At 54.6% G+C, this 111,515-nt stretch carries 122 protein-coding genes (2 of these 122 cut by a window edge); 75 read left to right on the plus strand and 47 right to left on the minus strand.

From position 1 onward, the window contains the following. Together K6123_RS10625 and K6123_RS10630 are read right to left on the minus strand one after the other, a co-directional pair. On the minus strand, positions 1-824 hold the 5' portion of the coding sequence (locus K6123_RS10625; protein ID WP_221797480.1) for a Tim44 domain-containing protein. 64 nt of this gene lie to the left of the window's left edge; only the first 824 of its 888 coding nucleotides appear in the window; it begins with the start codon at positions 822-824; its stop codon lies beyond the left edge, outside the window. A 195-nt stretch (positions 825-1,019) separates the two neighbouring features. Beyond that, on the minus strand, positions 1,020-2,390 hold the full coding sequence (locus K6123_RS10630) for an SLC13 family permease (RefSeq protein ID WP_221797483.1): 1,371 nt from the start codon (positions 2,388-2,390) through the stop codon (positions 1,020-1,022). A gap of 609 nt (positions 2,391-2,999) precedes the next feature. On the opposite strand from K6123_RS10630, the gene K6123_RS10635 reads away from it, so the two are divergent. The 4 genes from K6123_RS10635 to K6123_RS10650 all read left to right on the plus strand — a co-directional run bounded on the left by K6123_RS10635 (position 3,000) and on the right by K6123_RS10650 (position 5,590). Continuing rightward, the gene (locus K6123_RS10635) at positions 3,000-3,293 is read left to right on the plus strand and encodes a hypothetical protein (RefSeq protein ID WP_221797485.1); all 294 of its coding nucleotides are present in this window, start codon (positions 3,000-3,002) and stop codon (positions 3,291-3,293) included. Continuing rightward, a complete protein-coding gene (locus tag K6123_RS10640; protein ID WP_221797489.1) occupies positions 3,290-3,589 on the plus strand; it encodes a hypothetical protein in 300 nt (99 codons plus the stop codon). Before K6123_RS10635 ends, K6123_RS10640 begins: the two co-directional genes overlap by 4 nt. Beyond that, positions 3,586-5,250, plus strand: a complete 1,665-nt coding sequence (locus K6123_RS10645; protein ID WP_221797491.1) for a PepSY-associated TM helix domain-containing protein — start codon at positions 3,586-3,588, stop codon at positions 5,248-5,250. Before K6123_RS10640 ends, K6123_RS10645 begins: the two co-directional genes overlap by 4 nt. A gap of 178 nt (positions 5,251-5,428) precedes the next feature. Next, positions 5,429-5,590, plus strand: coding sequence for a hypothetical protein (locus K6123_RS10650; RefSeq protein ID WP_221797493.1), 162 nt, complete (start codon positions 5,429-5,431; stop codon positions 5,588-5,590). A gap of 91 nt (positions 5,591-5,681) precedes the next feature. Here K6123_RS10650 and K6123_RS10655 read toward each other — a convergent pair whose 3' ends face one another. The 3 genes from K6123_RS10655 to K6123_RS10665 form a co-directional block, all read right to left on the minus strand. Next, complete coding sequence (locus tag K6123_RS10655; RefSeq protein WP_246624727.1) at positions 5,682-6,140, minus strand: CreA family protein; 459 nt, start codon at positions 6,138-6,140, stop codon at positions 5,682-5,684. A gap of 71 nt (positions 6,141-6,211) precedes the next feature. Then, a complete protein-coding gene (locus tag K6123_RS10660; protein ID WP_221797497.1) occupies positions 6,212-7,942 on the minus strand; it encodes a bifunctional protein-serine/threonine kinase/phosphatase in 1,731 nt (576 codons plus the stop codon). Between the two features lie 108 nt (positions 7,943-8,050). Next, entirely contained in the window at positions 8,051-8,905 is an 855-nt protein-coding gene (locus K6123_RS10665; protein WP_221797499.1) for a formate/nitrite transporter family protein, read from the minus strand. A gap of 45 nt (positions 8,906-8,950) precedes the next feature. Here K6123_RS10665 and K6123_RS10670 point away from each other — a divergent pair, with 45 nt between their 5' ends. Continuing rightward, entirely contained in the window at positions 8,951-9,208 is a 258-nt protein-coding gene (locus K6123_RS10670) for a hypothetical protein (RefSeq protein WP_221797500.1), read from the plus strand. Between the two features lie 77 nt (positions 9,209-9,285). Here K6123_RS10670 and K6123_RS10675 read toward each other — a convergent pair whose 3' ends face one another. Continuing rightward, a complete protein-coding gene (locus tag K6123_RS10675; protein WP_221797503.1) occupies positions 9,286-10,569 on the minus strand; it encodes a nitrate regulatory protein in 1,284 nt (427 codons plus the stop codon). Between the two features lie 164 nt (positions 10,570-10,733). Between K6123_RS10675 and K6123_RS10680 the strand changes: the two genes are divergently transcribed. The 7 genes from K6123_RS10680 to K6123_RS10710 all read left to right on the plus strand — a co-directional run bounded on the left by K6123_RS10680 (position 10,734) and on the right by K6123_RS10710 (position 14,760). Beyond that, entirely contained in the window at positions 10,734-11,210 is a 477-nt protein-coding gene (locus tag K6123_RS10680; protein ID WP_221797505.1) for a Panacea domain-containing protein, read from the plus strand. A gap of 17 nt (positions 11,211-11,227) precedes the next feature. Beyond that, a complete protein-coding gene (locus K6123_RS10685) occupies positions 11,228-11,584 on the plus strand; it encodes a hypothetical protein (protein WP_221797507.1) in 357 nt (118 codons plus the stop codon). Between the two features lie 244 nt (positions 11,585-11,828). Then, positions 11,829-12,356, plus strand: coding sequence for a hypothetical protein (locus K6123_RS10690; RefSeq protein WP_221797509.1), 528 nt, complete (start codon positions 11,829-11,831; stop codon positions 12,354-12,356). A 531-nt stretch (positions 12,357-12,887) separates the two neighbouring features. After that, a complete protein-coding gene (locus tag K6123_RS10695; protein ID WP_221797510.1) occupies positions 12,888-13,118 on the plus strand; it encodes a hypothetical protein in 231 nt (76 codons plus the stop codon). A 226-nt stretch (positions 13,119-13,344) separates the two neighbouring features. Further along, a complete protein-coding gene (locus K6123_RS10700) occupies positions 13,345-13,740 on the plus strand; it encodes a type II toxin-antitoxin system YafO family toxin (protein WP_221797512.1) in 396 nt (131 codons plus the stop codon). Between the two features lie 9 nt (positions 13,741-13,749). After that, on the plus strand, positions 13,750-14,019 hold the full coding sequence (locus K6123_RS10705; protein ID WP_221797514.1) for a hypothetical protein: 270 nt from the start codon (positions 13,750-13,752) through the stop codon (positions 14,017-14,019). A gap of 165 nt (positions 14,020-14,184) precedes the next feature. After that, the gene (locus tag K6123_RS10710; protein WP_221797516.1) at positions 14,185-14,760 is read left to right on the plus strand and encodes an N-acetylmuramidase domain-containing protein; all 576 of its coding nucleotides are present in this window, start codon (positions 14,185-14,187) and stop codon (positions 14,758-14,760) included. Positions 14,761-14,899: 139 nt separating this feature from the next. Here the strand turns inward: K6123_RS10710 and map are convergent, their stop codons facing one another. Next, positions 14,900-15,688 carry a type I methionyl aminopeptidase gene (map, locus tag K6123_RS10715; RefSeq protein WP_221797518.1) on the minus strand — a complete coding sequence of 263 codons (789 nt, stop codon included), beginning with the start codon at positions 15,686-15,688 and terminating at the stop codon, positions 14,900-14,902. A 1-nt stretch (position 15,689) separates the two neighbouring features. Then, positions 15,690-15,920, minus strand: coding sequence for a ParD-like family protein (locus K6123_RS10720; RefSeq protein ID WP_221797520.1), 231 nt, complete (start codon positions 15,918-15,920; stop codon positions 15,690-15,692). Between the two features lie 216 nt (positions 15,921-16,136). On the opposite strand from K6123_RS10720, the gene K6123_RS10725 reads away from it, so the two are divergent. Further along, a complete protein-coding gene (locus tag K6123_RS10725) occupies positions 16,137-16,529 on the plus strand; it encodes a hypothetical protein (RefSeq protein ID WP_221797522.1) in 393 nt (130 codons plus the stop codon). A gap of 159 nt (positions 16,530-16,688) precedes the next feature. Here K6123_RS10725 and K6123_RS10730 read toward each other — a convergent pair whose 3' ends face one another. The 4 genes from K6123_RS10730 to gatC form a co-directional block, all read right to left on the minus strand. Then, positions 16,689-17,174, minus strand: coding sequence for a DUF3592 domain-containing protein (locus tag K6123_RS10730; RefSeq protein WP_221797524.1), 486 nt, complete (start codon positions 17,172-17,174; stop codon positions 16,689-16,691). A gap of 215 nt (positions 17,175-17,389) precedes the next feature. Further along, on the minus strand, positions 17,390-18,865 hold the full coding sequence (gene gatB / locus K6123_RS10735) for an Asp-tRNA(Asn)/Glu-tRNA(Gln) amidotransferase subunit GatB (protein ID WP_221797526.1): 1,476 nt from the start codon (positions 18,863-18,865) through the stop codon (positions 17,390-17,392). Positions 18,866-18,876: 11 nt separating this feature from the next. Beyond that, positions 18,877-20,331, minus strand: coding sequence for an Asp-tRNA(Asn)/Glu-tRNA(Gln) amidotransferase subunit GatA (gatA, locus tag K6123_RS10740; protein ID WP_221797528.1), 1,455 nt, complete (start codon positions 20,329-20,331; stop codon positions 18,877-18,879). A 180-nt stretch (positions 20,332-20,511) separates the two neighbouring features. Beyond that, positions 20,512-20,799, minus strand: a complete 288-nt coding sequence (gatC, locus tag K6123_RS10745) for an Asp-tRNA(Asn)/Glu-tRNA(Gln) amidotransferase subunit GatC (protein WP_221797529.1) — start codon at positions 20,797-20,799, stop codon at positions 20,512-20,514. A gap of 140 nt (positions 20,800-20,939) precedes the next feature. On the opposite strand from gatC, the gene K6123_RS10750 reads away from it, so the two are divergent. From K6123_RS10750 to K6123_RS10780, 7 genes are all read left to right on the plus strand, one after another. Continuing rightward, on the plus strand, positions 20,940-21,977 hold the full coding sequence (locus K6123_RS10750) for a rod shape-determining protein (protein WP_221797531.1): 1,038 nt from the start codon (positions 20,940-20,942) through the stop codon (positions 21,975-21,977). A 103-nt stretch (positions 21,978-22,080) separates the two neighbouring features. Beyond that, the gene (gene mreC / locus K6123_RS10755; RefSeq protein WP_221797533.1) at positions 22,081-22,926 is read left to right on the plus strand and encodes a rod shape-determining protein MreC; all 846 of its coding nucleotides are present in this window, start codon (positions 22,081-22,083) and stop codon (positions 22,924-22,926) included. After that, on the plus strand, positions 22,926-23,402 hold the full coding sequence (mreD, locus tag K6123_RS10760) for a rod shape-determining protein MreD (RefSeq protein ID WP_221797535.1): 477 nt from the start codon (positions 22,926-22,928) through the stop codon (positions 23,400-23,402). The genes mreC and mreD overlap by 1 nt, the downstream gene beginning before the upstream one ends. Continuing rightward, positions 23,399-23,980 carry a Maf family protein gene (locus K6123_RS10765; protein WP_221797537.1) on the plus strand — a complete coding sequence of 194 codons (582 nt, stop codon included), beginning with the start codon at positions 23,399-23,401 and terminating at the stop codon, positions 23,978-23,980. The genes mreD and K6123_RS10765 overlap by 4 nt, the downstream gene beginning before the upstream one ends. A 54-nt stretch (positions 23,981-24,034) precedes the next feature. Next, positions 24,035-25,486, plus strand: coding sequence for a ribonuclease G (gene rng / locus K6123_RS10770; RefSeq protein WP_221797539.1), 1,452 nt, complete (start codon positions 24,035-24,037; stop codon positions 25,484-25,486). A 9-nt stretch (positions 25,487-25,495) separates the two neighbouring features. Beyond that, the gene (locus K6123_RS10775) at positions 25,496-29,578 is read left to right on the plus strand and encodes a YhdP family protein (protein ID WP_221797541.1); all 4,083 of its coding nucleotides are present in this window, start codon (positions 25,496-25,498) and stop codon (positions 29,576-29,578) included. Further along, positions 29,575-30,375, plus strand: a complete 801-nt coding sequence (locus K6123_RS10780) for a carbon-nitrogen hydrolase family protein (RefSeq protein ID WP_221797544.1) — start codon at positions 29,575-29,577, stop codon at positions 30,373-30,375. Before K6123_RS10775 ends, K6123_RS10780 begins: the two co-directional genes overlap by 4 nt. Before the next feature lie 41 nt (positions 30,376-30,416). Here K6123_RS10780 and K6123_RS10785 read toward each other — a convergent pair whose 3' ends face one another. Continuing rightward, positions 30,417-31,301 carry a helix-turn-helix domain-containing protein gene (locus tag K6123_RS10785; RefSeq protein WP_221797546.1) on the minus strand — a complete coding sequence of 295 codons (885 nt, stop codon included), beginning with the start codon at positions 31,299-31,301 and terminating at the stop codon, positions 30,417-30,419. Between the two features lie 63 nt (positions 31,302-31,364). On the opposite strand from K6123_RS10785, the gene K6123_RS10790 reads away from it, so the two are divergent. Both K6123_RS10790 and K6123_RS10795 read left to right on the plus strand, forming a co-directional pair. Then, a complete protein-coding gene (locus K6123_RS10790) occupies positions 31,365-31,862 on the plus strand; it encodes a protocatechuate 3,4-dioxygenase (RefSeq protein WP_246624728.1) in 498 nt (165 codons plus the stop codon). Then, a complete protein-coding gene (locus K6123_RS10795) occupies positions 31,855-32,697 on the plus strand; it encodes a class III extradiol dioxygenase family protein (protein ID WP_221797547.1) in 843 nt (280 codons plus the stop codon). Before K6123_RS10790 ends, K6123_RS10795 begins: the two co-directional genes overlap by 8 nt. 95 nt (positions 32,698-32,792) lie before the next feature. On the opposite strand, the gene K6123_RS10800 is transcribed toward K6123_RS10795, so the two are convergent. From K6123_RS10800 to K6123_RS10860, 13 genes are all read right to left on the minus strand, one after another. Next, positions 32,793-33,683, minus strand: a complete 891-nt coding sequence (locus K6123_RS10800; RefSeq protein WP_221797549.1) for a DMT family transporter — start codon at positions 33,681-33,683, stop codon at positions 32,793-32,795. Positions 33,684-33,780: 97 nt separating this feature from the next. Continuing rightward, the gene (gene yjgA, locus K6123_RS10805) at positions 33,781-34,305 is read right to left on the minus strand and encodes a ribosome biogenesis factor YjgA (protein ID WP_221797551.1); all 525 of its coding nucleotides are present in this window, start codon (positions 34,303-34,305) and stop codon (positions 33,781-33,783) included. 54 nt (positions 34,306-34,359) lie between these two features. Further along, positions 34,360-35,715 carry a magnesium transporter gene (gene mgtE / locus K6123_RS10810; protein ID WP_221797553.1) on the minus strand — a complete coding sequence of 452 codons (1,356 nt, stop codon included), beginning with the start codon at positions 35,713-35,715 and terminating at the stop codon, positions 34,360-34,362. Between the two features lie 147 nt (positions 35,716-35,862). Next, complete coding sequence (locus K6123_RS10815; protein ID WP_221797556.1) at positions 35,863-36,132, minus strand: HPr family phosphocarrier protein; 270 nt, start codon at positions 36,130-36,132, stop codon at positions 35,863-35,865. A gap of 29 nt (positions 36,133-36,161) precedes the next feature. Next, entirely contained in the window at positions 36,162-37,031 is an 870-nt protein-coding gene (gene rapZ, locus K6123_RS10820) for an RNase adapter RapZ (RefSeq protein WP_221797558.1), read from the minus strand. Between the two features lie 23 nt (positions 37,032-37,054). Continuing rightward, positions 37,055-37,510 carry a PTS IIA-like nitrogen regulatory protein PtsN gene (ptsN, locus tag K6123_RS10825; RefSeq protein ID WP_221797560.1) on the minus strand — a complete coding sequence of 152 codons (456 nt, stop codon included), beginning with the start codon at positions 37,508-37,510 and terminating at the stop codon, positions 37,055-37,057. A gap of 3 nt (positions 37,511-37,513) precedes the next feature. Continuing rightward, complete coding sequence (hpf, locus tag K6123_RS10830) at positions 37,514-37,816, minus strand: ribosome hibernation-promoting factor, HPF/YfiA family (RefSeq protein WP_221797562.1); 303 nt, start codon at positions 37,814-37,816, stop codon at positions 37,514-37,516. Between the two features lie 53 nt (positions 37,817-37,869). Further along, the gene (locus K6123_RS10835) at positions 37,870-39,354 is read right to left on the minus strand and encodes an RNA polymerase factor sigma-54 (protein WP_221797564.1); all 1,485 of its coding nucleotides are present in this window, start codon (positions 39,352-39,354) and stop codon (positions 37,870-37,872) included. Positions 39,355-39,465: 111 nt separating this feature from the next. Next, positions 39,466-40,191, minus strand: coding sequence for an LPS export ABC transporter ATP-binding protein (gene lptB / locus K6123_RS10840; protein WP_221797565.1), 726 nt, complete (start codon positions 40,189-40,191; stop codon positions 39,466-39,468). Next, positions 40,188-40,799: a lipopolysaccharide transport periplasmic protein LptA gene (gene lptA / locus K6123_RS10845; RefSeq protein ID WP_221797568.1), complete on the minus strand. Its 612-nt coding sequence runs from the start codon at positions 40,797-40,799 to the stop codon at positions 40,188-40,190. The genes lptB and lptA overlap by 4 nt, the downstream gene beginning before the upstream one ends. After that, on the minus strand, positions 40,786-41,337 hold the full coding sequence (gene lptC / locus K6123_RS10850) for an LPS export ABC transporter periplasmic protein LptC (RefSeq protein WP_221797569.1): 552 nt from the start codon (positions 41,335-41,337) through the stop codon (positions 40,786-40,788). The genes lptA and lptC overlap by 14 nt, the downstream gene beginning before the upstream one ends. After that, entirely contained in the window at positions 41,337-42,308 is a 972-nt protein-coding gene (locus K6123_RS10855) for a KpsF/GutQ family sugar-phosphate isomerase (RefSeq protein ID WP_221797571.1), read from the minus strand. The genes lptC and K6123_RS10855 overlap by 1 nt, the downstream gene beginning before the upstream one ends. 2 nt (positions 42,309-42,310) lie before the next feature. Continuing rightward, the gene (locus K6123_RS10860) at positions 42,311-43,270 is read right to left on the minus strand and encodes a calcium/sodium antiporter (RefSeq protein WP_221797573.1); all 960 of its coding nucleotides are present in this window, start codon (positions 43,268-43,270) and stop codon (positions 42,311-42,313) included. 204 nt (positions 43,271-43,474) lie between these two features. Here K6123_RS10860 and K6123_RS10865 point away from each other — a divergent pair, with 204 nt between their 5' ends. The 12 genes from K6123_RS10865 (at position 43,475) to K6123_RS10920 (ending at position 52,043) form a co-directional block, all read left to right on the plus strand. After that, positions 43,475-44,290 (plus strand): ATP-binding cassette domain-containing protein, encoded by an 816-nt coding sequence (locus K6123_RS10865; protein ID WP_221797575.1) that lies wholly within the window; start codon positions 43,475-43,477, stop codon positions 44,288-44,290. Further along, a complete protein-coding gene (mlaE, locus tag K6123_RS10870; protein WP_221797577.1) occupies positions 44,290-45,072 on the plus strand; it encodes a lipid asymmetry maintenance ABC transporter permease subunit MlaE in 783 nt (260 codons plus the stop codon). Before K6123_RS10865 ends, mlaE begins: the two co-directional genes overlap by 1 nt. Before the next feature lie 2 nt (positions 45,073-45,074). Next, the gene (gene mlaD, locus K6123_RS10875; protein WP_221797579.1) at positions 45,075-45,536 is read left to right on the plus strand and encodes an outer membrane lipid asymmetry maintenance protein MlaD; all 462 of its coding nucleotides are present in this window, start codon (positions 45,075-45,077) and stop codon (positions 45,534-45,536) included. Between the two features lie 182 nt (positions 45,537-45,718). After that, the gene (locus K6123_RS10880; protein WP_221797581.1) at positions 45,719-46,387 is read left to right on the plus strand and encodes an MlaC/ttg2D family ABC transporter substrate-binding protein; all 669 of its coding nucleotides are present in this window, start codon (positions 45,719-45,721) and stop codon (positions 46,385-46,387) included. Between the two features lie 15 nt (positions 46,388-46,402). Beyond that, the gene (locus K6123_RS10885; protein WP_221797583.1) at positions 46,403-46,717 is read left to right on the plus strand and encodes an STAS domain-containing protein; all 315 of its coding nucleotides are present in this window, start codon (positions 46,403-46,405) and stop codon (positions 46,715-46,717) included. A 126-nt stretch (positions 46,718-46,843) separates the two neighbouring features. Further along, positions 46,844-47,095, plus strand: coding sequence for a BolA family protein (locus K6123_RS10890; protein WP_221797585.1), 252 nt, complete (start codon positions 46,844-46,846; stop codon positions 47,093-47,095). A gap of 16 nt (positions 47,096-47,111) precedes the next feature. Next, the gene (gene murA, locus K6123_RS10895) at positions 47,112-48,374 is read left to right on the plus strand and encodes a UDP-N-acetylglucosamine 1-carboxyvinyltransferase (protein WP_221797587.1); all 1,263 of its coding nucleotides are present in this window, start codon (positions 47,112-47,114) and stop codon (positions 48,372-48,374) included. Positions 48,375-48,401: 27 nt separating this feature from the next. Further along, a complete protein-coding gene (gene hisG / locus K6123_RS10900) occupies positions 48,402-49,049 on the plus strand; it encodes an ATP phosphoribosyltransferase (protein ID WP_221797589.1) in 648 nt (215 codons plus the stop codon). Between the two features lie 14 nt (positions 49,050-49,063). After that, positions 49,064-50,368, plus strand: coding sequence for a histidinol dehydrogenase (hisD, locus tag K6123_RS10905; protein WP_221797591.1), 1,305 nt, complete (start codon positions 49,064-49,066; stop codon positions 50,366-50,368). Positions 50,369-50,596: 228 nt separating this feature from the next. Continuing rightward, positions 50,597-51,010 carry a hypothetical protein gene (locus K6123_RS10910; RefSeq protein ID WP_221797593.1) on the plus strand — a complete coding sequence of 138 codons (414 nt, stop codon included), beginning with the start codon at positions 50,597-50,599 and terminating at the stop codon, positions 51,008-51,010. Then, positions 50,997-51,479 (plus strand): hypothetical protein, encoded by a 483-nt coding sequence (locus tag K6123_RS10915; protein ID WP_221797595.1) that lies wholly within the window; start codon positions 50,997-50,999, stop codon positions 51,477-51,479. The genes K6123_RS10910 and K6123_RS10915 overlap by 14 nt, the downstream gene beginning before the upstream one ends. A 228-nt stretch (positions 51,480-51,707) precedes the next feature. Then, on the plus strand, positions 51,708-52,043 hold the full coding sequence (locus tag K6123_RS10920; RefSeq protein ID WP_221797597.1) for a zinc ribbon domain-containing protein YjdM: 336 nt from the start codon (positions 51,708-51,710) through the stop codon (positions 52,041-52,043). Between the two features lie 156 nt (positions 52,044-52,199). Here K6123_RS10920 and K6123_RS10925 read toward each other — a convergent pair whose 3' ends face one another. The 3 genes from K6123_RS10925 to K6123_RS10935 form a co-directional block, all read right to left on the minus strand. Continuing rightward, on the minus strand, positions 52,200-54,356 hold the full coding sequence (locus K6123_RS10925) for a TonB-dependent receptor (protein WP_221797599.1): 2,157 nt from the start codon (positions 54,354-54,356) through the stop codon (positions 52,200-52,202). Between the two features lie 142 nt (positions 54,357-54,498). Then, positions 54,499-55,734: a hypothetical protein gene (locus K6123_RS10930; protein WP_221797601.1), complete on the minus strand. Its 1,236-nt coding sequence runs from the start codon at positions 55,732-55,734 to the stop codon at positions 54,499-54,501. A gap of 216 nt (positions 55,735-55,950) precedes the next feature. Further along, positions 55,951-57,363 carry a (Fe-S)-binding protein gene (locus K6123_RS10935; protein ID WP_221797603.1) on the minus strand — a complete coding sequence of 471 codons (1,413 nt, stop codon included), beginning with the start codon at positions 57,361-57,363 and terminating at the stop codon, positions 55,951-55,953. A gap of 356 nt (positions 57,364-57,719) precedes the next feature. On the opposite strand from K6123_RS10935, the gene K6123_RS10940 reads away from it, so the two are divergent. The 3 genes from K6123_RS10940 (at position 57,720) to K6123_RS10950 (ending at position 59,280) form a co-directional block, all read left to right on the plus strand. After that, entirely contained in the window at positions 57,720-58,025 is a 306-nt protein-coding gene (locus K6123_RS10940; RefSeq protein WP_221797604.1) for a hypothetical protein, read from the plus strand. 238 nt (positions 58,026-58,263) lie between these two features. Further along, on the plus strand, positions 58,264-58,935 hold the full coding sequence (locus K6123_RS10945; RefSeq protein WP_221797606.1) for a hypothetical protein: 672 nt from the start codon (positions 58,264-58,266) through the stop codon (positions 58,933-58,935). 9 nt (positions 58,936-58,944) lie between these two features. Further along, positions 58,945-59,280, plus strand: a complete 336-nt coding sequence (locus K6123_RS10950; protein ID WP_221797608.1) for a L,D-transpeptidase — start codon at positions 58,945-58,947, stop codon at positions 59,278-59,280. Positions 59,281-59,522: 242 nt separating this feature from the next. Here the strand turns inward: K6123_RS10950 and K6123_RS10955 are convergent, their stop codons facing one another. The 6 genes from K6123_RS10955 to K6123_RS10980 form a co-directional block, all read right to left on the minus strand. After that, positions 59,523-59,768: a hypothetical protein gene (locus K6123_RS10955; protein WP_221797610.1), complete on the minus strand. Its 246-nt coding sequence runs from the start codon at positions 59,766-59,768 to the stop codon at positions 59,523-59,525. 188 nt (positions 59,769-59,956) lie between these two features. Next, positions 59,957-61,246, minus strand: a complete 1,290-nt coding sequence (locus tag K6123_RS10960) for a TRAP transporter large permease (RefSeq protein ID WP_221797611.1) — start codon at positions 61,244-61,246, stop codon at positions 59,957-59,959. Beyond that, positions 61,243-61,779: a TRAP transporter small permease gene (locus tag K6123_RS10965; RefSeq protein WP_221797613.1), complete on the minus strand. Its 537-nt coding sequence runs from the start codon at positions 61,777-61,779 to the stop codon at positions 61,243-61,245. Before K6123_RS10965 ends, K6123_RS10960 begins: the two co-directional genes overlap by 4 nt. A 71-nt stretch (positions 61,780-61,850) precedes the next feature. Next, entirely contained in the window at positions 61,851-62,849 is a 999-nt protein-coding gene (locus K6123_RS10970; protein WP_221797615.1) for a TRAP transporter substrate-binding protein, read from the minus strand. Positions 62,850-62,864: 15 nt separating this feature from the next. Next, on the minus strand, positions 62,865-63,698 hold the full coding sequence (locus tag K6123_RS10975) for a TRAP transporter TatT component family protein (protein WP_246624729.1): 834 nt from the start codon (positions 63,696-63,698) through the stop codon (positions 62,865-62,867). Between the two features lie 145 nt (positions 63,699-63,843). Then, entirely contained in the window at positions 63,844-65,337 is a 1,494-nt protein-coding gene (locus tag K6123_RS10980) for a sigma-54 interaction domain-containing protein (RefSeq protein ID WP_221797617.1), read from the minus strand. 298 nt (positions 65,338-65,635) lie between these two features. On the opposite strand from K6123_RS10980, the gene K6123_RS10985 reads away from it, so the two are divergent. From K6123_RS10985 to K6123_RS11035, 11 genes are all read left to right on the plus strand, one after another. Next, positions 65,636-66,169, plus strand: a complete 534-nt coding sequence (locus tag K6123_RS10985; RefSeq protein ID WP_221797619.1) for an MBL fold metallo-hydrolase — start codon at positions 65,636-65,638, stop codon at positions 66,167-66,169. A 230-nt stretch (positions 66,170-66,399) separates the two neighbouring features. Beyond that, positions 66,400-68,007, plus strand: coding sequence for a cytochrome ubiquinol oxidase subunit I (locus K6123_RS10990; protein ID WP_221797621.1), 1,608 nt, complete (start codon positions 66,400-66,402; stop codon positions 68,005-68,007). Positions 68,008-68,024: 17 nt separating this feature from the next. Next, the gene (gene cydB / locus K6123_RS10995; RefSeq protein ID WP_221797623.1) at positions 68,025-69,164 is read left to right on the plus strand and encodes a cytochrome d ubiquinol oxidase subunit II; all 1,140 of its coding nucleotides are present in this window, start codon (positions 68,025-68,027) and stop codon (positions 69,162-69,164) included. A gap of 103 nt (positions 69,165-69,267) precedes the next feature. Beyond that, positions 69,268-69,375: a cytochrome bd-I oxidase subunit CydX gene (gene cydX / locus K6123_RS11000; protein ID WP_221797625.1), complete on the plus strand. Its 108-nt coding sequence runs from the start codon at positions 69,268-69,270 to the stop codon at positions 69,373-69,375. A gap of 45 nt (positions 69,376-69,420) precedes the next feature. Then, entirely contained in the window at positions 69,421-69,720 is a 300-nt protein-coding gene (locus tag K6123_RS11005; protein WP_221797626.1) for a cyd operon YbgE family protein, read from the plus strand. A gap of 141 nt (positions 69,721-69,861) precedes the next feature. Beyond that, positions 69,862-70,938 (plus strand): YjgN family protein, encoded by a 1,077-nt coding sequence (locus K6123_RS11010; protein ID WP_221797628.1) that lies wholly within the window; start codon positions 69,862-69,864, stop codon positions 70,936-70,938. Positions 70,939-71,095: 157 nt separating this feature from the next. Further along, positions 71,096-72,043 (plus strand): M48 family metallopeptidase, encoded by a 948-nt coding sequence (locus K6123_RS11015; RefSeq protein ID WP_221797630.1) that lies wholly within the window; start codon positions 71,096-71,098, stop codon positions 72,041-72,043. Positions 72,044-72,177: 134 nt separating this feature from the next. Continuing rightward, on the plus strand, positions 72,178-72,558 hold the full coding sequence (locus K6123_RS11020) for a rhodanese-like domain-containing protein (RefSeq protein WP_221797632.1): 381 nt from the start codon (positions 72,178-72,180) through the stop codon (positions 72,556-72,558). A gap of 104 nt (positions 72,559-72,662) precedes the next feature. Beyond that, positions 72,663-73,223: a Tll0287-like domain-containing protein gene (locus K6123_RS11025; RefSeq protein WP_221797634.1), complete on the plus strand. Its 561-nt coding sequence runs from the start codon at positions 72,663-72,665 to the stop codon at positions 73,221-73,223. An 18-nt stretch (positions 73,224-73,241) separates the two neighbouring features. Beyond that, the gene (locus K6123_RS11030; protein ID WP_221797637.1) at positions 73,242-73,694 is read left to right on the plus strand and encodes an OsmC family protein; all 453 of its coding nucleotides are present in this window, start codon (positions 73,242-73,244) and stop codon (positions 73,692-73,694) included. Between the two features lie 32 nt (positions 73,695-73,726). After that, a complete protein-coding gene (locus K6123_RS11035; RefSeq protein WP_221797639.1) occupies positions 73,727-74,542 on the plus strand; it encodes an ion channel in 816 nt (271 codons plus the stop codon). 13 nt (positions 74,543-74,555) lie between these two features. Here the strand turns inward: K6123_RS11035 and K6123_RS11040 are convergent, their stop codons facing one another. Next, positions 74,556-74,894 (minus strand): TraR/DksA family transcriptional regulator, encoded by a 339-nt coding sequence (locus tag K6123_RS11040; RefSeq protein ID WP_221797641.1) that lies wholly within the window; start codon positions 74,892-74,894, stop codon positions 74,556-74,558. 213 nt (positions 74,895-75,107) lie between these two features. On the opposite strand from K6123_RS11040, the gene K6123_RS11045 reads away from it, so the two are divergent. Then, positions 75,108-76,166: a hypothetical protein gene (locus K6123_RS11045; protein WP_221797643.1), complete on the plus strand. Its 1,059-nt coding sequence runs from the start codon at positions 75,108-75,110 to the stop codon at positions 76,164-76,166. A gap of 57 nt (positions 76,167-76,223) precedes the next feature. Here K6123_RS11045 and K6123_RS11050 read toward each other — a convergent pair whose 3' ends face one another. Together K6123_RS11050 and K6123_RS11055 are read right to left on the minus strand one after the other, a co-directional pair. Further along, positions 76,224-76,649 (minus strand): CBS domain-containing protein, encoded by a 426-nt coding sequence (locus K6123_RS11050; protein ID WP_221797645.1) that lies wholly within the window; start codon positions 76,647-76,649, stop codon positions 76,224-76,226. A gap of 114 nt (positions 76,650-76,763) precedes the next feature. Continuing rightward, positions 76,764-77,573, minus strand: a complete 810-nt coding sequence (locus K6123_RS11055) for an inositol monophosphatase family protein (protein WP_221797647.1) — start codon at positions 77,571-77,573, stop codon at positions 76,764-76,766. 97 nt (positions 77,574-77,670) lie between these two features. On the opposite strand from K6123_RS11055, the gene K6123_RS11060 reads away from it, so the two are divergent. Next, entirely contained in the window at positions 77,671-78,036 is a 366-nt protein-coding gene (locus tag K6123_RS11060) for a RidA family protein (protein ID WP_246624731.1), read from the plus strand. Positions 78,037-78,049: 13 nt separating this feature from the next. Here K6123_RS11060 and K6123_RS11065 read toward each other — a convergent pair whose 3' ends face one another. Further along, positions 78,050-78,691 carry an arylesterase gene (locus K6123_RS11065; RefSeq protein ID WP_246624732.1) on the minus strand — a complete coding sequence of 214 codons (642 nt, stop codon included), beginning with the start codon at positions 78,689-78,691 and terminating at the stop codon, positions 78,050-78,052. Positions 78,692-78,809: 118 nt separating this feature from the next. On the opposite strand from K6123_RS11065, the gene K6123_RS11070 reads away from it, so the two are divergent. Both K6123_RS11070 and K6123_RS11075 read left to right on the plus strand, forming a co-directional pair. Next, positions 78,810-79,496, plus strand: coding sequence for an ABC transporter ATP-binding protein (locus K6123_RS11070; protein WP_343223982.1), 687 nt, complete (start codon positions 78,810-78,812; stop codon positions 79,494-79,496). After that, positions 79,496-82,021 (plus strand): ABC transporter permease, encoded by a 2,526-nt coding sequence (locus tag K6123_RS11075; RefSeq protein WP_221797651.1) that lies wholly within the window; start codon positions 79,496-79,498, stop codon positions 82,019-82,021. The genes K6123_RS11070 and K6123_RS11075 overlap by 1 nt, the downstream gene beginning before the upstream one ends. Before the next feature lie 52 nt (positions 82,022-82,073). Here K6123_RS11075 and K6123_RS11080 read toward each other — a convergent pair whose 3' ends face one another. Together K6123_RS11080 and K6123_RS11085 are read right to left on the minus strand one after the other, a co-directional pair. Further along, entirely contained in the window at positions 82,074-83,888 is a 1,815-nt protein-coding gene (locus K6123_RS11080) for a methyl-accepting chemotaxis protein (protein WP_221797653.1), read from the minus strand. Positions 83,889-84,069: 181 nt separating this feature from the next. After that, positions 84,070-84,831 carry a type IV pili methyl-accepting chemotaxis transducer N-terminal domain-containing protein gene (locus tag K6123_RS11085; protein ID WP_221797655.1) on the minus strand — a complete coding sequence of 254 codons (762 nt, stop codon included), beginning with the start codon at positions 84,829-84,831 and terminating at the stop codon, positions 84,070-84,072. A gap of 272 nt (positions 84,832-85,103) precedes the next feature. Here K6123_RS11085 and K6123_RS11090 point away from each other — a divergent pair, with 272 nt between their 5' ends. The 4 genes from K6123_RS11090 (at position 85,104) to K6123_RS11105 (ending at position 91,323) form a co-directional block, all read left to right on the plus strand. Beyond that, a complete protein-coding gene (locus K6123_RS11090) occupies positions 85,104-85,688 on the plus strand; it encodes a histidine phosphatase family protein (RefSeq protein ID WP_221797657.1) in 585 nt (194 codons plus the stop codon). Positions 85,689-85,795: 107 nt separating this feature from the next. Beyond that, complete coding sequence (locus K6123_RS11095; protein ID WP_221797659.1) at positions 85,796-86,800, plus strand: CobW family GTP-binding protein; 1,005 nt, start codon at positions 85,796-85,798, stop codon at positions 86,798-86,800. 69 nt (positions 86,801-86,869) lie between these two features. Beyond that, on the plus strand, positions 86,870-89,047 hold the full coding sequence (locus K6123_RS11100) for an ExeM/NucH family extracellular endonuclease (protein WP_221797661.1): 2,178 nt from the start codon (positions 86,870-86,872) through the stop codon (positions 89,045-89,047). A gap of 194 nt (positions 89,048-89,241) precedes the next feature. Beyond that, positions 89,242-91,323, plus strand: a complete 2,082-nt coding sequence (locus K6123_RS11105) for a type IV pili methyl-accepting chemotaxis transducer N-terminal domain-containing protein (protein WP_221797663.1) — start codon at positions 89,242-89,244, stop codon at positions 91,321-91,323. A gap of 27 nt (positions 91,324-91,350) precedes the next feature. Here K6123_RS11105 and K6123_RS11110 read toward each other — a convergent pair whose 3' ends face one another. The 4 genes from K6123_RS11110 to K6123_RS11125 all read right to left on the minus strand — a co-directional run bounded on the left by K6123_RS11110 (position 91,351) and on the right by K6123_RS11125 (position 93,055). Then, on the minus strand, positions 91,351-91,878 hold the full coding sequence (locus K6123_RS11110; protein WP_221797665.1) for a flavodoxin family protein: 528 nt from the start codon (positions 91,876-91,878) through the stop codon (positions 91,351-91,353). 9 nt (positions 91,879-91,887) lie between these two features. Beyond that, on the minus strand, positions 91,888-92,337 hold the full coding sequence (locus K6123_RS11115; RefSeq protein ID WP_221797667.1) for a hypothetical protein: 450 nt from the start codon (positions 92,335-92,337) through the stop codon (positions 91,888-91,890). A gap of 96 nt (positions 92,338-92,433) precedes the next feature. Further along, complete coding sequence (locus K6123_RS11120; protein ID WP_221797669.1) at positions 92,434-92,799, minus strand: hypothetical protein; 366 nt, start codon at positions 92,797-92,799, stop codon at positions 92,434-92,436. Further along, positions 92,777-93,055 (minus strand): hypothetical protein, encoded by a 279-nt coding sequence (locus K6123_RS11125; RefSeq protein WP_221797671.1) that lies wholly within the window; start codon positions 93,053-93,055, stop codon positions 92,777-92,779. Before K6123_RS11125 ends, K6123_RS11120 begins: the two co-directional genes overlap by 23 nt. 259 nt (positions 93,056-93,314) lie before the next feature. Here K6123_RS11125 and K6123_RS11130 point away from each other — a divergent pair, with 259 nt between their 5' ends. The 8 genes from K6123_RS11130 to K6123_RS11165 all read left to right on the plus strand — a co-directional run bounded on the left by K6123_RS11130 (position 93,315) and on the right by K6123_RS11165 (position 99,461). Continuing rightward, positions 93,315-94,319, plus strand: a complete 1,005-nt coding sequence (locus tag K6123_RS11130) for a GGDEF domain-containing protein (protein ID WP_221797673.1) — start codon at positions 93,315-93,317, stop codon at positions 94,317-94,319. A gap of 375 nt (positions 94,320-94,694) precedes the next feature. After that, positions 94,695-95,117: a 30S ribosomal protein S6 gene (rpsF, locus tag K6123_RS11135; protein WP_221797675.1), complete on the plus strand. Its 423-nt coding sequence runs from the start codon at positions 94,695-94,697 to the stop codon at positions 95,115-95,117. A 13-nt stretch (positions 95,118-95,130) separates the two neighbouring features. Next, positions 95,131-95,361 (plus strand): 30S ribosomal protein S18, encoded by a 231-nt coding sequence (rpsR, locus tag K6123_RS11140; RefSeq protein WP_221797677.1) that lies wholly within the window; start codon positions 95,131-95,133, stop codon positions 95,359-95,361. Positions 95,362-95,419: 58 nt separating this feature from the next. After that, positions 95,420-96,277, plus strand: coding sequence for a hypothetical protein (locus tag K6123_RS11145; RefSeq protein ID WP_221797679.1), 858 nt, complete (start codon positions 95,420-95,422; stop codon positions 96,275-96,277). Between the two features lie 30 nt (positions 96,278-96,307). Next, complete coding sequence (rplI, locus tag K6123_RS11150) at positions 96,308-96,754, plus strand: 50S ribosomal protein L9 (RefSeq protein ID WP_221797681.1); 447 nt, start codon at positions 96,308-96,310, stop codon at positions 96,752-96,754. A gap of 137 nt (positions 96,755-96,891) precedes the next feature. Continuing rightward, entirely contained in the window at positions 96,892-98,277 is a 1,386-nt protein-coding gene (gene dnaB, locus K6123_RS11155) for a replicative DNA helicase (RefSeq protein WP_221797683.1), read from the plus strand. Positions 98,278-98,319: 42 nt separating this feature from the next. Then, entirely contained in the window at positions 98,320-98,913 is a 594-nt protein-coding gene (locus K6123_RS11160; RefSeq protein WP_221797686.1) for a GNAT family N-acetyltransferase, read from the plus strand. Next, positions 98,910-99,461 (plus strand): GNAT family N-acetyltransferase, encoded by a 552-nt coding sequence (locus K6123_RS11165; RefSeq protein WP_221797688.1) that lies wholly within the window; start codon positions 98,910-98,912, stop codon positions 99,459-99,461. The genes K6123_RS11160 and K6123_RS11165 overlap by 4 nt, the downstream gene beginning before the upstream one ends. Before the next feature lie 29 nt (positions 99,462-99,490). Here K6123_RS11165 and K6123_RS11170 read toward each other — a convergent pair whose 3' ends face one another. Then, positions 99,491-99,862 (minus strand): diacylglycerol kinase, encoded by a 372-nt coding sequence (locus tag K6123_RS11170; RefSeq protein ID WP_221797690.1) that lies wholly within the window; start codon positions 99,860-99,862, stop codon positions 99,491-99,493. Between the two features lie 268 nt (positions 99,863-100,130). Between K6123_RS11170 and K6123_RS11175 the strand changes: the two genes are divergently transcribed. Both K6123_RS11175 and K6123_RS11180 read left to right on the plus strand, forming a co-directional pair. Further along, the gene (locus tag K6123_RS11175) at positions 100,131-100,733 is read left to right on the plus strand and encodes a sigma-70 family RNA polymerase sigma factor (protein WP_343223983.1); all 603 of its coding nucleotides are present in this window, start codon (positions 100,131-100,133) and stop codon (positions 100,731-100,733) included. Beyond that, positions 100,730-100,993, plus strand: coding sequence for a zf-HC2 domain-containing protein (locus K6123_RS11180; RefSeq protein ID WP_221797692.1), 264 nt, complete (start codon positions 100,730-100,732; stop codon positions 100,991-100,993). Before K6123_RS11175 ends, K6123_RS11180 begins: the two co-directional genes overlap by 4 nt. Positions 100,994-101,097: 104 nt before the next feature. Here the strand turns inward: K6123_RS11180 and K6123_RS11185 are convergent, their stop codons facing one another. Beyond that, positions 101,098-101,673, minus strand: coding sequence for a HupE/UreJ family protein (locus K6123_RS11185; protein WP_221797694.1), 576 nt, complete (start codon positions 101,671-101,673; stop codon positions 101,098-101,100). Positions 101,674-102,046: 373 nt separating this feature from the next. Here K6123_RS11185 and K6123_RS11190 point away from each other — a divergent pair, with 373 nt between their 5' ends. From K6123_RS11190 to K6123_RS11230, 9 genes are all read left to right on the plus strand, one after another. After that, positions 102,047-103,438 (plus strand): ATP-binding protein, encoded by a 1,392-nt coding sequence (locus K6123_RS11190; protein ID WP_221797695.1) that lies wholly within the window; start codon positions 102,047-102,049, stop codon positions 103,436-103,438. After that, positions 103,425-104,429: an NADH-quinone oxidoreductase subunit B family protein gene (locus tag K6123_RS11195; RefSeq protein WP_343223984.1), complete on the plus strand. Its 1,005-nt coding sequence runs from the start codon at positions 103,425-103,427 to the stop codon at positions 104,427-104,429. The genes K6123_RS11190 and K6123_RS11195 overlap by 14 nt, the downstream gene beginning before the upstream one ends. After that, positions 104,426-105,934, plus strand: coding sequence for a nickel-dependent hydrogenase large subunit (locus K6123_RS11200; RefSeq protein WP_221797699.1), 1,509 nt, complete (start codon positions 104,426-104,428; stop codon positions 105,932-105,934). Before K6123_RS11195 ends, K6123_RS11200 begins: the two co-directional genes overlap by 4 nt. Positions 105,935-106,473: 539 nt before the next feature. Beyond that, positions 106,474-107,559: a hydrogenase small subunit gene (locus K6123_RS11205; protein WP_221797701.1), complete on the plus strand. Its 1,086-nt coding sequence runs from the start codon at positions 106,474-106,476 to the stop codon at positions 107,557-107,559. Beyond that, positions 107,556-109,364: a nickel-dependent hydrogenase large subunit gene (locus tag K6123_RS11210; RefSeq protein WP_221797704.1), complete on the plus strand. Its 1,809-nt coding sequence runs from the start codon at positions 107,556-107,558 to the stop codon at positions 109,362-109,364. Before K6123_RS11205 ends, K6123_RS11210 begins: the two co-directional genes overlap by 4 nt. Positions 109,365-109,380: 16 nt before the next feature. Then, positions 109,381-110,148 (plus strand): Ni/Fe-hydrogenase, b-type cytochrome subunit, encoded by a 768-nt coding sequence (cybH, locus tag K6123_RS11215; RefSeq protein WP_221797705.1) that lies wholly within the window; start codon positions 109,381-109,383, stop codon positions 110,146-110,148. Positions 110,149-110,224: 76 nt separating this feature from the next. Further along, a complete protein-coding gene (locus tag K6123_RS11220; RefSeq protein ID WP_221797707.1) occupies positions 110,225-110,554 on the plus strand; it encodes a HigA family addiction module antitoxin in 330 nt (109 codons plus the stop codon). A 254-nt stretch (positions 110,555-110,808) separates the two neighbouring features. After that, positions 110,809-111,441 (plus strand): HyaD/HybD family hydrogenase maturation endopeptidase, encoded by a 633-nt coding sequence (locus tag K6123_RS11225; protein WP_343223985.1) that lies wholly within the window; start codon positions 110,809-110,811, stop codon positions 111,439-111,441. Further along, positions 111,441-111,515: the 5' end (the start) of a HypC/HybG/HupF family hydrogenase formation chaperone gene (locus K6123_RS11230; protein ID WP_221797712.1), read on the plus strand. Its footprint extends 300 nt past the window's final position; only the first 75 of its 375 coding nucleotides appear in the window; it begins with the start codon at positions 111,441-111,443; the stop codon falls past the right edge of the window. Before K6123_RS11225 ends, K6123_RS11230 begins: the two co-directional genes overlap by 1 nt.

Consider the following 111,515-nt stretch of genomic DNA (forward strand, 5'->3'; position numbering starts at 1 on the left):
TGCCAGGTATCAAAAATACCGTCTTCAGAGCCATCACCCAGATCACGGGCGCGACCGCGGAACAGCACACTGATCTGACGAATGGAACCAACCTGATCGGCACGAACAATGTCGGCAGCCAGATCCAGTACTTCGGTTTTTGGGGGCGCATCGTTCATTGCCTGACGCTGTTCTGCCAGCGCAGTGTAGAGTTCTGGCGCAACGTATTCGCGGATAGTCTCCAGATCACCGTCGTTCCAGGCCTGTTGCACCTTGCGGTAGTGATCCAGCGCGCCACCGATAAAGGCGATCTGATCAAAGTCAGCAGGCAGGTTCATTGGCGTGCCGCTGTTGCCGGGAGACATCATGCTGCTGACATCTACGCGGTTGCTCGGCTCGGACATAAAGTCCTGACGCTGCTGTGGCTGTTGCTGGAATGGCGACTGGCCTTGACCGGCAGCCTGATAGTGCTGCTGTTGTGGGGCCGGACGCGAGCGCCGTAACAGTTTGAAAATGACAAAACCGACCAGCGCCAGTAACAGGATATCCATGAGCTGGATACCGTCGAAGGCACCGCTGCCAAGCAGGTAAGCGAACAGGCCACCGGCCAGCAAGCCGCCGAGCAAACCACCCATCAGACCTTTGCTGGCTGACTTGGCAGGTTGCTGTTGCAGATTGTTCTGGGTGTTGTCCTGACGTGAAGCCGGTTGGCTTTTTTGCTGGGTGGGAGCTGTTGAAAAGCTCTTGCCAAAACCGCCGCTGCCGAATCGTTTGGCCGCTTCAGCGGGTTGTACCATTGCCAGCACCAGAAACAGGGCAGCAACTACCGACAAGAAGGATTTCATTCATACCTCTGAAAGTGACGAAGATTAGTCTTCGACAGGATTGTGTCGTATGAATTCCCAAATGTCAGCATTGACATAACCTGACATTTTGGCGGGATTCTATCCTGCAGTCAGCCAACAGCCATCTGGTTAATGCTCAGATGGCTGTTGGCTGTGGATTTTTGCGGAAGACGTTTTTGGTGCCCGGAGCTGTTCTCAGAAGAACAGCCAGGCGTAGAAGGTCAGGAAGATAATGCACACCAGGTTGAGCCACAGACCAATTTTCATCATGTCTTTCTGCGGCACAAAACCGGTACCAAACACAATGGCGTTTGGTGGTGTAGCCACCGGTAGCATAAAGGCACAGGAGGCGGAAACGGCAATCATGGTGCTGAGAATCACCGGGTTCACGCCCAGTGCTTCGGCGATACCGGCGAATACCGGTACCAGCAAGGCAGCACTGGCTGTGTTACTGGCAAACTCGGTCAGGAACACCACAAAGGTAATAATACCTGCCAGGGTGATCAGGCCACCGGCACCGTTGAGCATGTCGCCGATGGTCTGGGCCAGGAACACGCTGGTACCGGTGGTTTTCAGGACGGCACTCAGCGTCAGACCGCCACCGAACAGCAGCAGCACACCCCAGTCAGCGGTCTTTTCAATATCTTTCCATTGCACCACGCGGGTAACGCCCAGCGCCAGCAAGGCCAACATGGCAATCACGGTATCGAACTTCGGAATGCCGCCCAGCATCTTGTTGATCGGGCTGCTGAAAATCCACAGCACGACGGTGATCAGGAAAATGGTCAGGGTCAAAATGCGGCTGTGAGTCCATTCCAGTGGCTCATGGTCGATTTCAAAGGTGTGTTTCAGGTCTGGCTTGGTTAGCACGTACAGCAGCACCACAGTAACCGGCAGCAGAATCAGCGAGATAGGCATCGCCATTTGCATCCAGTCGGCGAAGGTCAGCTTGGCTTCGGCGGCGGCAATGGCGTTTGGAGGGCTGCCAACCAGAGTGGCGATACCGCCAATGCTGGCGCAGTAGGCAATACCCAGCAGCACGAACAGATAAGTGCCGTGCTCTTTTTCGTTGTTGACCTTGGCAATCAGACCCATCGCCAGCGGCAGCATCATAGCCGCAGTTGCCGTGTTACTGATCCACATGGACAGGCCGGCAGTTACCGCAAATATCATCAGCACGGCGACGGACATTTTGCCGCGTGCGATGACCATTACCTTATCGGCAATTGCCTGATCCAGTTTCTGGACCCGCAGCGCAGCTGCCAGAGCAAAACCCCCGAGGAACAGGAAAATAATCGGGTTGGCAAAGTTACCCAGCGCCTTGGTGGTATCAAATACCCCCAGAAAAACCGCCAGCAGCGGCACCATCAGGGCGGTAATGGAAACGTGAACGGCTTCGGTCAGCCACAGCACGGCGCAGAACACCAGAATGCTCAGACCAACCACCACATTGTGCTCGTAGGGCAGGGTGTTCAGCAGTACTTGCAGCAGAATCACGTTGGCAATGAAGATGATACTGTTGCGGTTCCACAGCCAGTGCTGGAACGCTTTTACGACGGCAATCATTATTATTAATCCTCTCGTGTGTCAGCCAGAGCTGAGGGCTGATCGCAGCGCGCCATGGTAGCGCCGCCTCCGTACCTTGTCATTTTGGCTTGATAAAGCCGTTGACATTTTTCATGTGTCGAAATCCACCCAAAACATCGTTCAGATGTCTGGCTGTGTTACCTGCAAACTCTGTGGAAGTGCAAAGTTTTCAAATACTCTTGATTGTGAGAATTATTATCATTTATATTTTTGACGGCAAGCAGCCTCCAAGGGGTCATTTTTAAGTAACTCGTGGCAGTCGTTCCACTGTTTGCCGATCGGTCGAGCGGTATTTATTGATCAGGCCCCATTCATGGGTAAAGGACGATAATTACTACATTGTTGTTTGTAGTGGGACAGACTGATCTGATTTTGCTGTTAGACCTTTGGAGTGGACTTGCCTGGAGTCAATTTTTCCAGTCAGCAGGCCCACTGTCTTGTTCAGTGTGTCAGAGATATTCAATAACGCCCAATAAGGTCGCTCACCCGGCCCATTGGGTTACAAAACGCCAGCCCTAGGTGTTTCTGCAAGGCGAGAAACGTGGAAAGCACGGCAACGGGCCAGGGAACCGGTAATCGAGCGGAATCATGAAAGTAATCTTGTTAGCAAGTCTGACGGCGGCCGCCGCCGCGATGTTTTATCTGACGCTGGCGAACCAGCGCTGGCTGTCAGCACCTCTGGCTGGTCGTTGGCGGTCGCTGGCGCAAGCCGTTTTGCTGCTGTTGCTGGTGGCTTGGGTATGGCTGATGGAGCCATTGGCTGCGGTACTGAGCTGGCTGGTGGTGTTGATGCTGGTGGTTGGACTGCTGCCTGCGCTGACCCTGTTGAAAGCTGTCCCTCAGCAAACTGCACCAAGGCGACAGAGAGGTGAACAGGGATGAGCGCATCCAAAAGCCAATTTCGTAATGACTGGTGGCTGAAAAGTCTGGTCGCCATCGTCCCCGGCTTTGTACTGGCACTCGGGCTGGCTGGCCTGTTTGCCTGGTGGGGACCGGGCGGTATCGATGCCAACAACAAGGTGCAGTTCAACATGTGGCTGATCGCCATTCTCTGGCTGCTGATTATTAATCTGGTGTTCCCGCTGCGCAGTGGCTGGCGAGCGCTGCAGTGGATTGGCGGGCTGGCGATTGTGAGTCAGGGCCTGTTGTATCTGGCACGGACAGGAGGTGCGGCATGAGTGCCGGAGTAAATGGCGTAACCACAAAAACGCGCAACGGTATCAAGGTCCGCGGCGAGTTGCTGAAAATGTACAAAAGCCTGCATACCTGGGTGGGCATTTGTTCCGGTCTGCTGTTGTTTATCGGCTTTTTCGCCGGTGCCCTGACCATGTTCGAAGAACCGATCCAGAGCTGGTCTACTCCGCAGCAGCACCAGTTACGGCTGGCGGATCAGCTATCGACTGACGAGCTGGATTTGCTGGTCAGCCAGGTGCTGGCCGAACATCCGGCTGCCCGTCAGGAAATACAGATCAACCTGTCCAGCGATCAACGAATTACCGCGCCGGTAAGCTGGCACGAGGCTGAAGCCGACCATCATGCACTCGACCTTGATGGTCATGAGCGCCAGGCCAGCCTGAGTGAATCCGGTGAGCTGGTGGTACGTGACTATGCGCCGGGTCAGCTGGCAGAGCTGATTGACCAACTCCATCGCAGCGCTGGTATTCCCGGTGAAATTGGCCACGATATTCTGGGCGTCTATCTGATGGGCGTCGCGGCTTTCCTTTACAGCATTGCGTTGGTCTCCGGGCTGGTGCTGATTCTGCCAACCATTATTCGTGATTTTGTCACCCTGCGGCCGGAGAAAAGCCGTAAGCGTTTCTGGCTTGATGCCCACAATCTGATAGGCCTGACCAGCCTGCCATTCCATATCGTGATTGCCTTCAGCGTGGTGGTGTTTGCCTTTCACGACCAGTTCTACGGAGCCCTGAGTAAAACGGTTTATGGCGAGCAGCCGATGTTTGGAGGCCGTGGCGGCCAGCCGCCGGTGGTGCATCAGATTGAACAGCTGCCGCCGCTGTCTGAGCTGGTTGCCAAGGTCAGGCAAGCCGCACCTGAGTTCGATATCAAGGCGATTGAAATGGGCGGGCTGGAAACTCCGCGGGCACGGGTTCGGGTGGCACTGTCCAACCCGGATTATCTCACACGTGGTGCTCGCGAAGCTTATCTGGTGATGAATCCCTATTCGCTGGAAGTGACCAACTGGGATGTACTGCCTGGCCACGAAGACGGTTGGAGCGGTCTGGTGGCTGGCATGTTTGGTATTCACTTTGGCAGTTATGGCGGTTTGCCGATGCAGTGGCTGTATTTCCTGCTGGGCATCAGCGGTGCCTTTGTGTTCTACAGCGGCAACCTGTTGTGGGTTGAAAGCCGCCGCAAGAAGCAACAGCAGCTGGAACAAAATGGCCGTCGGATCAACTCGGTGCGTTTGTTGTCTGGCCTGACGACCGGTGTTTGTCTGGGTGTGATGGCGGCGGTGGCGGTCGCCATGCTGATTGCGCGTTACGCCAGTCTGCATTCGTCGGTTGCGGATACCACCATTAATGGGTTGATAGTGAGTGGTTACTATCTGGTATTTCTGGGCTGGCTGGTATGGGGTCTGTTGGCGAGCTTGTGGGATGAACGTCGCACCGGCCAGCAGATGTTGATGGTTACGGGGCTGGTGGTACTGGTGATTCCGTTAGCAGGGTTGCTGAGTCTGGCATTGGGCTGGAGCCAGCTGTCGTTGACCAGCGTAGGGGTTGAGTTGACAGCCATGGTGATCGGGCTGGGGCTGGTTTACGGCTCACGACGACTGGCTGCCAAAAGCGCAGCCAGGCCACTGGAACTGGCATCGGCATAAGCAGATTCGGAAGCTATGAGTGGTTTAAATCTGATACAAAAAATCTATCTAAGCCAGAGTTAAATAGAATTTCAGTAATCAGGGCGGCAGGACTAATCTGAGCTTGTTGATTGAATACAGCTACCAAATACTCTGTATCAATACTTAAAGGCTATATAAAGTTAGGGAGAGTCCTGTCATGAGCCAATTGTTCCGTTACGTATCTGTCGTATCTCGCAAGCCTGCTGCTGTCTCCGTGGCGGTTTCAACGTCGAAGCCCGCTGCCGATAAGGGCTGCGGTTGCAACTACAAGGACAACTATTACGGCGACCAGGTCTGTCTGGACAAGGCCGCTCGTTAAGGTGTCCGGATGTGGCTGGCAGGTGGTGAACGTGGATCCCCTCTGTATGAATCAGGGGGCAAGCTGGTTCACTAACCTGCACAGGCCCTCATCACCAGGGCTGAATCGGCACCGTCGAAATACTGTTCTTGGGTGATCCATCAACCAGCTTGTCGGAATACACCAGGTACACTAGCGTATTACGCTTCTGATCGAAAAAACGCACCACTTGCATGGTCTTGAATAACAGTGACGTGCTTTTGGTGAAAACCCGTTCGCCATCTTCCAGTGGTTCGAGGAATTTGATCGGGCCGACCTGACGGCAGGCAATCGAAGCATCGGAAGTATCTTCTGCCAGCCCCAGTGTGCCGGAAATCCCTCCTTTTTTCGCCCGGCTCAGGTGGCAGGCCACGCCTTCAACCTTGGGGTCATCAAAGGCTTCAATCACAATGCGGTGGTTCTTGCCGATCAGCTGAAAAGCGGTATCCACTTCACCAACAATTTCAGCCTGTAATGGGCTGATGGCAGCCAGAGTCAGCAGGCTGGCCAGCAGACTTCGACGCAGGGTCATAATCCTGTCCTCATGAAAATCAGCCTGCAGCATAACAAAAGTGGTGGTCGTTCTCTTGATCGACCGACTGTTTAACCTAGCAGCAGATACACCAGCAGCAGCACCAGAACTGCTTCGGCGGCTGCAATGCCTTGCCAAAAGGCCACCGGGTTACGTTCCGCCAGTGGTGGCCGACTGCGACGCAGGAATTCTTCGTTGGGATGGCGCAGATCGTGGACAAATTCAAACAGATCGTCGTAGCGCTGCAGTGGATCAACCGCACAGGCCCGTTGAATCGCGGCATCAACCCAGGCCGGAATTTCTGTTTCCTCATCCTGTAAAATACTGCGGTATTTAAGTTTGCGTTGCGCTGCCGCCGAGTGACAACGGGCGACTTTGGTGCCGTAAGGATACTGACCGGTGAGCATGTAATAGCTCAGCACCGCCAGTGAAAACTGGTCCGACAGAATCGAGCCTCCATAACCGAGGAAATATTCCGGCGCCATATAGAGCGCAGTGCCGGGCAGGCTTTCATCTTGCTGCAGGCCAATTTCATTGAGGCCATAAACCCGGGTCGAGCCGAAGTCGATGATTTTGACAGTACCGGCAGTGTCGATGAGGATATTTTCCGGCTTCAGATCCTGATGCAGCATTTCCATGCGGTGAAACGCCCGCAGCCCCCGGGCCACCTGTTCAATGATAGTACGGACCGTTTCCAGCGATGGTTTGGGGTTATCCCGCAACCATTGCTCCAGCGTTTGGCCTTCGACGTATTCCATGGTGGTGTAGAGAAAATTACGTGGCCGGGTGTTGCTCAGCGGCTGCAAAACATGAGCGCTGGTAATCCGCCGGGCGATCCATTCTTCCATCAGGAAACGGTCGAGGTAGTCAGGGTCACCCTGTAATTCACCGGACGGTACTTTTAACGCCAGCTGCTGGCCGCTGGCGATATCTTCTGCCAGCCAGACGTGGCTGCGACTGGAAATATGCAGGTTTCGCAGAATCCGGTAGCCATCGAACTCCATCCGGGCGTCCAGCTCTGGGGGTAACGGCAGTTGCTTCCATTCCGCCACCGGGCTGCTGCCAGCGTCATCTGGCAGCTGCTGCACCATCACAATCTGGATGGTGAGATTATCTGCGCTGCCATGGGCTAGAGCGGTTTCGGTGATCAGCCGGGCAGCTTCATCAAGGTTATCCGGATGCTGCTGAATGGTTTGCCAGATGCGCTCACCACTGACGTATTCATAAACGCCGTCGGTGGCCAGCAAATAAATATCACCGGCTTGCAGCGGCTGGGCCTGATAGTCGATTTCGGCCACCGGTTTCATGCCCATGGCATTGGCCAGATAACTCTGGCTGGCGGATTCAACAATGCGGTGATCAATGGTCAGCTGTTCAGCCTGACCGTTACGCAAGCGGTAAATACGGCTGTCGCCCAGATGGAACAGGTGGGCGGTATGGTGGCGCAGGATCAAGGCGCTGAGGGTGCAGACATAGCCGCGGTTGAAATCATGACTGAACGGGCTTTGCAGGGTCTGGGCGTAGAGCCAGCCGTTAATCGCTGCCAGCACCTGTTCGGCGGATTTCCGCACGGTCCAGCTTTCCGAGGTGCAGTAGTAGTCCTGCAACAGACCGGTGACGGCGTTTTCGGAGGCGATATGGCTGACGTCACTGCTGCTGATGCCGTCGGCGACGGCAAAGGCAATGCCTTTCAGCTGCTGTTGCTGGCCTTGCGGCTGCATGCAGCCATGAAAATCCTGATTCAGTAATTTGCGGCCCTTGCTGCTGAACTGGCCAAAGGCAACTTGCAGATCCTGCGACATCGCTGACTCCTGCGGTCGGTAGAGTTACCGGCGGCGCTGCGATAAAGAGAAATAGAAAAGCCCCCGCATTGCGGGGGCTTGGGTTTAGCTTCGAGCAGCGATTATTTATCAGGCTTTCTTGGCGGGAGCAACCATGCTGTTACCTGGGCCACCAACGATCTGGCGCTTGGCGCTCTGACGTACGTGAGTGAAGTAGAGTGGCAGACCGACCAGGAAGAAACCACCAAACAGGTTACCCAGCGCAGTCGGGATTTCGTTCCAGATCAGGTACTGCATGAAGGTGAAGTCACCGCCCATGATCATGGAGAACGGGAACAGGAACATGTTTACGATGGAGTGCTCGAAGCCCATGAAGAAGAACAGCATGATCGGCATCCACATGGCAGCCATTTTACCGGTCGCAGAGGTCGAGATCATGGCACCAACCACACCCATGGACACCATCCAGTTGCACAGCATGCCGCGGATGAAAATGGTGAACCAGCCTTCGGTGCCGTAAGCGGAATAACCCAGTGTACGGGCCTCACCAATGTGGGCGACCTTGGCAGCGATGTCACCGCCGTCGGTGTTGTAACCGTAGGTGAGGATAAAGGACATCATAAAGGCAACGGTCAGGGCACCGGCAAAGTTACCGATAAACACCAGCCCCCAGTTACGCAGCAGTTGCTGCAGGTTGCAGCCAGGGCGCTTGTCGATCAGTGACAGTGGTACCAGGGTAAACACGCCGGTCAGCAGGTCGAACTTCATCAGGTACAGCATGATAAAACCAACCGGGAACAGGCACGCGCCCAGAATCGGCGAGCCACTTTTCATCGCCACGGTAATGGCGAACACGGCCGCCAACGCCAGAATGGCACCGGCCATAAAGGCCCGGATCAGGGTATCGCGCGTCGACATATAAATCTTTTCAGCGCCAGCATCGACCATCTTGGTCACAAACTCGGAGGGGGCAAGATAAGACATCGTCAGATCCTCTTCATACTCAGATTTGCCCGAAGGCATTTGTAGTTGATTACTGTGCTCAGTGGCTGCGGCGGACGAATCCCCGACAACAAGCCAAAAAAAACGGCGTCCGTGAAATCAACCTGGGTTGATTGCACTGGACGCCGTTATCCAAAGTTCTTGAGCTGTTCTGGAGTTCAGGCCGCCGTTGGCCTGAATAATCTACATAAAGCAGAAGCTGTGCCAAAAAATATACAGAGCATGGCAAAAATGGCTGAAGCCACAAAAATGGCGGCTTTCAGCCAGATATCAGTCACTCATTGATCGTCGGATGGCACTTTGAAAGAGGGTGATGGCTGAAAAATACGCGCCATCGCTGGGCGTTGTTCAAACCGTGTGCCTCACTTTGAAGCGGCAGATCCCGGCATCAGCAGCTCTGCCACGCTGACGATATTGGCGGCCACTTCAACAATGCGTTTGTTGTTATCCATCGCTGCCTGACGGATCTGTTTATAGGCTTCTTCTTCCTTGATGCCCTGATTCTGCATCAGCAGACCCTTGGCTTTTTCAATCAGCTTGCGTTCATCGAGGGCCTGGCGGGCTTCGGTCAGTTCATCACTGATGCGTTGCAGTCGTTCGGCCTGACCTTGCAACAGATCGGAGATAGAGCGTGCCAGCTTGATGTTAACACCGGGCATTACATTGACCGCCGGGCCAGTCGCATCCGGCAAGCCGGATACCGGCGACATCGGCGGCGCTTCAACACTGGCGAGCTCCTTCAGATGTTCGCTGTGCAGTCGCAGATCTTCTTCGGCCTGATCAATCTTGCCCTGACACAGTTGCAGCAGATCACCCGCCAGCTGATGTTCCAGCTGCTGCATATGGTCGATACGCTGGGTCGCCACCGCATACCAGACTTCGCTAATGGCGGTCGGCAAGGTGTCACCACGGCGGTAGCGGGTGATCATCTGGCGCATCTTTTCCAGCTCGGTGGCGCTCTGGTCGGATTCCAGCTGACGCCACTGGGCGCCCTGAATAGTCTGGGAAAACTCGCTGAAAATGTCGAAGCAGCGCTGCTGGGCGTCCTGCAGGCTGCGCAGGTGCTCCTGCTGGGCGTTGCTGAATTCACCGGCAGCAAAGCCGATCACACCACGGGCGCGTTCCTGACCGGCGTATTCCTTACCCTGCATAAAGTTGAACATGGCGACCAGCGCGCGGGTGATATCCGGGTCGCTGGATACGTCGGCTGCTTCAAACACCACCGTCAGCAGTCCGGCGATCAAGCGGTTAAAGGCACTGGTGCAATCCAGCGCACTGATTTGCTGGGTCGAGATCAGCGCCCGCAGCGCAGGCAATTCATCCAGACAATGCAGCACAAACGCCAGACTGCTGAAAACCCGCGCCGAACTGGGGTCGGATGAATTGATGTCGAGCTGGTTGAGCGCATCACGAAAGCTCTGTTCGGCCACCGCTGTAGCTTTCAGTTCGTCGTTGCGCTGTTGTTCAAAGCGTTCGCCGTGGGAAACCAGAAAGGTGTTGGATATTCCGCGCTCGCGTTGCAGCTCGTGCGTCAGATTGGTAACCCGGGTGACCAGTGCACAGCTCACCAGCAATTGTTTCAGTGCGCTGATTTCCGCGCGTTTGGCCGCTAACAAAAAATCTTCGGTGGTCAGAACCTGGGTCATGGGAATCTCGTTACAAACGCTGGAGTAGAGAGAATAGCAATGGATGTACCAGTCCTGAAACCGGGCTGGCTTAACTCTGAGCTATTAAAGACAGGCTCTGCCGCTTGTAAGAGCCGGAACAGCCGCTATAGACTGCCATTCTATTCGGATATTTGGGGAGCGCCATGGTTCGCGCTGTAGATGTGTCGTACAAATTGCTGCAACTGGCCAGCGAACGGGGTTTGCAGTTGTCCAATTTGCAGCTGCAAAAACTGCTTTATATCGCCCACGGCTATTTGCTGGCATGGAAAAATAAACCCATGTTTGACGACGATATCAGCGCCTGGAAATATGGCCCGGTGATTCATGGCGTATATGAACAGTTTCGCGAATACGGTGCCAGCAAGATTCCGGTTGGCGAGATCGAAAGCGGTATCGACGATGCCGAAGTGCTGCAAGCTCTGGAAGGAACCCTCAATCTTTATGGCGATCGTGATGCCATGGATCTGGTTAACCTCACCCATCAGCCCAATACACCCTGGTATCAGATCTACGAAGTACAGGACGGCAAACGCGACCAGTTCGCCCGTATCCCCAACGACATGATCAAAGACCACTACCGCAAGGTGATCAGCAGCCCCGACAGCGTGGCCGGACTCTGACAAGGAAGCACCGCAACATGGATCCGTTTGCCAAAGCCGTACCCAACCGGCCCAAAACCGTACGGGAGACCGAAGCTGAGGTGGTCAACACCCTCGACAAGGCTGAACGCCACGCCAAAATTGACCACCGCCAGGCACTAACCGGCGACGTGCGCGCTAACACCAACCTCAAGATTGGCCTTTCCGCTTTCCTTTGCGTGTTAATCAGCGGCTGGTTTATTGGCCTGTTCTGGTTGATCGGTGATTATTTCCGCCAGATGGCAACGCTGGGAATTGAAATACCCTCCAGCGTCATGCTGGCACTGATTGGTGCTGGCTCCGGCGTGATTGGTTTGATGGGGTATATTCTGAAAGGCGTGTTTAAAAGCAACTGACGGGAATAATGGAACTGGCCAGGCCGCCTTCCTGAACGTGATTCAGGATCCATGCAGCCTCGTAATCAGCCTGTTTTACTCCTGGCAGCTCCCCCTCAGCTTCTTCAATATGAATTTGCGCTGGCTGGGAAAGTCATCACAAAATTTCATAGAAGTAATTATCAGCCTGGTTTCTGCAAACATCGTCGCAATAGCATTCTGCGTATCTGTCTTATTCTTTCACTAAATTTTTTTGGTGTTGGTGATGAAATATCTATCTGTAATCTTCATGTTGGCTACATTATCAGGTTGTGCATCACAGTCTTCTGTTCGCATGATTTACGGACCCGGGCTGGAGTTATATGTGCCAGTATCAGCACTGGCTGATTCAAAAATTATTGATGCTGACAGTATGGCTCTGATTACTGGCAGTAATAAAAATATATCTGGATATATTTTGACCCGGGAGAAAGAAAAACTTCCGGAGGACTACGACCTGGCCGGGTATCCTGAATGCATTCTCGCTGGAAATGATGAACAGTGCCCTGATAGTGATGAGTTTTCAGAGCTCATCAAGAATACTCGCTGTTATATTGATACCCAATATGGCAAGGATTCTCTGATCGTTAAAAATATTGGAGCTATAAAAGTCTTCAAGGTTGGGGACCTGGATGATTCCTGGTACTGGGTTGTTGCTGAAAAAAATTCATTTGAAATATTGAGCTTGACTACCCGTGGTTTTGATATGGAAGACATCATGAAAATTCTGGAAGGAGATAATAATGCTGACTGAATGCCAGAGGGAATGTTTATAAAAATTGCTTAAATAGACTTTGGTGATTTCCGATCTCAGAGGGGGTTTTCAAGTTCGTTCAGTGCTTCTTAATGTGAATTTTCTCACGCCGAGAAAGTCATCAAAAAACCTCATAAAAGTAATTTTCTGCCTGATTTCTGAAAATATCGTCGCAATAGTATTCTGCGTATCTGCCTTATTCTTTCCTTAAATGTTTTTGGTGTTGGTGATGAAATATCTATTTGTGATCTTTATGTTGGCTACATTATCAGGTTGTGCATCACAGCCTTCTATTCGCATGACTTATGGCGCTGGTCTGGATATATACGTTCCTCTATCTGTCATGAGCGGTGGTGCCATCTTTGACACTGAGGGACTGATGTTGGTTACCTCGGAACGGAATTCAATTTTTGGGTATGTTATGACAGCGGATAATCAGAACTTGCCTGAAGATTTTTCGATGAAAAATTTTCCCGACTGTATTTGCGTGCTAATAAAGAATATTGCCCAGAGGGATCTGGAATATCTAAAATGCTGGATAATACTCAAAATGAAATTGAGTATTTGTATGGGCTCGATTCTTTATCGGTCGATAATTTAATTGATAAAACCATATACAGGGTCGGGCGCAATAATAAATACTGGTTTTGGATTAATTATAAATCTTTTCCTGATCGGGTATTAACTATTAGCTCTGAAGGTTTTTCAATGCAGGGAGTTATCGATATGATAAATGGAGGTTATAATGCTAACGAATTATGAGAAAGACCGATTGTATCAGGTGATCAAGGGAGTAGCGGTAAAGTAATAGGGGTTTTTCATAAATCCCTTGTTTTCATCAGCGATGAATAATTTAAAGGAGATGATAATGAAACACGGAAAAAAAGTAAAGTTTCACCAGTGGATATCGCAAGATCAGAGAAAATAACAAAGTCAAAGTTGTCGGATAAAGACAAAGCAAAAAAAGAACGCTTTATTGAGGTCTGATATGTCATTAAAAGTATTCGCAATAGAGTCATTTAAACAAAGTATGACCAAGGAATGTTTCGATTCGATAATCCATGACTTCAAATCTTACAAATCAACGGGAGTACGACCGGATCAGTTTGGAAGAGATACATCATATGACTTTTCTCAATCCGTTGCTGATGCCGGGTTACGACACAAACATGTTAAAGATAAGTCATCCATAAACTGGCACTTGAAGAGGCTTGACTATGATCGAGCTTCAAACACAGCTCTGATATATTGCGAAGGCTTCTTCAATCCAAATGAGTATCTTCTTTTAGGTTTCTTAAGAAATGCTCATGAAACTTACAACGAAAATCGATTTTATTTGCTGGATTTGGCAGCAGTCGCTGAAGAATTCAGAGAATTATACTGAGGTAATGACATGAAGATACAATTGCAATGGAAATCAGGAACTCCGACTGAGCCGGGTATGTATTTCATTGCCAATAAACTTGGTGAACTGGCTGGAGAGTTTGAGTTCGCCCGGTGGAGTGGCTCCGAGTGGTTGTGTGACCACCCAATCAATCCAATTGGCTATGTCAGTCTTGAAACACTGAAAAACAACCTTTCAATTCAATGGCCTGAAGAATACTCCGGAGAACTTGCGGCAAAGACTAGAGGAACAACAGGATATAGTTGGGGAGAAGTCTAAGTATGTTTTGCGATTGACTTCGTGGGATGAGTCCATTTATCGGAGGCTTTCAACATACTGGGCAGAACAATTTCAACCAAGTATTCTTGTTGGCAGAACCGCTTTGGATCTTGGTTGGTTTGCGGAGCTGGCGATGAGTAGCCTCGACTGCGTTCGTGATGTTTTGTGCAAGAACGTTGTGAATCTGAATATATGCAATTGATTCATTTTTTGAGATTTATATCTAAAAATGGGCTCGCTGCAAAGCTGAAAGCAAAGGACTGGTCTGGTTTTGCTAAAGGTTACAACGGTCCGGGGTATTCAAAAAATAAATATGATGTTCGAATTGGGCGGGCTTATGATGCATATAAAAAATATAGATTAAATTTTTCATTTATACTGGTTGTCTGCATTTTCTTTACGGGATGTGCTAACTCTCAAAGTAGGATTTTGACTTTTGATATGCAGAGTCAGTATGAGGAAATTCCATCATTAAGATCTCCTGTAGGAAAGTGGGTAACTGATTTGCAGTATCCGATTTTTAAGTCGGCGGATGGACGAAGCACTGAAGGCGCAAATATAAGTGTTTTGAATCATATAGAATCATACAAATGTGTAGATGGTGGGGATTTGACTTATTCCGCATCAAATATTCGTTTTGATGGTAAATACTACGTCTATGACTACGAAGTGATGTGGATGTGTTCTACTATGCCATCGCCAGACTATGATTCTGGTGTATTTAAACCCGACTTCCGTTAAACAATTTGGATCAGCTCGGAGTCGTGCTATTTGGGATCCCCCTTCTCCTGTGCGAGACTCCAAAATTAGGGATGCCCTCTATTCTGTCGCTGGGATGGCTGGACTGGTGCTTGATACACACCAGTCCTGCGTAACGGTATTAACCAATCCCTGCCTGCTTTTCCTCTTCCCGCAAGGTCAGCACTTCATAACCATCAGCCGTCACCGCAATGGTATGTTCCCACTGAGCTGACAGCTTTTTATCCCGGGTAATCACGGTCCAGCCGTCTTTCATATGCTTCAGCTTATGGGTGCCCTGGTTAATCATCGGCTCAATGGTGAAGGTCATGCCTTCTTCCAGTGTCATGCCGGTGCCAGGACGGCCGTAATGAGAAACCTGTGGTTCCTCGTGCATCTCGCGGCCGATGCCATGGCCACAATAGTCACGCACCACGCTGTAGCCAGCGCCTTCCGCGACCTTCTGCACGGCAAAACCAACGTCCCCCAGTGTCGCACCGGGTTTGACGGTACGAATACCGGCCCACATGGCGTCGTAGGTGGTTTCAACCAGACGGCGCGCCAGTGGCGTAATCTGGCCGATGCTGTACATCTTGCTGGAGTCGGCAATAAAGCCGTTTTTTTCCAGCGTGATATCGCAGTTGATGATGTCGCCATTGCGCAGAATTTCACTGGCTTTCGGCATGCCATGACAAACTACATGGTTGATGGATGTATTGAGGCAGTAGGGGAAATCGTACTGGCCCCGGCTGGCCGGACGGGCGTTCAGTTGCTGCTCGATAAATTCTTCAACCCGCAGGTTGATATCCATGGTGCTGATACCGGCAACCACGTAGTCATCCAGCATCGCAAACACTTGCGCCAGCAGGCGCCCGGATTCCCGCATCAGTTCGATTTCTTCCGGAGTCTTGATCACAACCACATCGCTCATCTCAGCAGGCCTCCTGTTGCTGGGCTGCTTCTGTTTTTAGCGTCGCCAGAGGCAGCTCTTCTGAAGTCAGCAGCTTGCGGGTCAACTGGGCATAAGTGAGGTCCGGATAGAACTCCGCCAACATACCGACCTTGATCCAGAACTCCGCCTGGGCATTGATGGAACGGGCCATCACAGTACTGGCTTCACGGATTTCCTCGTGCAGCTGTTCAGAAATTTTGACAATGCCCATACGAATGGCTCCGGTGATATAAAACATATATGAATTGTATATCAGAATGGACTCGCAGATTGTGTCGGCAAGGAAGACAGTGCGTTGTGACTGGCGCTTGTCGTGATTGTCATAGGTGGACATCCGGGAAGCATTGTTCCGGTGAGTGGTCATGTGCCCCCAGACTAAAAGGGAGTAGCATTTATCAAAATGTTTCAATATGGGCCAAGTGTTTAAATGGAAAACGAATTACTCCGCCAATCGCTCAACTCCCTCCAACAAGCTGCTGAACAGTACCAACAGGACGGTGGTGGCCAGGCCCGCGACTACTGCGTCCAGCGTTTTGAAAGTGCCTTTGATCGTGCTACCGGCGTTTTGACTCAGCTGCTGGGCGAAGACTTTCCTCAGCAAATTGAGCTTGGAGTTGCCAGTGGTTTACTGCTGAATGGCTGGAAGCAATGGAATCGTTATCGTCAGGCCCGTCGTTTGGCATGTGAAAAAGAACTGCCGGCCGAATGGGACATCAAGGCCGAGATGATTATCGCCAACGTCCCCGGGTTTTTAACCGATGCGCGGTATTTGCTGAAACAGACTGCGGAACCCATGCAGCCTCAGCTGGCGACGGCATAAGCGCCAGCACAATCGGCTACCACGCAGAGCGTGGGAGCCAGACATGGTTTAGAAGTGTTTTGGAAACTGGCTAGTAGGATGTATTAGCGGAACGCGTAATACGTCAATTGGTTTGATGTAATACGCCTTTGGCTATTACATCCTACGTGGTTGCAGTAATTAGGAGTGGATTTTAATAAATAAAAACCAGATAAAAAAGCTGATCAGATTGGTGATGAAGAAGGGCGTAAAAAACCAGCTTGTTAGCGTTTTTTTCAATACGTCAACAGAATCTGGTGCTGTGCCCGCTAAAGAAAAGCTGGGTTCATCCGGTGAATAATATACCGGCACTTTGGCTTTTATATGGTAATTTTGATCAACATCCCGCTGGCTCAGCTTTGCTGGAGAAATCTTGCCGGTATGCAGTCTCCCTTTAACACTGTATGAGTATGTGATCAAACCTTCGTTTGGATAGTGAGATATGATATTGGGTTGTGGGCGAAATTCACTGTAGGTAATGGTGCCCTCCGCAGTGTATTTCCCTGAAGCCGCGAGGCTGAAGATTTTGTACTTTCTATAAGACAATGATCCGAAAACCAATAATATGAACGTGTTGCAGGCCAGTCCGAAAAAGCTGGTAATGTAATCAAGAGTTAGCTGAATCATTGGTTCCCTCCGCTGATTCTCTCATATCTCGTATGTCGATAGATTTGCTCTCGTTCCCGTGCTCCGCTTGGTAGCCCGGTGGTTGTCGTCGTAGGATGTATTAGCGGAACGCGTAATACATCAGCCACAACGATGTAATACGCCTCTGGCTATTACATCCTACCTCTGTAAAGAGCGTCGGACGTCCGACTTCAGACGTCCGACAAGCCAAAAGCTTACCCCAGCTCTTCCAGCTTCTGCTTCAGTACTTCCATCACCACTTGCGGGTTTACACCGGCAGCGGCTTTACGGGTCAGACCGATAAATGGCCCCATGGCCTTGCCGCGTTTTTCAACCGGGGTGGCCAGGTAGCCTTCCACCAGTTTCGGGTTGTTGGCCAGTACTTCGGCAACGATGGCTTCAATGGCGCCGGTATCGGACACCTGTTTCAGGCCCATGCTGTCGACCAGTGCGTCGACTTTTTCTACCGAGCTGTCGGCTTTGCCTGCTTCACCCAAAGCAACCAGGGCGTTGAAGACTTCCTTGGCGCCACCGTTGTTAAGGGTGCTGTCCTTGATCAACAACAGGATGCGGCCCAGCTGTTCGGCGCTGACCGGCAGTTGGCCGATGCTGATTTCGAGGCGGTTCAGGGTGGCGGATACGTCGCCCTGAACCCAGTTGGCGGCCAGCTTGTAGTCGTTGACCAGTTTGGCGGCGGTTTCGAAGTAGTGGGCCAGTTCGCGATCGGCGGCCAGCACGGCGGCGTCGGTGGCAGACAGGCCGTGATCCTTGACGAAACGGTGACGCTTGGCGTCTGGCAGTTCCGGCAGGGTTTCACGTACGGCTTCGATGTAGTTGTCTTCGATCAGGATCGGCAACAGGTCCGGGCAAGGGAAATAACGGTAGTCGTTGGCGACTTCCTTGGAGCGCATGCCGCGGGTTTCGTTTTTGTCGGCGTCGTACAGGCGGGTTTCCTGCAGGATGCGGCCGCCGTCTTCCAGAATGTCCATCTGGCGGGCGATTTCAGCTTCGATCGCCCGTTCGACGTTACGGAAGGAGTTAACGTTCTTGATTTCGGTACGGGTACCGAATTCTTGCTGACCCTTCGGACGCAGCGAGACGTTGCAGTCACAACGCATGGAGCCTTGTGACAGGTCGCCGTCACAAATGCCGAGGTAGGTGACGATGCTGTGCATCTTGCGGAAGTAGGCCGCGGCTTCCTTGGCAGAACGCATTTCCGGTTCGGAAACGATTTCGATCAGCGGGGTACCGGCACGGTTGAGGTCGATGCCGGACATGCCTTCAAAACCTTCGTGTACGGATTTCCCGGCGTCTTCTTCCAGGTGCGCACGGGTAACATTGATGCGTTTGGTTTCGCCGTTGTCCAGCTCAATGTCGATGTGGCCGATGCCGACAATCGGGTGGTGCAGCTGGGTGGTCTGATAGCCTTTTGGCAAATCCGGGTAGAAGTAGTTTTTGCGGTCGAAGACGGACTTCTTGCCGATTTCGGCGTCAATGGCGAGGCCGAATTTCACTGCCATGCGCAGGGCTTCTTCATTGAATACCGGCAGCACGCCTGGCAGGCCCAGGTCTACCGCGCAGGCCTGGGTGTTGGCGTCGGCGCCGTATTGGGTTGAAGCACCGGAAAAAATCTTGGATTTGGTGGCCAGCTGAGCGTGGATCTCAAGGCCAATAACAACTTCCCATTCCATTATGGCGCTCCTTATACCAGACCCGCTGGCGTTTTCAGGTGCCAGTCGGTCGCTTGTTGGAATTGATGACCCAGGTTCAGCAGGCGGCTTTCGTTGAAGTAGTTGCCGATCAGCTGCAGACCCACTGGCAGACCGTTGATCTGGCCGCAAGGAATCGACATGCCAGGCAAGCCTGCCAGGTTGAGGGCGATGGTGAAGATGTCTTCGAGGTACATGGCAACCGGGTCAGAGGTTTTTTCACCAGCCTTGAAAGCCGGGCTCGGCGCGGTTGGGCCCATGATGACGTCGACGTCCTTGAAAGCTGCAACAAAGTCGTTTTTCACCAGGCGGCGTACTTGCTGGGCCTGTTTGTAGTAGGCGTCATAGAAACCGGCTGACAAGGTGTAGGCACCAACCATGATGCGGCGCTTCACTTCTTCACCAAAACCTTCACCGCGGGAGCGTTTGTAGAGGTCGTTGATGTCTTTTGGATCTTCGCAACGGTGACCGAAGCGCACGCCGTCCATCCGGGACAGGTTGGCTGAACACTCGGCAGGGGCGATGACGTAGTAGGACGGAATCGCCAGATGGGTGTTAGGCAGGCTGATTTCCTTTACCTTGGCGCCCATCTTTTCGTATTCGGCAACGGCATCACGAATCTGCTGCTGCATTTCGGCGCTGAGGTCGTCGCGGAAGTATTCCTTTGGCAGACCAATGGTCAGGCCTTCAACCGAATCATTGAGGTTGGCGGTGTAGTCCGGTACCGCCTGATCCACACAGGTGGAGTCTTTCGGGTCGAAGCTGGCCATCACGTTGAGCATCATGGCGGCGTCTTCGGAGCTGCGGGCAATGGCGCCGCCCTGATCCAGTGACGAGGCGTAGGCGATCATGCCCCAGCGGGAAACCCGGCCGTAGGTTGGTTTGATGCCGGTGACGCCACAGAAAGAAGCGGGCTGGCGAATCGAGCCGCCGGTATCGGTGGCGGTGGCACCCGGTACCAGACGGGCGGCAACGGCAGCGGCGGAACCACCGGAAGAGCCGCCCGGCACACAGTCATGGTTCCACGGGTTTTTCACCGGGCCAAAGAAGGAATTTTCGTTGGAAGAGCCCATGGCGAACTCGTCCATGTTGAGCTTGCCCAGCGATACCGCACCGGCGTTGTTGAAGTTACTCACCACGGTGGCGTCGTAAGGGGCAACAAAGTTGCTGAGCATTTTTGAGCCGCAGGTGGTCAGCACGCCATTGGTACAGAAAACGTCCTTGTGAGCCATTGGCACGCCGGTCCAGACACTGGCATTACCAGCGGCACGGTTTTCATCAGCGGCTTTGGCCTGCGCCAGCGCCTGTTCGGCGGTGACGGTAATAAAGGCGTTGTAGGTGCTGTCTTGTTGGGCGATGCGGTCCAGCAGGTGCTGGGTAATCTCGACGCTGGAATATTCGCCGGCGGCAAGATCGCGGGAGATCTGGGCGATGGTCTTGTTGTGCATGGAAGTCTTTTCCTTTGAACGTCGGCGGGCGCTGAAGGCGCTGCCGGGTTCCTGAAACATGTCTGCTTGTGAGCGTCTGGTGTGGCCGCTTGGTAAATGATTCGACTATTTTTACAGTATTCGGGAACTATGGCGGATACTGTCTTACCAATACGCTCGATTAATCACCTTCAATCGCAATTATTCGACCACACGTGGCACTAAATAGTAGCCCTGGTCGGTAGCAGGGGCGATTTGCTGGAAATGCTCGCGCTGGTTGTCTTCGGTTACCAGGTCGGCACGCAGTCGTTGCACAGCATCCAGCGGGTGGGCCATAGGCTCGACGCCATCAGTATTGGCGGCTGCCAGCTGATTAACCAGATCCAGGATACTACTGAGGTTCTTCTGGTAGTCGGCGATTTGCGAATCGTCGATTTGCAGGCGGCACAATTCGGCAATGTTCCTTACCTGATCTTGATCCAGAGCCATGCTGGTTCTCCAGTGTTTGTCTGAGTTGGAAATACGGTGGAAAGTGCCGGAGCCTAGCACAAATGCGCCTTGCCCTAAATCCCTGCCATTGCTAGAGTTAGCGCAATTTTTTGCGCCAGTTACAGACAGGATACGGCAGAATGTTCAAAGCACTTCGAGGCATGTTCTCCAGCGATTTATCCATCGACCTGGGAACCGCGAATACCCTGGTTTATATGCGTGATAAGGGTATTGTTTTAAATGAGCCGTCGGTGGTTGCCATTCGCCTTCAAGGTCATCAGAAAAGCGTTGCCGCTGTGGGCATGGAGGCCAAGCGGATGCTGGGCCGGACCCCGGCCAACATCCAGGCCATCCGGCCGATGAAAGACGGTGTGATCGCCGACTTTGAAGTAACCGAAAAGATGCTGCAGTACTTTATCAAGCGAGTACACGAAAGCAGCTTCCTGCCACCGAGCCCTCGTGTGGTGGTGTGTGTGCCTTACCAGGCCACCAAGGTTGAGCGTCGCGCCATTCGTGATGCAGTAATCGCCGCCGGGGCCAGCAAGGCTTACCTGATTCATGAACCTATGGCAGCTGCCATTGGTGCTGGCCTGCCAGTGGACGAAGCCCGTGGTTCGATGGTGGTCGACATCGGTGGTGGTACCACTGAAATCGCCATTATTTCCCTCAGTGGCGTAGTTTACGCAGAGTCCATCAAGATTGGTGGTGACCGTTTCGATGAAGCCATTGTGGCTTATGTTCGTCGTCACTACGGCAGCCTGATTGGTGAAGCAACGGCGGAACGTATCAAGCAGGAAATTGGTACTGCTTATCCGGGTGCTGAAGTTCGTGAAATCGACGTGCGTGGCCGTAACCTCGCCGAAGGTATTCCACGCAGCTTCACGCTGAACTCCAATGAAATTCTCGAAGCCCTGCAGGAATCACTGGCGGCTATCGTTCAGGCCGTGAAGAGTGCGCTGGAGCAATCGCCACCAGAGCTGGCTTCCGACGTTGCCGAGCGCGGCATGGTGCTGACCGGTGGTGGTGCACTGCTGCGTGATCTCGACAAGCTGCTGAGTGAAGAAACCGGTTTGCCGGTGCTGGTTGCTGATGATCCGCTGACCTGTGTGGCGCGTGGTGGCGGTCGTTTCCTCGAAACTGCATCCGAGCAGGCGCTGGAAGTATTGGCCCAGGAATAATCGCCGGGTTTGATCGTCTGACCCCACGTTACTGACGTGGGGTTTTCTTTTTGTACTACATAGCCTTTCGATCGGGAGTTGGGTTATCAAACCGCAATTTCAGATGCCTGCCTATCAGGGCCAGCGAACCCTGCTTGTATGCTTGCTGGCTCTGGCCCTGATGTGGGCTGACCAGAACTACTCCATTGTTCAGACGCTACGCTTTGCGGCGGGATATGTGTTGTATCCGGCCCAGCAGGCAGCGCTGATCCCTTCCTCTATTGCTGGCTGGTTCTCGGAATTGGGTACCGCCCGGCAGGATCTGCTGGATGAAAACCGGCAGTTGTCTGCACGTAACCTGGTGCTCGAACTCAAAGCCCAGCGGCTGGCGTCGCTGGAAGCGGAAAATGCCGAGTTGCGGGAGTTGCTGAGTGCTTCCGAGCAGGTGGACGACAAGGTACTGGTAACCACCGTAGTTGCCATTGACCCGGACCCGTTCAGCCAGCAGGTGCTGATCAACAAGGGCAGTGAAAACGGCGTATTTATTGGCCAGCCGGTGCTGGATGCCTATGGCCTGCTGGGTCAGGTCGTGGATGTGCTGCCGTTTTCTTCCAAGGTGATGATGATTGCCGACTCCAACCACGCCATCCCGGTGCAGATTAACCGTAACGGCGTACGTGCGATTGCTACCGGTACTGGTGCGCTTGATCAGCTGGAGCTGATTTATGTGCCCAACACCGCTGATATCAAGGAAGGCGACCTGCTGGTGAGTTCTGGTCTCGGTGGCCGTTATCCGCGTGGTTATCCGGTTGCTGTGGTCGACAGGGTTGAACATCAGGCGGGCCAGATGTTCGCCAGCGTGACCGCCAGGCCCAGTGCTCATCTGGATCGCAGCCGGTTGTTGCTGCTGGTATTCAGTCAGGGAGCGGGCAAGGTGCCGTCGAAAGACCTCTGGAAAGGGGCACGCTGATGTCGATCCAGTCATTGATTATTGGTTTGCTGGCGCTGTTCTTCGGCTTTGTGCTGGAACACTTGCCTATGCCGGATCTGATCGGCTGGTTCCAGCCGCTGTGGGTACTGGTGGTGGTGACCCTGCTGGTGTTCCAGGCACCAAGAACTTTCGGTTTGTGGCTGGCGGTTCCCGCCGGGCTGATGCTGGATGCCGAACACGCGACTCTGATGGGCACCCATGTGTTCACCATGGCAATTCATATTTTTCTGGTGCAGCTGTTTTTCCGCCGTATGGAAGTTTTTAACCTGTTTCAGCAAATGGGCGTGGTGCTGGTGTTGGCGTTATTGCACCAGCTGCTACGCTTCTGGCTGGCGCAGGTGTTGTTTGATTACCCCCATCCGATTGATATCTGGGGCCCGGCGCTCAGCTCTGTGTTTGTCTGGCCGTGGGTGTTTGCCCTGCTACGGCTGACGGTATTGAGGACGCACACATGATGGTTCTGGCTTCGGCATCACCACGGCGGCGTGAGTTATTGCAGCAGATCGGGGTTCCGCACCGGATCCAGCCTGCCGATATTGATGAAACGCCACTGGCTGCTGAAGCACCACTCGATTACGTCGTACGCATGGCCTTGACCAAGGCCAGGGTCGTGGCGGCGGAAGTCACTGATACTGCGGTACTGGCGTCGGATACCAGTGTGATTATTGATGGTCGAATTCTCGGCAAGCCGGAAAATCCGGATCATCATCGCCAGATGCTGCAACATTTGTCGGGTAATACCCAGCAGGTATTAACGGCGGTGGCACTGGTTTCTGCGGCTGGAGAAAGCCACTGTGTGGTCTGCACGGATGTGACCTTTCGCCAACTGGATGACGCCCTGATAGAACGGTACCTTGCTACCGGAGAAGGAAATGACAAGGCCGGTGGTTACGGCATACAGGGAAAAGGAGCGGTTTTGGTGGCTGCGATTCACGGCAGCTACAGTAACGTTGTCGGCCTGCCATTGGCCGAAACTGCTGCCTTGTTGGAACAGCACGGAATTTCGTACTGGCAGTCCGACTCTCAGGTCTGATACGACCCGCCAACCACCGGATCCAGGATCGAATTGCATCTGAGGGAATTCGCAGTGAATGCTGAAATATTGATGAACGTGACGCCGACCGAAACCCGCGTAGCGGTGGTTGAAAACGGCGTGCTGCAGGAAATTATCATCGAGCGTACCAACCATCGTGGTCTGGTAGGCAACATTTACAAGGGCAAGGTGGTGCGGGTGCTGCCCGGCATGCAGGCCGCCTTTGTCGATATTGGTCTGGAGCGGGCGGCGTTTATCCACGCCGCCGAGCTGGGCCATCCCGATTCCCAAACCCCGATTAACCAGCTGCTGCACGAAGGCCAGGCACTGGTGGTGCAGGTGACCAAAGATCCGATTGGCACCAAGGGTGCACGTCTGACCACCCAGCTCACCATTCCATCCCGCTATCTGGTGTACATGCCAGGCGCCGACCATGTTGGCGTGTCCCAGCGTATTGACGACGACAGCGAACGCGACCGCCTCAAGCAGGTGGTGCAGAACTGCATGGAAGCCGAAGGGCTGACCGGTGAAGCCGGTTTTATTCTGCGCACCGCCGCCGATGGTGTCGGCGAAGAAGAAATTCTCGCTGATACCCGTTATCTGCGTCGGCTCTGGCGCAAGCTGGAAGAGCGCATCAAGGATTTCACCCCGCCGTCAGTGATCTACGCCGAGCTGCCATTGTTCCTGCGTACCCTGCGTGACTATGCCCGCCCGGAAGTCGACAAGGTGCTGATCGATTCGCGCGAAACCTTCGACCGGGTGCTGCAGTTCTCCCAGCAGTACGTGCCAGAAGTGGAAGAGCGGTTGGCCTACTACCATGGTCCACGGCCTATCTTTGAACTCTACAGTGTTGAAGACGAAATCCAGCGGGCACTGGAGCGCAAGGTGCCGCTGAAAAGCGGTGGTTACCTGGTGATCGACCAGACCGAAGCCATGACCACCATCGACGTGAATACCGGTGGTTTTGTTGGCCGTCGCAATCTCGAAGAAACCATCTTCAAGACCAATCTGGAAGCGGCGACCGCGATTGGCCGCCAGCTGCGGTTGCGTAATCTGGGTGGCATCATCATTCTCGACTTTATCGACATGATGGACCCGGAGCACCAGCGTCAGGTACTGCGGATGCTGGAAAAGATTCTCGAGAAAGACCACGCCAAAACCAAGATCAGTGGTGTATCCGAGTTGGGTCTGGTGGAAATGACCCGCAAGCGTACCCGCGAAAGCCTCGAACAGATGCTGATGGAACCCTGCAAAGCCTGTGGTGGCCGTGGTTCGGTGAAAACGGCGGAAACCGTCTGTTATGAAATTTTCCGTGAAATCCTGCGTGAAGAACGCGCTTATGGTGCGGGCACCTATCTGGTACTGGCCAGCCAGCCGGTGGTGGATCGACTGCAGGATGAAGACAGCAATGGACTGGCAGATCTGGAGGCATTTATCGGTAAAACGATTAAACTACAGGTCGAAAGTCTTTATGCACAAGACTATTACGACATTATCTTGCAATAGGCTGTATTAATGAGGTTTCTGACCGCCTGCTGGACGCAGATCTGGATCACGCTGGTGGTTGGACTGGTGTTAACTGCACTTTACACCAGTCTTGGTCGACAGCTGATCCCGCTGGTCGAAACCTGGCGCCCGGAGCTGGAACAAACCCTGTCCCAACAACTGGGACAGCCGGTCGCCATCGAGCGACTGGAAGGCGACTGGCGTTATCTTTCTCCGATTGTCCGTGCCATCAACATTCGTGTTGGTGACGCTGACCATCCCATCTCATTGCAACGGCTGGAACTGGAACTCGACGTCAGTGCGACGGCCTTCTACCGTATGCCGGTGTTCAAGCGCATCGAGCTGGAAGGGCTGAACGCCAGACTGTCGCGTGACGCTGAACAGCAGTGGTTCAGCGGTAACTGGCTGTTGAATCCGCCAACGGCAACCACAACAACAGTGGAAGAGCCGGACAAAAACCGCGAAAAACGCAGCTCGGCAGAATCCGCCGATGCCAACCGGCCACGCTGGGCACGTTTGCTGGAGTTGCAGCAACGCATGGAAGTGCTCAACGGTCTGGTTGAAGTCACCAATCCGGATGGCAAGGTCGACCGCCTGCGCATTGACCAGTTGCTGTGGCGTCATCAGGGCAACAGTCAGTCGGTACGTGGCAGCATTGCCTGGGGCCGCAAACAGCTCGCCAATATCTCTCTCAACGCCGTCGTGACGGGTAACGTCTGGCCCTGGAAAGACCAGCACGGCGAAGTTTTTGCCTATGTCGAGCCACAAAGCTGGACTCGCTGGATTCCCGACGATTTACCGATGGGGCTGCAGTTCAAACAATTTGATGCCGGTGCCAGCCTGTGGCTGACGGTTACCAACGGCCAGCTGGACAAGGTGTACGCCGACCTTTCCCTCGACCAGTTACGACTGCAAACCTCCGAGCAGCCACTCGAGCTCGACAGCGGCCGCATCCAGATTGGCGGCGAGCGTAATGGCGACGACTGGCACATGCGAATCCGCCCGCAGTTGGGCGACAAGGTCGCGCTCGACGATTTTTCGGTCAGTCTGGTACAGCTGGATGGCCAGCGCGGCTGGCAGCTGGGAATTGATCAGCTGGCGGTTGGTGAAGGCATTAACTACATGACGGAACACGGCCTGTTGCCTGATCCGTTCGATCGCTATTTTGCCAATATCAATCCGGCCGGTGAGGCCAGTCAGGTGCGGGTCTCCTTCCTGCCGGGCGATGATTCACTGGTGGATGTGAGGGCCCATGTGCATAACGTTGCCGGTTCCGCCTATATGGGCATTCCGGGGATTCAGGGGCTGGATGGCGAGTTGCACCTGCAGCCTCATCGTGGCCGTCTGAGCTTCGACGACAAGAATGTCACATTGGATCTGGCCGGGGTTTACGATCATCCATGGGACATGAACAGTGTCAGCGGCCAGCTGTACTGGCAGATCGAACAGGATGCCTCGAAACTCTGGCTGACCAATCTCAAGGGACGCTGGAATCACCTGCAATTACGCAGTGAGCTGAGTCTGCTGCTGCCGTCGCGGGCATCCGGGCGGCCACAGGAACTGAGCTTGCTGCTGGGGATGCCAAAGGCCAGTGTTGAGGACCGCAGCCGTTTATTGCCGGATCTGCTGGAGCCGGAAGTGCGTAACTGGATCGACAGCGCCCTGATCAGTGGCGAGTTGGCCAATGGCGCCTTCCTGTTGAACGGCGAACTTGAAGTCGACCGCCCGGCCAACAGTCTGACCACCCAGCTGGCGCTGGATATTGACGAAGGCGAACTCGAATACATGCCGGACTGGCCGATTGTTTATGGCGTCAAAGGTCATATGCTGCTGGATTCGCCGTCCGTTGATGCCTGGCTGGAGCAGGGCCGCACCCTTGGTGGGCGGCTGGTCAAAAACTCTGGCCGGGTACGTTTGCGTAATCCCCCGGGTCAGCCGACCGAGCTGAGTCTGGCAGGCAAAATCAGCGGTGACAGCCGCGAAGCGATTCGCTATTTCCACGATACACCGCTGCAACAGTTAGTGAACCACGCCTTTGATGAATGGCATGCCAGTGGCCCGATGACTGCCAGTATGCAGATGCAAATGCAGCTGGGCAGCGATGTGGCGCCACCCAAAGTGCATCTGGAAGCAGACCTGAAAGACAACCGGCTGGCACTGAATGACCTCAATCTCGACTTCAGCCAGATCAACGGCCCGCTGGTGTACGACACCCAGGCCGGCATTGCCTCTCCGGCGATCAGTGCCAGTGTGATGGGCGGTCAGGTGAGCGGGACGATTGCCTCGACGCCTGTGCCTGAGCAGGCCGATGCCTTCCGGATTCGGGTACAGGCGGAAGGCGAGGCCGACGTTGAAGCCTTCAAACAATGGATGCCGCTGTTTTTGCTCGATCCCGTCACTGGCCGGGCCGATTATCAGGCCGATCTGAAACTCGATACCAGCAACAGCAAGCTGGTGTTCGCCCTCGACAGTAATCTCAAGGGGACCAGCATCAATTATCCGGCGCCGTTGCAGAAAGCCGCCGATGACGCCAGTCATCGACTGCAGGTGGAGGTGCGGCCGGGCCGCGAAACCCGTGTGACGCTCAACTACGACGACCAGATTCGCGGCGTGTTTGCGCTGGATGACAAGGGGCTTGAACGCGGCCAGGTGTATATGGGCGGCTCGCAGCCGTTCCTGCCGAGTGACCACGGCGTTGAGATTCGCGGCGATATCAGGGAGCCGATCAAGGCCGATGAGTGGTGGGCCATGTGGCAACATTTGTTGCCTTTGGCCGAAGCCGAAAACAAGACCGCAGCTGCCAGCACTGCAGCGCCAGCGACGAACAGTTCAACAACGGCTGCCGCAACAACCGCTTCGCAAACGGCGACGGCGGAAAATCCGCTGCGGCTGATCGAACTCAGATTCTCCGCCATTGATGCCTGGACGGTGCCGACCGGGCCGATGCGACTGACGGCCACCCAGCAGTGGGGCGAATGGAATTTTGATATCGACAGCGATTTGCTGCGCGGGCAGGTCACGCTGCCGAGTGATGATCAACCGGCCAAAATGGCGCTGGAGTATGTCCATATGCCGCCGTCGGAAGCGGAAGATCCGCTGGCCAGTTCAGCTACTCAACAGGTAACCGGCGAAGACGCCGTTGCCGCCGCTCTGAAGCGGGCGCTGGAGCAGGACTCGCTCAAGGATATGGAACCGGCGGAGCTGTTGCCGATGGATGTGGTGATCAAGGAATTCATGCTGGGCGGCTGGAACTTCGGCAGCTGGAACGTCAGCAGTCGGCCGATCGACAAGGGTGCAGCAATCACCATCAATGACGGCAGTGTAAAGGGGCTCAAACTCAGCGGGGATATGCGCTGGCTGAAGAATCCGGACGGCCATAAAACCTGGATCGATATGCTGAGAGTGGATGGCCGCGACATTGGCAAGGTGCAGCAGGCCTTCCGTCAGGATGCCATCATCGAAGGCAAGCGTATGAAGTCGAGTGTCAGCCTTAACTGGCAGGGTTCGCCGATGGCGTTTAATACCCAGAGCCTGAATGGTCTGGCGTCGATCAGGATTGAAGATGGCACCTGGAAGACCGAAGGCGCGGGGGCTCTGAAAGCCTTTGGAGCACTGAACTTCAACTCGATTTCACGGCGTTTGCAGCTCGATTTCTCGGATTTGTATCAGTCCGGGGTGGCATTTGATGTCACCACCGCCAAGGCCAAAATCGAAAATGGCCTGTTCACCTTTACCGATCCGCTGGTGGTTGATGGACCAGGAGCCAAGTTTATGGCCTCGGGTTCAACCAATCTCAATACCGAAGCGCTGGATATGAAACTGGCAGTGACCTTCCCGGTCACAGGGTCATTGCCAATCGTTGCGGTTCTGGCAGGTTTTGCCGCCCCCGTCGCCGGAGCGATTTACGTTACCGAAAAGCTGATCGGTGACGAGCTGGAACGCTTTACCAGTGCCAGTTACGACATCACTGGCAACTGGACCAAGCCGCAAATGAAGATTCGTGAGGCCTTCGACAACGAGGTGGAAGGCAAGCGGGTGCGGTCATTCAAGGAACGTTTCCTGAGTATTTTTGGACTGGAGGAGTCGAAATGAGTCGTGTGGCTGCCATTCAGATGAATAGCCTGGCGGATCCGGAACAGAATTTTGAGCAGGCATTACAGCTGCTGCAGCAGGCCCGCGATGCGGGAGCCTTGCTAGCGCTGGTACCGGAAATGTTTCTGTCGATGAACGGCAAGTGTTATCAGGATCTGGCCGGTGATCTGGGCTGGATTGACCGGCTTGGCAACGCTGCCCGTGATCTTGGTATCTGGCTGGTGGCCGGAGCTGTGCCACAACGAGACCCGGACCCGGCAGAAACCAGGGTGCGCTCGGCGTCGATGGTATTCGACGACCAGGGCGAACTGGTTGCCCGCTACGACAAGATCCACCTGTTTGATGTATCGGTTGGTGATGCTCAGGGCAGTTACCGGGAATCCGAACGCTTCAGCCCCGGCGACGAGGTGGTCGTGGTTGATACTCCGGTTGGCAAGCTGGGCCTGAGTATCTGTTATGACGTTCGTTTCCCGGAGCTGTATCGCAAGCTGCGTGAGCAGGGTGCCGAGCTGATTACCGTACCAGCTGCCTTTACCTGGAAAACCGGGCAGGCACATTGGGATATTCTGCTGCGGGCGCGGGCGGTGGAACAGCAATGTTATGTGATTGCCGCCAACCAGTGTGGCTGGCATGACGACAAGCGCCAGACCTGGGGCCATTCGTGCATTATTGATGCCTGGGGACGGCCGTTACAGTCGCTGGGCGAAGAGCCCGGCGTGGTGATTGCCGACATCGACCTGGCAGAACTGCACGCCCTGCGTCAGCGGATGCCGGTACTGGAGCATCGGCGGGTTTAGGAAACAGGCGGGTTTAGAGAGCGCAGTCGTTAGACAGAAACTCAGACTTCTGATTGCTGCCGATACTGCTTTGGCGACAGGCCTATCTGACGTTTGAAAAAACGGGTGAAGTAGGCCGGATCGTTAAACCCCAGCTGGTCGGCAATGCTGCTGACGGGCTGGATGGTGTAGCTGAGACGACGGCAGGCTTCCAGCAGCAGGCGTTCATGCACCAGCGCCAGCGCATTCTTGCCCAATAACTGCCGACACAAACTGTTCAGGTGGGGGGCGGTCAGCCCCAGTTCACTGGCGTAGCTTTCGACACTGCGCTGTAAGGAGTAATCCCGATTGATCAATTGATTGTATTGCTGCAAATGCAGGCTGGCGCGACTCTGGCTGTGTTGGCCGGTTTCACTGTCCGCCTGTTGGCCCCAGCGCTGCAGGCTGACAACCAGCAAGCTCAGCCAGCTGCCCAGTGCCAGCGCCCGCTGTTCATCGGCTGGCCGTACATATTCCTGCCATAAACCGCGAAAGTGTTCTGCCAGCTCGGCGCAGGCCTGTTGGTCCTGCAGAATGCGGGTCGCCTGCAAGATGGCTTGCTGGCCCGGCTGCTGTTTCAGCAGCGAATGGCTGAGCGACACTACATAACCTTCCACTTCTTCCGACCATAAAAAGTCGTGCACACACAGCTCGGCAATCACCAGTACCGCTGGCGCTTCAACTTCAAAACTGTCGCCATCTATGTTGGCTTCACCCTTGCCCCGGGTTAGACAAAACAGCTGCGTCAGGCCGTGGTGACGATGGGGCTTGATGGTGAACTGGTGCTCGCGGCTGCGCACACTGAGTGCTTCGCAGTGCATCAGGTCTGGGGTGAAGGCGCCCTGTTGCTCGCCGTAATAATGCACCACCGGAATCGGCTGTGGCTTGTCTACTGGCCTGGCTTTCATTCTTGATGCACGTCAGTTTTCGCCTGTAATTCAGGGCTGGATCTTCGAAATGTACAAATATTGATGGCAAAGGTCCATGTTTATGGCGATGAATTTGATGAAAACTGCAATCAGCTGGTGAGCAGCGAATCACAACAACAATTCACTGGAGGTAATCCCATGGGCTGGCAGAAGCACGATTACGACAGTATTCCGGGCACTTATGTGTTCGATGGAAAGCGTTCCAACTCAGGCTACAACCTGAACCGCATGGCCTATTCCTTTATCCACAAGAACAACCGTGATGAGTTCGCGGCGGATATGGATGCCTACTGCCGCAAGTACAACCTCAGCGACGAACAGCGTGAGGCGGTACTGGCCGGAGATTTCCTCAAGCTGATGCACCTGGGTGGCAATGTGTACTACCTGGCCAAGATTGCCGTGTTCCACGGTCTCACCGTACAAGACGCCGGTGCCGCGTTCCACGGCATTACCACAGAAGAATTCAAGCAACTGCTGCGTGATAACGCGGCAGGCTTCGAGAACAAATTGCAGCAGGAAGGAGGTTACTGGCATGGCTAAGATTATCGCAGGTTTGACGACGTCTCATATTCCCGCCATCGGCAACGCCATCGCCAGCGGCCTGGAGCAGGACGAATACTGGAAGCGTTTCTTTGATGGTTACGAGCCGGTCAAAAAATGGCTCGATGAAGTGAAGCCGGATCTGGCCATTGTGGTGTACAACGACCATGGCCTGAACTTCTTCCTCAACCAGGTACCAACCTTCGCGATGGGTTGTGCGGATCAGTACCAGAATGCCGATGAAGGCTGGGGTATTCCGCTGCTGCAACCCTTTGAAGGCGATGCCGCTTTCTCCTGGCACGTGGCAGAAAGCCTGATCAATCAGGGCGTTGATATGTGTACCTGTCAGGAAATGCTGGTCGACCACGGTTTTACCGTACCGATGCAGCTGTTCTGGCGCCACCACGACAACTGGCCGGTGAAAACCCTGCCATTCGCGGTGAATACCGTGCAGCACCCGCTGACCAGCGCCAAACGTTGTTTCCAGGTTGGTCAGGCATTGCGCCAGGCAGTTGAGTCCTATCCTGAAGACATGAAGGTCGTGATCATTGGTACCGGTGGTCTGTCGCACCAGCTGCAAGGTGAGCGTTCCGGTCTGATCGATGTGGAATACGACGTTGCCTGCATTAACTCGGTGATTGATAACCCGGAATGGCTGTATAACCAGAGCAACACCGAAATCATGGAAAAAGCCGGTACCGAAGGCATCGAAGTGATCATGTGGATGGTGATGCGCGGCGCGCTGCCAGAGAAAGTCAACGTACTGCACAAGCATTACCACGCGCCGATTTCCAATACCGGTGCCGGCGTGCTGCTGCTGACGCCAGCAGAATAAGCCGCTCGCAACAACGATTTGGGCTCAAACCCGCGTCTACCAGTCAGCAGGTATTCGCGGGTTTTTTATCTCTGCGGTTTGGCTCTTGGTCTGTGCTACAGGCGTTCGAGCGTCACCATTAGCACACTGGCGAGAATCATGGTTCCGCCCAGCCACTGCTGCCGACTGATGTGTTCGGCAAAGCGTTTTTTCGAAAAATACAGCGTGCCCAGTACTTCAATCTGGCCGAGGGTTTTTACCAGCGCCGGATTAACCAGCGCAAAGCCGGTGAACCAGCCAATTGATCCCATTGAACTGAGTACGCCAACCTTGATTGACAGCGGTCGCTGTTGACGAATGGGCGCCAGCCAGTCCCGTTGCTGGCGGATTTGCAGGCTACACAGAATGATCGACTGGATCAGCAATACCAGCCAGAGAGTCATTGCGGCGTTCACCAGTACCGGACCATCGAGGGTATGGCTGGCTTTGGATGCGCTGACGGCGGTGATGGCAAAACACAGACCGCTGGCCAGCCCAGGCCACAGTGAGGCATCGCGCCAGAGGTTTTTCAGGCCGGACGCCTTGATCCCCATGGTCATGGCACCCAGCACACCCAGTATTACGCCACACCAGGCCAGTGTGGTCAGTTCGTGATGCAGCAAGGGAATGGCAATGACGGCGGCCATGACCGCTTCGGTTTTGGCCAGCATGGAGCCGAGCATAAAACTGCCACTCTGGAATACTCGCAGCATTAACCAGGTCGCCAGGATCTGGCTCACTGCGCAGGCCATCACCCAGCCGCTGTAGTCGGCTGCTGTCGTTGTTGGCAGTGTGGTTGCACCGATCGTCCACCATAAGCCAGCCAGATACAGGCTCACCAGTGGCAGGCCGAACAACGAGCGGGCCATGGTGGCGTGCAGGAAACCGGCGTGTTGGGAGAGGTTTTTCTGGTGCGCGGTACGAACAGACTGGCAGGCAGCGGCGAACAGAGTGGCGAGGATCCACATGGGCAGGACTCGGGTAATTCAGAATAGCGCCAGACTACCCAGAGCCGATCGAAAATAAAAAGGAATAGTTTTTCTAAAAACTATTCCTTTATGGAATTTACTCAGCTTCGCCCTTGATGAACTGGAACAGGTTCTTGTAAGCCTTGCCCGGCTTGCCATTTTCACCGCTGACTTCTTTCTGGGCGTTACGCACCAGGTTGCGCAGCTGCTGACGGTCAACCTGGGGAAATTGCTCAATAAAGTCGTTCAGTCCCTGGCTGTCTTCCACCAGGCGGTTACGCCACATTTCCAGCTGTTTCTGGCGACGGCCATAAAGTTCACTGGATGGGTCACGCAGTTCCAGCTGCTCACGAATGGCATCAACATCTTCATCGCGCATCACCCGGCCGATGTAGTTGAGATGGCGCTTGCGGGCACCAAACTGCTTGATACGCTTGCTTTCCTTGAGGGCGGCCAGCAGGGTTTCGGTGATCGGCAGGGTCGCCCATTGCGACTCTGGCAATTCAGTCAGCTTTTCGCCCAGCTCCTGCCAACGCTCCATTTCACGTTTCATTTCGGATTTGCTGACCAGCTCGTATTCTTCCGGCTGTTGGTCAAATGGATCCTGGTCAAAATCGCTCATACATATCTCGCAGAAAGTCTTGCAACAGGTGGGCAAATGGCCCGCCTGGCTATTTTAAAGGTAGAACAGGGTCGCCAGACCCAGAAAAGACATAAAGCCTACCACGTCTGTGACTGTGGTCAGAATCACCCCGCCAGCAAGGGCAGGATCTATTCCTTTGGCTTTAAGAATAATCGGTAAGGCTGCACCTGCAACGGCAGCTGCCAGCAGGTTGATCATAATAGCAGCTGCCATGATTACCGACAGCCCCGGATCACGGAACCAGGCGTAGGCCAGCACGGCAATCACCACCGCCCACAAGACGCCATTCATGGCGGCGACAATCAGTTCGCGATTGAATAACCACTTGAAGTTGGCGTCACTGAGGTGGCCAAGTGCCTGACCGCGAATGACCAGGGTCAGGACCTGGCTGCCGGCAATACCGCCCATACTGGCGACAATCGGCATCAGCACGGCCAGCGCCACCACGGCTTCAATGGTCTTGTCGAACAGGCCAATCACTGCCGAGGCGACAAACGCGGTAATCAGGTTGATACCCAGCCAGACCGCACGGCGGCGCGCGGTTTTCATTGCTGGCGCAAAGGTGTCTTCTTCATCGTCGAGACCGGCCATACTCATCAGCGAGTGATCGGCGGTCTCACGGATAACGTCGACCACGTCATCGATGGTGATACGGCCGAGCAGGATGCCATTGGCGTCCACTACCGGAGCCGATACCAGGTCGTGACGTTCGAACAGCTTGGCGACCTCGGTTTCGTGTTGGGTTGCCTGAATCACGGTACCGCCGGTCGACATCACTTCCCGCACGGTTTGCTGCGGATCACTGACCAATAATTTACGGATGGTCAGCATACCGATGTATTCGTTCTGGCGGTTCACAACCAGCAGGCTGTCGGTCATATCCGGCAGTGACTGGTGACGGCGCAGGTAACGCAACACAACGTCGAGGTTGATATCGGGGCGGATGGTGATGGTGTCGGTGTTCATCAGACCACCGGCGCTGTCCTCCGGGTAGCCCAGAATGGCTTCCACGCGGGCGCGGTCCTGATGGTCCATCGAGTTCAGAACTTCCAGGGTCACCTGTTCAGGAAGTTGTTGCAGAATGTCGGCGACGTCGTCCGTTTCAAGATCGGCGGTAACGTCGACAACTTCCTCGGCGCTCATGTCGCTGAGGAATTTGCTTTGGATGTCGATTGACAGGTATTGCAGTACTTCCCCTTCGATCTCTTTGTCGACCATTTCCCAGATGACCGCACGGGCCTTGGGTGGGGAGGATTCGATCAGATGGGCAACATCAACCGGTGCCAGACCGGAATTGATAATACGGCGGACACGCGACATGGCACCGGAATCCAGCGCTTCCTTAAGGCTATGGAGTTTGGATTTTGCCTTTTCGCTGAGTTCTGCCATGGGGTCACCACCAGGGAAGGGAATGGCACGATTTTAGCGTGAAAAGGTTGACCTTACCACGCAGGATTCGCTGAAAGTGCTGTTACTGTCGACCGTATCAAATTGAAATTTAAGGATAAGTTGTTACAGACGTGTTGGTGTTAGCGATTATTCCGGCTCGTCAAAACGACGATTAATCAGGTCACACAAGGCATCCAGAGCGGCCTGCTCATCGGCACCGGTGGCTTCGATCTCGATGTCGGTGCCCTTGCTGGCAGCCAGCATCATCACCGCCATAATGCTTTTGGCATCGACCATCCGATTGGGGTAACCGACCTTGATGGCGGAACCAAAGGCGGCCGCGGTAGAGACCAGTTTGGCCGCTGCACGGGCATGCAAACCGAGCTTGTTGATAATGGTGATCGTGGTAGAGACCATCCATAACTCCTGCAAATGAATAATGAAATTCAGCCGTGACTGTGAGGCTGGCGGTTGAGTTCCCGGTGGCGTACCTGGACGTTGGAGAATTTATCGGCAAATGCGCCCGCCAGTCGTTCGGACAGGTAAACCGAGCGGTGCTGGCCGCCGGTGCAACCAATCGCGATGGTCAGATAGCTACGATTGTTCTGCTCAAAGCTCGGCAACCAGCGCAGCAGGTAGCCTTCGATATCGGCGAACATCTGGTTAACCTCGTCCTTGTTGGCCAGAAACTGGCGAATTTCCGGGTCCTGGCCCGTGAATGGCCGTAATTCCGGTTGCCAGTAGGGATTCGGCAGGCAGCGTACATCAAAGACAAAGTCGGCATCCAGTGGAATGCCCTGCTTGAAGCCAAACGACTGGAACAACACCGCCATATCCGGAGTGTTTTTTTCAGCCACCCGCATTTTGATCAGGCTGCGCAGTTCATGTACTGACATCCGGGTGGTATCCAGGGTCAGATCGGCCATATTGGCCACTGGCCCAAGCATTTCGGTTTCCCGCTCAATCGCTTCCGCCAACGAAATATTGTTGTTGGTCAGCGGGTGTTTGCGACGGGTGGAGCTGAAACGCTGCAGCAATACTTCTTCGGTGGCGTCGAGGAACACAATATCGAGCTGACGATACTGTTTGGGTAATTCGGTCAGAACTTCCGTGATGTGTTCGATGGCATCCGGCAGGTTGCGGACATCGACACTGACGGCGATGGATTTGCGCTTTTCGGTGGAGGGCAGGTCAGCAAGGGCAGGTAACAGGTCAACGGGCAGGTTGTCGATACAATAAAAACCCAGATCTTCAAGAACGGCCAGTGCACTGGACTTGCCGGAACCTGAGCGACCACTGATTACCACCAGACGCATGAGCTGCCTCCATCGCAGAGGAATTAGTTGGCCAGCGCCCGCTCATAGAGCTGGATGTTGCTGGCGGCATCACGCAGTTGCTGGCGATAGTCCGGCTGGCTGAAATTACCGGCCAGGGTTGCCAGAATCTGCAGGTGTTCGTCGGTGGCTTCTTCAGGAACCAGCAGGGCAAACACCAGATCGACTGGTTGTTTGTCGATCGAATCGAAATCGATGGCTTGCTGCAGGCGCAGCAGCACACCGATCGCCTGTCCACACTGCCGCAGGCGGCAATGTGGAATGGCTATGCCTTCGCCGATACCGGTACTGCCCAAACGTTCACGGCCGAGCAGGCGTTCAAACACCTCGTCGGCCGAGCTGCCGGAAATGTCGTCAGCGACCAGGCTGGCGATAAATTCGAGCAGCTTTTTCTTGCTGGTGACATCAACGTCAGCCAGCGTGCGTTCAGGGGTCAGAATATCAGCAATTGCGAGGGTCATGCGTTAGCCTTGTCCGTGCTGTCGGGCAACCAGTTTTTCCTTGTACTTCAGCACCTGACGGTCGAGTTTGTCGGCCATCAGATCAATTGCTGCGTACATGTCGTCGTGAGTAGCCGTGGCATTGATGTCAGTTCCACCGATGTGGATGCTGCCTTCAGCGATCTTGCGATCTTTCTCTACCGTCATGGTGAATTGGCCGGAAGTAATGGTTTCTGCGTGACGCTCCAGGCGTACCAGTTTTTCCTTTACGTAGGCTTCCATGGCTTCGGTGACTTCTACATGATGGCCACTGATTTTAATGCTCATATTACGGCTCCTTAGATACAGTTCCAGCTTTGAGACTAGACCGGATAACGGTGTCAAATCAACTGTTTACGTTCATTCGATGGTGGAATGAGCATGGCCTCACGATACTTCGCAACTGTCCTTCGTGCGACCTGAATGCCCTTGTCGCCCAGCATGGCGGCAATCTTGTTGTCACTCAGAGGTTTGCGTGGATTTTCTTCGCCAATCAGCTTCTTGATCATGGCGCGGATCGCGGTCGACGAACACTCGCCGCCGGTATCTGTGCTGACATGACTGGAGAAGAAGTACTTGAGCTCGAAAATACCGCGCGGGGTATGCATGAATTTCTGGGTAGTGACCCGGGAAATGGTCGATTCGTGCATGCCAACGGCTTCGGCGATGTCATGCAATACCAGTGGTTTCATCTTTTCTTCGCCTTCCTCGAAGAAATCGATCTGGTATTCAACAATCTTGGTGGCCACTTTCAGCAAGGTTTCGTTACGGCTTTGCAGGCTCTTGATGAACCAGCGGGCTTCTTGCAGGTGGTCTTTCAGGAAGGTGTTGTCGGAACTGCTGTCGGAACGGCGTACCAGCGAGGCATAGTCGGCGTTGACGCGCAGCTTTGGCGCGATATCCGGGTTTAGCTCAACCCGCCATTCGTCACGGACGTTGCGGACGATCACGTCCGGTACGACGTATTCCGACTGATCGGCGCTGATACCGGCACCTGGCTTGGGATTGAGTTCCTTGACCAGTCGCAGTACCGCCTTGAGATCTTCTTCCTTGAGCTTGGCCTTACGCATCAGGGTCGGGTAGTCCTTGCTGCCCAACAGGCTGATGTATTCGCTGATCACCAGCTTGGCTTCACTCAGCCACGGCGTGTCTGGTGGCAACTGGTTGAGTTGCAACAGCAGACATTCGCGCAGGTCGCGGGCAAATACGCCAGCGGGGTCGAATTGTTGCAGTCGTTTGAGTACCGCAACCACTTCGTCTTCCTCGACTTCAAGTTCCGGGTCGAGGGATTCGAGCACGTCTTCGATAGTGGTGTGCAGATAACCGTCGTCATCAACGCCATCAATCAGCATGGTGGCGATTTCGCGGTCAACGTCGCTCATCGGCGTCAGGTTGAGCTGCCATTCCAGGTGACCTTGCAGATCGTCGGTGGTGGCGTGACGGGAATCGTAATCGAAGTCGTCATCACCAACCGGACCCGGGCCCGCCGCGGTGCTGGCGGTGGTCTGGAAGGTGTCATCCCAGTCGCTGTCGACCGGTAGCTCGTCAGGCATTTTGTCATCGTTCCATTGGTCACCGAGCTCCTGGGTGTCGGTTTCCTGAACGTTGGCAGTGACTTCAATGTCCTTGTCATGTTCTGCCTGACCGGAATCTGCATAATCTTCATGATCAGACTCGTCGTGTTCCAGCATGGGGTTGGAATCCAGGGCTTCCTGAATTTCCTGTTGCAGATCCAGAGTCGACAGTTGCAGCAGGCGAATAGCTTGCTGGAGCTGTGGCGTCATGGTCAGCTGCTGACCCATTTTTAACTGAAGCGATGCTTTCATACTGCGCTACTGTATTCGATAATCGGCATGTTCTGTGCATTATACGCCAGCTTTGAACGCTGGGAATGCCCCTGATACATCTGTTTATAAATACCCATAAATTTTGCGGTATTAAAGGCGGAAATCCTGACCCAGATAAACAGCTCGCACCTGTTCATTGGCCAGCACTTCTTCGGCATTGCCTTCAGCAATGATATGGCCACCGCCTACGATATAGGCTTTTTCGCAGATGGCGAGTGTTTCCCGTACATTGTGGTCGGTAATCAGTACCCCAATGCCACGGTTTTTCAGCTGGCGGATGATATCCATGATGTCGGAGACGGAAATCGGGTCAACCCCGGCAAACGGCTCATCCAACAGAATGAAAGAGGGTTCGGCAGCCAGTGCGCGGGCAATTTCTACCCGTCGCCGTTCGCCACCAGACAGCGCCATACCGGCGCTCTTGCGGATGTGTTGGATATGAAATTCATCCAGCAGCTGTTCCAGCAGGGCCTGACGCTCAGCCTTGTTGAGGTCGTGTCGGGTTTCCAGGATCGCCATAATATTGTCTTCAACACTGAGTTTTCTGAAGATTGAAGCTTCCTGGGGTAAATAGCCGATACCCTGGCGTGCTCGCCCGTGCATGGGCAAATGGCTGATGTCCTCATCGTCGATGCGGATGCGGCCTTTGTCTGCCTGCACAAGGTTGACGATCATATAGAAACAGGTGGTTTTGCCAGCCCCGTTAGGGCCCAACAGGCCGACAATCTGGCCACTGGAGACCGCCAGCGAAACATCCTTGACGACCTCTCGGCCACCATAACTTTTCGCCAGGTGCTCAGCGTAAAGGGTTTTCATTGGGCGTTTCCTTCAGCGCTGTTTTCGACCGCAGTACCCTTGCTGGCAGATTCTTCCGCCGCCGGTTGTGCTGGTGCTTGTTCAGATTGCTGGGGCTGGATAACCACCCGGATGCGTTGTTTGTCATCGCTGGTGCTGCTGGTGTTATTGCTGCCAGCTTCGTCACCGCCACTGGCGGTAACGGTCTCACGAGTGATGTCGTAGCGGATCAGCTCGCCACTGAAGAGGTTACTTTCCTGGCGCAGTTCAGCGTCACCCTTGAAGGTGATCTGGCGGTCGCGGGCAAAATAGTCGATGCGCTTGGCGGTCGCGTGGGTAACCGGCTTGTCGGCACTGACCTGTTGTTCATAACGGGCTGGTGCTCCTTCGGCGATGGCCTGCTGCAGATTCTTGCCGTCCAGCATCAGGACCAGGCGTTCAGACTCGATTTTCAATGTTCCCTGGGTCAGCACCACGTCGCCTTCATAGACCACCATACCGGTCTTGCGATCCAGTTCGGCACGATCAGACTGAATGACCATTTCCTGTTGCCAGTCTTGCGGCAAAGCCTGCAACGAGGAGGACAGCAGGGCCATAAGGGCGGTCACGTATAACTTAGTCTTGAACATACCGGGTACTTACCTGTTGCTTGAGGTCGAGACGTTGACGATTGATATCCATGGTCATGCCGCGGGCACGGGTTTCACTGCTGCCGTTCTGGATGGTAACCCAGTCATCGGTTGATGCGGTGGCCTGATCGGGACTGTACTGCAGCTGTTGGGTGGTAACGCGTAAGCCGGCATCCGTTAGTGATGCAATGTTGACGTTACCGCTGAGCTGAACCTGGGTATTCTGGTCGGCGATGGTGCCCTTGTCGGCACTTACCTGCCATTGTTGCTGGCTGCTGTCGCGGTTGATGATGACCGGCTGGTCGAGATAACTGACTGCCTGATCCGGCAGATGACGGGACGCAGCAGCCTGCAATTGCTGGGCGAGCTGGCCGCTTTGATTGTACTGGCGGTGGTTGAGGCCTTCGCCGTAGTAGTCCGGCTCGTCGATAGCGGTCTGGTTTTCAGCCGTCACCAACTCACCGGTATAGCGTTCTACCGCCAGCAGGGCGATGCCAAAGATCACCGCCGTTACCAACAGCAGGTAACGCTTGCGCATCAGATAACTCCGGCGCGCAGCAGGTCGTGAGTGGTCATCACGCCAACGATTTTACCGGCTTGCTGTACCACCAGCGCGCTGATCTTGATGTCTTCCATGATCTTCAGGGCTTCGGCGGCCAGAATGCCGGGCGCAACGGTTTTGGCGTTGCGGGTCATGACGTCATCAATCACTACTTCGTGGATATTGATCCCCTGATCAATGGCACGACGCAGGTCGCCGTCGGTGAAAATGCCCAGCAGTTCGCCGTTGGCGTCCTGTACTGTGGTCATTCCCATGCCCTTGGAGGTCATTTCCAACAGGCTGGCAGCCAGCAGGGTGCCTGTTTGAACCGTCGGAATTTCATCGCCACCATGCATGATGTCTTCCACTTTCAGTAGCAGCCGGCGGCCAAGGCTGCCACCCGGGTGCGAGAAGGCGAAGTCTTCGGCAGTAAAACCACGGGCTTCCAGCAGCGCAATTGCCAGTGCATCACCCATTACCAGCGCACAGGTGGTGGATGAGGTTGGCGCCAGATTGAGCGGACAGGCCTCGGATTCAACACCGGAATCAAGATGCGCTTCGGCAGCCTGTCCCAGCGTTGATTGCGGATTGCCGGTCATGCTGATCAGAGGTACAGAAAGCCGCTTCAGCAGTGGCAACAAGCTGGTCACTTCGGCGGTTTCGCCAGAGTTGCTTAGCGCAATCACGACGTCGCTGCGGGTAATCATACCCATGTCGCCATGACTGGCTTCACCCGGGTGTACAAAGAAGGCCGGGGTGCCGGTGCTGGCCAGGGTCGCAGCGATCTTGCTGCCAACATGGCCGGATTTACCCATACCGGTAATAACGAGGCGACCCTTGCAGGCCAGAATCAGCTGGCAGGCACGGCTGAAATTGTCATCCAGACGGTTAATCAGTTGGTCAACCGCATCGCGTTCCAGACCAATGGTGCGTTTGGCAGATTTCAGAAAGTCGAATTGAGTGTTCATCGTTACCCGTTGGTGATCATCAGTGAACCCAGATACGTAGTATATCCAAGTACCAGTATTACGCCGCTGAAACGTCCCATTACGCCGGAACGGCGGTTAGCTATAAATAGTACCAGCAATGCCAGCGTCATCAGTAACATGACCGGCAAGTCGCGGTGCAGAGCCAGCGGTTCAACGGCGATTCGGCTAATCAGGCCGGGCACCGGCATCACCGCCAGCAGGTTAAAAATGTTGGAGCCTATGACGTTGCCGATGGCGATGTCGTGGTGGCCTTTCAGGGCGCTGGCAACCGAGGCCGCCAGTTCAGGCAGGCTGGTGCCAATCGCGACGATGGTCAGTCCAATCACCAGTTCGCTGACGCCAAACATCCGAGCGATATCGGTAGCACCCCAAACCAGCGCCTTGGAGCTGGCCATCAGGGCGATCAGGCCAACAACCAGCCAGAAGATGGCCATTTGGGTCGACAGGGATTCGATCGCTTCAGCTTCTTCGTCATCAACCAGCGGCTCTCCGGCATCGTCGGATTCCTGGAACATGATGTACATGGCGACGACCAGACCACACAACAGCAGCAAGGCATCAACCAGACCGAGATTGAGGTCCGCCAGCGTCAGGCCCGCCAGAATACTGACCAGCAACAGTAGGGGCAGTTCTTTGCGCAACAGTTTCTTTTGTAGCGGAATTGGACTGACCAGGGCCGTAATACCCAGTACCAGACCGATGTTGGCGATGTTGGAGCCGATCGCATTACCAATCGCCAGGTTACCGACACCATCCAGGGTCGCAACGGCGGATACAAACAGTTCGGGAGCGGAAGTGCCAATAGAGACGATGGTCAAACCGACCAGCAGGGGCGACATGCCCAGGCGCCGTGCTGTTGCTGCAGCACCCAGCACGAATTTGTCAGCACTCCACACCAACACAACCAAACCGATAAGAACGGCTACCAATGGGGCGATCATAAAACTCCTGCAGCCCGGTACCAGACCGGTGCTGAAATTGTCCTGATGTGAGAAAACGCCGCATTGTACCTGAGGGTCTTTTTCACGCAATTGGAATAAACCGTTTTGTGACATTCACGTAACGACGGCGGGCGGCCGTTGGTAAAGCAGGGACAATTCGTTATTCTAGCCGCCACCATACTCAGCCTCGGAAGGGAAGATTCCATGGTGGCTGCACCAGCCTATGTATCTGTGCGGGATCTCAGTTTTTCCCGTGGAGACCGTCTTATCTATGACGGTCTGTCTGTCGATTTTCCGAAAGGAAAAGTGACTGCCATTATGGGCCCCAGCGGGACCGGTAAAACCACCCTGCTGCGGTTGATTGGCGGTCAGTTGCAACCCGACTCGGGCACTGTGATTGTCGATGGCCAGGACGTCAGCAAACTCAAGCGTCAGCAGCTGTTTGAACTGCGCAAGCAGAAAATGGGCATGCTGTTCCAGACCGGCGCGCTGTTCACCGACCTCAGTGTGTTCGACAACGTGGCGTTTCCGCTGCGGGTTCACACGGATTTACCGGAGCCGATTGTTCGCGATCTGGTACTGATGAAGCTCGAAGCGGTCGGTCTGCGCGGTGCCCGCGACCTCAATCCGGCTGAGCTGTCCGGTGGCATGGCACGACGAGTGGCGTTGGCCCGATCCATTGCAATGGACCCGGAACTCATCATGTACGACGAGCCCTTCACCGGCCTCGATCCGATTTCCATGGGCATGATCGTCAAACTGATTCGGGGGCTGAACAAGGCGCTGGGGCTGACCAGCCTGCTGGTGTCCCACGATGTCGAGGAATCCTGCTCAATTGCCGATTACCTCTGTCTGGTTTCCGGCGGCAAGGTGATTGGTTTTGGTACCCCTAATGAACTGTTGCACGACGGTTCTGCCGAAGTACGCCAGTTTCTGCGTGGCGATCCGGACGGCCCGGTGCCATTCCATTATCCGGCCAACGATTACCGTGATGACATTCTGGCAGGGAGTGATTTCTGATGATCTCGAAAATACAGGATCTCGGTCGCGTCGGTGTGACGGTTATTGAAGCCATTGGCGCCGCCACCATGCTGCTGTGGAATTCGATTTTCTGGGGTGGCCCGGGCAGTGCCGGTTTTGGCGATCTGATCAAACAGCTGTATTCGGTGGGCGTGCGCTCACTCAGCATTATTGCTGTGGCCGGTTTTTTTGTGGGCATGGTACTGGGCCTGCAGGGTTACACCATTCTGGTCGACTTCGGATCGGAAGCAGCGCTTGGCACGCTGGTGTCGCTGACCTTGCTGCGTGAACTGGGGCCGGTAGTGACCGCGTTGCTGTTTGCTGGTCGTGCCGGTTCGGCGCTGACGGCGGAAATCGGTTTGATGAAGGCTACGGAACAGCTGTCGGCGATGGAAATGATGGGTGTTGATCCACTCAAGCGGGTCATTACCCCGCGGCTGTGGGCCGGTTTGATCTCAATGCCGATTCTGGCGCTGATTTTCAGCACCGTGGGCATCTGGGGCGGTGCCTACGTGGCGGTCGATATGCTGGGAATTGATGACGGCGCCTACTGGGGCAACATGCAGGCGTCGGTGGAATTTTATAACGATGTCGTCAAGGGAATTATCAAATCCGTGGCGTTTGGCTGGGTGGTAACCTGGATTGCGGTTTATCAGGGTTATGCTTCCGTGCCAACCTCGGAAGGTATTGGTAAGGCGACAACCCAGACGGTAGTGATTTCCTCACTGGCGGTACTGGGACTGGATTTTGTTTTGACTGCGGTCATGTTTGGAGGCGTGTGATTATGCATAAGCGTACTGTGGAGTTCACGGTTGGCGCGTTCATGGTGATGGGTATTGTTGCCCTTGTGCTGATGGCCTTCCGGGTCAGCGGTCTGTCGATGAGTGATACCGGTGATACCTATACCCTGAAAGCGCATTTTGAAAACCTCGGTGGCCTCAATGAGCGTGCCAAGGTATCCATGGCTGGTGTGACCATTGGCCGGGTGACCAAAATCTATCTCGACCCTGAGTGGTATTCCGCGGTCGTCGAGATGGAAATCAACAAAAGCATGAGCACCCTCAGCAAGGACACCTCGGCCGCCATTCTGACCGCCGGTCTGCTGGGGGAGAAATACATTGGCCTGACGGTCGGTGCCGAAGAAGAGCATCTGAAAGACGGCGACTGGATTGAAGACACCCAATCAGCACTGGTACTGGAAGAACTGATTGGCCGCTTCCTGTTTAACAAGGCGGAAGAAGGCTGAGGCGGGTTTGAATCCGGCTGCGGGCCAGACTGTGGCCTGATGCACGAATGTTAAGTTTTGTAATAAATCTCTCCTACATTGTTGGCAACTACTGCCTAGAATAAGGGTAACGGCGTGGTATGGTCAGGGTCTCCTCTGGCTGGTCACGCCAGAGCCAATGCAAGGGAATGTAAGGAGGGATTATGACCAAAACACTGACTGCAATGCTGGCACTGCTGTTGCTGGCACTGACTCCAGCCCCGGCGACAGCACTGGATTCTGAAGAATTGGGCGAACACGCCTACGAAGTCGTCAAGCGGGTAACCAATCAGGTGATGGAGCGGATCAACCAGAACCGCAACATCTATGAAAGTGACAAGGCGCGCTTTTATTGGGAGCTGGAAGACGTACTGGGTCCGATGGTGGATTTTCGCCGCCTGACCCGCAAGATCATGGGGCGTTACTATTTTGATGCCAGCAAAGAGCAGCGGATTCGTTTTGCCCGGGCCTTCAAGCGCAGTTTGCTGGGTTCATACGCCACCGGCCTGATTGAATTTACGGACTACGAAGTTCGCATGCTTCCACCGCGCAAGGACTTTGAACACAGCTCGGATAACACCCTGGTGGATCTTGAAGTGGTGACTCCCAGTGGGCGGGTATTCCCGATAACCCAGAGCATGTATTACGACCTTTCATCCTATTCATGGAAGGCTCAGAACGTGATCGTGAATGGCATTAACGTCGGCCAGCTGTTCAATGAACAGTTCGCGGCCCTGGTCGAGAAAAACAACGGCAATATTGGTGCAGCCATTGATCAGTGGATTGATGACCTGCAGGAACAGGGACGCGAGCTTCGCAAGCGTCCGTCTTGAAACGCAGTGAAGGACATGAGTGTGACAAAACTGGAATCCATCAGCAGCACTGAAGCCCGCTTGGTCGGCGATGTGACGGCGGCTACCGTCTCGGCGCTGGTTGCTCCCGGTCAGCAACTGTTGCAGGCCAGCGGTGGCAAGTGGCAGCTGGATATGGCCGCTGTTGAAAAGGTTTCCAGTGTCACGGTTGCGCTGTTGCTGGAATGGCTGCGCTATGCAGACAAGGTTGGTATCAGCCTGAAAGTGCGCAATGTGCCAGCCGAGCTGCTGCCGATCATCCAGATCAGTGGCCTGGATGAAATATTCAGTGACGTGCTGGTCGCTGCCTGATCAGCAGATCACACTCTCAAGCGGAACTCCGGGCCATAGTTCGGCTAAATCGTATCCATACTTATTCTGGTCGCTGAAATCCGGTATTATCCCCGGCTTCGCAAAATCCCAATCTGGTGGAGCCCAATGACCGTAGCACCCCCATCTCCAAACGAGATTCAAGACCTGCTTGAAGCCCAGCTTCCAGACGTTAAATGGACCGTCAACGGTGATGGTTACCAGTATATGGTTCAGGGTGTCGGCGAATTCTTCGCAGGCCTCAATGCCGTCAAGCGTCAGCAGGCTGTTTACAAGGTGCTGAACCCGATGATTGCCAACGGTTCACTGCACGCTGTCACCATCAAAACCTACACCGACGCAGAATTCGCTGCTCTCTGATTATCGGGATCCTTTAATGGAAAAGCTGCAAATTGTCGGCGGTAACAGACTGTCCGGCGATGTCCGTATATCCGGAGCGAAAAACTCCGCCCTGCCAATTCTGGCAGCCACTCTGCTGGCCAAGGGTGTCATGCGTGTCGGCAACCTGCCGCACCTGCATGACATCACCACCATGCTGGAGCTGCTGGGCTGCATGGGCGTTGAGGTTTCCGTCACCGAAGATATGGCGGTCGAAACCGACTGTCGTAACGTCAAAAGCTGCGTTGCCCCATACGATCTGGTGCGTACCATGCGTGCCTCTATTCTGGTACTGGGCCCGCTGCTGGCACGTTACGGCGAAGCCGAAGTGTCACTGCCGGGTGGTTGTGCCATCGGATCCCGGCCGGTGGATCTGCACCTGCGCGGAATGGAAGCCATGGGCGCTGAAGTCGAAGTGCTGGATGGCTACATCAAGGCTCACGTTCCGGCTGGTCGTCTCAAAGGTGCCCGTATCTTCCTTGATACACCAACCGTTACCGGTACCGAAAACATTTTGATGGCCGCCGCGCTGGCCGATGGTCAGAGCATCATTGAAAACGCCGCCCGTGAACCGGAAGTGGTGGATCTGGCCAACTGCCTGATCACCATGGGTGCCAAAATCAGCGGTGCCGGTACCGACACCATCGTGGTTGACGGCGTTGAGGAACTGCACGGCGGTTCCTATAACGTGCTGCCAGACCGTATCGAAACCGGTACCTATCTGGTTGCCGCCGCCGTCACCGGTGGCAAGGTACGTTGTCGTGATACCGATCCGGCGATTATGGACTCAGTGCTGGTGAAACTGCGTGAAGCTGGCGCCGAAATCAGCTGTGGTGATGACTGGATCGAACTCGACATGACCGGCCGTCGTCCCAAAGCGGTTAACATCCGCACCGCGCCGCACCCGGCGTTCCCGACCGATATGCAGGCCCAGTTTGTGGTACTGAACGCGGTTGCCGAAGGTGTTGGTACCGTGATTGAAACCGTGTTTGAAAACCGCTTTATGCACGCCCAGGAACTGGTGCGCATGGGCGCTGACATTCACGTTGAAGGTAATACGGCTATCGTTACCGGTCGCGACAAGCTGACCAGTGCGCCAGTGATGGCTACCGACCTGCGGGCCTCTGCCTCACTGGTATTGGCGGCGCTGGTGGCCGAAGGTACTACCGACGTGAATCGCATTTACCACATCGACCGTGGTTACGAATGCATCGAAGAAAAATTGCAGCAGTTGGGTGCCAACATTCGTCGGATTTCCTGACAGGCACCCGGATATATTGAGGATACCATGACCCAACCGCTTACCATCGCGCTGTCCAAGGGCCGCATTCTGGATGACACCTTGCCTCTGCTGGCAGAAGCAGGTATCCATCCGGCGGAAGATATCAATAAAAGCCGCAAGCTGATTTTTGATACCAACCATGAACATATCAAGCTGGTGGTGATTCGTGCGGCTGACGTCCCAACCTATGTGGAATACGGTGCCGCAGACCTGGGGGTTTCCGGCAAGGATGTGCTGATGGAATACGACAGCGACAACCTCTGTGAACCACTGGACCTCAAGATCGCTACCTGTCGGCTGATGACCGCTGCCGTGAAAGGTTACGAACTGCCGGAAGGCCGCCTCAAGGTGGCCACCAAGTTTGTTAACGTGGCGAAAAAATACTTTGCTGAGCAAGGCCGTCAGGTCGACATCATCAAGCTCTACGGTGGTATGGAACTGGCACCCATCATGGGGCTGGCCGACCTGATTGTGGATATCGTTGATACCGGCAACACCCTCAAGGCCAACGGCCTGGAGCCGCGTGATGATATCGCGCCAATCAGCTCCCGACTGGTCGCCAGCCGGGCGGCGATGAAGGTCAAGCACGCCCAGATTCAGCCAATTATTGATTTGATCGGCGCTGCGGTAGAGCGTCAGCAACAAGCCAAATAAGGGTGGAGTTTCCCATGACTATCAATATTCGTCGTTTCAGTTCTGCCCAGAGCGATTTTACCAGCCAGATGGATTCCCTGCTGTCCTGGGAAGCCGTCTCTGATGCGGGCGTTCAGCAAGCAGTGACTGACATCGTTAATGATGTTCGCACACGCGGTGATGCCGCGGTAATCGAATACACCAACAAGTTTGACCGCATGTCGGTGGAATCCATGGCTCAGCTGGAGCTGAACCAGCAACAGCTGCAGGAAGCTCTGGATACCTTGCCGGCAACCCAGCGTGACGCACTGATAACCGCTGCCGAGCGCGTGCGTGCCTACCACGAACACCAGCAGCAGGATTCCTGGCGCTACACCGAAGCCAGTGGCACGGTACTGGGCCAGAAAATCACCCCGATGGACCGTGTTGGTATTTATGTTCCCGGTGGCAAGGCGGCGTACCCGTCTTCCGTGCTGATGAACGCCATTCCGGCCCACGTTGCAGGTGTGCAGGAAATCATCATGGTGGTGCCAACGCCGGGTGGTGAACTGAACCAGCTGGTATTGGCTGCTGCTGCGGCGGCAGGCGTTAGCCGGGTATTCACCATTGGTGGCGCCCAAGCTGTGGCTGCGCTGGCATATGGCACGGAAACGGTACCGGGTGTGGATAAAATCGTTGGCCCGGGCAACATCTACGTTGCTACCGCCAAGCGTATGGTATTCGGCCAGGTTGGTATCGACATGATTGCCGGTCCATCTGAAATTCTGGTGGTTTGTGACGGTAAAACCAACGCCGACTGGATCGCCATGGATTTGTTCTCGCAGGCCGAGCACGACGAAGACGCCCAGTCGATTCTGGTTTCTACTGACAGCGAATTCCTCGACCAGGTTGAAGCCAGCATCAACAAACTGCTGCCAACCATGGAGCGCAAGGACATCATCACCACTTCGTTGACTGAACGTGGTGCGCTGATTCACGCCAGTTCAATGGAAGATGCCATCGCGATTGCCAATCGCATTGCACCGGAACACCTGGAGCTGTCGGTCGAAGATCCGGAAGCCTGGCTGCCGGGCATTCGCCACGCCGGCGCCATCTTTATGGGTCGTTACACCGCCGAAGCACTGGGCGACTACTGTGCTGGCCCGAACCACGTACTGCCAACCTCCGGCACTGCGCGCTTCTCGTCACCACTGGGCGTGTATGACTTCCAGAAACGCTCATCACTGATCATGTGCTCAGCCGATGGCGCTTCTGAACTGGGTAAAACCGCTTCGACACTGGCGCGTGGTGAATTCCTCACCGCTCACGCCCGTTCCGCCGAATATCGCATCAAGGACTGATTCGTCAGTCCTGGCAGGAACCCCTGAAAGCAGCCTGCGGGCTGCTTTTTTGTGGGCGTCTGGTTTTCTTTTTATTGGTGTCAGATATTTTGGATTGTTGCTCATCTGCAATCGGGCTAGTATTTTAACTGCTTAGGCTGCTCTGCTTGTGGATTATGGTATGGAATTCCTATTTCTTACGATGTCTCTTCAAGAGTATTTAAGGAATACTGAAAAGGAACTACGGATTTGAATGTATTGGCCCGCGTATTATTAATTCTTCCCATTCTGCCATTGATGGGATGTGAATCATTGAAAGCAAGAAAATGGCTGGATCAAGGTAGTGTAGATACAGATACTATTTATGTGAGCACTCCTGTTGATGCTAATCTGGATTTCGCCGAAAGTCTGTATGGATCATTGGAAAAGATTGGGCTCAAGACAACTCGAGAATATTCTGAGTCAAATAAAATAATTAATATTAGCCGGTATTGCTATTATGATTTAATACATTATACCTGCCGAAGCGTAGATGTGATTTTAAGGGATTCGAATACTGGAGAGGTAGGCTGTGAGCTAAGCTTTGCTGCAGTAGAATCACCATTTTCATATGAGAGTCAGTCTCTTGATATCGCCAAGGGTATAAAAAATGAATGTTATTAAAAATTTGATATGTCTGGTTGCCTTTTCACTGTTTATATCGGCCTGTTCGACTAATATGCTGGTAGATAGTAGTGAAAGTATTGGCGACGAAACTATCTCATTTGTCGCTTTTGATGGCGTACCAAGTAATATAGCTATAAATTACCTCAGGAGTCTTGGTTGGGATATGGCCAGAGTTGTAAATAAAACCAATCTTTCAATAGTATTTACATATCAATGTACGCAAGGTCTTTTCCCTATAAATACCCGCTGCGCCACCCAAATAGATGCTATTAATAAAGCATCAAGGCTTTCTTATTCTTGGGCTCAGTCAGATCCTGACTATTCTGAGCATATGTATTTCTATATCGGTGGAAAAGACTTCGGATCCTTTAACAATAGTTTGACTAATCTTATTGAGCAGCTTAAAAGAGATAAGGAAAAACTTGTGGAGTTAGGATTCCCGGCCCCATCAGATGGTGAAGGATAATAAATGTTTTGGTATGGAAAAGTTCGTAGCATCACGAACTTTTCCATCGGATTTGGCTAACCTTTGAGAAGAGCCGATTACTATTAACTTCTGGTGTCCGATGTTCTGAAAACTTCGTCGCTCTAACGTCAAAACGCAATTTCCACATAAATTGTATGTCAAGGCTCGTCATCAGCGGCCATAGCGACTACTATCCGCGCCTCAGTTTCCAGACAAAGATGGTGATTTATGTCCTTGCCTCCATGCCCCAAGTGTCAGTCTGAGTACGTTTACGAAGATCAGCAGATGCTGATTTGCCCGGAATGTGCCCATGAGTGGAATCCAAACGAAGTCGCCGAGAACGATGAGCCGACTGCCAAAGATGCCAACGGTACTGAGCTGGTTGCCGGTGACAAGGTCACAGCGGTAAAAGACCTGAAGGTCAAGGGTAGCTCTACCGTGATCAAGGTTGGCACCAAGGCTGTGATCCGTCGAATCATTGATGCCAAGGATCACCAGCTGGACTGCAAGGTCGATGGTGTTGGCGAAATGATGGTGACCGCTGCGTTCGTCAAAAAGGCCTGATCAGGCTTTTAGCGGTAGGTCGGATAAGCTTGCTCCATCCACTTCGGCGAGCCATCGGCCTATGTCAGATGGCACTCTCGACGCTTGTTTATCTGACCTAAACAGCCTTGAAAGGTAGGTCGGAACGGTAGGTCAGATCAGCTTGCGGGACAGCCCTCAGCCAAACGGCCAGGCCAGTTCCAGCGAAATATTATGGCCCATCACCGGGGCGTATTCCTTTAATGTCGAGGTATGCTGCTGACCATAACGATCGGTCAGGTTGTTACCCCGAATATCCAGTTGCGGTGCGTTGGCACCATGCCCCAGTTGCTGGTGCCAGGCCAGATTCAGCTGATACCAGCCTGGTGTGCGGCTTTCGGCATCGGCCAGTTGCGTCTGTGGCAGATGGTATTGCCATTCTGAAATCACCTGACCACTGGCATAGTGCCAGCTCAGTGACTGGCTGAGATTGTCAGCCGGCATACGCGGCAGCGAATCGCCACTGGACGTCAGCCAGCCCCGTGTGGTGGCGGCTTTGAAATGGGTATCCCATTGGCTGCTCAGGTTGTGTTGCCAGCTGACTTCCAGTCCGGCCAGTTGGGCATCGCGCTGCACGTGTTTGTAAACGTGATTGCCGTGGTATGGGTCACGATAGGACTGCAGCTCGTTGTAGATATAACCGTCGTAGTCGTAGAAATAGCTGGCAATACGCCAGTCGTTGTTGGTGTCATGGCCTTGCCAGCTGAGGTCGATAGCATAGGCGGTTTCGGTATCCAGCTGGTTGTTATCGAGCTGGAACGAGAAGGTCGCATGGTGGTCGCCGTTCCAGTACAGCTCATCGGCTACCGGTGCGCGCTGCAGCCGTGACAGGGTTACGGTAATGCTACTGTCGTTAGATGCAGTCACATTCAGTGCGGCCGAAACAGTCAGCGGATGGTATTCCTTGTCATCGTAATAGCGGATGTCCTGACGGTAGTTAGGCCGGATGCTGCTGGGGTCGGCTTCGATATGGCGAGGTTGATAACGGGCGGCGAGATCCAGCTGACCAATGTAGTTGTCATGGATGATCAGGTCGCCGCTGGCGCTGGCATAGGCAACGATATCCCGGGTTTTGGTGATCGGCATCGGAGTATCGTGGGCAAACTCCTCACCTTCGTAGGTCAGGAAATCGCTGCCCTGGCTGCCGTCCCATTCATATTGGCTGTAATCGGGAATGCTGCTGCAACCGGAGTGGTCGTGGCAGAGTTCGAGTTTGCGCCAGTTGGCACCGAGGCCAATATATCCGTTCCAGCCGCTCAGGCTGCTCCAGGCCAGCTCGGTCTGGAGGTCACGGAATTTCTGATAGAACAGGCCTTCAACCTTGCTGCCGGTGACTTCATCATGCTGATAGTCACTGACGTTCATGTGCCAGGAAAAATCGGTAAAAATCCCGCCGAATAAATAGTCGTTCAAACCTGTGCCAGGTAAACCGCTACTTGGTAGACTCACAGAACCCTTGAAGTCATAGCGGGTTTGATCCGGTTTGACACGGACATCGTTATTGTCTTCGTTGGGAATCGCGTAGTCGCTGGCCAGATGGCTGACGCTGACACCAACATAGTCCGTCATATTGAAAATATGGCTGTAACCGACAGCTGCTCCCAGGCTGTCAGCATCGCTGTTGAGTACCTCGCCTGAACGGCTGCCACCGCGCCCGGCGGTGTAGTTGCCGGTTTCGCGTTTGAAACCATCCAGGTGCAGGACGTTTTTGCCGTTGCCTGCATCGATACGACCAATCAGGGTCTTGCCCTGGTTGTTACTGCTGTAGCCTGCGGTTACCGAACCGCTGGTGCCATCGAATTCTTCATCGTGAATGCGGCCGTTCAAGACGTTGACGACGCCGCCAAGGCTGCTGTTACCGCGGCGTAATGCCAGTGGACCTCGCAGCAACTCAACACCATCGGCGGCGGCCAGATCGGCCATGGGGGCGTGGTCGGAACTCATTGACGACAGATCAGCAGCATCCGAGCCCGAGTTCAGGATTTCCACCCGATTACCCGACAAGCCCCGCACCACCGGCCGCGCCACGCCCTGACCAAAAGACGCGTTACTGACACCAGGAATGGATTCCAGCACCTCACCCAGTGCCTTACTGCGGTTACCGGCCAGTTCTTCCTGGCCCATCCAGGGACTGTTCAGCTCAGAAGCGGTTGGTGCCTGCTGTTGCACCACAATCTCTTCCATTGGCTGAGTGTTATTGGCCGGGTCGGTTAATTCTTCGGCATGACTGGCGGCGGATAACAGGCTGGCGGCGGCGAGGCTGACGGGCAGGGAGAGTGTCTGGATTCTGTTCATGGTTTCTACTACAAGGGCGGTTGTTCGGGGAGGTCGGGCAGCTACAGGAATGTATCCTGCGCTGCAGGCAAGGCATGCCTTGCCCCTACGAAGATTTGGCAAACCCGTAGGGGCACTACATGTCGTGACTGCAGCCGGGAAATTATTCCTCGTCTTCGTCTTCCGGTGCCGCCAGTACTGCAACGCTGGATACGGCAACGCCGGCCTCCAGATCTTCAGTACCGTGCAGGTGATAGGAACCACCGTCATGGGCGTCGATAACGTAGATAAGGCTGTTGCCATTGTCGGTGATCAGCCAGGCGTCGTCGGCAGCGCCGGAGTTGAGGTTGTCACAGTCGAAGCTGTCGGCATCGTTGCTGAGGGTGATACTGACCGGGTCTGCCGGATCATCTTCATCCAGATCAATGACTTCGGAAGTACCGTCGTCACGTACTGCCAACAGATAAGTGGCAGGTGGATTGAGGCTGGCGAAGCAAAGGCTCTGGTCTTCATCGAGTGACACGCCGGGATCTTCACTATGGGCGTGATCGTTGTGAGCATGCACCAGGCTGGCGGCGCTGCTGCTATAAATCAGAACATGATCACCGGCTCCCTGCATAGCAAACTCATCACCATCTGGTGGCGTCACCGCTGCTGTGCTGACACTGATGTCGCCAGTTTCTGAATCCGTTTCTGTGACCAGATAGGTAAAGGCGTCCCCACACTGTACAACTGCCAGAGCATCAGCCTGGGCAACTGCGGTCAGATCACTGCAGGAGAAACTGGTACCCGTGGCAGTACCATCCTGGTACACGTCAACCGAGTCACCATCAAACAGCGCATACAGATTGCTGTCGGCATCCAGTACCAGCGCCGGGTAAGTCTGGGTATAACCGTCAATACTGATATTGCTGGTTGGGCCGGTGGTGTCTGCGATGCCGTCAACCGGATAGAGGTCGGTCGTGCCGTCGTTCAACACGGCAAAGTGATAATTACTCATGTTAACGACCGGATTGGCACGTGTGATGGTCAGCGCATCAATAATGCTGGCTTCTTCGTGCTCTTCTTCTGAGTCGCTGTCTTCGTCTTCATGTTCTTCCAGACCGCTGTCGATGAACTGCACACCCGTGCTGCTGACAATCGCCGCGCTCAAACCACCATCGGCACGAATGATCGTGGTACCAGCTTCCGTCGCCTGACCAATCAGCTCGAATGCTTCTTCCTCGCGGTCGAACACATTGATGTCGGTGCTGGTGGTTTCGGTGTACAGCAAACGCTGGGCATCTTCGTGCTCATGCTCATCAGAATCGCTGGAAGAATTGCTATCGGAACTGCCACAGGCAGTCAGGGCGGATACGGTTGCAGCCAGCAACAGCAGACGGAATTGATTGGGAATCACGCTGAAGTCTCTTTGTTGATTTATGTTATGACATAACTAAAATTCAGAAAGTGAAACTTTATAACATATTGAGTAGGGTAGATGGCAAGTCCTGGTCAGCTTGTTGTGAAGAAGTGGTGGAAGCCGGCTGTGATTGGCTGGTAGCCGGAGATAGCCGGGAATGGCGTCGTATGTGGCAATAGGCAGGGAGTGCGGGCGTCTCGCCCGCATTGGTGGTCAGGCTGGCACTGAATTAGTCTGTGTCGACTCAGCCTCCACAGCAACTTTTGGTGGCAGCTGTCGTGCCAGCAATTCCGCTAAATGAATCGGCTCAGCCTGGCTGTGCTGACGAATCTGCTGGCGACAGGAAAAACCGTTGGCGACCACAGTGCAGCCCGGTTGCTGACTAATCGCAGGCAGCAGACTCTGGTTCGCCATTTGGCTACTGAGATCAGCATGCTCCGCTTCCAGACCAAAAGTCCCGGCCATGCCGCAGCAGCTGGATTCGATAAACTCAAAATCGTGTTTTGGCAGCAACTTCATAATCCGCCGCACCGACTTCATCGCGCCGACGGCTTTCTGATGGCAATGACCATGCACCAGGGTTTTCTGATCCGTTTCGAGGAAGGGTAAATCCAGCCGGCCCGACTTCAGTTCACGCGCGAGAAACTCTTCCAGCAGCAAGGTGTGCTGGGCCGCCAGTTCAACGCTGTCGCCGAGGCCAAGCGCTTTGGCATCGTCACGCAACCCCAGCACGCAAGAGGCTTCCAGCCCAACAATGGTGTAGCCGCGCTCAACATACTCACAAATGCTGGTCACCAGCCGCCCGGCACTGGCCTTGGCTTCCAGAATCATGCCCTGCGCCAGCAGGGTACGGCCACAGCACAACGGCTTGGCAGTACTGGTTTCATTGGCCGGTTGCAGCCATTCAACCTGATAACCGGCACGCTCCAGCAACTCTGCTGCGGCTTCGGCAATATGCGGCTCAAACCGACGGGTAAAGCTGTCGACAAACAAGGCCACCCGTTTGCCGGGCAGCAGTTTGATATCCGGCTGACGCTGGCTCAGGCGTTCAAATGATGGCTCCGGTAAATTCGCCTGCGGATTTAACTTCAGCACCCTGGCAGCCAGCGGTTTCAGCAACGGCGTGTGGTTGTACAAGCGGATCAGGCCGCCGAGCCAGCGGTATTGATCGAGTAAATCCGCCCACTGGGCAAACAGCTTTGAACGTAACGGTCGCGGCTGCTGCTGATATTTCTGCGCCAGATATTCCGCCTTGATCAGCGGCATATCGACATTGGCCTCACATTCGCGCTTGCAGCCCTTACAGCTGACACACAACTCCATCGCTTCTGCCAACTCCGGGTTCAGCAAGGGATTCTCCGCCTGCGACGTCGACAGCGCCGCTTTCAATAACCGCACCCGGCCACCGGTGGACAGCCGTTCGTCGCCACTGACCCGATAACTCGGGCACATCAGCTGCTTGCCCTCGGCCTCACACTGACGGCTGTTGATACAGGCGGCGATGGCCTTGGCATAATTGCCACCGTATTTGGGAATATCGGCATAGGCATCACCCATACCCGCATCCTTATAGGCAGACCAGTCCAGTTGCAGCGAAATATCTGCATCGTTGCTTGTGTTGCTCACCGTCGTAACACCCTGTTCAAAAGTCGTGGGGAGGCTGTTTTCAACGGGCTATTGCAAGCGATATGCCGGGCCAGCAGGGAAGAAAAGCGCAGAAATCTGGCCGCGAATGGCGGAAATTCAGGGCATTGGCAGGGAGACAATGTTAGAAACGGACAAAACGGATGGTTGGATAAAACAGCCTGTCGGAAAGACGACATCAGTGTTTCGGTCACGTTCTGGTTGAAAGGCATCAGTCTGGATTTTCCGAATCGTTTGTTACTCTGTTGTTTGCTTCCGGCAAGCGTGAGGGTCAGAGGCCGAACCGTCAGGCAAGCTCACATGCTAATGCACCCATAAACCATAACAGGAGCCAGATCGTGATTGACCGCTTGAATCATTTTGTTCTGGTATTACTGCTGGCGTTTACAGCAGGAGGGCTGCTGTTTCGTGCAACACACTATCAGCGTATTCCTGTCGTCAATAACGAACCCTATGGCGCAGGAGATGTGATTGACCTGCTGTTTGCTCTGGTGGTTATGGGGCTGTGTGCTTTACTGCTGCTGTTATCGATGGTGACGTTGCTCTTCAAGCAATACCGGCAGGCAGCCAGAAAACTGCTGGTGGGCGTGGCCGCAACGCTAGCCTATTTCTGGTTGCACTCACATGTTCCGGCGCTCCTGTAAGCTGTTTGCATAGATGGAAGCGAGTTGCTGGCGAGCTCTGGTGAATATTGAAAAAGACTCATTGCTACATTTAACGTAGAAACGTCTGTCAAACCGGCTGTGTCGTGAATCCATAGCTTGAGTAATTATATTTTTAATGTAGTACATTATATTCTGTGATTAATTTCTCACTTCGTATCATGTTTTGTTGAGCCCCTTCGATCCTCTGTAATAAAACTAATCCGGGTATTTTGCATAGGTGCGTATTAAGTTCTCATTCGGTGTCTATGACTCTATGGGGTTTTTAAATATAAGCTTCGGTTTTCTATTTTTAATTGCTGTGCAGATTGTACACGATAGAGAGGATTTTATAATTGTGAAACTTTTGATGTATTTTTTATTTTTGTTTTTTTCAGCAGGCACCTACGCAGATGATTTGTCTGATTGGATCTATGATTTTTCTCTGGATAATTCGGGGTCCAGCAAGGCATCGGCTTTTGTTGTGCTAGCCGGTTTGGATACGACAGAGGAGTTAATAAAGAAAATTAAGAAAGATTATTCAACTGAAAGAGATCCGGTGGTGAAATACTACTATGAATATTTTTTGGCCAAGAGAACCCAGGAGGTAGTCTATATTTCAAAATTTATTGCCAGCTCCAGAAATAATAAAAACGAAATCTTATCTAACAATACAGACTGGGTTTCTATCGTAAGTCCATTCTATGACCAGCTGGCATATTACGCAATGAGCGATGACGCTGCCTTGCGGCTTATCTTTGAGTTGGTTGAAGATGCTGATGGAGCATTTCTATCTGTAGTTTCTGGTGATTTGGCTAGAATTGAAAAAATTAATCCAAACAGATTTTTGAATGTGGCTGAGGAAGCTGGTATTTCAAAAATGGATTTGAATATATTAATGGAGAGTGATTGATATATTAAAATGTCATTTGTTAAAACTAAAAAAGGGGAAGGGAACCGGATGATTGGCAAGCTCAAGTGGGATTCGGATGAGTTTGATATTGTCACGGGAGGCTATGGTAAAGGAGCTATTCCTGATGGGAATTCCTCTGCCAAAGTATATAATGCTGTTGAGGGAGCTAATTTGGATGCTGGATTTATAAATCCAAAAACAGGGAGAGGGTGGTTTATACCTCTTGAATCTGATTTTAATACTACAAGGCATGGTTTCGGTATTCATCCAGATGGAAATTTACCAGGAACGAAGGGATGTGTTGGGTTGCAAGGAGATGATATCAAAAAGTTCTGGGATAAATGAATGAAAACACCGTTAGGATCTCGTCCGAAATCACTTGTAATTACCACGAATATACTTGAGAGATCATAATATTCCTTAATGAAGTCTCAGCTACGACAGTGTGAAGTGATGTGCAGTATGAGCCCATTTGGAGAGGCTTTAAGCGTTCGGTGTAAAGCAATTTCGACACGCCATTTCCTTGTTGGTATGTATAGCTGGTCGGTGTTGGAGCTGAAAATGGCACTGATCAGCGTAGTCGAAGGTTAGAGTCCAAATGTTGCTTGATCATCGACTATGAAGGAGTTTGGGTGAAAGGCTTTCTCGGCTTTTTCTCTTAACCCTTCTTTGTACAAACGCAGGTAGGCCAAGTCGTTCAGGGCATCAGCGCCTTCATCAGAATCTTCACCATATTCTTCCATAACCCGAAGAAGGTTCTGCTCGCGTGCGTGCAAGGACTTCCAAATCAGATTGAAGCTGTTAGTGTCGAGAGTGATATCTAATTCGCTCATCCTTTATTCCTGGTTCTTAAATATTTTTTGGCACTTAATTTGTGGAAAGTATTTGAGAGAAGAATTCCGTCGAATACTATCGCAGTCTCGAAGCGTGGGAGCCAGTTTGTTCTCCGCCCACTATCTGCCACAAAAAAAGCCGCTGACATAAGTCAGCGGCCTTTTTGTTTGCTGGTCAAGCTGGCGGATTATTCACCACCACCGAGCAAGCCAAGGCTGAGGCCTGGCCAGAAGGTGATGATGAGTACGGTTGCCAGCAGGATAAAGAAGAACGGCAATGTGGCGCGGTACAGTTCCATTACCGGCTTGTTAAAGCGGAAGCTGGCGATAAACAGGTTCATGCCAACGGGCGGGGTGAAGTAACCCAGCTGCATGTTGGCGAGGAACAGGATGCCGAGGTGGATCGGGTGGATGCCGTACTGCACGGCAATCGGCAGTATGATCGGGATCATAATGACGATGGCTGAGAAGATATCCAGCATCATGCCGAGAATCAGCAGGAATACGGTCAGCAGCAGCAGGAAGGTGAAGCCGTCGCTGACGTGTTGCTGAATGAATCCAAATATTTGCTCGGGCACACCGGCGTCGATCATGTAGTTGGTGGAGGCCATGGATACCGCCAGAATCAGCAGGATCGCGCCGACCAGCTTCATTGAGTCGCGCATTACCACAACCAGCTTTTTGAACGGGATTTCACGGCGTACCAGCACGGAAATAATCAGCACGTACAGAGCGGTAATCGCTGCTGCTTCCGATACCGCAAACCAGCCGCCATAAATGCCGCCCAGCACCAGGAAAGGCAGTGGCATTTCCCAGCGCACATCTTTCAGCGCTGCCCAGGCTTCGGCCTTGTCGAAGGGCTGGTGATCGCGTTCGGCGTTGCGGGAAACCCAGCCGCTGTAGAGCGACAGTGCAACCAGCATCAGCGCGCCCGGCAGCAAACCGGCGATAAACAGGTCGTCGATGGAAACCGGGGTATCCAGTGACATTTGCTGGGCCACTACGCCATACAGAATCAGTGGCAGTGACGGCGCGAACAGCAGACCGAGCGAGCCGGAGGTGGTTACCAGACCTAGGTTAAAACGCTCCGGGTAGCCGGATTTTTGCAACGCCGGAACCAGTAGCGCGCCAAGAGCCACAATGGTCACGCCGGAAGCGCCGGTAAAGGCGGTGAACAACGCACAGGTCACCAGCGCAACGATGGCCAGGCCGCCCGGCATCCAGCCGAGGAAGGCGTCGGTAATTCGTACCAGTCGCTGCGGCGCCTTGCTTTCACCCAGCAGGTAACCGGCAAAGGTGAACAGTGGAATGGCGATCAGCACCGGCATTTCCGCAATCCGCCAGATCTCAACGGCCATCACCATCAGGTCGACGTCGGTCTGGTAGAAGCCCCAGATGGCGCTGGCAGCAATCACCACAAACAGTGGCGTGCCAGACAGCGCCAGCAACAACAGAATCAGTGGCACCAGAATACTCATGCGTTGGCCTCCTGATCGTCTGCTTCGTCGGCCGGAGCGGTTTTACCGGTCACGCCGTAATAGAGGGATTCCAGCGTTTGGATGGCGAAACGGATGGCCATCACGGCAAAGCTGAACGGGATGATGATTTGCAGTGGCCAGGCGGGCACGTCACCAAAAGCAACGTCGCCGAATTCCCTCGCCAGTTCTACATAGGCGTGACCGTGAATGGCCAGTAGCACACAGATAAAAGTGGCAAAGGCAGAAGTAATCACGGCAATCAATTGGGCAACCCGGGCGGGTGCCAGCCGGTTTACCAGGTCAATGGCGATGTGTTCACGCGAGCGGGTGGCGACCATGCCGCCCAGCAGGCCAAGCCACAGCACCATTACCCGCAGTGCCGGGGAGATCCAGAGGATGGCGCCGGTATCGAGTGTGCGGGTCAGAATATCGACGGCGGCCAGTACCACCATCACGGTGAGCACCAGTACCAACAGGGCGTCTTCGAGCGTATGAATTGCCGCCAACAGGCGTCGGGCAGGAGATTTTGTCACAGGGGGCTTATCTCTTGGATAACTGCCTCCGGCCAGTCTGGCCGAAGGCAAGGGTCAGCTGGGGCGAGTGCTTATTGGCCCTGACGCAGTTCGGTCAGGCGCGCTTGCAGCTTTTTGTAGATATCGACCGGGTAAACGTCTTTGCTGGCCAGTTCGGCCAGGGTTTCGTCAGCCAGTTGCTGCCAGGTGGCCTTGTCGGCATCAGACAGTTCAACAAAGGTCAGGCCGCTGTTTTGCAGTGCCTGACGGGCACCTTCTTCGTCTTTGGTGTTCTGGCTGTCCATGGCTGCGTAGGTGTCTTTCATCACCCGGCGCACGATGGCCTGGTCGTCAGCAGAAATCTTGCTGAAGGACTTGTCGCTGACAATCATGGTGCCCATCAGGCTCAGCAGCGGCAGGTCGGTAACGTGAGTCAGCTTTGTATGCCATTGCAGTGCGATAGACGCCGTCATGTTCACACCAACGGTGTCGATCAGGCCGGTTTGCAGGCTGGTGTAGACGTCGGACAGCGGCAGCATAATTGGCTCGATACCAGCTTTCTGGAATACGGTGGCGGTGACCACATCGCCTTCCGGTGCCCATACTTTGGTACCAACGAAGTCGGCTTTGGTACGCAGTGGCTTGTTGCCCATCAGGTAGGCGAAGCCACCTTCGGTAAGGCCCAGTACCACGTAGCCCTTGGCTTCCATGGCGTCGGTAATGTAGTGGTCGAATTCGGAACGAACGGCAGACAGTTCCTGCTGGTTACGGAAGGTGAACGGCAGACTGTAAAGCTGGGCTTCCTTGGCGATGTCACCCAGTGCTCCGGCAGACACGGCACCACCGCTGAGCTGACCGATCTGCATCTTGCGCAGCACGGTCTTGTCGCTGCCCTGGATACCGCCTGGGAAGTATTTGATTTTGACGCGGCCATCGGTTTCAGCGCTGATCTGGTCAGCAGCAGCACGCATGGATTTCATCCAGTTGGTGCCATCTGGCGCCAGCGTGGCAATCTTGAGGGTAGTAGCGGCCTGGCTCAGGCCACTCATGGCCAGCAGCATCAGCCCGAGGGCGATCAGTTTGGTTTTCATTGATTGGGCTCTCGATTATTCAAAGTATTCGGCGGAGCCGGCCAGCAGCACTTTGGCTTCGCGCTGGGCCAGGCGATTAATCAGGGTCAGGCCTTCGGCCTCCGGGCTCGCATTAATGACTTCGTTGAGCAGACGGTCGTGAAGTTCCTGATCGAACATCAGCCGTGCGTACTGCTTCGCATACAGCACCTTGGCCATCAGGTGTTTGCCATTGCTGTATTCGAGCGCTTTTTCGAAGTGTTCACGGCCGAGTTCCGGCTTGCCGCCCAGTGACGGTGGCAGCTGGGTTTCCATGACGCCCAGATACACCTGCAGGGTACCGTGGTCGTAGGTCGGATCGTATTGGGCAACCCATTGCATTAGCGCCTTGGTTTTACCCAGTTCGGCAATGGCGCTCCAGTCGCTGCTGTTGGCCTGAATCCAGCCAGCCTTGGAGGTGGCGTAGGAGTAGAAAACCTCGATGTCATCTTCGTCGAAGTCTTCCTTGAGGATGGCGAGCATCTCGTCCTGTGGCTTTTTCACCGCTTCGCAGGCGTCATCGTCGTATTCGCACAGCGCACGAGTCGAATAGGCAAGCGCCTTGTTGGCCATGTTGCGGGCCTGTTCGGGGTCTTCGGAGAACACCCCGGAGTAGGCACCATACAGCTTGGCGGCAGACAACAGGAAGTCTTCGTTCTCTGGATAGGTCAGTACCAGTGCATCAAGCAACAACAGGTAAGCGGGCGCACCGGCAGCAACAACATCAGGGTTTTCGTTGTTGAGCATGGAGCGCGACAGGTTATTCGGCAGATTGCTGACTGAGCAGGCAGTGAGCATCAGCAGGGCTGCGGCAACGAACAGATTCTTCATCTTAATAACTGACTGGCCATGAAAAAATTGCGCGCCATTGTACACATCTTCATGCGTACGTTTAATGACTCAGGCGCACAACCGAACTGCCCATCGGGCAGCAGGAGCGGCAATTCACCGTTTTATGACAGACTCGAATCCGACCTTAGTCGTGTTCAGCAGGCGACTGGTGAGTGTGCTCATGATGGCTGTTGGTTGGGCCTGACGCTGAAGTTTCTGCCAGCAGACTGCGGGCACGTGCCAGTTTGCGGTACAGGGTACGCTCACTGATGTTCATTTCCTGCGCCAGCCGGGCATTGTCACCATTGTAGCGTTCGGCAATACCGCTCAGGTAACAGGCTTCCAGTTGCTCCAGTGGCAGCACCGGAGCATCGCTGAAAGCGCTGGATAAATCTTTGTTCCAGCCCTGGCTGGTGGTTTCGACAGCGGCTGGCCGGGGTTGTGACTGCGACTGTGATTGCAGCTGAGATGAGCTTGGTATGAGATAGGATGGATTGGCTTGCAGCAGTTCTGGCAGCTGCAGGTGAGCCGGTTCGATCTGGTCGCCGTCACACAATAAAACGGCGCGCTCGAGACGGTTTCTGAGTTCGCGAATGTTGCCGTCAAAGCGTTGCTGTTGCAGCCACTGGCTGGCGGCTGGGGATAACTGCATTGAGCGGTCAATCGGCAGGTTTTCCAGAATCGCATTGGCGATCGGCACTATGTCTTGCTGGCGTTGATGCAGTGATGGCAACAGCACCGGGAAAGGTGAAATTCGGTAATAGAGATCCTGGCGGAAGTCACCACGCTCAACCATGTTCAGCAGGTTTCTGTGAGTCGCACAGATGAGCCGGAAATTGGCCTGTTTTTCGGTCACGCTGCCGACTGGCCGATAGGTGCCGGTTTCGATCAGGCGCAGCAACTTGACCTGCATGGCCAGCGGAATATCGCCAATTTCGTCAAGGAACAGGGTGCCGCCTTCGGCCGCGCACACCAGCCCGGGCTTGCGTTGATTGGCACCGGTAAAGGCACCTTTTTCATGGCCGAACAACTCGCTTTCGAACAGGCTTTCAGTCAGGCCGGAACATTCAACAACAACAAAGGGTTTGCTGGCGCGCTGGCTGTGGTCGTGCAGGTAGCGGGCAGCCAGTTCCTTGCCGGTGCCGGATTCACCCAGCAGCAAGACACTGATATTGGCGGGCGCAGCGCGATTCAGCAGCTCCAGCATCTGGCTGAAGGCCGGACTGAAACCGACCATAGAGCGTTTGCCAGGCTGCACCGGTTCCCGCACCGGATGCATGATTTCAACGAAGTATTCGATCTCGCCATCAGCATTGCGGACTGGGCTCAGTTCAACATCGACGTGTTCTTTGCCGTGGCTGGTGTTGTGAATATGCAGGATGCGCTGGCGTTGGCCACTGCTGAGACAGGCTTGCAGTGGGCAGTGCTCACCGGCCTTGTCACAGGGCACCTTGTAGCCATGCGAAACTTCATAGCAGTGTTTGCCGAGCAGGGCGTTGTTGCCGGTAAAGGCTTCCCGGTAGGCCTGATTGGCGGCGCGGATTTCGTAATTGCGGTCCATCAGAATAGCCGGAGCCTGAATGGCATCCAGCAAGGAGGAGATTCCGGGCAGGCTGGCATAGCTGGAGTGTTCTGACATATCTGGCAAACCCATGTCACTTTTGGCTGAAGCACTGCTGATCCAGCGTTGGATTCCGTCAGGACTTTTTATTCCTGATTGTCTGAATCTTGATTCAGTCCACAATTTTGAGGCCTTATTTTACGCTCAGAATTGTCAATTGGCGTAAATAGTCCTGATAAAAGCTCAGATTTGATCTGGATCAATTAGATTCTTACCCGCCGCGGACTGAAATTCAAACACTGTTTTTATGGCATTACCTTTGCTTTGCCTGTTGCTGAACGGATGTTGTGGCAGTTGCCATGCGGAGAGGTGTCTGGTGGCCAGAGTCAAACAATGGAATTTTCAGCAGCAACTCAGCTATCTGCTGTTTGACCCTATTTCCCGTCGCTGTGCCCTGATCGACCCGTTGGAGTCGCTGGAAGAGCAATATCTTGAGGTGATTGAACGCAAGGGGCTGGTGTTGGCCTGGCGTTTGGCAACCCGTAATGAGCTGTTTGATCCGGCGGCTGAAGGCCAGTCGCTGACGCCACCGCAAGCCTGTCGCTGGCAGCAACTGGCGTTGGGTGAGCTGGAAATCCGGGTCATTTGTGACAGCAACCAGAGCCGCGTGGCGTATCTATGTGATGGTTTATTGTTCAGCGGTGAATGGTGGCTGGCAGGTGGCTTGCGACCATCGGTCGCATCCCGACCTGATTCTGACGTGGATAAGCTGCCGCTGCTGCAGCTTCCCGAGGAAACTCTGCTATTTCCTGGACGGGTTGCCGGGCGTCTGAGTATCAGCTCGATCGCGCAGGAGAAATTCCTGCTGCAAGACAGCAATCCGGTTTGGGTCGGAGGACATCATGACTGACAGTGCAGGGCGTTGTACCTCCATGGGGTTAGCGGTTTTTTGGGGCGATGCCATGTCTATTCAATTGATTTGCGGGACTGTGGTGCAACATCTGCCATGGGCCCAACTGTTGGTTCACGCCAGCAGTGATCTGGTTTGCCGCGCCAGCGGCGATGCTGTGTCAACGAGACAATCTTCAACTTTTTTGACTCATCCTTAACGTTCTGAGGCCTGGCCTTTGGAGGATCACCATGATCAGTGAAACCCTGGTGGAACTGTCGCGGTTGCAATTCGCAACCACGGCGCTGTACCACTTCCTGTTTGTACCCCTCACTCTGGGGTTGTCGTTTATTCTCGCCATTATGGAATCTGCTTATGTCATGACCGGCAAGCAGGTGTACCAGGACATGGTGAAGTTCTGGGGCAAGTTGTTTGGTATCAACTTCGCTCTGGGGGTTACCACAGGTCTGACCATGGAATTCCAGTTCGGTACCAACTGGGCCTATTACTCGCATTACGTGGGCGACATTTTTGGCGCACCACTGGCTATTGAAGGCCTGATGGCATTCTTCCTGGAAAGTACCTTTATAGGTTTGTTCTTTTTTGGCTGGGATCGTCTCGGTCGCCTGCAACACTTGCTGGTGACCTGGCTGGTGGCACTGGGTTCCAACATGTCTGCGCTGTGGATCCTGATCGCCAACGGCTGGATGCAAAACCCGGTCGGTGCCGAGTTCAATTACGAAACCATGCGGATGGAAATGGTGAGCTTTGCCGAGGTGCTGTTTAACCCGGTTGCCCAGGTGAAGTTTGTACACACTGTGTCTGCCGGATATGTCACAGGTGCTATGTTTGTCCTCGGTATTTCGTCTTACTACATGCTGAAAAAGCGTGACCTGCCATTTGCCCGTCGTTCATTCGCCATTGCCTCCAGCTTTGGTATGGCAGCGGTTCTGAGTGTGATCCTGCTGGGTGACGAATCCGGTTACGAAATTGGTGACGTGCAGAAAGCCAAGCTGGCAGCAATCGAAGCTGAATGGCACACCGAAGAAGCGCCTGCGGCCTTTACCCTGTTTGGCTTCCCGAATCAGGAAACCATGCAAACCGATTACGCCATCAAGATCCCGTACGTACTGGGTCTGATCGCCACCCGTTCTACCGATACCCAGGTGACCGGTATTCATGACCTGCTGGACGAACACGAAGATCGTATCCGTAGCGGTATGGACGCTTACGGCCTGTTTACCCAGCTGAAAGCCGGTGACAAGTCAGCGGAAACCATGGCGGCCTTTGACGAAGTGAAAGACGACCTCGGTTATGGTCTGTTGCTGAAGCGTTATACCGACAAGGTTGTTGATGCTTCGGAAGAGCAGATCAAGGCCGCCGCCAAGGATTCCATCCCGCCGGTAGCTCCGATGTTCTGGACCTTCCGCATCATGGTTGCCATCGGCTTCACCATGCTGCTGTTGATCGCGCTGTCGTTCTACCATTCTGCCCGTCAGAGTATCGACCGTCAGACCTGGCTGCAGAAAGCCATGCTGTGGGCTATTCCACTGCCGTGGCTGGCCTGTGAAATGGGCTGGTTTGTGGCGGAATATGGTCGTCAGCCATGGTCAATTGGTGAAGTGCTGCCAACCTTCCTGTCGGCTTCAACCCGTAGCGAAACTGACCTGATGTTGAGCATCGCCGGCTTTGTGCTGTTCTACACCGGCCTGCTGATTGCTGAAATGTACCTGATGTTCCGTTACGCACGTCTGGGCCCATCTGCCTTGCATACCGGTCGTTATCACCACGAAACCGGCGGCCACGCGAGTGGTGCAGCGGTTGCGCAACCCATGCAGTCACGCAAAGACAAGGCCTGAGGTCATTAGGAGGATTTATGGATTACGAAACATTAAAGGTGGTCTGGTGGGTACTGATTGGCGTGCTGCTAATTGGTTTCGCCGTCACTGACGGTTTTGACATGGGCGTGACTGCGCTGCTGCGCATCATTGGTCGTACCGACAACGAACGCCGGGTGATGCTCAACACCGTTGGGCCGCACTGGGACGGTAACCAGGTCTGGTTTATCACTGCTGGTGGTGCGATTTTCGCTGCCTGGCCGGTGGTTTATGCAGTGGCTTTCTCCGGTTTTTACTGGGCGCTGCTGCTGGTGCTGTTTGCACTGTTCTTCCGTCCGGTTGGTTTTGAATACCGCGCCAAGGTCGATGACGACCGCTGGCGGCTGCTGTGGGATACCGGCCTGAGCATTGGTGGTGCGGTTCCTGCGCTGGTATTTGGTGTGGCGTTCGGCAACCTGTTGCTGGGTGTGCCATTCCACTTCGACGAGTTTATGCGTTCTTACTACACCGGCTCGTTCTGGGCGCTGCTGAATCCATTTGCTCTGGTTACCGGTCTGGTATCACTGGGTATGCTGATGATGCACGGTGCTACCTGGTTGCAGATGCGTACTACCGGTGACCTGCACGAACGTGCCCGTCGTTGGGGAGCATCTCTGGCGGTCCTGGTTGCGGCTCTGTTCGCGCTGGCTGGCGTTTGGCTGTGGCTCGGCATTGACGGTTACGTGATTGTATCCACCACCAAGGACACTGCCGGTGTGATCACGCCGCTGGACAAAACCGTGGCCGTGGAAGCGGGTGCCTGGCTGGCCAACTACAGCAAATACCCGCTGATGATGCTGGCGCCGGTACTGGGCTTTGTTGGTTTGGCGGGGGCCGCCGCAATGTCGATGGCTAACCGCAGTGCGCTGGCGTTTATCGCCAGCTCGGTCGCCCTGGCAGGTATTATTCTGACCGCCGGTTTCTCGCTGTTCCCGTTCATCATGCCGTCCAGTCTGAATCCTGATCACAGCCTGACTGCCTGGGATGTGGTTTCCAGCACCAAGACCCTGACCATTATGTTCTGGGTAGCGATGGTGTTTGTGCCCATCATTCTGGCTTACACCACATGGGGCTATTACAAAATGTGGGGTCGTTTGACCAACGAGTTCATCGAAGAGAACAAGTACAGCACGTACTGATTCCGGCATTTATCTCCGACCAGTGAGGTTGGGATAAATGTGAAACCAGTTGCGTTCGGCCTTCGCCCCAGGGCAGCCGGACGCACCCAATGAGGAAATGATTATGTGGTATTTCGCCTGGATTCTGGGTGTATTGCTGGCTTGTTCCTTTGGCCTGCTGAACGCCATGTGGCTCGAGTTCTATGAAGATCTCGACCGCGATGCGGATTGATCGTACGTTTGGATTATGAACGACAAACAAAGAGGGGATCAGCCTGTGGCTGCAGAACCTGTTGATTACGCGGCCTTCGGGCCGCTGTATTCCATTTGGGCCAGAATCTTTTCGTTTCTGGCCGCCTTTGCTCTGGCTGCAGCGGTGCTGACAATTCCGGCATTGGCCAATACCGGTAACCCGGCGCTGAACTGGCTGGCACTGCTGTGCGGGTTTATTGGTATCGCCGCCGGATTTATTCACGGCGTTGGTTTTGTGCCGATCAAATCTTACTGGCGTTATCTGTTTGGCCCTTTGAGTGCCTGGCCGCTGATGCTGGTTAGTGCTGTTCTGTGGTTTAACTGACGCAGGCTCTGCCTGTGGACGTCATCTTTTAAGACTGGTTCTCATAAGCAGCCTTGCCTGGTTGAATCCGTCTCTTTTGCTTTGTATAAGTCGACCGTCTGCAAAACAGACCATATCTGACATGGAAGCAAGGAGACCTGCATGGAGCAAAAGGTTACTTCTGCGACGGCGACTGCCGTTGCAGCAAAGACTCATCAAGTGGAGTTTACCGGCAAGAATGGCGAGTACTTTCGTCTATGGCTGGTAAATCTGCTTCTGACGCTGGTTACGCTGGGAATTTATTCTGCCTGGGCCAAGGTGCGTAATCATCAATACATGTATGGACATACGTCGGTGGATACCCACCGGTTTGTTTATCTGGCCAAGCCGTTACAAATTCTGAAGGGACGTCTGATCGGCGTTGCAGTGATCGTTGCTGCCTCATTGTTGGCCCAGCTGCATGCTGCTATCCAGATTGCTGTGACCATCGCTTTTCTGGTCTCGATTCCCTGGTTGTTGCTGCAAGCGATCCGTTTTGGCCTGCGCATGACAGCCTATCGCAACGTGCGCTTCGACTTCACCGGGAATTATTTGGGTGTGCTGTGGCATATGATTATTTTGCCATTCGTCTGCGCGATCCCGATGGGTCTGGGGCTGCCCTGGGCACTGAAACAGCTTGATCAGTACATCCATGAAAATCTCAAATGGGGTGATCAGACCTGTACCGTCAAACTGCAGGCGGGTGAATATTATTTGACGGCTCTCGTGTGTTTTGGTCTCGCTGTCATCATTGGCATTCTCGCCAGTTTGGCTGCCGGTGTCGGCGTGGCCATTACGCTGACTGGCGCTGGTATGGCAGGGCTGTTCATTGGCTACGTTCTGGCCTACGCAGTGGTCATTATTCTGGGTCAGTTTGTGGCCGGTTTCTGGAGCGCCCGTATTCGTAATCACATTATGGCGAATATGGCAGCAGGTAACGTGGCCACCTTTGAAAGCACCGCTCGGCCGCTGGCATTGGGAACCCTGATGTTGACCAACATACTGCTTATGCTGGTTACTCTGGGGTTGGCATTTCCAGTGACACGGGTTCGTATGGCACGTTATCTGGCTCAATCTACTCAGGTAACTATTGATCAGCAGGCGATTGAGTCAGTGGTTAATCGTGTTGGTACGCAAGACAGCGCCTTTGGCGAGGAAACGGCTGATCTGCTGGATCTTGGTGCTACGGTACTAGGCTGATCTGGTGGTTAATGGTTGTTACCAGTACGCTGCAGCTGCCAGAGCAGTTGCAGCAACAGCCAGGCTGGATGACAACGGTGCGGTTTGGGTCCTCTCGCGGGAAGATCACTGTCAGCTTCAATATGCGGACCAGAACGGTTTCCGCCCGCAAGTAACAATGCCCGGGTTGCCCCAAGAGCTGCTTTTTGACGATGGTGCCCGCTTTATTCCGGATGATGCCGGGTTTCGTTGGCAAGCTGGTGGCGTCCGGGTGCGTTGGCTGGAATGGTTGGAGAGCCGTTGGCTGGTCATCCTGCTGGCTTTGTTGGTGGTGCCACTGACCGGTTATTGGCTGATGGTGAGCGGAGTTCCCAGGCTGTCCGCTTTGGTTGCCGGGCAGGTGCCTCAACGAGCGGTGGTTTTGGCCAGTCAAAACACACTTGCGACGCTGGATTCCCTCTATCTTGACCCATCCGGGCTGACGCCAGCTCAACAGCAGGAAGTTTTGCAGCGTTGGCAATTGCTGGCGAAGCAGCTGCCGTTGTCCGATTCGAATTACCAGCTTCAATTCCGCCATTTCGGGCAGGCCAATGCTTTTGCCTTGCCGGATGGGACTCTGGTTTTGAGTGACTCTCTGGTAGAACGATTTAGCCGTCACCCGCAAGCTCTGGACGCTGTACTACTGCATGAAGTTGGCCATGTTCACTACCGTCACGGCTTGCAGCTAATGGTGCGGTCGGTGTTGTCTACCCTGGTGTATGCACTGATGTTTGGTGATCTGGATGGCATGGGAGATATCCTTGTCGGTTCTGGAGCCGGGCTGCTGAATAAAGCGCTCTCACGCGATATGGAGCGTCAGGCTGATCGTTATGCAATGACGACATTAGCGGCGCTTGGACGGCCTGCCGATGCCTTCGCCGAGGCTATGAAATTGCTACAACAGCCTGCAGAACACCCTGGTGAACAGGCGCTGGAGCAGACCGATGCAACTGAGCCCCAGGCGCTGCAATATCTCAGTACTCACCCTGCGACAGAGGAGCGAATTCGCCTTGCGCGCCAAATCGCAGCCTGTCAGCACCAGCAGGGAATCATTCCTCAATGTCTGGATCTGCTTGATTCGGAATAACCATCGTATCTGGACTGAAAGCGGTCGTCTGACCGTTGGTGGTCAGCTCCTTCTGCAAACCGGTTTAACGCGTGCAATTGCAACTATATTACTTTATGGTTACCTGGTTCTGAATCTTGAGCGGAGGAGATTTTATGGCACTTACCAAAGAAGATTTACTGGCAACTGCCCGTGCATCGGTGACTCCGGTGACGGCGGATGATGCGGAAGCCTTGCTGAAAGGCGGTGCAGTGGTACTGGACGTGCGTGAGCCTGCCGAGTTTGATATGGGCCACTTGCCCGGTGCAGTCAATGTACCGCGTGGCGTACTGGAATTCCGTGTCGGTGACCATCCAGCGCTGACCGACACTGCGGCAACCATTCTGCTCTACTGCAAAAACGGCGGCCGTAGCACTCTGGCTGCTCATACCCTCAAACAGATGGGTTTTGACGGCGTAAAAATGCTGGTCGGTGGCTTTGATGGCTGGAGCGGTGACGTTCACAAGGTTGAAGTGGATCCAAACGTTTACCAATAATGGTCAGCATTTGAGCAAACCTTGATCAAAGCGGGTAGTTGTAAAACTTCCCGCTTTTTAAACTTCATTAACATATCTATATGGTTATTTGGTTTGAGGTAATTATGAACAAACTTCTTTTGAGCCTTGCGCTGGGGCTGGCCGCAACAACCGCGACAGCAGCTGAGCCGGATACCGCTGCGCTGACCATGGAAGCCCGTCAGCAGGTGAAGGCTTTTGGTGGTGAGTTGCTGCAGACCGTGCAACAGGGCATGAAAGCGGGTGGCCCAATGGCAGCGATTCCGTTGTGTAATACCGAAGCACCGCAGATCAAGGCCAGGCACAGTGCTGGCGACTGGCAGGTGGGGCGGACTTCATTGAAGCTGCGTAACCCGAACAATGCACCGGATAGCTGGGAGCTGGCGACACTGAAGTCATTTGACCAACGCCTGGCGGCTGGTGAAGACCCCATGAAAATCGACGCCAGCACGCTCGAAAACGGCCAGTTCCGTTATATGAAAGCGATACCGGCGGGTGCCGTTTGTATGAATTGTCACGGCCAGAACCTGCAGGCTGACGTGTCGAAAAAGCTGTCAGAGTTGTATCCTGCGGATCAGGCTGTTGGTTATCTGCCAGGCCAGTTACGTGGCGCCTTTACTTTACGCAAGGCTGTTGCGACTCAATAAGTTTTCAGGGAGATGGTTATGCCGGAAGTGTTATCGAGCCATGAGATTGGCTTGAAGTGGGAACGTCAGGGTGTATTCAGTCATGAAGGCTATGAACGTCGTCATATGCTGGATTTTGAAAACGGTGCCGTCATTGCAGCTGGTGGTGCTGGTAATGACTTCGGACCTGATCCGGAAAAAATGCTAGCGGCATCTCTGGCCGCCTGCCATATGATGACCTTTCTGGCACTGGCGGCGAAAAAGCGTTTGCAGGTACTGTCTTATGACGACACCGCAGTGGCTGAGTTGTCTCGCCGTGACGATGGCAAGTTCTACGTCAGCTGCATTCGTCTGAGCCCAAAAGTGGTTTTTGAAGGCGATAAGGTGCCAGACGACGAGGCCATCGAAGCCATGCATCACAAGGCCCATGATCATTGCTTTATTGCCAACTCCGTCAGCTGTGAGGTGGTCGTTACCCCGCTGAAGGGCTAGTCTTCAGTCAGACGGGCTTCCGGGGTAAAAAAATGCAGTATGGGTTTGCACGACTGATTGGACTGGCGGGGGTGGACCCGGCCGAGAATCATCGTGCCAGACGGCTGGGTTACTGGTTCGAATGGCCAATGCTTATGTTGGCCTGCATGACCATCGCCGAGTGGACGGTGCAGGAAACTGACGCCAGCTCCAAAACCCTGCTGAGTGATGTGATCATCTGGTGTTTCTTCTTGATCGAAACCCTGGTGGTCACCTTCACGGTAGATCACAAGGCACGTTACCTGTCCGGCAACTGGATGAATCTGCTGATTCTGCTGGGTGGTGTTTCTTTCTGGTGGGTGGATGCCCCCGATCTGGCAGGGTTACGAACCCTGCGTCTGCTGGCCGTTGGGGCCATTCTGCTGAACATTTCCGGCGCCTTTGAACGGCTGTTACAGAGGCATTATCTGGGCTCGGCGCTGGCAGTCAGTTTTCTGATCGTGGTGCTGTTTGGTTCGCTGATGTCGGTGATTGATCCGGCGATTCATTCGCCGCTCGATGGCATTTGGTGGGCCTGGGTGACGGTCACCACCGTCGGTTATGGCGATCTGGTGCCAACCAGTTCGCTCGGCCGGGTGGTGGCGGGCCTGTTGATTCTGATGGGGATTGGGCTGGTGGCGCTGCTAACAGCCAGTATGTCGTCGCTGTTTGTGCAGCAGGATGAGGAAAGTCAGAATCGCCGTTTACAGCGCCAGTCGGAACAGATTACTGCCTTGCAGCAGCAGGTGAATCAGCTGGAAGACAAGATTGATCAGCTGTTGCAGCAGTCCGGTATCGATCATAACCAGCGTGATCGGGGCCCGGACTGAGGCCGGTTAATAGTCAGCTGGCCTGACGTTTTTCCTCACATTGAATACAACGAACAGCGGCGGGCAGAGCATGCAGCCGTTCGGCATTGATCATCTTGCCGCATTCGACGCATTCACCGTAACTGCCATCTTCAATACGCTGCAGCGCCTGACGAATCTGCTGTGCCTGTTGAGTGGCTTCGTGGCTGATGGCCGCCAGTACTTCATCATTTTCCCGTTCGGTGACCTGTTCGGCAAAATCTCCCGGCACCCCTTCATCCTGATGGCGGGCATCCCGCAGGGCACTTTCGGCACGATGACTCAGTTCCAGCAATTGTTGTTCTAGTTGTTGTTTGATTTGCTCGACGTTCATGGTGTTCTCCAAACGGCATTAACGACCTGGATAAGAAACGAACTGGCCTGAATTGCCAGGCCCTGAACTGGTTGGACTGCATATTTACGGATTGGTTACCGTTATGTTTCAGGCTATTCCTCCTGCATAAGGTTCACCTTGATATGTGTCAGAGGTCACAAAACCCATCGCCGCTAGACTGTGTCGATTTTGGCCGTTGCAGGAGATATCGCCATGCCAACCGAACAGCACTACCGTGACCTCTATAGCCAGGCCGATACTGCCATGAGCATGATCGAACGGATCCAGCGTCTGTATTGGGTGCTGCGGCAGCAGTATTCCGGCCTCGACCGTTTTTCCATCGCGCTCTACCACGAACACAATGACAGCCTGTCGACCTTTACCTGCGTCGGCGACAACCAGACTGCCCTGAACGGCTATGTTGCACAGATGTGCGACGTTCCTTCATTAAAGCAGCTGGTGGAGCAGGACAGCATTCGGGTGGTGAACGATATGCGCCAGTTTCGTGCTGACGAGCTGTCGGAACATACCGCCAAATTGCTGGGGCAGGGTTACCGCGCGAGCTTCTCGATGGCGCTACGTGACAATGACCGGCTGCTCGGCATCCTGTTTCTGAACAGCCACCAGATTGATTATTTTGATGACTCGATGGCGGTCTATTGTTCGCTGTGGGGGCATCTGGTTGAGCAGGTGGTCGCCCGCGAACAGACCACCTTGCGGCGTTTACGCTCACTGCTGGGCTGGACCATGGAAGCTGCCGGTTTGTGTACCGATGGCAGTGCCGGACGGATTAACCGGGTCAGTTTGCTGGCACAGGGCATCGCCCGCCAGCTGCAAGCGGCGAAGGGACTGAGTGATTCCTGGGTGGAATATTTGGGTCTCTTTGCACCGTTTTACGATCTGGCACGGGTGCAGGCCGGTGGTCGTTGTGAGGCGGGCAGTCGGCTGGAAGGATCAGCCTTGCTGGAGCGGGCGATCAGCCTGTTTGAGTTAGAGCGGCTGGAGCATATTGATATCGCCCGGAATATCGTCGCTTATCATACTGCCCAGCTGGCTGATCCGGCGGAAGTCACTCTGGCAGAGTTACCACTGGAAGCCAGAATCAGTGAGGTTGCCGCGCTGGCGGATCAGGGCTTGAGCGCCGGAAAAACGGCGGAGTCGGTGGCGGCTTATTTGAACGAGCTGGTGAGGGCTGAATGTCTTGATGCTGAGTGCGTTGAGGCTTTGCTGACCAGTTGGCAGCAGGAGTCGGTCGCTGCCGAACCGGCTTGATCATGCGGCAGTGACACGCCCCCAGTGCTTTTAATGGTACCGGGGGAGCTATGTCTATCAGTTGTCAGGCAGCAGTCTGGCAGCCAGTTTTACAAAATCCAGTGAGGTCAGCAGACCTTCCAGATAGCCTTCTTCATCGACCACCAACACACAACCCTGACGGCGGTTGTCGTGGATAATATCGGCAGCCTCTTTCAGCAACGTTTCCGGTCCGCTGGTCACCAGATCCTGCTGCATACATTGCTCAATCGGCGTTTTGGCCAGATATTCCTGCAGTAAATGAGCGCCGAATTTGTCGGTAATCCGAAACGCTTCGGTGAGGAACTCACGCTGGCTCATCAGGCCGAGCAGTTTGCCGTCGGCATCCACCACCGGCACATGGCGAATCTGGTGGGTTCCCATGGTGGCTTCGGCGTCTCGCAAGGTATCGCTGGGCAGGTGAGTGATCACCTCGGTCTTCATCAGTTCATGGACGTATTTCATGGTCGTCTGTCTGTGTTCCGGGATTTCCCATTAAGTTAAGCAGGAAATTGGCAAACTGCTGCATTGGCAGCCATTTATGGCCAGCCCGCAAGTCAGACGACCAAACCGCGGCTGCTACAAGCCAGCTTGCTGATCAGCCTGTTGCAATACTTCCTGTAACGGCTGATAGATAGCCGGGGTCGCGATCAGAATATTGCGGCTGTAGATCTGCGGGTTTTCCCCTGCAGGAATCGGATAGATATGGCCAAATCGGGCACCGGCTTCACGGGCGATCAGCTGGGCGGCGGCAAAGTCCCAGGGTTTGACGTGTTCGTAGTAGGCATCCATACGACCGCAGGCAACCCAGCAGATATCCAGCGCCGCTGAACCCAGCCGACGAATGTCGGCACAGTTGCGAATCACTGCGCTGACTCGCGCCATCAGCTCGTCGACGCTGTCTTTCTGATAAGGAAAACCGGTGGCAATCAGGGCGCGGTGCAATTCGGTTTTGCCGGAGCACTGGATCGGGCTGTCATTCAGAAAGGCACCGCTGCCAGCGAGAGCGTGAAAGGTTTCCCGGGCGAACGGGTTATGTACCACCGCCGCCTTGCAGTCGCCGTGATGGTAATAGGCAATGGATACCGCAACCTGTGGATGGCCGTGCGCGTAGTTCACCGTGCCGTCGATGGGGTCGATAATCCACAGGTGTTCGCAGTCGGTATTGTTTTCCGGTGCCAGCTCTTCCGAGAGGATTTCATGGTCCGGGAAGCTGGCACGAATACCGGCGTTGATCAGCTGGTCGGCGGCAACATCGGCCTGGGTCACCAGTTCGGCACCATCGTATTTGAAGTTGATTTGTAATGAGCTGCGCTGGCGGGCAATTTCATCACCGGCCTGGCGGGCCAGTTGCAATGCCAGTGTCAGCATGGGTTGATATTGGCTCATGGGAAATTCCATTCGGATAAATAAATCGGCGGTCGTTACTGGTGATTGCCAGTAACCGGATGGCGGGTAGAATGCCCGCTTTCAATGACGATTGGTAATGGCTGATATGACCATCAAACGAATTAACCCGACACCACGCTGGTCGGATGTGACGATTTTTAATGGCATCGCCCATTTTGTTGAAGTGGCCGAAGCTCCGGAAAACGCCAGCTTCCGCGTTCAGGTTGAGCAGATTTTTGAACAGGCCGAGGCCTCGCTGCAAAACGCCGGTTCCGACAAATCCAGTCTGCTGTCAGCCACCATTTATCTGACTGACTTTGCCAACTTTGCCGAGTTCAATCAGCTGTGGGAAGCCTGGCTGCCGGCAGGCACAGCGCCAAGCCGTGCTTGTGTCAAAGCCGAGCTGGTAGACCCGGATTACCTGCTGGAAATCGCTTTCGTGGCGGCGGTAACCGCTGGCTGATCCAGCCCGCCGGTTATTCCAGTGACTCCAGCCACACCTGCAGTTCGGCCATCACGGCGGCAGCCATAATCGGCTGGGCTGCGGCGGTTGGGTGAATGCCATCGGCCTGCATCAGTTCGGGTTTGGTGGCAACGTCCTGCAGCAGAAACGGCAACAGCAGGGTATCTTGCTGGTCGGCCAGGTCGCTGTAGAGGGCGGCAAAGCCATCGGTGTAGGTGGCGCCATAATTAGGCGGAATCTGCATCCCCAGCAGCATCACCATAACCCCTTCGTTTTCTGCCATGGCGGTCATCTGGCTGAGGTTCTTGCGGATCAGTTGCAGCGGCATGCCGCGCAAACCATCGTTGCCGCCTAACTCAATCATTAACAAATCCGGTTGATACTGCTGTAGCAAGGCGGGCAAACGGGCGAGACCGCCCTGAGTGGTATCGCCGCTGATGCTGGCATTGACTACCCGGGCCGCTGGAACATGCTGTTGCAAATCTTTCTCAAACAGAGTGACCCAGCCCTGTTGAACTGGCACCCCGAATCCGGCACTAATGCTATCACCGACTACCAGAATCAGCGGTCGTCCGTCTGCCGCCCAGGCTGGTGTAGCCAGCAGGCTGGTGGCAGTCACGGCGATCAATAAAAACAGGGATTGAAAAGCTTTCATGAACAGTCTTGAACAAGATGCAAACATCACGCTGGCAGATTCCTCTGTGAATAAAAAAAGCGCGTCAGGACAACAGTCGCCACTACATGGACAAGCAGCAGAGCAGCCCGGTTCGACTGTGCTTGAGTTAACCCGGGTTGGCAAAACGGTGCAAGCGGCCAGTGGTGATTCATTGACCTTGCTGAATGAGGTTTCGCTGACCATCAGCAGCGGCACCAGTCTCGCCATTGTCGGAGCCTCGGGCAGTGGTAAATCCACTCTGTTGGGGATTATGGCCGGGCTCGACCTGCCGACGGGTGGGGCGATTCGCCTACTGGGCCATGAATTACAACAGCTCGACGAAGACCAGCGCGCCAGTGTGCGGGCCGAAGGCGTCAGTTTTGTGTTCCAGAATTTCCAGTTGTTGCCGGGCCTGACGGCGCTGGAAAACGTCATGCTGCCGCTGGAAATCCGTGGCCGTCAGCAAGCTCGCGGAGAAGCCCGTGAGTTACTCGACAGCGTTGGCCTCAGTCATCGTCTGGATCATTACCCATCACAATTATCCGGTGGTGAGCAGCAACGGGTAGCGTTGGCGCGAGCCTTTGCCGGAGACCCAAAAATTCTGTTTGCCGATGAGCCGACCGGCAACCTCGACCGCAATACCGGTAAACAGATCGAAGACCTGCTGTTCACCATGAACCGTGAACGTGGCACCACACTGGTGTTGGTGACCCATGATCCGGCGCTGGCAGAACGCTGTTCGCGGCAGGTGCAGATGACCAATGGTCAGTTGCAGGAGCTGAATCCAGCGGAGGTTTCCAGCTGATGTCTGTTGCAGAAAAAGCTGCGCCCAAACCACACACTATGCCGTTGGCGCTGCAGTGGAAGCTGGCGTTGCGGCTGTTGTGGCGTGAAGCCCGCAGCGGTGAATTAACCCTGATTCTGCTGGCGCTGCTGATTGCCGTGACGTCGACCACCGCGATTTCCCTGTTCAGCTCGCGGCTGGAACTGTCCCTCAACGACAAGTCCGCCGCCTGGCTGGGGGCGGATTTACGCATTCGTTCCAGCCAGCCCTTCAGCGCTGAGGAACTGGCACTGCCTTCCAGTTATGGGCTGGAAACCGCCCAGGTGCTGACCTTTCCGAGTGTGGTGTTGCACGGCGAAGACATGACGCTGGCGGCCATCAAGGCGGTCGATAGCGGTTATCCGATGCAGGCGCGGCTGAATGTGATCGTCGCCGGACAACAACAGCCGGCGCTGCAGAATCATGGTCCGGCGCGTGGCGAAGCCTGGGTTGAGCCGAGGTTACTGGCGCTCTTGAATGCCAGCGTTGGTGATGAGGTTGAGCTGGGCCAGCGGCGCTTCCGCGTCACCGGTGAGATTACCGAAGAGTCCGATCGTGGCGGCGGTTTTTACAGCCTGTCGCCACGCATGATGGTCAACTGGGCCGATGTCCAGAACAGCCCTTTGCTGGGGCCGGGCAGTCGTCTGCGTTATTTGCTGATGGTGCAAGGTGATGACCAGCAGGTTGAAGCCTTCCAGCAAGCCTGGTCGCTGTCGGATAAACAACGCTTTGAAACCCTGCAGGAAGGCAACCGCCGGATGGCCGATTCGCTCGAACGGGCACGGGAATATCTGGCCCTGGCGTCCTTGTTGGCGGTGGTGCTGGCCAGCATTGCGGTAGCGATTTCGGCGCAGCGATATGCCCAGCGTCATTTTGATATCAGTGCCCTGATGCGCACCTTCGGGTTGGCGCGCCAGGACGTACTGAAACTGTATTTGTGGCAGTTGCTGTTATTGGGTGTGGCGGCAGCCATAGTCGGTGCTGTACTGGCGCTGGGATTACAGGCGGCGATCGTACAGCTGCTGGCAGACGTGCTGCCGGAACAGCTGCCATCGGCACCACCTCTGGCCTGGCTGCTGGGGCTCAGCTCCGGCCTGGTAACCTTGTTGGGCTTTGGCGTGCCGCATCTGTTGCCGCTGGCCAATGTAGCACCGCTGCGGGTATTGCGGCGGGATCTGACGCCGGTGCCGCTGGCGGGCTGGTTGATTACCGCCATTGCGATTGCCTCGCTGGCGCTGTTGCTGTGGGTTTTCACCGGCGACCTCAAACTCACCTTGCTGGTGATGGGCGGAGGCTCAGCGCTGGTACTGGTGCTGCTGGCGGTGCTGCAGGGGCTGATTCTGGCGTTGCGCAAACGGCTGGCGCAGCTGGATTTACCCCTGAATCTGAGATTTGCCTGGCAGCATCTGAGTCGTAACAGCCGCCAGACGGCTGGTCAGATTCTGGCTTTTTCACTGACGCTGCAGGTCATGGTGGTGATTGCCATGTTGCGGAACGATCTGCTGGCTGACTGGCAAAACAGCCTGCCGCAGAATGCTCCCAATGTGTTTGCCATCAATATCCAGAGCTATGAAAAGGATTCGTTCCAGCAGGCCTTGCAGCAACGTGGCTTTGAATCGAAAACCCTCTATCCGATGGTGCCGGGCCGACTGCTGAGCATTAATGGCCAGAGCATTCAGGATCTCGGCCTGGCGGATATTGGCGCCATTGATCGTGATCTGGCGCTGACAGCGGATACCGAATTGCCATCGTCGAATCGGGTGGTCGCCGGTGACTGGAGTCGTATCCATCAACCGGGGCAGCTGTCGATGGAAACCGAGCTGGCCGAGCGACTGGGCGTCAAACTGGGCGATACCCTGGCGTTCCGAGCTGCCGGAATCGACTTTGAGGCCGAAGTCAGCAGCTTGCGGGAAGTTGACTGGACCTCGCTCAGCCCCAACTTCTTTATGATGTTTTCACCCGACATCATGGCCTTGCTGCCACCCAGTTATATCACCAGCTTTAACGTACCAAACGGAGATCAGGCCGAATTAACCAGCCTGATTCGCCAGTTCCCGGCGGTGAATATTCTCGATATGCAGGCGCTGCTGACCCAGCTGCATACCTTGCTACAGCAGATCACCCTGGCGGTGGAGCTGATTCTGGTGGTGGTATTGATTGCGGCAACGCTGGTCATGGTATCGGCGCTGGTGGCCAGCTTGCGTGAACGGTTGCAGGAAGGTGCCTTGTTACGCACGTTGGGGGCCAGCACGCGGATGATCCGCAACGCCCAGATCACCGAATTTGCCTTGCTGGGGCTGTTGGCGGCGGTACTTGCACTAGTCTCAGCGGAAGCCCTGTGCTGGGCGCTGTACCATTATGCGCTGGATATTCCCTACGACGGCCTGGGCTGGATCTGGTTGTGGCTGCCGCTGGCATCGGCACTGGTACTGGCGCTGCTGGGCAGTTCGCTGTTGCGTAAAACCGTCGCGGTCGCGCCGCTACGGGTAATGCGGGAGCTGGGCTAACTGGAGTAGGGCTGGGTCGTTGGCACCAGCCGCCGGGCTGGCGCTACGGCGGTTATCGATGCTCCGAGTACAACTGCCGCAGCTGTTCATCGCCTTTGACGCCTGACGGGAATTTCCAGTAGGGGTCGCGGTGGTTATCGCCCAGCCATTTTTCGCACAGCTGCTGGTACTCAGTGGTGTTGCGGAAGTTGCCGATAAATTCGTTAACAGCTTTCAGCAGGGTGTAGTTTTCGGCTTCGGCCTTGACGGCGACTGTGTAGTTCCACATTTCCGCTGCCAGATTACCGGGCAGGATTTCCAGTTTACCGAACCAGGGGCTGGCAGGATTCTGGCTGGCCCAATAGTAGATCGGCAGGTCAACGGCGAAAGCATCAACAATGCCATTGGCCAGGGCGTCGTGAATCCAGCTCTGGTCGGTATAGGCCAGCAGGTTGGACAGTTCGGCCTTGCCACCGCTAACCATCTTGTTGCTGCGCCAGCGTAAACCACATTGTTCAAGGGTGGCGAAAGCCGCCGGATCGTCGATACAGCCAAGCACCTTGCCCTGCAGGTCGGCGATGCTGTTGATACGCTGGTCGCCGGTGCGGCGGGCCAGAATGTAAGGCAGGAACAGGTAGGGGTTGGAAAACGCCATGTCGTGATAGCCGGGGTCAGGAGGCAGTGCGCTCCACATCAGGTCGGCGGCGGGTTCGCCGCGTTTGGCGCCACAGTCCAGTAATTGTGGACACAAATTCCATGGATGTTCGATAAAACGGCATTTGACTCCCAGTTGTTTGGCAAATGCCCGGGCCATATCGGCATCGAAGCCCTGCAGTTCGCCACCGGCATGAGGGTGAAAGGAGACGCCGACAAACTTGGGTTCGATCGCGACCCGCAATTCACCACGCTGCAGAATCCGTTCAAGATGTTCGCGCTGACCGTCGTGGAAATATTCCTGCTTGCGCAGGCTTTGCATGCGGCTGGCCTGTTGTGGCAGTTCACTCTGTTGCCACAGCTGTTGCAGGTCACGGCTGAGATCACCAGCCCACTCGCTGCGATTATTGATGCGGTCACGGGTAACGTCGATCAATTCGACGGTGGCCTGAATCACCCGGTTGTTGTTGTCGATTTCATCCAGTTGCTGCTGCATGTTCTGCTGGATATCCGCGATGGTCTGCAGCGCCCCGCCAACCCGGTCATTGAGGCCGTGTAATTCATCTTCCGACTGGTGTAACAGCTCGTCGAGCTGTTCTTCGATAAAACTCAGATCGATTTGTTTGAAGGCTTCCGTAGCACTGGCGCGGGTGCGCAGGGCGAGGTCGCGAACTTCATTGGCGACCACCACAAAACCACGTCCGGCTTCACCGGCATGGGCAGCTTCAATGGTGGCATTAAGGGATAACAGGTGGACGGTCTGGCCGATATCATCAATCACATCGATGACGGCGCGGGAGCTGGAAGACTTCTCGGCTACCTGGCGCTGCAACTGCTGGAAGCGTGACAGGAAGAACTCAATCACCTGTTGCAGTTTTTGCTCGGTTTCCTGTTTCAGTTGCTGGTTATGCTGGTCACCTTGCTGCAATTGCTGGCGGGTGCGGGCAACAAATTGCCGTTGGTCGCTGGTGCGGTCGTTGATTTCACCGAGGCTGCCGCCGAGGGTGTCGAGCCCTTGTTGCAGGTGAGTTTGCAGTTTGCCCATGCGTTCCATCAAGGGCGGTAGCTGGTGGGTTAGTTGTTGCAGTTGCGAGAGATCCTGTTGTTGCTCAAGCAGGTCCCGTAATAACGGCGGGGCATCCGGGCACTGTAACAGGGCGTTGTGATTGCCGTCGTGCAAGTACTGCTGCCAGTCGGGCACAGGCTCCTGACTGAATCGTCGAAATAGCTTCATGGACTTTACAGCTTCCGGGTAAGTGATACTTGTTATTAAAAACTAGTTGAATACCCGTCTGTCGCCAGAGTATCTGGCCAGTTTGTCAAATAGTCCGGTTTTGCATAAGGATTTGGGGATAACCAGACAAGCAGCATTGGCAGCTGCTTGCCTGGTATTGGCTGATGGGGCCGTGGCGGGCTTATTGGTAGGCGCTGGCCAGTTCAGTCATCTTGCTGTAGATGGAATTGGTGGTTGCGTTGACGACCACAGGAACCAGTTGTGAGCCTTCTGACAGCTCAAAGCCGGAACGTGAGAACTGCCATTGGGTCTGGATCTTGTTGAGCAGCTCGCGATGTTGCTGGTTGTTACCGTTGGCCTTGATGAGGTTATCCAGGTGGCTGTCGAAATCCTTTACGGCCAGCACCAGTCCATCACGCATTTGTGTTTCGTTGATCTTCCAGTACAGCGCAAAATAATCGCGGGCAATAATCTGTGACAGGGTGGCGCCGCGTTCAGACATGGCCACCAGTTCAACATTGCCAGCACCGGGTTGCTGGCTGATGGCATCCGCAGTCTGGTTGCAGGCCGTCAGCAGCAGGTCACTGTCAGCGATCAGCTGTGGGGCATTTTCGATACTTGGCTGATGAGCCAGATCCTGCTGGAAAACTTGCCAGCGGCTGATCAGATTTTCCAGCTCGGATTCCAGTTTGTGCTGGCTGGCGTATTCCTGCAGCTGCTGTAATTTGGATTCAAACTGCTCGACGCTGCTTTTCATGTCTTCAGCCATCTTGCCCGGACGAACTTCGGCACCAATGGCCAGATAGTCCTTGGTAATGCGCTGTGACAGGGCACACAGGTTGCCGGAAATATTGTCAGCTTGTTCGGTGGAAAGCGATTCAGCGGTGGCGATGGAAGGCAGTACGGCAATCGTCAGGGCAATCAATCGGGATGACGGGTTCATGAGCTACTCCGGGTCATGACATCGAGGGAATGGTCTGGCACTACCAACCGTCCCCTCCCCGGAAAGTTGTCAGGCCAATTGGCTGCCAATTTATGCTACGGGTGTTTCATATGACCAGCCGAATAGAGTCAAACCCTGTCGTTTGTGACATCCGGATGACATGGGTCATTTGTGTATAGTGCATAGTCCACACTTTCAATATCGGGTAACGGTTGTTAAGTCGGTAGCGGCTTGCCCATAATGGTTTCGGATTCCAATTGCAGGAGTAGCAAATGATTGTGCGGCGCCCATTTGTGTATATGCGCCATGGCCAGACTGGCTATAACGCCCACGACTGGTATTGCGGCAGCAGCCAGGCCCAGCTGACGGAGTTGGGTGAGCAACAGGCGCGGGAAGCAGCGCCATTTCTGAATTATTCATGGTCGGTGGTGATTGCCAGCGGTCTGCAACGGGCCCAGCACACAGCCCGGCTGGCGGTACCGAATACTGATCTGCTGATCGACCAGCATTTTAACGAACGCCATTTTGGTGACGACGAAGGCCAGCCGATTCAGCGGCCGATCAATCATCTGGCAACGCCACCGGCCGGCGAACCCTGGCAGGATTTCCGCCAGCGTGTCAGCCGAGGTCTTAACTTGGTATTGGAGCAATATCCATTGCCGTTGATCGTTGCCCACGGCGCGGTGTTTCGCTGCATTTACGATATTTTCTATAACACCACCGACAGCGAGCCATTGGCCAATGCGACTCCGGTGCTGATAGAACCGCTGACTGATCATCAGGATGATTCCGGCTGGCGCATTACGCCGTTGGCGGAGTTACCAGCAGGCTGGTTTGAGGCGGTGATGCAGGGCTGAGGCAAACTGGCGCGCTGAAATCAGCCGGGTTTGTTAATATATAACGTTGTTTCCATGTTTGTTTGCCCTGACCTTTGTAAAAAGGCTTTTTGGAAAAGAACCCGTTTATGAATAAGCCCGCCGTTCGTATCCACCTGATTACCGGTTTTCTCGGGACGGGTAAAACCACCAGTATCCTGCATCTGCTCAAGCACAAACCGGCTGATGAAAAGTGGGCCGTGCTGGTGAATGAATTTGGTGAAGTTGGTGTCGACGGTGCCATCATCAAGTCACTGGGGGACGGCATCGCGGTGCGGGAAGTGCCGGGCGGCTGTCTTTGTTGTGTGTCCGGGCTGCCATTCCAGATTGGCCTGAACAGCCTGATCGGCCGGGAAAAGCCGGACGTGTTACTGATTGAACCGACCGGGTTGGGTCATCCACGGCAGATTCTGGAGATATTGCGACAGCCCGCCTATCAGGACGTGCTCGACGTTGGCGTCACCGTCACCCTGGTCGATCCGCGTCATCTGGGTCAGCCCAAATATCGCCAACATAGCATCTACGCCGATCAGCTGGCGGTTGCCGATGTGCTGGTGGCCAACAAACTCGACCTGTGTGAGCCCGCTGACCTGCAGGCCTGGCACGATTGTCTTGAGCAGCTGCGCCAGACCAGGCCAGCCCTGCAGGCTGTCGAAGTACAACAGGGCCAACTCGATCCCGTTTGGCTAACCCCTGTGCCTGAATCTTCCACGCAAACTGCCCAGCCGCCAGAACCATTGCCTGCGCTGGTCGATCTCAGTCAGCCACTGGCGCTGGCGGCCGGCGAAGATTTTCGGGCGCTGTCGAACCAGACCGACGGCTTTTATTCATTGGGCTGGCTGATCAATTCAGACTGGCGGTTCGCCATGGGCGCACTGCGTGACTGGTTGTCTGGCCTGGCGGTCGAGCGAGCCAAAGCGATTCTGGCAACCGACGCCGGGGTGATGGTATTCAACCTGCGTGAAGGTGCGCTCAGTGAGCAATATCTTGGTGAAACAGACGCCATCGCTTACGAAAACCGTCTTGAGCTGATCGACAGCCAGCCGCTTGATTGCGATCAGCTGCAAGCCAGCTGGCTGGCCTGCAAGCTGTAATCAAAAGCTCCTCGAACTGCAATATTCCGCCCTCAGACTGGGCCGCTTTTGAATCTTTGGCGGACGGTTATGAGCAGGGCACGCACAACATCAGCAATATGGACTCAGCTGGCGACAGTCGCCGCTTTGTTGGCAAGCAGTAATCTGGCCAGCGCTGCTGGCTCCTGCGGTGAGCAGGCCAATCTGATCAGCAGTGTGCAAGGCAGCGCCAGCTCGGTTGATTTTCAAAGCCCGCTGTTGGGCAGCAGTGTCACCCTTGAAGGTATTGTTACCCAGACTTCCCTTGCCAGTTCCGGTTCTGCCACAGGAGCCAGCGGTTATGGCGGTTTCTGGCTGCAGGAAGAAGACGCCGACACGGATAACAAGGATCTGACCTCGGAAGCCGTTTGGGTCGCTGACAGCAGTGCGGCAGTTGCTGCTGGAGTCAGCGCCGGAGACCAGCTTCGCCTGCAGGGAACCGTGGCGGAACTGGATGGCGTCACCAGTATCACCAATCTGCAGCAGCTGACGGTCTGCGCGACCAATCAAACCTTGCCGAAGGCATTCAAGCTGGTGTTGCCGGTCGCCAGTCTGGTGGTCTTTGAAGCGCTGGAAGGTATGCGAGTGCAAAGCCTGCAAGGATTGGTGATTTCCGATTTGTACGGTGCCGGTTACGGCCTGGGGAATTATGGCCAACTGGTGGTGTCGTCGGAACTGCACTTCCAGCCCACCGATGTGGCAGCGCCCGGTAGTGATGAAGCCCTGGCACTGGCCGAGCGTTATCAACGTGATCGTTTGCTGGTGGATGACGGCAGCGCGGCCCGGTATCCGGCATTTATTCCTTTCCCTGACAGCGTTAACGGCTTCAGCGCGGACAATCCGGTACGGATTGGTGACAGCTTCGGCAGTCTCAGCGGCGTGCTGCATCAGATTGATGGCGACTATGTGCTGATTCCTGGCAAATACCTGATCAACAGTCAGGCTCGCGACCTTGAACCTGCGGTCAGTGATGAGGCCAACCTGCGTATTGCCAGTATGAACCTGCTGAATTATTTCAACGGCGATGGCGAGGGTTCCGGTTTTCCGACCTCTCGCGGCGCCAACAGTGTTGCCGCGTTCGACATGCAAAGCGCCAAGATCGTCGCTGCCATGGACGCGCTGGATGCTGACATCATTGGCCTGATGGAGCTGGAAAACGACGGCTTTGGTTACAGCAGTGCGATTCAGCAATTATTGGATGAGTTGAACCAGCTGCAAGCCAGTGACGCTGAATATGCTTTTATCAATCCGCAAACCAGCTCCGGGCTGATCGGCACGGACCAGATTACAGTGGGGCTGTTTTATCGCCCGGCCAGACTGACATTACAAGGTCAGACCGTCTTGCTGACCTCGGCCAATTCGCCGACGGATAGTGACGGTGCGTTGTTTCTGGATAGCCGCAACCGGCCGTCGCTGATTCAGACGTTCGAATTCAATGGCTTCAGTTTTACCGTTGCCGTGAATCACCTGAAGTCACGGGGTTCCAGCTGTGGCGAAGATAACGAAGGCGAAGATGGCCAGGGCAATTGCAACCTGACCCGCAGCAGGGCGGCGCAGGGCTTGCTGCAATATCTGCAGCAACAGCCGACTGGTATCAGCACAGACGCCACCCTGATCATCGGCGACCTCAATGCCTACAGTCAGGAAGATCCGTTACAAACCCTGGTGAGCGGTGGCTTCTCTAATTTGCTGCAGTCGGATCTGGCGCTGGACGAGTCGAGCTGGTCCTACAGCTACAGTGGCTTGCTGGGCTCTCTCGATCATGCGTTAGCAACTGGCGAACTGATGGCGAAGGTGGTTAGCGTGGCTGACTGGCATATTAACTCGGTGGAAGATTCGCTGTTGGGTTATGAAACCGAAGCCAATGGCCAGGCTTATGCCTCAGTGGATAACTATGCCAACCCGGATGCGTATCGCAGTTCGGATCATGATCCTGTGATCATCGGCCTGTTGATTGAGGCGGATGACAGTAGCGAAGACCCAGGCTTGGATGACGAAGGCTCTGATAGTGATAGTTCTGATAGCGATAGCTCTGGCAGCGATGGTTCGGATCAGGACACAGCGGATACTGACAATAACGCAGATCAGGATGACGGCGTTGCGGTAACCGATTCCGGTTCAGGCTCTGGTGGTGGCTCAGTGTTCTGGTTTGCCGGCTGGCTGGCAGCGGCGGCGGTGGGGAGTCGTCAGAGACGACTTCAGGGGGTGATTCAGGCCCGCTGTTCATAGCCAAAATGTGATTTACAGATATCTATGAGAACGGTTTGCACTAAAGCCTGTCAGCAAGGGGAAAAATCAGCCTGGACTTCTAGACTGTTGTGGAATCTATCAGTTGGAATTCGGGGAACGGATGTCTCAGCCTCAGCAGCGGTTGTGGTTGCTGTGTGTTGGTTATTCCCCGTTATTGGCGATGAGGACAAGCCATGCTGGAGCAGCTGTTTGGCAAATACCGGACGATTGTCATTGCGGTGGCGATGTTCATTCTGCTGGATGCCAGTGTACTGGTACTGAATTTTTACATAGCCTCCCAGCTGGCGCAGGACGCCACCAATGTGAATCTGGCTGGCCGACAGCGGATGCTGTCCCAGCGCATGACCAAATCCCTGTTTGATTACCGTCAACGACTCGCCAGCGGCCTGGATGCTGATGAGGCGCTGGATGAAATGGAGCAGGCGACCAGCCTGTTTGATCAAACCCTGACCGCTTTTGAACTGGGCGGTGCAGTGACCAACGCCAGCGGTGAGCTGATTTTATTGGCACCGCTCAGTCCAGCGGGGCAAACCGCCGTAAAGGCTGGCAAAATCACCTGGCAACCGCTGCTGCAGCAGTTCCGGCAATTCTTTGCAGCGGCATCAGCTGATCGGGATCAGCTCAGCTGGCGGCTGGAACAAGCTTTGCGGCGTGACAATAATCAGCTGCTGGCGCAGATGAACGATCTGACCGTGTTGCTGGAGGACGAAGCACGCCGTAGTTCCGAACAGTTGCGGCTGATCCAGCTCGCTGCCATTGCCCTGGCGGTAATCAATTTCCTGTTAATCCTGTTTCATTTCATTCGCCGGCTGCAGCAGGCTGACGATAAGGCTGAGCAGGCCTGTCGTGAAACCCGTGAAATCCTCGATAACGTTCGTGAAGGTTTGCTGTTGCTGAATAGTGATATGACGGTTGGTGAGCAATATTCGGCGTCGGTAAAGGAGATTCTGGGGCCGCGGGAATATGCCGGTCTGTCGTTCCAGACGTTGTTGCAGGGCTTGCTGGCCGATCAGGACAGTCGCACAGCCTGTGAATACATCAAGTTGCTGGCGAATGCGGCAGTGCGGGAAGCGTTGGTGGTTTCTCTGAATCCGCTGGTGGATGCGGAAGTCAGTGTCCGTGACAGCCATGGCAACTGTGTGATCAAGCATCTGACCTTTCATTTCCGCCGCTCGCTGAGCAAGGGCGTGCTCAACCATGTACTGGTGACGGTACAGGATATTTCCGAACTGGTTCGGCTGGGTGATGAGGTCAAGCGCTCGGGTAGCCGTGCCGGTCAGCAGCTCAATGCCTTTCGTGAGGTGGTGAAAAGTAATCAGCCACAATTGCCGGAATTTCTGGCTTCCACGGAAGATGGACTGGTAGCTGTTAATGACAGTCTGCGGGAACCGGTGCGGGCGGAAACCCAGTATCAGGGCAAGCTATTGCATTGTCAGCGCATTATTGTGCAACTGGAGCAGGCGGCTACCGATATGCAGTTGGGCGTATTTGCCGCTGAGTTATACCAGTTCAAGGAACAGCTGGGGCTATTACAGCAGCGTCATGATCTGGCTGCCACCGATTTGTTGCCTGTGCTGGTGACGCTGAAGCATCTGTTTGTACGGCTGGAAGATCTCAGTGAAATCTGTGATTTGCTGAATCGCTCGGCTGCCAGTTCTAACTGGATGAATGATGCGGGTGATTCCAAATGGCATCAGCTGGTCAGTCAGCTGGCTGCCAGTCAGCATAAGCAGGTGCGGCTGGACCTGACCGGTTATCAGGCCCACTGGCTGAATGCGCAGGTACGGCCACTGCTAGAGGAATGCTTGCAGCAGCTGTTACGCAACGCTGTGAGTCATGGCATCGAGCGTCCGCAAGAGCGGTTATTACTCGGTAAACCAGCAATGGGCAGTATTCAGGTATATATGTCGGAAGATGCTGGTGGTATCCGTCTGGCAGTACGCGATGACGGCCGTGGTATCAATTTGCAGCAGGTGCGGCAGCGGGCGCTTAATCAGGGCGAGCACAAGCGCCAGGAGATCGACAATCTGAGTCAGCAGCAGCTGCTGAATCTGGTATTGGAGGCCGACTATTCCGTTGAATACGGCAGCACTGATGATGATCAGGCAGAAGCACGCGGACTGGCACTGGTGCGTAGTCAGGTCGAGCAATTGCGCGGCCAGCTCAGAATTGCCAGTCGGCGTGGTGAGTATTGTGAGTTGTCATTGCTGTTGCCAGCCAGCTGTTCGACGGTTTCAGTGATTGAATCGGCCTGACGGCTGAGACTGTTGTATATCGCTTTGCTACTGCTGACGAATCCGCTGGCACAGCGCAATAATTTCCTCATCCAGCATAGGCTGTTGGCGGCAACGTTGGCTGTCGGCATAAATCAGCCGTGGCCGGGTTTGCCAGCGACAGCCGGATTGTTGTTGCAGCCAGTTGTGAATCACCGACATTGGCATGTCAGTTAAGCCTTCCAGCAGGGTTGCACCCAAAGCCTGCAGTTGTTGGCTCAGCTGTGCCAGCGCTTCCAGACGATCGTCATCAAAACAAAAATCGCTGCCGGTGCCGCACAGCACCACGGTTTTCCCCTGATAACTGACTTCCTGCAGGATTGGCCAGGCATCGGCCCAGGGCATCTCGGGGGTGCCAAAGGCATGGATGGGCAGCGCCATGATCAGAGTGTCGTAGGGCTGGATATCTTCCGGTTGGCAGGCCAGCAAGTTACACAGGCTGACAGGGCTCCAGTCGATGTGGTGTTCCAGTGCGTTGGCTGCGGCAGCGGAACAGCGGCAGCTGCTGTCGTAAAGAATGGCAATACGGGTTGTCATGGCATCGGGTCAGGCTGGCTGCTGTGGTTGTAACTGTTGGGGCTGTAACTGATGCAGTTGCAGCTGGCGCAATTGCCGCAGGCAAGCCGTCGTCTGCTGGCTGACGCCGCAATGCTGCAGTGCAAACATGGGTTGATAGAGACAGTCCTGGCATAACTGGTAGCAGGGAGATTGCTGTGGGTGCTGGCTGGATACATCGGCCAGTACCAGACACAAACGCTGTAATAATTGCGCCTGTTGTCTGGATGACTGGTGCTGAGCTTGCAGCAAACCAAGATCAAGATAACTTTCCAGTAACTGCTGCAGCCGCTGCGGACTGTCCTCCCGCTGCAGCTGGCGTTCCAGTAATTCCAGCACACAGCCGCGGCTGTTGGCAGTGGTTACAGACGTTGATGTGCGTTGTGTTGACAACAACCGGATAACGCCGGGACGAGGAAATTTCAGCAGGGTGGCAGACATGAGAGGTAACCTCCTTGATTCGTCAAGGTTACATTAATGATAATTATTTTTATTTGCAATAGATTCTCGTAAAGAAACCCTGAGCGGGTGGGGGAATTAATCCCACTCGAAGGCTTTTTCCTGGCCACGGGTCAGCTTGATCCATCCTGGCTGGTCGTCTTCGGCTGATTCACTCCACATGCGTGCAGCACAGCGGACTTCGCAGTCCAGCGCCGGATGAGCAGAGCGGGCGCAATCGAGGTCATCGTTCCAATGGGTCAGATTCTGTTTGATCCACAAGCAACCGAACTTGCCTTCGGCTTCCGGTGTATAAACCACCTCGATACCATTGATCAGCCATTGCTGGCTGCTGCCCTTGCTGGTGCTTTGCTGCACTTCGCCAAGTTCGCTGCTGAGCCAGGCCAGCACGGCATCTGGAGTGGCTTTCATCAGGTAGATTTCAATATCGGGAGTTTTTGTCATGGCGTTGCCTGGGGCGGATGAGTCTAAGAACACTGAGCGCAATATACCCGAGCGCTGCGATAATTGCGCCTGTTGCACCAATCACCAGACCTGCCAGAACCACCAGTTCCTGTTGTATTGACGGCTCCATCCGCAAATTGGCCACGTAAATAAGGCCTCCACCACAAAAAAAGATCACCGCACCAACCACGAACAGCCCCAGATTCTGGCGGTCCTTGAGGGATCTTTGTTGCAGCCAGAGCCACAATTTTTTCATCAGCGGGTTCCATTTTCAGAAGTGCCTAATTCAAGCCAAATCCAGCTTAACCTGACTTACCTTTACAGATGAGAAAATCACCTTGCTGTCTTATTGTCAGACAATTAGGATGCTGATAACGATGAGCATTCAGACAGGGTAGTCAGTACTTATGCCGCAGCTAAGGCCCTTTTTTCTCACTTTCAGACTAGATCATCTGGAAGCTGAGTACCGTCGTAATTCTCTCTTTCGTATACGTTTTCAGGGCAAAATTGCTGTTTTGCTCGGTGCCCTGCTGTACGTTGCTGCCGGGTTGGTAGTAGACATCTGGTGTAACCCCGAAGGCATCAGCTGGCAGCTCTGGTATCCGCGTCTGCTTGCGCTGCTGGTGCCTGCGACAGTGGCGCTGCTGATTGAGCGTGAGCTGTTCGACCGTCATCGCGACCTGTTACTGGCACTGGTTGGTTTTGCCGCCGGTGCCGGGCTGATTGGGGTGATGAGTCAGCTGCCTGTCAGCCAGGCGACGTATTATTATCCCTTGCTGGTGGTGATCACCTTCTATACCTACAACTTTGTTGGTACCAGCTTCATTTATGCCCTTTGTGTCGACCTGTTGTTACTGGCCATCTATAACCTGATGTTCGGCTGGTGGCAGCCCTTTCCGTTATCGACCCTGATCAGCCATAACGTGGTAATTATCTGCGCCAACCTGATTGCCGGAGCTGGCGGTTACATGGCCGAATGGCAGCGGCGGGCGCTGTTTTTACACGAGCGTGAGCTGGAGCTGGAACGTCAGGATCACATGCATCGGGCCCGTCATGATTCACTTACCGGTTTACCTAACCGGGAGTTGTTGCAGCTACGGCTGGAGCGGGCGCAGCGACTGGCGGGCCAGAACGATTTACTGCACACGGTATTTTTTATCGATCTGGATAACTTCAAGGTAATTAATGACCGCTACGGCCATGATCAGGGGGATCGTTTGCTGCAACACATTGCCGAGCAATTACGCAGCTGCTGTTCGGAAAAAGACACCATCGCCCGCATCGGTGGTGACGAGTTTGTGTTACTGGCCTGGAATGTCTGGACCGAGCCAGACATCGATAAACTGATCCGCTGTTTGCAGCAAGCGATTGCCACGCCAATGGCCAACGGCCTGTTTGTTGAATCCAGTATTGGCTGTTGTCATCTGACAGCAGGACAGCTGCCGATTGATGACGTGTTGCGGATGGCGGACGCCACCATGTACCGGATGAAGCATTCGCGTCGGGTGCAGGCGGGCTGATGATGGTTTTGGGGTGCTGGGTCTGGTCTTTTCGACAGACGAAAAAAAACCAGTGCTGCAGGATCTGACAATAGAAGCAACACTGGCCTAGACCTGATGGTAAGTCAGGTAGATGGAAGAGTATGGGCAACCCTCAATTGGCCCACACAAATATCCTAGTCCTCTGCTGGGATATTCGCCATGTGGCTGGATGTCGCAGGCAGGATTGACAGCCAGACTGATTAATATTGCATCAGTCGTACCGCTCTGGTAACCTCCGCGCTCCTTTTTATCCGTGTATTTGGATCTGCTGCTGCAAGGTAGCTGGTTCGGGTAGAGCGGACTCCTTGCCTTACCGGATGGTCCGGAAGGCTTATAACCCACAAGGAGCTGACAATGCGTCACTACGAGATCGTTTTTCTGGTTCACCCAGATCAAAGCGAACAGGTTCCTGCGATGGTTGAGCGTTATACCTCTACTATCGAAGGCACTGGTGGTTCTATCCACCGTTTCGAAGACTGGGGTCGTCGCCACCTGGCTTACCCAATCAACGATGTTCACAAAGCTCACTACATCCTGATGAACGTTGAGTGTACTCAGGAAGCTCTGGAAGAACTGACCACCAACTTCCGTTACAACGATGCAATTCTGCGTAACATGGTGATCCGTCAAGACGAAGCTGTGACTGAAATGTCTCCGATCAAAGCTGCTGAAAGCCGTGAAGATCGTCGTCGTTCCGAAAATCGTGAAGAGCGCAAAGCTGCTCAGAGCGAAGATGCTGATGTAGCTGATGAAGCTGCTGACGAAGAAGAAGAGTAATAGGAGCTTTCTAATGGCACGTTTTTTCCGTCGTCGCAAGTTCTGCCGTTTCACCGCTGAAGGCGTTAAGCAGATCGATTACAAAGATCTGGAAACCCTGAAAGGCTACATCACTGAAACTGGCAAGATCGTACCAAGCCGTATCACTGGTACCCGTGCAAAATATCAGCGTCAGCTGGCTACTGCGATCAAGCGCGCGCGCTACATCGCTCTGCTGCCTTACACTGACGCACACGACAATTGATTGGTGCGGATTGACGGTTAGACTGATTCGTCACTGACCTGCCAATCCGGAGTTAATCATGAAGTCTCTGGCTCTATGGGCCATGCGCAGCCGCACTCAGGCAATTATTGCCGCGGCTGGGCTGATCGCCGTCCCTTTGCTGTTTTGGCTTGGGGCGGCAGTGCTGGCGCTGGTTGTCCTGCGCCAGCCAACCAGAGAAGCCACTACGGTGGCGATGTGGGGCGTGATGCCTTCGCTGGCCTGGCTGGCGATGGGTGATCCAACCCCGTTTCTGGTCGCAGTTGGTGTTGTACTGACTGCGCTGGTACTGAAACAAACCATGCGGTTGCCGCTGGCGCTGATGGTTGCTGCAGTACTGGGAGAAATTATTTACTTCTGTTTGCCCTGGTTGTTGGCTGATGTATTGCCACTGGTGGTGAAACAGAGTGAAACCCTTGTAAGCAAGGCGCTTGAAAACAGCCCGGATCTCCAGGCTACATTGCTGCCTCTGGTAGCGCCCATGGTTCATGGAGTGCTCGCTGCCTTGCATACGCTGGTAATCTGTTTGTGTCTGTTATTGGGACGCTATTGGCAGAGCAGCCAGGATCACCCCGGTGGTTTTGGTACTGAATTCCGGCAACTGAAGTTGCCACTGGCGTTTGGTGCTCCTGTCATGCTGGCTGTATTTCTGGCAGCCGAGCTGAGTCCGCTGTTGGCAGGTATGGTGCCCGTGTTAACGGTCATCATGGCGCTGGCAGGGCTGGCAGTGTTTCATGGCGTGGTGTTTAACAGCCAGGCCAGTCCGAATTGGCTGTTGCCAGTGTATCTGGCGCTGTTTGTGTTCGGGCCTTACATGTACACATTACTAATTTTCGTAGCGGCGCTGGATAGTCTGATTGACATTCGCACGCGACTAAAAGACACGGCGGGACAATAACGGGCCCGACCCTGTAATGAGGAATTCAAGATGCAAATCATTCTGCTGGAAAAAGTAGCAAACCTGGGTGAACTGGGCGAGAAAGTAAACGTTAAGCCAGGTTACGCTCGTAACTTCCTGGTTCCACACGGTAAAGCTGTTCCTGCTACCCAGGCTAACATCGAACACTTCGAAGCTCGTCGTGCTGAACTGGAAGCCTCTGCTGCTGCCAAGCTGGCCGAAGCCCAGTCTCGTAAAGAGAAAATCGAAGAAATCGAATTGTCTGTGGCTGTTCGCGCTGGCGACGAAGGCAAACTGTTCGGTTCTCTGGGCAACCGTGACATCGCTGAACTGGCTACCCAGGCTGGCGTTGCACTGGCCAAGTCTGAAGTACGTCTGCCTACCGGTCCTATCCGCGTAGTTGGCGAATTCGACGTTGCTATCCACCTGCACGCTGAAGTTGAAGCAGTTCTGAAACTGCACGTTGTTGCTGAATAAGTAATAACGCTTCATGCAGGTCAGGCAGCCGGATTGTTCCGGCTGCCTGAAAAAGGCACTATTGGTCACTCTCTAGTGCCTTTTTTGTATCTGCCGGGATGTCCCCGGCCCGCCGCTGTTTGTAATGGAATCCGGAGATGAGTGACGACTACCAGTCTGACGTAACCGAGTCTTCCCAGCCTCGCACCCCGCCGCATTCGGTCGAAGCCGAGCAATCTGTGCTTGGCGCCCTGATGCTGGACGAACGTGCCTGGGAATCGGTCAGTGAAAGCTTGCTGGATACGGATTTCTATCGTCACGATCACCGCTTGATTTTCCGCGCTATTAGCCATCTGTCATCGGTCGAACAGGCGATTGACGTGGTCACGGTAGCAGAAGAGCTGGAAGAGCGTGGCCAGCTGGAAGGCGCCGGTGGTGCCTCCTATCTGGCGCGGCTGGTTGACCTCACGCCGTCGATTGAAAACTGCTCGGCCTATGCCGGGATTGTGCGTGAGCGTTCTCAGCAGCGCCGTCTGATTGAAGCCGCCAGCGACATCATGCAGAAGGCTTACGAGCCGGGTGGTGATGACAGCCTGACACTGATTTCCGACGCCGAAAAAGCGATTGCTGAAATCGCCGAAGGCAACCGCAACGACGGTGGTCCGGTCAAGGTCGCGCCGATTCTGAAAAATACCCTCGACCAGCTCGACCAGATGTTCAACCAGCCGGATGGCCTGACTGGTGTGACTTCCGGCTTCGACAATATCGACCAGCGCACCTCCGGCTGGCAAAAGGCCGACCTGGTGATTATCGCCGCCCGTCCGTCGATGGGTAAAACCACCTATGCCATGAACCTGGTTGAAAACGCCCTGCTGAGCACCAAACGGCCATGTCTGGTGTTTTCACTGGAAATGCCATCTGAATCCATCGTCATGCGTATGCTGTCGTCGATAGGTAAGATCGACCAGAGCCGTATCCGTAGCGGCAAGCTGATCGACGAAGACTGGCCCAAGTTGTCGGCCGCTGTCACCATGCTGAAAGACCTGCCGCTCTACATCGACGATACGGCCGCGCTGACGCCGCAGGAAATGCGAGCTCGCGCCCGCCAGGTTTATCGCGAAGCCGGTGATCTTGCGCTGATCATGGTCGACTATTTGCAGCTGATGCGGGTGACCGGCAAGTCTGAAGGCCGGACCCAGGAAATTTCCGAAATTTCCCGGACTCTCAAGGTCATCGCCAAGGAATTCAATTGCCCGATGATCGCGCTGTCACAGCTCAACCGCTCGCTCGAGCAACGTCCCAACAAACGCCCGGTGAACTCCGACCTGCGTGAATCCGGCGCCATCGAGCAGGACGCCGATATTATCCAGTTTATTTACCGTGATGAGGTTTATAACGAGGACAGCCCGGAAAAAGGGGTTGCCGAAATCATCACGGGTAAACACCGTAACGGCCCGATTGGTACCGACCGGCTGGCCTTTATCGGTAAATACACCCGCTTTGAAAATCTCGCCCATGGTTATGGCGACTATGACGATGAGTAAGCGCATCGGCTGATTTTCCGCAGTAACAGAACGAGGAACCCCATGAAGTTTACCCCCACACTCGAATTCGAGGGTGGCCGCGTCCGGACGCTGGAAGCCTCTGACCGCGATGCCCTGTTTGCCGTTTATCAACAACCGGAAGTGCCGGGCCAGCGACCGTTGGAAAAGCCGGAACAGCTGGATCGTATGATTGAGCTGGGAGTGCAGATGGCAGCGACCCAGCGGGGCATGATGTGGGCGCTGGAATTGGGTTCTGCAGCGGAAGGCTATCAGCTGGTTGGCCAGGTCAGCGCGTTTGACTGGCAGCCGTCCTGGCTCAAGGTCACTTTCCGTATTGACGCCTTGCCCGTTGCTGACATGAACGTTCGGGCGTTGGCGCTGCAGGCCTGTATCGACTTTATGGCTGACAAGTACCACCTGCGTAATTTCGCCTGGCAGTGGATTGAAGGCCAGAACGAAGCCATCAAGGAAATGCTCGCAGCCGCCGGTTTTACGTTCGCTGCACGCCTGCGTCAGGCCTGGCGAATCGGTGAAAACGAATGGCGTGATGTTGAGCAATACCACAAGGTCTTGTCGGTTGCTGATAACGCAGTGACCAGTGTCGCAGGTAATAACGAAGGGGAGTCCGTTCAGTGAACTGGAATTATGAAACGACCAACTTCCTGATCCGCCTGCCGATCAGTGCGGATGACGAAGAGTCCCTGTTCGGCTTGCTGAAAAACCCGTCTGCCAGCGCGCACTTGCCGAAAAGCCAGTTGTACACGTCAGTACAGACACTTGATGAATTACGCCGTGCCACCATGCGTTTTCAGGCCCGTGAAGCTGCCACCTGGCTGGTTGAGCGTCTGACCGGTTCACTGGAAGAACGAGCGGCACTGGCTGCCCGTATCACACTGACGGACATTAACTGGATGCAGGCATCAGGCCGTTTGCAGTGGGAGCTGGATGAGTCAGTGACAGCTACTGAGCTGCGGGAAATTCTGGCGGCGGTTGAGCAGTTCTGTTTCAGTGATCTGGCATTGCATCGACTGGAACTGCGGATGCTGCCTGACGCCGACAAGCATGTTGCGCTGGCGGGTGAATGTGGCTTCCAGCCTGAAGGCGTATTGCCAGCCCAGCTGGAGTTTGAAGGCCAATGGGTCGATCACGCCGTGTTTGGCAAGCTGGCAAGCGACCCGGCCTGATAACCGGGTTACAGGTGTAATGCGCACGATCAGCTGGCTGAGTTATCGATCAGAATAGCCAGCCAGAAAATCGTGCAAATCATAATCGATACTGTCACTGCGGCTGAGCCAAGATCCTTGGCCAGCCCAGCCATCGGGTTGTATTCCTTTCCTGCCCGGTCAACCACAGCTTCAATGGCGGTGTTGATCAGCTCCATTACCAGAATCAGTAACCAGCTGGTTATCAGCAACGCCCATTGCAGGGCGGATTGGGCTACCATAAAGCTGGCAGGCACCAGTGCCAGCCCGGCCCAAAGTTCATAACGAAACGCCGGTTCGTTGTTGTAGGCGGCTTTCAGGCCTTGCCAGGAATAACGGGAAGCATAATAAAAGCGTTTCAAGCCAGTGGCTTTCTGAAGCATGCGTGTGATCCTGTGTTGATGCAGCTGCAACCCGTCAGTGTAGCGACGGAAGTTTGCATATTCCTTTCAAAAACGTGCGCGAAATATCAGTTTTAAATGTAGGACAATCCGACACCTTTGGTCAGGTCCATTCATTCCGTATCATACGAGTTGGTACGTTTTTTGTTTAGCCACAAACGGCTTGAAGCCGGACGGATCACAGATTTACAACAACAGGGAGCTGGAGCCAGACCGTGTTTATCAATGTTTTATACGCAGGCGGTACCGGGTGAGTGAGATTGAATCACCGTTGCTGACGGACGAAATCTTTATGAAACGTCTGCGTAGCCAGATGCTGGCGTTTGCCCGCTTGCAGCTGAACAACGAGGCGCTGGCAGAGGACGCGGTGCAGGAAGCGCTGGCGGGTGCCTTGCGTAACGCCGCTTCACTTACCCGTCAGGCAGCTTTGAAAAGCTGGGTGTTTGCGATCCTGAAAAACAAGATCACCGATATCCTGCGGCAGAAATACCGTCAACCAGAGTCGGTCATCCCAGTCGCCGCTGGTGATCCGGGAGAGCTGGAAGAACAGCTGTTCGATCACCAGGGTCACTGGCATCAGGAAGAACAGCCGATTAGCTGGAATTCGCCCCAGCGGCTGGTGCACGAGCGGCAGTTCTGGGCGGTCTTTGATGCCTGTCTGAACCATTTGCCAGCCCGTCAGGCGCAGGTCTTTATGATGCGTGAGTTTATGGAGCTGTCGTCAGAAGAAATCTGCGATGCGGTTGATGTGACCGTCAGTAACCTGCATGTGTTGCTGTACCGGGCGCGGCTGCAACTACGTGAATGCCTGGAGAATAACTGGTTTGCCACGACAGGAGGACCAGCATCATGATGAACTGCCATCAGGCAACCCGGTTGTTGTCGGAATCGCAGGATCGCAAGCTCAGGATGACTGAGCAGGTTGAGCTGAAATTTCACCTGCTGGTGTGCAGTGGCTGCCGTAATTTCAGCCAGCAAATGGGCTCGTTGCGGTATCTTATGCGGGAGTTTGCCAGCCAGTCAGGCGAGTCAGACAAACCGCGGGGCAAGGCTGAGAAGCCGGATAGCAACAAACCAGATAACAACAAATCAGATAACAACAAGCGCAGCTAAAAGCTCCCGCACTGCACACAGCGCACAGCCGGGAGAAAAAATGGCCAGAACAGGGGCTGGCCCAGGCAAGGCGTACACCACGGGGAGCGGTGCACTGATCAAACTCAGGCCAGTGCCAGACTCAATCCACACAGGGAAATAACCGAGCCGGCAACCGCCAGCAGGCGAGGCGAACGTTGCGCCAGCTGCTGGCCAATCAGGTTACCCAGCTGGCTCAGCGCGATGCTGGTCAGCATCAGACCGGCCAGAAACGCCAGCGCATGGCCGGTCTGGGCTTCGGTGTGGGCAACACCATGGAAAATCACAAAGGCCAGCGCCAATAGTAGTGCCTGGCTGTTGTTCAGCAGACCACTGACACGGGTGGCAATCAGCCCGCCCAGCAATACCAGCGACAGCGCAATACTCATATCCGCTGTGGCGATCACCTGTTCGACGCCAATCAGACTACCAATCGCAAAACCGGCTGCCAGTACCATTGGCAGGCCCCACAGAATCAGCTGGCGGCTGCGCTTCATCAAACCGGCGCTCCAAAGGCCAATCGCCAGCATCGACAACATATGATCAAAGCCGGTGAATGCATGAATCAAACCGGCACTGAAGCCAGAGCCGTCAGCGGGGTGAGCCATCACAGCGGGGGATGCCAGCAACATGGCGCTGGCCAGTACGAGAGTCCGGGACATCATGTATTCTTCTCTTATTCTGCAGATCGGTGGGGACCAGCCCGATCACAAACGGGCTGGCTGCTGGGCACGAGGCGTTGGTCTGACTACAGCAAGCAAGGTGCCAGTCTGGCTGATAGACGAATAGCTTGCTGACGGGGTAGATAAATCGCGCTACGGCGGCGGTTGCCGGTCTGGGTCTGCGCGGCTGCTGCTCAGGCTGAGTGCAAAGTAACTAACCGTTGTGCTGCATTGAATGGCTGCTTGCTTTACGCTTGAGGTCGGTTTGACTGACGAAATAAATTGCTCTGACGGTTAACGGGCAAGTTGGCCCCAAGCTGGCATGGTTTTCCTTCGACAGGGATCAGATCAGGCTCCACAGAGCCCATGGATTATGACAAAACGACCACAACAGACCACAGTTGGTGAGCTGCCACGCACAGGTGAAGAAGCCTGGCTCAGCGTGATTCAGAAAATGGATGAAGCCTACGCCGACCTGGTGGACTACCAGGTACAGGTGGAAGAGCAGAATCTGCAGCTGGAAGAAGCCCGGACCTTTTTTGATGGCGTGCTGGCTGCCATGAGTGATGTGCTGATTGCCTGCGACCACGAAGGCCGGATTCAGCAGGTTAATCGTGCCTGTGAAGAACTGACCGGCAAGTCTGCCGACAGTCTGGTCGGTGAGTCCATTGCTTCGCTCTGTACCAGCCATTGCCAGAGCTTGCTGACCGCCTGCCTTAATCGGGTTCGCCATGAGCCGATCCGTGATCAGGAAATCACGTTGTTGGGAATCAATGGCCCGGTGCCGCTGGCTCTCAATTGTTCGCCTCGCTTTAACCAGCGTGGGCGTTTGATTGGTGTGGTGGTCGCCGGACGACCGTTAGGTGAATTGCAGACCGCCTTCAAGGAACTCAACGAAGCCCACGCCGAACTCAAGCTGGCACAAGAGCGGCTGGTGCAGTCGGAAAAAATGGCCTCGCTCGGCCGGCTGGTCGCCGGTGTTGCCCACGAACTGAATAACCCGATCAGCTTTGTTTACGGCAACATGCATGCGCTGAAGCGCTATACCACCAGGCTGGTGCAGTATTTTGATGCTGTGCAAAGCGGTGCCAGTGGCGCTTCCCTGGCGCAGATGCGCGAAGAATTACGGCTCGACAAGGTCATTGCTGATCTCGATTCTCTGGTCGAAGGTACGCTTGAAGGGGCGGATCGGGTGCGCGAGATCGTCAACGACCTGAAGCAGTTTTCCTCAACCCAGCGTAGCGAAAAGCTGCCCTATGATCTGGTCCACGTAGCACAGTCGGCGATGCACTGGATCCTCAAGGAACATCCCAAAATCATTGTGCAGCGTGAGCTGCCGGATCACCTCACCGGCCGTGGCCATGCCGGCCAGATCCATCAGGTAGTGGTGAACCTGGTGCAAAATGCGGTGGATTCAATACGTAACCAGGACGACGCCCGGCTGACGATTCGGGCTGGTCGGATGGGCAGTGAGGAAGATGGCACCTTGTGGCTGGAAGTTATCGACAACGGCAGCGGCATTTCCCCACAGGATCTGGCGCGCTTGTTCGATCCGTTTTTTACCACCAAGCCACCGGGTCAGGGCACCGGACTGGGGCTCTCTATCAGCTATGGTATTGTGGCCGAACACGGTGGCACTCTGACCGTACAGAATGGTAAACAGGGCGGCCAGCATGGTGGGGTTATCGCCCGGCTGGAATTACCGGTACAGCCTCCTGAGCAAGATGGGCAGGAGCAGACAGGAGAGAGCGGTGAGCAAGGCTAATCTGTTGTGGCTGCAATCCGGTGGTTGCGGTGGTTGTTCGATGTCATTGCTGAATGCTGAAAGTCCGAACCTGATTGCAACGCTGGAAAACGCCGGGATCAACCTGTTGTGGCATCCGTCGCTGAGCGAGCAAACCGGCACCGAAGTGCAACAACTGTTAGAACAAATTCTCGCTGACGAAATCCCCCTCGACCTGCTCTGTATCGAAGGCTCAATGCTGCGTGGTCCGGCCGGTACCGGCCGCTTTCACCTGTTAGGTGGCACTGGCATAGCCATGATCGAGTGGGTACGCCAGCTGGCAGCCAAGGCTCGTTACACCCTTGCGATTGGCACCTGCGCTGCCTTTGGTGGCATCAGCAGCAGCTCGGATAACATTACTGACGCGACAGGCCTGCAGTTTGAGGGGGAGTTGCGAGGCGGTTTGCTCGGCAGCGATTATGTTAGTCGTAACGACATGCCAGTGATTAACGTCGCAGGTTGCCCGACGCACCCTGACTGGGTCACGGAAACCCTGATGCAGTTGGTTCTCGATCAACCACAACGCGCCGACTTTGATGCTTTCTCGCGGCCACGGCTGTACACCGACCAGCTGGTGCATCATGGCTGTAACCGCAACGAATATTACGAATACAAGGCCAGTGCCGAACAGCCGGGTGATCTCGGTTGCATGATGGAACATATGGGCTGCCTTGGTACCCAGGCCCACGCCGACTGCAACACCCGTTTGTGGAACGGCAATGGCTCCTGTACCCGTGCCGGTCATGCCTGTATCAACTGCACCGCGCCGGAATTTGAAGAGCCACGTCAGTCGTTTGTGGTAACGCCTAAAATTGCCGGTATTCCGGTGGGCCTGCCAACCGATATGCCGAAAGCCTGGTTCGTCGCGTTGGCGTCGTTATCGAAAGCGGCAACACCGGAACGACTGCGGGAAAATGCCCGATCAGAACAGCTGATTTATCCGCCCACCCTGCACAAGAAGAATCACAAATGAGCGATAGCAATCAGTCGCCCCGGCGCCTTCAGGTCGGCCCCTTTAACCGGGTTGAAGGGGATCTGGATATTCGTCTGGAAGTTGCCGTTCAGGATGGCCACAACCGGGTTGTATCGGCGCATGTGAACTCCACCCTGTTTCGTGGTTTTGAGCAGATTCTGGTGGGCAAGCCAGCCATGGACGCGCTGGTTTATACACCACGTATTTGTGGTATTTGTTCGGTGGCCCAATCCGTTGCCTGTGCCCGGGCGCTGGCTGATGCCAGTGGCATTCAGCCAACCGCCAATGGCTTGCTGGCGCAGAATCTGTTGTTGGCCAACGAATCCCTCACCGATTTGCTGACTCATTTCTATCTGTTTTTTATGCCGGATCTGGCTCGCCCTGTGTATGCCGGACGCGACTGGTATGCTCCGGTGCAGCAGCGCTTTCAGGCGGTCAAGGGTGCGGCCAGCCAGCAGGTGTTGCCTGCCCGGGCCAGCTTTCTGCATTTGATGGGATTAATGGCTGGCCACTGGCCACACACGCTGGCGTTACAACCGGGTGGCTCCAGCAAGCCGGTGACCAAACAGGAACGCTTGCGGCTGATCAGCCTGCTGGCTGACTTCCGTCGTTTTCTTGAGCAAATTCTGTTCGGTGATGATCTTGATGCCATCAACGAACTGACGTCGATACAGGCGTTAGAGAACTGGCAGCAGCAGGATGACTGGCAATCCAGCGACCTGCGCCGCTTCCTGATGCTGTCGCAACAATTGCAGTTTGATCAGCTTGGCCGCGCCACCGACTGGCTGATGAGCGTTGGTAACTATCCATCCACCCAGCCACTGAATAATGGCCCGCAGGTCGATTCGGGTGTCTGGGTTCCGCGTGCTGGCGTACAGCCGCTCGACATCGCGGCCATCCATGAAGATGTTTCGCACAGCTGGGTGGAAGACAGCGGCAGTCCCTTGCATCCGGCGCAGGGACAAACCCATGTGTCGCTGCATTCCAGTGAAAAGCCGGGAGCCTACAGCTGGTGCAAGGCTCCACGTCTGAATGGCCGGGTAGTGGAGACTGGCGCGCTGGCACGGGCAGTGGTGAGTCAGCGGCCGTTGGCGACCGAGCTGATGCAACAGCAGGGCGCAACTGTCCACAGCCGGATGCTGGCCAAACTGCTGGAGCTGGCCTGGACACTGCCACGGATGCAGCAATGGGCGCGTGATCTGCAACCCGGCGACACTTTTTGTGACCATTCCAGCCTGCGCAAGGACGGCGAAGGCGTTGGGCTGATCGAAGCAGCCCGAGGTTCACTGGGGCACTGGATCAAACTGAAAAACGGCAAGATCAGCCACTACCAGATCATCGCGCCGACCACCTGGAACTTCTCACCGCGCGACCAGCAGGGCCAGCCGGGCGCACTGGAGCAGGCGTTAGTTGGCGCGCCGGTACTGGATGGCGAACAGGACCCGATTGCGGTACAGCATATCGTTCGCAGCTTTGACCCTTGCATGGTGTGTACGGTGCATTGAGTGTCAGAGGCTCCTGGAGAGATATAAGGCTGGGCCATGCCCAGCAATTGTCGGGTACCATCCAACAGGTTGATGTCAGATGGCAGCCGCTTCGCGTTTTATCTGACCTGCATGACTAAACCCAAATAATTCATGCCAGCTCAAACCAGGCTGTTTCTTCCGGGGCTGTCTGACCAGCCAATAACCACTCTGATCGGTGATTGGCAGCAGCTTGTGCAGCTCTCGTCGTTATATTGGTCAAATCCTGTTAACTGCTCGCAAATCTGTGTCTGTCTTGCAGCGAGGTAGTGGCTGATCCGGTTGTTTCATCTTCCTTATACTGCAAAGCAACTTTCCGGTTTTTAATCAGGTTGTAACGACAGTTCTTGCGGATTTCTGAATATTTTAATTAATTCGTTGATATATAAAGGAAATCCATTCTGGTTCAAATATTGCTGAGCCCTGCGGTACTTCTCCCATAACGATAATAGCCACGCTGGAAGGTGCCTGTAGGCGTCCTTCATTTTGCCGTGAGTGGTTTGGACGCTAGAGGACTCCGCATGTCTCAGATTGAAACCTTCTATGAAGTGATGCGGCGGCAGGGGATCACCCGACGCAGCTTTCTCAAGTACTGTAGTCTGACTGCAGCTGCTTTGGGCCTCGGCCCGAATTTTGTACCGCAAATCGCCAACGCCATGGAAACCAAACCGCGAACGCCGGTGTTATGGTTGCACGGCCTGGAATGTACCTGTTGTTCTGAATCCTTTATCCGTTCTGCTCACCCGCTGGTGAAAGACGTAGTGCTGTCGATGATCTCGCTGGACTACGACGACACCCTGATGGCAGCAGCGGGTCACCAGGCCGAAGCGGCGCTGGAAGAAACCATGGAGAAGTACAAGGGTGAATACATTCTGGCGGTTGAAGGTAACCCGCCACTCAATGAAGACGGTATGTTTTGTATCGTTGGCGGCAAGCCGTTCCTTGATCAGCTCAAACGTGCTTCCAAGCACGCCAAGGCCGTGATTGCCTGGGGTTCCTGCGCCAGCTGGGGCTGTGTCCAGGCTGCTCGTCCAAACCCGACCCAGGCGGTGCCAATCCACAAGGTGATCACCGACAAGCCAATCATCAAGGTGCCAGGCTGCCCGCCGATTGCCGAAGTTATGACCGGCGTAATCACCTACATGCTGACCTTTGGCAAGCTGCCGGAACTCGACCGTCAGGGCCGTCCAAAAATGTTCTACGGCCAGCGTATTCACGACAAGTGTTACCGTCGTCCGCACTTCGATGCCGGTCAGTTTGTTGAGCAGTGGGATGATGAATCTGCCCGTAAAGGCTATTGCCTCTACAAGGTTGGCTGTAAAGGTCCAACCACCTATAACGCCTGTTCGACTGTGCGCTGGAACGAAGGTACGTCCTTCCCGATTCAGGCGGGTCACGGCTGTATCGGATGTTCTGAAGACGGTTTCTGGGACAAGGGTTCCTTCTATGACCGCCTGACCAATATTCCGCAATTTGGCATTGAGAAAAATGCTGACGAAATCGGCACCGCTGTGGCCGGTGGTGTTGGTGCTGCCATTGCCGCCCACGCCGCGGTGAGCGCACTGAAACAACTTACCAAAAAAGAAGAACATGAGGATCAGGCATGAACACACCACTGAACGCCAGTCAGCTGGATAACAGCGGCCGCCGTGTGGTGGTCGATCCGGTGACCCGTATCGAGGGTCACATGCGCTGCGAAGTGAACGTCGACAGCAACAATATTATTCGTAACGCTGTGTCCACCGGCACTATGTGGCGTGGTCTGGAAGTGATTCTGAAAGGCCGCGACCCTCGCGATGCATGGGCCTTTGTGGAACGTATCTGTGGTGTTTGTACCGGTACGCATGCACTGACATCTGTTAGAGCGGTAGAAGATGCACTGGGCATTCAGATTCCGCTCAATGCTCACCTGATCCGTCACCTGATGGACAAGACCCTGCAGGTCCACGACCACATCGTGCACTTCTATCACCTGCATGCGCTCGACTGGGTGAACCCGGTGAATGCTCTCAAGGCTGATCCGAAAGCCACTTCCGAGCTGCAGAAGATGGTCTCGCCAGCCCACGCCAAGTCGTCACCGGGCTATTTCCGCGATGTGCAGAACCGTCTGAAAAAGTTTGTGCAATCCGGCCAGCTGGGTCTGTTCGCCAACGGCTATTGGGATAACCCGGCCTACAAACTGCCACCGGAGGCGGACCTGATGGCGGTGGCGCATTATCTCGAAGCGCTGGATCTGCAGAAAGAGATCGTCAAGATCCACACCATTTTTGGTGGCAAGAACCCACACCCGAACTATCTGGTCGGTGGTGTTGCCTGTGCTATCAACCTGGATGACGTGGGTGCCTCGGGTGCGCCGGTGAATATGGTGAGCCTCAATTTTGTGTTGCAGCGCATTCAGGAAGCCCGCGAGTTCACCAAAAACGTCTACTTGCCGGATGTTCTGGCGGTGGCTGGTATCTATAAAGACTGGCTTTATGGCGGCGGTCTGGCTGGCCAGAATATGCTGTCTTACGGTACCTACACCCAGGTTCCGGGCGACAAGTCGACCGACCTGCTGCCAGCCGGTGCCATTGTGAATGGCAACTGGGATGAAGTGCTGCCAGTGGATGTACGCGATCCGGAACAGATTCAGGAATTTGTTGATCACTCCTGGTACAGCTACGCCGACGGCGTTAAGGGCCTGCATCCATGGGACGGTGACACCAGCCCCAACTTCGAGCTGGGTCCTAATACCAAGGGCACCAAAACCGATATCAAGGAACTCGACGAAGCCCACAAATACAGCTGGATCAAGGCACCACGCTGGCGTGGTCATGCGATGGAAGTGGGGCCGCTGTCGCGCTATATCATCGCTTATGTGTCGGGTAAGGAATACGTGCAGGAACAGGTTGACCGTTCGCTGGCGGCCTTTAACCAGAACACCGGACTGGAGCTTGGTCTGAAGCAATTCCTGCCTTCAACCCTGGGCCGTACGTTGGCGCGGGCACTGGAATGTGAGCTGTGCTGCGACACCATGCTGGACGACTGGCAGGCGCTGATCAACAACATCAAGGCGGGTGATCGTTCAACGGCCAACGTTGAGAAATGGGATCCGTCGACCTGGCCAAAAGAAGCCAAAGGCGTGGGTATCAACGAAGCCCCGCGTGGTGCTTTGGGTCACTGGATCAAGATCAAGGATGGCAAGATCGAAAACTATCAGGCCATTGTTCCAACCACCTGGAACGGTTCGCCACGGGATGCCCAGGGCAACATCGGTGCCTTTGAAGCGTCACTGCTGAACACCCCGATGGAACGTCCGGAAGAGCCGGTGGAAATCCTTCGAACGCTGCACAGCTTCGATCCGTGTCTGGCTTGTTCCACTCACGTGATGTCTGAAGATGGCCAGCAGATGAGCCAGGTGAAAATCCGCTGAGCGGAAGGAGTGAGTTATGTCTGACACACAGGTTGCCGAAACCCGGGTGAAGGCCGCTGAGCTCGCCAGTACTGCGACGGCCTCCGATGATGGCGAACAGCAAATAGTGCGCCGCCAGACTGCCGTGTATGTCTACGAGGCACCACTGCGTTTGTGGCACTGGGTGACGGTGCTGTGCATCATCACCCTCTGCGTGAGCGGCTATTTTATTGGCTCACCGCTGCCAACCATGCCGGGCGAAGCCAGTGATCATTTCCTGATGGGCTATATCCGTTTTGCGCATTTTGCCGCCGGTTATATTTTGGCGATTGCTTTTGTTGGCCGGATTTATTGGGCCTTCGTGGGCAATAGCCATGCCCGTGAGCTGTTTATCGTGCCGATCCACAAGAAAAAGTGGTGGGCTGAACTGCTGCATGAACTGCGCTGGTATCTGTTCCTCGAAAAAACGCCGAAGAAATACATTGGCCATAACCCGATGGGGCAACTGGCCATGTTCAGTTTCTTTGTGATCGGCATCATCTTCATGATCATCACCGGCTTTGCCCTGTATGGTGAGGGTACTGGTGCTGGCAGCTGGGCCAATAACTGGTTTGGTTGGGTGATTCCGTTGATGGGGCAGAGTCAGGATGTCCACACCTGGCACCACCTCGGCATGTGGTACATCATCATTTTTGTGATGTCCCATGTGTATGTGGCGGTGCGGGAAGACATCATGTCCCGACAGTCGCTGATCTCCACCATGGTGGGTGGCTGGCGCATGTTCAAGGACGACAAACCGGACTGATCTGTCCGGTTTGCGGGCTCCCATACGCTGGTATGGGAGTCTGCGACCGTGTCTCATATCACCCAATGGATCGCTGATGCCAGTAACTCCTTTGACTGACTCAAAACATCTGACAATAGCAATCCGTCGCGCCACTGCTTTCCCGATGCGCAAGCCTGAACATCCAGGCCTGTTGCTGCAGCGTTGCTATCTGGCACCACTTCAACTAACGCAATCAGACCTGGCCAGAATGCTTGGTATCTCCCGTCGCAGAGTGAACGAAATCGTTAATGGGCAGCGGGCGATTACGGCTGATACCGCACTTAAACTGGCTCAGCAGTTCCACACCAGCCCAATGTTCTGGCTGGAAAAACAGCAGCTGTGGGAGTTGTATCAGGCTTTGCGATCCAGGTCTGTGCGCGACTGACAGGCTGTTGTCTGGTTTGCTGTGGAATCTCCGGCATCTGAGTGGATGCAGAGCTTGAGTGGAATGGAACCTTCCATTTTGTTGTTTTTCTGGAAGGCTGGTGTTCTTCTGAATTGCTCATGTGCTTGTAACCACCCCCGTTACATCTGTGCTTATTGCAGATTATTGATCTGGCACAAGTCTTGATAATCATCTTTCCACCTGTTGATAAACCAAGTTGCCAGCCTGGCGGCTAACGCTTGATCGAGGCATGTGTGGATAAACAATTTCTGATTCTGGGTATTGGTAACCTGCTGTGGGCTGACGAAGGCTTTGGCGTACGCTGTGTGGAGTACCTCAACCAGCATTTTGAATTTCCGGCCAATGTCGAGCTGTTGGATGGCGGCACCCAAGGCTTGTATCTGGTGCAGCATGTACAGGCTTGCGATGTCCTGATGGTGTTCGATGCGATCGACTACGGTCTGGAACCGGGCACCATGAAAATCATTCGTGATGACGATGTGCCGAAGTTTATGGGCGCCAAGAAAATGAGTCTGCATCAGACCGGTTTTCAGGAAGTACTGGCGACTGCCGAATTCGCCGGTGGTTATCCTGATGAGCTGCTGCTGGTCGGTGTGCAGCCAGAAGCGCTGGAAGACTTTGGTGGCAGCCTGCGTGATGTGGTACGGGCGCAAATCGAGCCTGCTGTAAAGGTCGTGCTGGACTTTATGGCCGAGCGCGGCCTGGTGCCACAACGCCGTGAGCAGGTACTGGATTCCACCGAACTGTCACCCAATCAGCTGGCGATGGCCGATTACGAAGCCGGTCGGCCAGCTGAAGATGCTGCTTGTCGTCGCGGCGATATCCGCTTTATTCCCTCTACCTGCCTGCAGGGAGACAGCAACTGATGTGCATCGGTATTCCCATGCAGGTTGTGGCGCTGGATTCATTGGCGCTGACGGCCCGCTGTCAACGCTGGGGC

It is taken from the genome of Oceanobacter mangrovi (assembly GCF_019740315.1).
GTDB classification, from domain to species: Bacteria; Pseudomonadota; Gammaproteobacteria; order Pseudomonadales; family Oceanobacteraceae; genus Oceanobacter; species Oceanobacter mangrovi.

Coding starts and splice junctions, on each gene's coding strand:
- K6123_RS10630 (WP_221797483.1), bottom strand. CDS start 2,390: ATGATTGCCGTCGTAAAAGCGTTCCAGCACTGGCTGTGGAACCGCAAC.
- K6123_RS10635 (WP_221797485.1), top strand. CDS start 3,000: ATGAAAGTAATCTTGTTAGCAAGTCTGACGGCGGCCGCCGCCGCGATG.
- K6123_RS10640 (WP_221797489.1), top strand. CDS start 3,290: ATGAGCGCATCCAAAAGCCAATTTCGTAATGACTGGTGGCTGAAAAGT.
- K6123_RS10645 (WP_221797491.1), top strand. CDS start 3,586: ATGAGTGCCGGAGTAAATGGCGTAACCACAAAAACGCGCAACGGTATC.
- K6123_RS10650 (WP_221797493.1), top strand. CDS start 5,429: ATGAGCCAATTGTTCCGTTACGTATCTGTCGTATCTCGCAAGCCTGCT.
- K6123_RS10655 (WP_246624727.1), bottom strand. CDS start 6,140: ATGACCCTGCGTCGAAGTCTGCTGGCCAGCCTGCTGACTCTGGCTGCC.
- K6123_RS10660 (WP_221797497.1), bottom strand. CDS start 7,942: ATGTCGCAGGATCTGCAAGTTGCCTTTGGCCAGTTCAGCAGCAAGGGC.
- K6123_RS10665 (WP_221797499.1), bottom strand. CDS start 8,905: ATGTCTTATCTTGCCCCCTCCGAGTTTGTGACCAAGATGGTCGATGCT.
- K6123_RS10675 (WP_221797503.1), bottom strand. CDS start 10,569: ATGACCCAGGTTCTGACCACCGAAGATTTTTTGTTAGCGGCCAAACGC.
- K6123_RS10680 (WP_221797505.1), top strand. CDS start 10,734: ATGGTTCGCGCTGTAGATGTGTCGTACAAATTGCTGCAACTGGCCAGC.
- K6123_RS10685 (WP_221797507.1), top strand. CDS start 11,228: ATGGATCCGTTTGCCAAAGCCGTACCCAACCGGCCCAAAACCGTACGG.
- K6123_RS10690 (WP_221797509.1), top strand. CDS start 11,829: ATGAAATATCTATCTGTAATCTTCATGTTGGCTACATTATCAGGTTGT.
- K6123_RS10695 (WP_221797510.1), top strand. CDS start 12,888: ATGCTGGATAATACTCAAAATGAAATTGAGTATTTGTATGGGCTCGAT.
- K6123_RS10700 (WP_221797512.1), top strand. CDS start 13,345: ATGTCATTAAAAGTATTCGCAATAGAGTCATTTAAACAAAGTATGACC.
- K6123_RS10705 (WP_221797514.1), top strand. CDS start 13,750: ATGAAGATACAATTGCAATGGAAATCAGGAACTCCGACTGAGCCGGGT.
- map (WP_221797518.1), bottom strand. CDS start 15,688: ATGAGCGATGTGGTTGTGATCAAGACTCCGGAAGAAATCGAACTGATG.
- K6123_RS10720 (WP_221797520.1), bottom strand. CDS start 15,920: ATGGGCATTGTCAAAATTTCTGAACAGCTGCACGAGGAAATCCGTGAA.
- K6123_RS10725 (WP_221797522.1), top strand. CDS start 16,137: ATGGAAAACGAATTACTCCGCCAATCGCTCAACTCCCTCCAACAAGCT.
- K6123_RS10730 (WP_221797524.1), bottom strand. CDS start 17,174: ATGATTCAGCTAACTCTTGATTACATTACCAGCTTTTTCGGACTGGCC.
- gatB (WP_221797526.1), bottom strand. CDS start 18,865: ATGGAATGGGAAGTTGTTATTGGCCTTGAGATCCACGCTCAGCTGGCC.
- gatA (WP_221797528.1), bottom strand. CDS start 20,331: ATGCACAACAAGACCATCGCCCAGATCTCCCGCGATCTTGCCGCCGGC.
- gatC (WP_221797529.1), bottom strand. CDS start 20,799: ATGGCTCTGGATCAAGATCAGGTAAGGAACATTGCCGAATTGTGCCGC.
- K6123_RS10750 (WP_221797531.1), top strand. CDS start 20,940: ATGTTCAAAGCACTTCGAGGCATGTTCTCCAGCGATTTATCCATCGAC.
- mreC (WP_221797533.1), top strand. CDS start 22,081: ATGCCTGCCTATCAGGGCCAGCGAACCCTGCTTGTATGCTTGCTGGCT.
- mreD (WP_221797535.1), top strand. CDS start 22,926: ATGTCGATCCAGTCATTGATTATTGGTTTGCTGGCGCTGTTCTTCGGC.
- K6123_RS10765 (WP_221797537.1), top strand. CDS start 23,399: ATGATGGTTCTGGCTTCGGCATCACCACGGCGGCGTGAGTTATTGCAG.
- K6123_RS10775 (WP_221797541.1), top strand. CDS start 25,496: ATGAGGTTTCTGACCGCCTGCTGGACGCAGATCTGGATCACGCTGGTG.
- K6123_RS10780 (WP_221797544.1), top strand. CDS start 29,575: ATGAGTCGTGTGGCTGCCATTCAGATGAATAGCCTGGCGGATCCGGAA.
- K6123_RS10785 (WP_221797546.1), bottom strand. CDS start 31,301: ATGAAAGCCAGGCCAGTAGACAAGCCACAGCCGATTCCGGTGGTGCAT.
- K6123_RS10790 (WP_246624728.1), top strand. CDS start 31,365: ATGGCAAAGGTCCATGTTTATGGCGATGAATTTGATGAAAACTGCAAT.
- K6123_RS10795 (WP_221797547.1), top strand. CDS start 31,855: ATGGCTAAGATTATCGCAGGTTTGACGACGTCTCATATTCCCGCCATC.
- K6123_RS10800 (WP_221797549.1), bottom strand. CDS start 33,683: ATGTGGATCCTCGCCACTCTGTTCGCCGCTGCCTGCCAGTCTGTTCGT.
- yjgA (WP_221797551.1), bottom strand. CDS start 34,305: ATGAGCGATTTTGACCAGGATCCATTTGACCAACAGCCGGAAGAATAC.
- mgtE (WP_221797553.1), bottom strand. CDS start 35,715: ATGGCAGAACTCAGCGAAAAGGCAAAATCCAAACTCCATAGCCTTAAG.
- K6123_RS10815 (WP_221797556.1), bottom strand. CDS start 36,132: ATGGTCTCTACCACGATCACCATTATCAACAAGCTCGGTTTGCATGCC.
- rapZ (WP_221797558.1), bottom strand. CDS start 37,031: ATGCGTCTGGTGGTAATCAGTGGTCGCTCAGGTTCCGGCAAGTCCAGT.
- ptsN (WP_221797560.1), bottom strand. CDS start 37,510: ATGACCCTCGCAATTGCTGATATTCTGACCCCTGAACGCACGCTGGCT.
- hpf (WP_221797562.1), bottom strand. CDS start 37,816: ATGAGCATTAAAATCAGTGGCCATCATGTAGAAGTCACCGAAGCCATG.
- K6123_RS10835 (WP_221797564.1), bottom strand. CDS start 39,354: ATGAAAGCATCGCTTCAGTTAAAAATGGGTCAGCAGCTGACCATGACG.
- lptB (WP_221797565.1), bottom strand. CDS start 40,191: ATGAAAACCCTTTACGCTGAGCACCTGGCGAAAAGTTATGGTGGCCGA.
- lptA (WP_221797568.1), bottom strand. CDS start 40,799: ATGTTCAAGACTAAGTTATACGTGACCGCCCTTATGGCCCTGCTGTCC.
- lptC (WP_221797569.1), bottom strand. CDS start 41,337: ATGCGCAAGCGTTACCTGCTGTTGGTAACGGCGGTGATCTTTGGCATC.
- K6123_RS10855 (WP_221797571.1), bottom strand. CDS start 42,308: ATGAACACTCAATTCGACTTTCTGAAATCTGCCAAACGCACCATTGGT.
- K6123_RS10860 (WP_221797573.1), bottom strand. CDS start 43,270: ATGATCGCCCCATTGGTAGCCGTTCTTATCGGTTTGGTTGTGTTGGTG.
- K6123_RS10865 (WP_221797575.1), top strand. CDS start 43,475: ATGGTGGCTGCACCAGCCTATGTATCTGTGCGGGATCTCAGTTTTTCC.
- mlaE (WP_221797577.1), top strand. CDS start 44,290: ATGATCTCGAAAATACAGGATCTCGGTCGCGTCGGTGTGACGGTTATT.
- mlaD (WP_221797579.1), top strand. CDS start 45,075: ATGCATAAGCGTACTGTGGAGTTCACGGTTGGCGCGTTCATGGTGATG.
- K6123_RS10880 (WP_221797581.1), top strand. CDS start 45,719: ATGACCAAAACACTGACTGCAATGCTGGCACTGCTGTTGCTGGCACTG.
- K6123_RS10885 (WP_221797583.1), top strand. CDS start 46,403: ATGAGTGTGACAAAACTGGAATCCATCAGCAGCACTGAAGCCCGCTTG.
- K6123_RS10890 (WP_221797585.1), top strand. CDS start 46,844: ATGACCGTAGCACCCCCATCTCCAAACGAGATTCAAGACCTGCTTGAA.
- murA (WP_221797587.1), top strand. CDS start 47,112: ATGGAAAAGCTGCAAATTGTCGGCGGTAACAGACTGTCCGGCGATGTC.
- hisG (WP_221797589.1), top strand. CDS start 48,402: ATGACCCAACCGCTTACCATCGCGCTGTCCAAGGGCCGCATTCTGGAT.
- hisD (WP_221797591.1), top strand. CDS start 49,064: ATGACTATCAATATTCGTCGTTTCAGTTCTGCCCAGAGCGATTTTACC.
- K6123_RS10915 (WP_221797595.1), top strand. CDS start 50,997: ATGAATGTTATTAAAAATTTGATATGTCTGGTTGCCTTTTCACTGTTT.
- K6123_RS10920 (WP_221797597.1), top strand. CDS start 51,708: ATGTCCTTGCCTCCATGCCCCAAGTGTCAGTCTGAGTACGTTTACGAA.
- K6123_RS10925 (WP_221797599.1), bottom strand. CDS start 54,356: ATGAACAGAATCCAGACACTCTCCCTGCCCGTCAGCCTCGCCGCCGCC.
- K6123_RS10950 (WP_221797608.1), top strand. CDS start 58,945: ATGTCATTTGTTAAAACTAAAAAAGGGGAAGGGAACCGGATGATTGGC.
- K6123_RS10955 (WP_221797610.1), bottom strand. CDS start 59,768: ATGAGCGAATTAGATATCACTCTCGACACTAACAGCTTCAATCTGATT.
- K6123_RS10960 (WP_221797611.1), bottom strand. CDS start 61,246: ATGAGTATTCTGGTGCCACTGATTCTGTTGTTGCTGGCGCTGTCTGGC.
- K6123_RS10970 (WP_221797615.1), bottom strand. CDS start 62,849: ATGAAAACCAAACTGATCGCCCTCGGGCTGATGCTGCTGGCCATGAGT.
- K6123_RS10975 (WP_246624729.1), bottom strand. CDS start 63,698: ATGAAGAATCTGTTCGTTGCCGCAGCCCTGCTGATGCTCACTGCCTGC.
- K6123_RS10980 (WP_221797617.1), bottom strand. CDS start 65,337: ATGTCAGAACACTCCAGCTATGCCAGCCTGCCCGGAATCTCCTCCTTG.
- K6123_RS10990 (WP_221797621.1), top strand. CDS start 66,400: ATGATCAGTGAAACCCTGGTGGAACTGTCGCGGTTGCAATTCGCAACC.
- cydB (WP_221797623.1), top strand. CDS start 68,025: ATGGATTACGAAACATTAAAGGTGGTCTGGTGGGTACTGATTGGCGTG.
- cydX (WP_221797625.1), top strand. CDS start 69,268: ATGTGGTATTTCGCCTGGATTCTGGGTGTATTGCTGGCTTGTTCCTTT.
- K6123_RS11010 (WP_221797628.1), top strand. CDS start 69,862: ATGGAGCAAAAGGTTACTTCTGCGACGGCGACTGCCGTTGCAGCAAAG.
- K6123_RS11015 (WP_221797630.1), top strand. CDS start 71,096: ATGCCCGGGTTGCCCCAAGAGCTGCTTTTTGACGATGGTGCCCGCTTT.
- K6123_RS11020 (WP_221797632.1), top strand. CDS start 72,178: ATGGCACTTACCAAAGAAGATTTACTGGCAACTGCCCGTGCATCGGTG.
- K6123_RS11025 (WP_221797634.1), top strand. CDS start 72,663: ATGAACAAACTTCTTTTGAGCCTTGCGCTGGGGCTGGCCGCAACAACC.
- K6123_RS11030 (WP_221797637.1), top strand. CDS start 73,242: ATGCCGGAAGTGTTATCGAGCCATGAGATTGGCTTGAAGTGGGAACGT.
- K6123_RS11035 (WP_221797639.1), top strand. CDS start 73,727: ATGCAGTATGGGTTTGCACGACTGATTGGACTGGCGGGGGTGGACCCG.
- K6123_RS11040 (WP_221797641.1), bottom strand. CDS start 74,894: ATGAACGTCGAGCAAATCAAACAACAACTAGAACAACAATTGCTGGAA.
- K6123_RS11045 (WP_221797643.1), top strand. CDS start 75,108: ATGCCAACCGAACAGCACTACCGTGACCTCTATAGCCAGGCCGATACT.
- K6123_RS11050 (WP_221797645.1), bottom strand. CDS start 76,649: ATGAAATACGTCCATGAACTGATGAAGACCGAGGTGATCACTCACCTG.
- K6123_RS11055 (WP_221797647.1), bottom strand. CDS start 77,573: ATGAGCCAATATCAACCCATGCTGACACTGGCATTGCAACTGGCCCGC.
- K6123_RS11060 (WP_246624731.1), top strand. CDS start 77,671: ATGGCTGATATGACCATCAAACGAATTAACCCGACACCACGCTGGTCG.
- K6123_RS11065 (WP_246624732.1), bottom strand. CDS start 78,691: ATGAAAGCTTTTCAATCCCTGTTTTTATTGATCGCCGTGACTGCCACC.
- K6123_RS11075 (WP_221797651.1), top strand. CDS start 79,496: ATGTCTGTTGCAGAAAAAGCTGCGCCCAAACCACACACTATGCCGTTG.
- K6123_RS11080 (WP_221797653.1), bottom strand. CDS start 83,888: ATGAAGCTATTTCGACGATTCAGTCAGGAGCCTGTGCCCGACTGGCAG.
- K6123_RS11085 (WP_221797655.1), bottom strand. CDS start 84,831: ATGAACCCGTCATCCCGATTGATTGCCCTGACGATTGCCGTACTGCCT.
- K6123_RS11090 (WP_221797657.1), top strand. CDS start 85,104: ATGATTGTGCGGCGCCCATTTGTGTATATGCGCCATGGCCAGACTGGC.
- K6123_RS11095 (WP_221797659.1), top strand. CDS start 85,796: ATGAATAAGCCCGCCGTTCGTATCCACCTGATTACCGGTTTTCTCGGG.
- K6123_RS11100 (WP_221797661.1), top strand. CDS start 86,870: ATGAGCAGGGCACGCACAACATCAGCAATATGGACTCAGCTGGCGACA.
- K6123_RS11105 (WP_221797663.1), top strand. CDS start 89,242: ATGCTGGAGCAGCTGTTTGGCAAATACCGGACGATTGTCATTGCGGTG.
- K6123_RS11110 (WP_221797665.1), bottom strand. CDS start 91,878: ATGACAACCCGTATTGCCATTCTTTACGACAGCAGCTGCCGCTGTTCC.
- K6123_RS11115 (WP_221797667.1), bottom strand. CDS start 92,337: ATGTCTGCCACCCTGCTGAAATTTCCTCGTCCCGGCGTTATCCGGTTG.
- K6123_RS11120 (WP_221797669.1), bottom strand. CDS start 92,799: ATGACAAAAACTCCCGATATTGAAATCTACCTGATGAAAGCCACTCCA.
- K6123_RS11125 (WP_221797671.1), bottom strand. CDS start 93,055: ATGAAAAAATTGTGGCTCTGGCTGCAACAAAGATCCCTCAAGGACCGC.
- rpsF (WP_221797675.1), top strand. CDS start 94,695: ATGCGTCACTACGAGATCGTTTTTCTGGTTCACCCAGATCAAAGCGAA.
- rpsR (WP_221797677.1), top strand. CDS start 95,131: ATGGCACGTTTTTTCCGTCGTCGCAAGTTCTGCCGTTTCACCGCTGAA.
- K6123_RS11145 (WP_221797679.1), top strand. CDS start 95,420: ATGAAGTCTCTGGCTCTATGGGCCATGCGCAGCCGCACTCAGGCAATT.
- rplI (WP_221797681.1), top strand. CDS start 96,308: ATGCAAATCATTCTGCTGGAAAAAGTAGCAAACCTGGGTGAACTGGGC.
- dnaB (WP_221797683.1), top strand. CDS start 96,892: ATGAGTGACGACTACCAGTCTGACGTAACCGAGTCTTCCCAGCCTCGC.
- K6123_RS11160 (WP_221797686.1), top strand. CDS start 98,320: ATGAAGTTTACCCCCACACTCGAATTCGAGGGTGGCCGCGTCCGGACG.
- K6123_RS11170 (WP_221797690.1), bottom strand. CDS start 99,862: ATGCTTCAGAAAGCCACTGGCTTGAAACGCTTTTATTATGCTTCCCGT.
- K6123_RS11180 (WP_221797692.1), top strand. CDS start 100,730: ATGATGAACTGCCATCAGGCAACCCGGTTGTTGTCGGAATCGCAGGAT.
- K6123_RS11185 (WP_221797694.1), bottom strand. CDS start 101,673: ATGTCCCGGACTCTCGTACTGGCCAGCGCCATGTTGCTGGCATCCCCC.
- K6123_RS11190 (WP_221797695.1), top strand. CDS start 102,047: ATGACAAAACGACCACAACAGACCACAGTTGGTGAGCTGCCACGCACA.
- K6123_RS11200 (WP_221797699.1), top strand. CDS start 104,426: ATGAGCGATAGCAATCAGTCGCCCCGGCGCCTTCAGGTCGGCCCCTTT.
- K6123_RS11205 (WP_221797701.1), top strand. CDS start 106,474: ATGTCTCAGATTGAAACCTTCTATGAAGTGATGCGGCGGCAGGGGATC.
- K6123_RS11210 (WP_221797704.1), top strand. CDS start 107,556: ATGAACACACCACTGAACGCCAGTCAGCTGGATAACAGCGGCCGCCGT.
- cybH (WP_221797705.1), top strand. CDS start 109,381: ATGTCTGACACACAGGTTGCCGAAACCCGGGTGAAGGCCGCTGAGCTC.
- K6123_RS11220 (WP_221797707.1), top strand. CDS start 110,225: ATGCCAGTAACTCCTTTGACTGACTCAAAACATCTGACAATAGCAATC.